The organism is Novosphingobium sp. Fuku2-ISO-50, from assembly GCF_001519055.1.
In the GTDB taxonomy this organism is placed as follows: domain Bacteria; phylum Pseudomonadota; class Alphaproteobacteria; order Sphingomonadales; family Sphingomonadaceae; genus Novosphingobium.
The window spans coordinates 1-114477 of record NZ_KQ954286.1 but is presented as its reverse complement, the minus strand read 5'-3'; the positions used below and the strand labels follow the sequence as shown (position 1 = coordinate 114477).

Sequence of the window (114477 nt, the reverse complement as noted above, 5' to 3'; positions counted from 1 at the left end):
CTTTCGCCGCCTTCGACCGAATTGCGGCGGCAATGCAGGAATTGCACGCCGGGCGGTAGGTCTTCGGCCGGGACATCGGTGTGCAGTTCCAGGGCTTTGGCCGTATAGGCCACGTTGTCGGGATCGACATGGAGCCGAACGTCGAAATAGGCCCCGAAAAAGGTTGGCCGGGGAAAGCCGATCAGGTTGGCCGCCGTTTCGAGCGCCGCGTCGCTGTCGGGCATGCCGCCAAGAATGGCGACGCCCTCGGTCAGCAGCGCGTGGACCCAGCCCTTGAGCGCCTCGCGGTCGGTGCGGACCGCATCGAAGCCAAAGCGCGCCATCGCGGGATAATGATCGGCGAACCAATATCGGCGCGGCAGGATCGCCGGATCGGGGCGCGGCCTGGCTGTGGCATGCGCGGCCAGCCAGGCCAGCGGGTAGGTCGAGCGATGGGCGGCGTTCGGGGCTGTCTGCACCCAGTCGATGACCAGCGAGTCATTGTCGATCATCGCGGCGGCGGCGCGCGGCGGGGCAGGCTCGGCAAAGATGTCATAGAGGCGCTCGCGCGTTTCGGGATCAAACGATGTCGCGCAATTGTCCCGCAGCCAATAGTAATTGAAGTAATGGCACAGGCCGTCGTCAAGCGTGATGTCCAGCCCGGTGTCGTGCAGGACGGGCGGGGGCGATACTGTCAGGGTAGCCATGTTCAGGGATCTTTCGGCTGATTTTCACCTCCGATGGTAGCGCCCCGGTCGGCAAGCTCAAGCTGCGAAAAGATGATCGCACCATAACCTGATGGTTATGCTGAAGGGAGCTGTACTGCCCAAAAAGGGCGCTTTGCCGGTCGCGGGATTGCGGTTAACCTTGCGCGCATGACCGATCCCCACTTGTCGCGCATCGACGGCACCACCAGTGCCCGCCGCCATTTCCGCTATTTCGATTACATGATGGCGGCGTTTGTCGGCATCCTGTTGCTGTCGAATCTGATCGGCGCGGCCAAGCTGGCGCAAATGGGGGGATGGACGTTTGGCGCGGGCATCCTGTTTTTCCCGATTTCCTATGTGCTCGGCGATGTGCTGACCGAAGTCTATGGCTATGCCAATGCCCGGCGCTGCGTGTGGATGGGCTTTTTCGCGATGCTGTTCATGGCGGTGATGAGCTATGTCGTCGTCGCCATGCCGCCCTCGGCCGATTGGGGCTGCGCATCGAGCAGCGATCCGCGCTTTGCCGATTTCCTGGCGGCCCATTCCAAGGGTGCCTTGTGCCAGACCACGTATGAATCGGTGTTCGGCAGCACCTGGCGGATCGTCGCGGCGTCGGTGATCGCGTTTTGGGCCGGTGAATTCGTCAATTCGTTTGTGCTGGCGCGGATGAAAGTCATGACTCAGGGGCGCTGGCTGTTTACCCGGACCTGGGGCTCGACGATTTTTGGCCAGGCGGTCGACAGTGCGCTGTTCTATCCGATTGCGTTCCTCGGCACCTGGAGCCATGCCGCAGTGATCACCGTGATGATCACCAACTGGGCATTCAAGGTGCTGTGGGAAATCCTGTTGACCCCGTTCACCTATTGGATCGTCGCATTCCTCAAACGGCGCGAGGGGGTCGATGTCTATGACACCAACACCGATTTCTCCCCCTTTGCGCGTACCGACGCGGTTTGATCGTTCAATCGGCAATGAGGGCGATGGCGAGATAGATCAGGATCGCCGAGCCGAATCCGGCCAGTGTGCCGATGACAAAGGCGGCGCGGACCAGCATCGGATCCCAGCCGAACTGCGCGGCGATACCGGCGCAGACGCCCAGGAATTTGCCGTTGGCGCGGTCGAGGTGAAAGCGGGTACTCATGGGGGTGTGCTCCATCTACAGGGCCGCGATCAGGCGATGATCTGCGTGGCGCCGAGCGGCACGACGACAGTCGCGGCCATCAGCGAAAGCGAAAGGACGAGCGCGGCGCAGAGGCAATAAAGCGTTTTCATGGGTTCACTTTCCGTTTGTGCTGGAACGTTCGTAGTGGAACTGGCCGATGGTTTGCACAGCCCGTGCCAATTGGGGAAAAGCGCGCAATTGCGCGGGGCTGGCGGATAGGATGGCGTCGATGCACGGGAAATTGCGCCAATGGATCGCAAATCGCGCCGATGATTGGTCCTGTTCCAATTTGGTGAAGACGCCGCTTTGCTCTTGCCTTTCGCAAATTCCCCGCCTATCTCGCCGATCAATCCCGACATTGTGAAAGCAAGGTCAGGCTGGCGCCACACGGCACCGGCGCCGCACTGCTTTTGCATGGGTCGGGTTTTGCATGGGTTCGGGATTTTCCCTGTACAGGGACACGCTCAGGAGTACGAATGGCCGAGATTGCGCGGATTATCGAGATTGTTGAGCCGGAAGCGCGTGCGCTGGGCTATGATCTCGTGCGCGTCGCGCTGTTCGGCAAGAGCGAAGTCGGCGATGAGGAGCACACGCTCCAGATCATGGCCGAACGGCCCGAGACGGGGCAATTGCTGATCGAGGAATGTGCCGAGCTGTCGCGCCGCGTTTCCGACCGGCTCGATATTATGGAAGCTGCGGGCGACGTGCTGATTCACGGCGCCTATCGGCTGGAAGTCAGCTCGCCGGGGATCGACCGTCCGCTGACCCGGCCCAAGGATTTCGCCGCATGGATCGGACACGAAGTCCGGATCGAACTGTCCGAACTGATTGACAAGCGCAAGCGGTTCCGGGGCGATCTGGTCGGGTTCGATCCGGCGACAAACACGATTTCGGTCGAAGAGGATGCTGTGGTATATGAAGTGCCATTCGCTCTCGTCACCCGAGCCAAGCTTGTCCTGACCGACAAGCTGATAGCCGCTTCCCGCCCGATCGACATGACCGGAGCGGATGACATCGTCGAGGAACAGGAAGACTAATCCATGGCCAGTGCGATTTCTGCCAACCGCGCCGAGCTTCTGGCGATCGCCAACGCGGTCGCCAGCGAGAAGATGATCGACAAATCGATCGTCATCGAGGCGATGGAGGAAGCGATCCAGAAGTCGGCGCGCAACCGCTATGGCGCCGAAAACGACATCCGCGCGAAGCTTGATCCGCGTACCGGCGATCTGCGCCTGTGGCGCGTCGTCGAAGTGGTCGAGGACGTCGAGGACTATTTCAAGCAAGTCGACCTCAAGCAGGCCGAAAAGCTGCAGCCCGGCGCGGCCATCGGCGATTTCATCGTCGATCCGCTGCCCCCGGTCGATCTCGGTCGTATCGATGCGCAGTCGGCCAAGCAGGTGATCTTTCAGAAAGTCCGCGACGCCGAGCGTGATCGGCAGTTCGAGGAATTCAAGGACCGCGTCAGCGAAGTGATCACCGGGGTGATCAAGTCGGTGGAATTCGGCCATGTCATCGTCAACCTTGGCCGCGCCGAAGGCGTGATCCGCCGCGATCAGCAGATCCCGCGCGAAGTGCCCCGCGTTGGCGAGCGCGTCCGCGCGCTGATCATGAAGGTCGAACGCACCAATCGCGGCCCGCAGATTTTTCTCAGCCGCGCACACCCCGATTTCATGAAGCGCCTGTTTGCGCAGGAAGTGCCCGAAATCTACGATGGCATCATCGAGATCAAGGCCGCCGCACGCGATCCGGGCAGCCGCGCCAAGATCGGCGTGATCAGCCGCGACAGCTCGATCGATCCGGTCGGCGCCTGCGTCGGGATGAAGGGCAGCCGCGTTCAGGCGGTGGTTCAGGAGCTTCAGGGCGAAAAGATCGACATCATTCCCTGGAGCGAAGACACCGCGACATTCGTGGTCAATGCGCTGCAGCCCGCAACGGTCAGCCGCGTGGTGATCGACGAGGAAGAAAGCCGCATTGAAGTCGTCGTTCCCGATGACCAGCTCAGCCTGGCGATCGGTCGTCGCGGTCAGAACGTGCGCCTTGCCTCGGCGCTGACCGGGTCGGCGATCGACATCATGACCGAAGCCGAGGCCTCGGAAAAGCGTCAGAAGGAATTCACCGAGCGTTCGAAGACGTTCGAGGAAGAACTCGATGTCGATGAAACGCTGTCGCAGCTGCTGGTCGCCGAAGGGTTCACCGAGCTTGAAGAAGTCGCCTATATCGACATCAGCGAGCTGGCCAACATCGACGGTTTCGACGACGAACTCGCCGGCGAATTGCAGAATCGTGCGCTCGAAGCGCTTGAACGGCGCGAAGAAGGCCAGCGTGCGGAACGTCGCGCGCTGGGTGTCGAAGATGCGCTGGCCGAGATTCCGCACCTGACCGAGGCCATGCTGGTCACGCTGGGCAAGGCCGGGATCAAGACGCTCGACGATCTCGCCGACTTGTCGACCGACGAGCTTGTCACGCGCAAGAAAGTCACCGAGCAGCGCCGTCGCAGCAACAACACCGAACGTCCCGATCGCCGCGAACGCTCCGAACGGAGCGAAGATCGTGGCGGTGTGCTGGGCGAATATGGCCTGAACGACGAACAGGGCAACGAGATCATCATGGCCGCACGCGCGCACTGGTTCGAAGACGAACCGGCCGCCGATGCGCCCCTTTCCGGGGAGGCCGCCGATGCGGAATCCTCGCAATGACTCGCTGACGGCCAATCCGAGGGCCAAGACCCGCAGCCCGGCATCGCGCCGGGGCGGGGGTAGCGGAACTGTGCAAGCCGAACGCGGTGGTCTGGAAGGATCGGGCGCTTCGGCTGATACGGGCGAACCGATTCCGGCGCTTGGCCCGGCGCGCGGCCCTGCCGTGCCCGAGCGCAAATGCATTCTGACCGGGCGCCATGACGGGCGCGACGGGCTGATTCGCCTGGCATTGTCGCCCGATGGCGATGTCCTGCCCGATGTTCTGGCGCGTGCGCCGGGGCGGGGGGCGTGGATCGGGGTAACGCGCGACGAGCTTGATCAGGCGATTGCCAAGGGCAAGCTCAAAGGCGCGCTGGCGCGGGCATTCAAGGGCTCGCCGCTTTCCATTCCCACAAATCTTGGTGCGCGGATCGAATCCGCGTTGCGCAGGGCGCTGGCCGACCGGCTTGGCGTTGAACTGCGGTCCGGAATCATGGTTCTGGGCACTGAAAAGATCGCCAATGCCGCGCGCAGCGGGACAGTGAAATTCCTCGCCCACGCCAGCGATGCCGGCGATGACGGATCGGGGAAACTGGCCCAGGCCTGGCGCGTGGGCGAAATGGCAGAAGGCACCGGAATGAAAGGTGTCATCTTGCCGCTGGACCGGGCGGCGTTGTCTGTGGCATTGGGCCGCGACAACGTCGTTCACCTGGCGCTGACCGATGCCGCTGCCGCCGCGCGCGTGACAGGGCTGCTCGGGCGCCTCAAGCATTTTCTCGGGTGCGAACCTGCCGGTTATGCGTCTGCCGCTGACACAATCAGCGTGGCGGCAGCGAATGACGGAATTGATACGAAGGGCGAATGAGTTCGATGAGCGATAGCGACAAAAAGCCGACACTGGGCCGCAGGCCGCTGGGTCTGAAGACCTCGGTGGAGGCTGGAGAGGTCAAGCAGACCTTCAGCCACGGTCGCACCAACAAGGTGGTGGTCGAGGTGAAGCGACGCAAGATCATGCCGCGTCCGGGCGAAGCCGGGGCGCCCGAAGCGCCTGTCGCCGCGCCGCAGCCCGCCGCGCCGCCGCCGCCGGTGGCACGCCCGACGCCGCCGCCGCCGCCGCCGGTTTCTCCGACCGCCTCACGCGAGACGCGTCAGGAATTGCAGTCGCGCCTGCTGCGCGAAGCCGAAGAAGCGCGCCTGCATTCGCTCGAGGCCGCCAATCGCCGCGAACAGGAAGAGCGCCAGCGCGCTGCCGACGAAGCCCGTCGTCGCATCGAAGAACAGCGCCGTGCCGAAGAAGCCCCTGCGCAAGAGGCGCCGAGCCCCGTCGCCGAAGCCCCTTCCGCGCCCGAAGCGGCAGCCGTCGAAGCCGCGCCCGTTGTTGCAACGCCCGCGCCTGTGGCCGAGCAGCCCGTAGCGGAGGCGCCCGCCGAGGCCGCAGCGGCTCAGCCTGCACCGGCTGCGCCCACCCAGGCCGCAGCCGCGCCCGTAGCCCCCGCGCCGCGCCGGTTTACCCCGGTTGCGCCGGTCAAGCGCCCCGAGCCCGCCGCGAAGAAACCCGCGCACGCGCCGCGCGACAAGAATGCCAATGACCGTCGTCAGGCGGGCAAGCTGACCGTGACTCGCGCGCTCAACGAAGACGAAGGCGCCCGGGCGCGTTCGCTCGCCGCGCTCAAGCGGGCCCGTGAAAAGGAACGCCGCGCCCATTTCGCCGGGCAGCAGCATGTGCGTGAAAAGCAGGTCCGCGACGTGGTCGTGCCCGAAGCGATCACGGTCCAGGAACTGGCCAACCGCATGGCGGAAAAGGCAGCCGACCTGATCAAGGCACTGTTCAAGATGGGTGTGATGGTCACGATCAACCAGACCATCGATCAGGACACCGCCGAACTGCTCGTCACCGATTTCGGCCACAATATCGTCCGCGTCAGCGACAGCGATGTCGACATCGATTCGAGTGTCGACGTCGATACCGAGGAATCGTTGCAGCCGCGTCCGCCGGTGGTGACGATCATGGGCCATGTCGATCACGGCAAGACCAGCCTGCTCGACGCGTTGCGCGGCACCGATGTGGTGCGCGGCGAAGCCGGCGGCATCACGCAGCATATCGGCGCCTATCAGATCAAGACCAAGGGCGGTGACTATATCACCTTCCTCGATACGCCGGGCCACGAGGCCTTTGCCGAAATGCGCATGCGCGGTGCCAATGTTACCGACATTGTCGTGCTGGTGGTCGCCGCCGACGACGGAATCATGCCGCAGACGGTCGAAGCCATCAATCACACCAAGGCTGCGGGCGTGCCGATGATCGTAGCGATCACCAAGGCCGACAAGCCCGAAGCCAATCCGCAGAAGATCCGCGAACGCCTGCTCGAATACGAAATCCTCGTCGAGGAAATGTCGGGCGACGTGCAGGATGTCGAAGTCTCCGCCAAGACCGGCGCCGGGCTCGATACCCTGATCGAAAAGATCCTGCTGCAGGCCGAATTGCTCGAACTGCGCGCAAACCCCGATCGCCCGGCCGAAGCCACGGTGATCGAGGCCAAGCTCGACAAGGGCAAGGGCCCGCTGGCCACCGTGCTGGTGCGTCGCGGGACGTTGAAAGTCGGCGATATTCTCGTCGTCGGCACCCAGTCGGGCCGCGTGCGCGCGATGCTTGACGACAAGGGGCGTCAGCTCAAGGCCGCCGGCCCGTCGCTGCCGGTCGAAGTGCTCGGTATCGGCGGCGTGCCAATGGCCGGTGACACCCTGACCGTCGTCGAAAACGAGGCGCGCGCTCGCGAAGTGGCGACTTATCGCCAGGAAAAGGCCAACGACAAGCGCACAGCTTCGGCCCCGGCCAGCCTCGACACGATGTTCTCTGCCTTGAAGGCCAAGGAAGCCGTGATCGAGTATCCGGTGGTGATCCGCGCCGATGTGCAGGGCTCGACCGAAGCGATCGTCAACGCGCTCAACCGCCTCTCGACCGACGAGATCAAGGTGCGCGTGCTGCAATCGGGCGTCGGCGCGATTACCGAAGGCGATGTGACGCTGGCCCAGGCCACCGGCGCACCGATCATCGGTTTCAACGTCCGCCCCAATGCCAAGGCGCGCGAACTGATCGAGCGCAACAAGGTGCGGCTGAAGTATCACGAAGTGATCTATCAGCTGACCGACGAGATCGCCCGCGAAATGGCCGGCGAGCTGGGTCCGGAACGCATCGAAACGGTTGTCGGTCGCGCCGAGGTCAAGGAAGTCTTCCCCGCCGGCAAGCGGGACAAGGCCGCCGGTCTGCTCGTGCTCGAAGGCTATATCCGCAAGAACCTCAATGCGCGTCTTACCCGCAACGATGTCATCGTCTCGGCGACGATCATTGCCTCGCTGCGCCGGTTCAAGGACGACGTTGCCGAAGTTCGCGCCGGTCTCGAATGCGGCGTGGTCTTGCAGGATACCAACGACATCAAGCCGGGCGACATGCTCGAAGTCTTTGAAGTCGAGGAACGCGCGCGTACTTTGTAAGGCGCTCTTGCCTCCCTTGTCGGGGAAGGCGGATCGCTTCAGGGATATGGGCCCCGTCGGAAATCCCCGGCGGGGCCTGATCCCGTGGATCAACATACAGCAGGCATCCTATGGCCCGTACACCACAGACTCCCGAAACCCGCTCTGTCCGCCTGCTCAAGGTCGGCGAACAGGCGCGTCATATCCTGTCCGAACTGCTGCTGCGGCAGGAGGTTCATGACGAAGTGCTGTCCGCGCACACCGTTTCGGTGACCGAAGTGCGGATGTCGCCCGACTTGCGCCTCGCGACCGCGTTCGTGAAGCCGTTGCTGGGCACCGATGAAGCCGAAGTGTTGAAAGCGCTGCGCACGCACACCGCCTATTTCCAGAAGGAAGTCGCCGGGCGGCTCAAGCTGAAATACGCGCCAAAGATGCGGTTTCAGGCGGACGAGAGCTTTGACGAAGCGGGGCGGATCGACGCGCTGCTCAACGATCCGCGCGTGCGCCGCGATCTGGGCGCCGCCGAGCCGGGCGAAACCGACGCCTGATCGCTTGAGCGCCCGGTCATGGCCAAGCTCCATTTCTATTATGCCAGCATGAATGCGGGCAAATCGACCGCGCTGCTGCAGGCCGATTTCAACTATCGTGAGCGCGGCATGGCGACGATGCTGTGGACCGCCGCGATCGACAGCCGTTCGCCGGGCGCGTCGGGGTTCGACATTGTCAGCCGGATCGGTATCGGCGCGCCGGCGCATCGTTTTTCCGCCGAAACCGACCTCGGGCAGGCCATTGTCGGCGCTCATGCCGGTGCGCCGATTGCTGCCGTGCTGGTCGACGAGGCGCAGTTCCTGACCGCTGCGCAAGTCTGGCAATTGGCGCGGATCGCCGACGACACCGGCATTCCCGTGCTGTGCTATGGTTTGCGCACCGATTTTCAGGGCGCGTTGTTCGAAGGATCGGCGGCGCTGTTGGCGATTGCCGACAGGCTTGTTGAATTGCGGGCAGTCTGCCATTGCGGCGCCAAGGCGACGATGAACCTGCGCGTCGATGCGGTGGGCAAGCCCGTCCGGCATGGGGCGCAGACCGAAATCGGCGGCAACGATCGGTATCTGGCGCTGTGTCGGCGTCACTTTCGCGAAAGCCTGAATCAATGAGCGACGTCCATACCGCCGATGCGGGCTTGTACATTCCCCTGACGGACGGCGACCTCGCGCTCGTGCCGCTGACCGAGGCACATCGCGAGCCCTTGCGCGCGGTCTGCGCCGAGGACGACGCGATCTGGGACATCTATCCGGTGACCTATCAGGGCGCTGCTTTCGATGCGCAATTCGACGGGCTGTTGCAGGGCGGGGGCGGGTTGCGGGGCAGGGCAGGGCGCCGGGTCTATGCGATGACCCAGGCCGGTGCCGTGGTCGGCATGACCGCGTGGATCGAACAGGGGCAAGCCGGTTGGTCGATCGAGATCGGCAACACGTTCGTTGCGCCACGGTTGCGTGGCAGCGGGCTCAATGGCCGGGTAAAGCGGATGATGCTCGATCATGCCTTTGCCTGCGGGCTCGAACGGGTCGGTTTCAAGGTCGATGTGCGCAATACCCGCAGTCAGGCGGCGGTCGCCAAACTGGGCGCCACCCGCGAAGGTGTGCTGCGCCATGAACGCAAGACCTGGACCGGGCACGTGCGCGATACCGTGTCGTTCAGCGTGCTCCGGAATGAATGGCTCAATCGATGACCAATCCGCTTTATGATGCCGCGACGATCATTGTCCCGATGGTTTTCGCGATTGTCTTTCACGAAGTCGCCCATGGCCGTATGGCCCGCCTGCTGGGTGATCCGACAGCGTCGGAACGCGGGCGGCTGAGCCTCAATCCGCTGCGCCACATCGATCTGTTCGGCACGATCCTCCTGCCCGTCATGCTGCATCTCGCCGGGTTGCCGGTGTTTGGCTGGGCCAAGCCGGTGCCGGTCAATTATGACCGGCTGCGCAATCCCAAGCGCGATATGGCGCTGGTCGGGGCGGCGGGACCGGCGACCAATTTTGTGTTCGCGATCCTCAGCGCGGTGGCGATCGGGCTGTTTGCGCGCGTGCTCGGGCCGCATGGCTCGCCGGGGCCGGTGGCGACGTTCGTGCTGGACAATCTCAAGAATTTCATCCTGTTCAACGCATTTCTGGGCATGTTCAATCTCTTGCCGCTGCCGCCGTTTGACGGGTCGCGGATCTTGCGCGGGGTTTTGCCTTGGCCGGCGGCGCGGTTGCTTGACCGGATCGAGCCCTACGGGATCATTGTGTTCTTCGTGCTGTTTGTGATCCTGCCGCAAGTGGCGCCTTCGCTGCATCTGGTCGACCGGGTGATCCTGCCACCGGTGGACTGGCTGATCGACGGGCTGGGTCAGTTGGCCATGGTGGTGGCGGGGATTCCGGCATCGGGGCAGGTCGGCGTCTGATGGTCCATGGCTGGGTCATTCTCGACAAGCCGCTGGGGCTGGGTTCGACGCAGGCCGTTGCGGCCGTCAAGCGCACGCTGCGTCAGGCCGGCCATGGCAAAGTCAAGGTCGGCCATGGCGGCACGCTCGATCCGCTGGCGACCGGGGTCTTGCCGATCGCCATCGGCGAGGCGACCAAGCTTGCCGGGCGGATGCTCGATGCGACCAAGACGTATGCCTTTGGCGTCCGCTTCGGGCGCCAGACCGATACGCTTGATCTCGAAGGGCAAGTGATCGCCACCAGCCCGGTGCAGCCCGAGCCCGGCGCGGTCGCGCGCGTGGTGGCCGAGCGTTTTACCGGCCCGATCGAACAGATCCCTCCGGCTTATTCGGCGATCCTGATCGACGGGCGCCGCGCCTATGATCGCGCGCGCGATGGCGAAGAAGTCGAAATGCGGCCGCGGGCCGTGACGATCTATCGCTGGGATGCCATCACCGAGCGGGACGTCGATGGCGAGCGCGAAGCCACGCTGACCGTGACAGTGTCAAAGGGCACCTATATCCGCAGCCTCGCGCGCGATATTGCGCTGGCTTTGGGGACGGTCGGCCATGTCACGATGCTGCGCCGGATCAAGGCCGGGCCCTTCACGTTGGCGCAAGCGATTTCGCTGGACAATTTGCGCGATGCGGCTATGGGCGAAACCCTTGAGAACATAATCTTGCCGCTGGAGGCAGGGCTGGTCGACATCCCGGCTCTTGACCTCAATCCCGATCAGGCAAGGGCGGTCCGCCAGGGCCGCGTTCTGACGGGGTTGCCCCATACCGATGGGCCTTGGCTTGCGCGTTCCGGCACTGTGCCGGTCGCCCTCGTCGAACTTTCGGGCGGCGCCTTGCGCGTGGAACGGGGTTTCAACTTTCCTGATGTCGCGGAGTGATGAATTTTATGTCGGTTACCCCTGAGAAAAAGCAGGAAATCATCGTCGACAACGCCCGTATCGCGGGCGACACCGGTTCGCCGGAAGTGCAGGTCGCCATTTTGACGACGCGCATTGTCAACCTGACCGAACACTTCAAGATCCATCACAAAGACAACCATTCGCGTCGCGGCCTTCTCCAGATGGTCAACAAGCGTCGCAGCCTGCTCGACTATCTGAAGAAAAAAGATGTCGATCGCTATAATTCGCTGATCCAGAAACTGGGTCTGCGCAAGTAAGCACAGGCAGGAAGCGGCCCCTTTGCGGGCCGCTTTTTGCTTTTAGGGTTTGGGAAAAAAAGGGGCTCTTTCGCAATTCGGCGAAAGCTCCAAGGGGCGCGAAAACAGCCCCGCACCGGACCGGGACGGAACCACCCGGCAGCAAATCCCGCCCGGCAATAGGGCCGCGCGGGCTGAAGGAAACACGATGTTCGACGTCAAGACAGTATCCCTGGAGTGGGGCGGAAAGACCCTCACTCTGGAAACCGGCCGCATTGCCCGTCAGGCTGACGGCGCGGTCCTCGCCACGTATGGTGAAACCGTTGTGCTTTGCGCGGTGACCGCTGCCAAGTCGGTCAAGGAAGGGCAGGATTTCTTCCCCCTGACCGTGCACTATCAGGAAAAGTTTTCCGCCGCCGGGCGCATCCCGGGCGGCTTCTTCAAGCGGGAACGCGGCGCCACCGAAAAGGAAACGCTGGTTTCGCGCCTGATCGACCGCCCCGTGCGGCCGCTGTTCCCCGAAGGTTTCTACAACGAAATCAACGTCATTGCCCAGGTTCTGAGCTATGATGGCGAAACCGAACCCGATGTTGTGGCGATGATCGCGGCGTCGGCCGCGCTGACCATTTCGGGCGTTCCCTTCATGGGTCCGATCGGCGCCGCGCGCGTCGGTTTCAAGGATGGCGAATACCAGCTCAACCCGTCGCTCGCGCAAGTGAAGGAAGGCAGCCTCGATCTCGTCGTCGCCGCCACCGGCAACGCGGTGATGATGGTCGAATCCGAAGCAAAGGAATTGTCCGAAGACACCATGCTGGGCGGCGTGCTGTTTGCCCATGCCGAAATCAAGAAGGTGATCAATGCGATCATCGACTTGGCGGAAAAGGCAGCCAAGGACCCCTGGGAAGTCGATCTCAAGGACAACACCGCCGACATCAAGAAAAAGCTCAAGACGCTGGTCGGCAAGGATATTGCCGCAGCCTACAAGCTGACCAACAAGTCGGAACGGTCAAACGCGCTCAATGCTGCGCGTGACAAGGCCAAGGCCGCTTTTGCCGATCAGGGTCCGCAGACCCAGATGGTGGCGATCAAGACCTTGAAGAAGGTCGAAGCCGACATCGTGCGTACCGCGATCCTCAAGGATGGCCAGCGCATCGACGGCCGTGCCGTGAACCAGGTTCGCCCGATCGAAGCGATCGTCGGCTTCCTGCCGCGCACGCATGGTTCGGCGCTGTTCACGCGCGGTGAAACGCAGGCGATCTGCACCACCACGCTGGGCACGAAGGACGCCGAGCAGATGATCGACGGGCTCGACGGCCTGTCGTATCAGCGCTTCATGCTGCACTATAACTTCCCGCCCTATTCGGTCGGCGAAGTGGGCCGCTTCGGCGCCCCGGGTCGTCGTGAGATCGGCCATGGCAAGCTGGCATGGCGCGCGCTGAACCCGGTGCTGCCGTCGAAGGAAGACTTCCCCTATACCATCCGCGTGTTGTCGGACATCACCGAGTCCAACGGTTCGTCGTCGATGGCGACCGTGTGCGGCGGTTCGCTGTCGCTGATGGATGCGGGCGTTCCCCTGCTGCGCCCGGTGTCGGGCATTGCCATGGGCCTGATCATCGAAGGCGATGATTTCACCGTGTTGTCCGACATCCTGGGTGATGAAGATCACCTGGGCGACATGGACTTCAAGGTGGCCGGGACCAGCGAAGGCATCACCACGATGCAGATGGACATCAAGGTCGCCGGGATCACCGAGGAAATCTTCCGCAAGGCTTTGGCTCAGGCCAACGAAGGCCGCGCGCACATCCTCGGCGAAATGACCAAGGCGCTCGGCGAAGTCCGTGGCGAACTGTCGGCCCATGCTCCGCGCATCGAGACGTTGCAGATCGACAAGTCGAAGATCCGCGACATCATCGGCACCGGCGGCAAGGTGATCCGCGAGATCGTCGCCACCACCGGCGCGAAAGTCGACATCGACGACGAAGGCCTGATCAAGATCTCGTCGTCCGACCTGACCCAGATCGAAGCGGCGCGTCAGTGGATCCTCGGCATTGTCGAAGAAGCTGAAGTGGGCAAGATCTACAACGGCAAAGTCGTCAATATCGTCGACTTCGGTGCGTTCGTGAACTTCATGGGCGGCAAGGACGGGCTCGTGCACGTCTCGGAAATGCGCAACGAGCGCGTGGAAAAGCCGACCGATGTCGTCAAGGAAGGCCAGGACGTCAAAGTCAAGGTGCTCGAAATCGACCCGCGCGGCAAAGTGCGTCTGTCGATGCGCGTGGTTGACCAGGAAACCGGCGCCGAGCTCGAAGACACCCGCCCGGCACGTGAACCGCGCGAACCGCGTGGCGATCGTCCCGATCGTGGTGATCGCGGCGACCGTCGCGGGCCCAAGAGCGATCGTGGCGGCGACCGTGGCCCCCGTTCCGACCGTGGACCCCGTCCCGAACGCGGCCCACGCCGCGACCGCGACGAAGGCCCCGCGCCCGATCACATCCCGGCGTTCCTGAAGTCGGACGACTGATCAAACGCTGACGGTTTTCAACCGAATGCAAGAATAGGGGGCGGTGACTTGGTCACCGCCCCCCTTTTTTCATCCGGCTTTGCCTGGTGTGCCTCAGGCAACCTCGCGCAAGGGTTGCGGGAGGTTGCCGGCGATCAGGATGCGGTTGCGGCCGGAGTCCTTGGCGGCGAAGAGCGCGTCGTCGGCGGCCTTGAGCGCAGCGCTCGCATTGCGATAGGCGAGCGCGTCGGCGATTCCGCCGGAAAAGGTGATCCGGCCAAATGGTCGGTCGTTGGCGCGGTTGACCAGCCGCTTCTGCGCAATTTCCTCGCGCGCGGCATCGAGCCGGGCCCAGGCATCGCCAAGGTTTATGCCGCGCAGCAGGACGGCGAATTCCTCTCCGCCGTGGCGTGCGACATGGCACTTGGCATCGGCAATGCGGCCCAGCGTTTCGGCGACATAGCGGATCACGCGGTCGCCGGCGGGATGGCCGTGGGTATCGTTGATGCGCTTGAAATGATCGATGTCGCAAAACGCGACGCACAGCGTTTCGTCACCGAGCTTTGCCTCGCGCAGTTCGCGTTCGAACAATTCGTCAAAGGCACGGCGGTTGGGCAGCCCGGTCAGATGATCCTGATTGGCGAGGAGGCGGGCTTCGTCGAGCCCCGTCTGCAACGAACGGATTTGCGCCTCGCTGGCGACCAGTTCGCTTTCGACCGTGCGCGTGTGGTTAAGCATGTGCCGGGTCAGTCCGGTCAGGCGGTCGATCAGATCACCGCCGGTCAGGTTCATGTCCTGACCCGCGTTTTGCAGATCGGCCACATGGCCTTCGAGCGCGACACTATACGTGCCGTTGGCATCGCGCGCGCCCGCCATCGTGCGGCCGAAATCGGACAGGCTGTCTTCGAGTTGGCCAACCAGTTTCGCCATGGCTTCGGCAGTCGCATCGCGGGCTTGGGCCGAATGCGCTTCTTCAAGCCATTTCAGCGTGACCGGCAGGCCTTTTTCGGTGCGTTCGAGAATGCGCTGGGCAAGCTGCGGGCTGCCGCCGGTCACGCAGTCATAGGCAACCGATAACGTGAACGGCAGGATTTCAAGGCCATGGTCGATCAGAAAATCGGCCACTTGCGCCAATAACCTGCGCTTGGCCGGCAACCAGCTTTCCCGCGGTGTCAATTCGCCGTCCGCAGCGCCGAGCGGGGCGATCAGCGGCGCCGCCTCCGGCGTTTTGGCATGGGAGGGTAGGCTCAGCCATCTGCGCCAACCTCCCTTTTTGGGGGAATCGCCACTGTTTTGGGGGTCGTGTGCAGGCATGCTTACCAGAACGGCAGCATGCCTGCAGGATTTACTACGAAGTCTTGCGGATGAACCGGGGAAGGATCAACCGCTGCTTGTGATCAGCGAACGCGGGGGCCGCCAAACGGCATCGGCGGGGGAGGCCGGCGATGGCCGCGCGGCAATTGCGCCTGATATGCGCGACCGCAATGTTCGACGCAATAAGGGAAGCCAGGGTTCACCTTTTCGCCGCAGAAATGGAAATCCGGTTCGCCCGGATGCCCCATGGGCCAGCGGCATATGCGATCGTTGAGATCGAGCAGGCTGGTCTTGTCGGCGATTTCCGCGCTTGGCCGCGCGGGCACGAGGCGGCGCGGCGGGGCGGGCGGGATCGGCGCCTGCTGATCGCCGGGGCCCTGGCGCAAGAAGCCGCCGGGGCCGACCGAGACGATGCGCGGCTGCGGCGTAACGGGCGCGACAGGCGCATCCGACGGTGCGGCGGCTGCGGGCGCGGGCGAACTGACCGGCGCGGCGGGGCGCGGCGGGGCAACAGGGGCGGCAGCCGCAGGCGGCGGGGGCGCTACGGGGCGGGGCGCGGCAACGCGGGGCTCGACCGGCGCGGCGGCGCGCGGCGCGGGTTTGGCCGGGGCCTCGATGGTCGGCGTTTCGGCCTTTTCGCTGTGCTTGACGTCATTCGGCTTCACCGGGGAAGGGCGCGCCTTGAGCCCGAGGCGATGCGCCTTGCCGATCACGGCGTTGCGGCTGACCCCGCCCAGCTCATCGGCGATCTGGCTGGCGGTGGAGCCACCTTCCCACATCTTGGTCAGTTTTTCGATCCGCTCTTCGGTCCAACTCATTCCGTTTTCCTCAAGGAGCGCATCGAGCGCCCACACAAAATATCCGCCCGCTTGCCATCGCGGATCAGTCGCGATACCGCACTGGCCATGCCCGATCAACCGATCCCCGCGCCGGCCCGTCAATCTGCCGGGACAACGCCTTCAAGCTCTTTGGCCAGCCCGCCGCCCGTCGGGAATTTTCCCGCACCCGGGGAACGGGTGTTTCACGGCTTCAATGGCTTGGGCCTATGGACCCTCTATATGAAGGAGGTCCGTCGTTTCTTCAAGGTTCAGACCCAGACGATCTGGGCTCCTGCGGTCACGACTCTGCTCTATCTGGTCATTTTCACCCTCGCGTTAAGCGGCGGGGGCGGGAATGGCAGCGGGCGCGTGGTGCTGGGCGTGTCGTTTGCCAGCTTTGTCGCGCCGGGCCTGATCGCGATGGGCATGATCAACAATTCTTTCGCCAATTCCAGCTTTGGCCTGTTGGTCGGCAAGATTCAGGGGACGATCGTCGATTACCTGATGCCGCCGATTTCCGAGGCGGAGTTGCTGTTCGGGCTGGTTGCCGCGGCGGTGACGCGCGCAGCACTCGTGGGGCTGGCGATTTATGGTGCGATGGTGTTGTGGCCGGGAGTCGACGTGACCATTCGTCATCCCTGGGCCGTGGTGTGGTTTGGCCTGATGGGTTCGGTACTGCTGGCGTTGATCGGCGTGCTGACGTCGCTTTGGGCGGAAAAGTTCGATCACAACGCGGCCGTGACCAATTTCGTGATCACGCCGATGGCGATGCTGTCGGGCACGTTTTACGTCGTTACCCGCCTTTCGCCGGTGTTTCGCACGATCAGTGCGTTCAATCCGGTGTTCTATGTCATTTCCGGATTTCGCTTCGGCTTTCTGGGCCAGAGCGACATCGGCGCGACCAATGACGCCGTGATCGGCGCGGCGCTCGGGCTTGGCGTGCTCAATGTGGCGCTGGCGCTGTTTACTTATGGCGTGCTGCGTTCGGGGTGGAAGCTGCGCAGTTGAGTCTGCGGGCGGGGCCGACCCGCCCGTATGGCTCAGTGCGACAGTTTGCGGCGCAGGCGATAGCGCCCGTCGCGAAACGCCTCGAACATTTCCGTCACCGAGGGGTGATCCACCGGACCGGCTTCGGAGTCGGTTTCGAGATTTTGCTGGCTGACGTAGGCGACATAGCTGTTTTCGCCGTTTTCAGCGAGCAGGTGATAGAATGGCTGATCCTTGAGAGGTCGGATATTCTCGGGGATCGATTGATACCATTCATCGCTATTGGCAAAAACCGGATCGATGTCGAAGATTACTCCTCGAAAATCGAACAGTTTGTGGCGTACAACCTCACCGATTGAAAACTGCGCTACAGCGATCGGGGGGGCAACGATTTCGCGGCCCGATTGTGCCGAAAAGTAATTCCCGTGTTCCATGGCTCTCATATAGGGGCGGCCATGGCGGCAAACAAGCGATGCCTTGTCATTGACATCACCCTTGATGACACGTGCCGCCGATTTTCCTCTTGGCAAGCATGAAACCATGCGCTAACGGCGCGCTTCCCGACCGGGGCACCTCAGCGGCGCCCGATCACTTCGCGGAGAGGTGGCAGAGTGGTCGAATGCACCGCACTCGAAATGCGGCATGCTCGCAAGGGCATCCAGGGTTCGAATCCCTGCCTCTCCGCCACTTCCTTCTGACATTGTTGTCGGCCAATTCGGTTGCGCCAGGTGCGGTTCCGTCTACGCGGAGTGTGCCATTGCGGCGTCAGCGGCGCCCGGCGCGAGGCCGCGGTGCGTTTCGACGGCAATGCCCAGTTGGGTCAGCCATTCGCGGGGCAGGGTGCCGCCAGCGCAGATGATGATGGCGTCGTTGGGGATGGCATGCGTGCCGCTTGTATCCTCGATGACCGCGGCATCGGGGGTGATGGCGACGGGTCTTGCGCCCAGGTATTGTGTGATCCCGCTTGTCTGTCCCAGCGCGGCGCGGTTTTCGCGGCGCGCGCGATCGAAGGCTTTGCCGCGATGGACCAGCGTGATTCGCGTTTCGGGGAATTCGGCCAGCGCGATTGCGGCCTCGAGCGCGGAATCGCCGCCGCCCACGATCATGACGCGCAGGCCCGCATATTGACCGGGATCGCTCAGCCGATAGACCACTTTGGCAAGATCTTCGCCCGGCACGCCCAGCCGACGCGGCGTTCCCCCGCGGCCCATCGCCAGCAGAACGCGCCGCGCGCGATAGCGTGCCTTGTTCGAGACGACGACAAAGCCGCCGTCTTCGCGTTCGATATCGCGCACGCGCTCTTCATAGCGGGGGCTGAGGCCGGTACGATCGAGCACATCCTGCCAAAAGGCGAGCAGGCCTTCCTTGCTGATCGAGCCGAGGCGGACTTCGCCGATCAGCGGCAGGAGAGCGGGCGCGGTCATGACCAGCTTGCCGCGCGGATAATGCGCCACCGATCCGCCGAGCGTCGCCTGATCGAGCGCGACAAAGCGCAAGCCGTGCGCGATCGCGCCGAGCCCCGCCGCCATGCCCGCCGGGCCGCATCCGACGATGACCAGATCGAGCTGATCGGCAGCCGTCGCAGGGGAGCGCGCCAATGCAGCGGCGATCTGGTCGATGGCCTCGCGCCCCTGGTTGATGGCGTTGCGGATGAGGCCGAGCCCGCCCAGTTCGCCCGCGATGTGGAGCCCAGCGACGCTGGTCTCGCTGCCGGGGCCGAGCACGGGCAAATCGATCCCGCGCGTCGCAGTGCCGAACACGAGGCCGATGGCTCCGGTCGGGCAGGCATCACGGCATGTCCCATGGCCGACGCAGGCCCATGGCTCGATCAAGGTCGCCGTCCGCCCGACCAGCCCGAGCACGTCATGTTCGGGGCAGGCGCGCACGCAGGCGCCGCAGCCGATACAACGCGCAGGGTCGATCACGGGGTGCAGGCTGGGTGGCTCGGCAAGGCCCGTCGCGCGGTTGTGCGCCAGAAGCGCGCGGTTGCGCCGGGTGCGCAAGGCATGATGGCGTGCCCAGCCGCCGATCGCCAGAAGCAGCGGCAGGGCATAGACCGGAACAAGGGCAACAGTGACGATCATCGACCAGGAATCATGGTGTCGGTGCTTTCGGGCACGCTTTTGCAGTGCCCTTGTTGTGCAGATGATGACAAAAGACCGGCGAATGCCAGCAAAATCTGGCATCACAGGATTTACCGGAAACAAGGGCGGATTCGCATGATGGACGGCGCGGCGGCAACGATCGGGAAGGGCGGGGCAATTCATGCCGCGCGCGCCCCGCGTTTGCGCGCGCCGTGGGTCGATGGGGCGGTCGCTGCGCTGGTGCTGGGCGCGCTGGCATGGGGCTGGGCGACCCGGCGCGATGAAGCGCTCGATCCGCATGGCTGGCCGGGCTATCTCATCGGTCTGGCCGGTACGGTGATGATGCTGTTTGCAATCGGGTTTTCCTGGCGCAAGCGGGTGGCGCAGGGCCGCGTCACGGTGGCCTGGTGGTACAATGCGCATGTCCTGCTTGGCCTGTTCGGCCCGGTCGCGGTGCTGGTTCACGCGCGGTTTGCCTGGGGCTCGATCAACAGCAGCTTTGGGCTTGCCGCGATGGGGCTGGTGGTCGCCAGCGGGCTGGTTGCGCGCTATGCGCTTGGCCCGGCGCGACGCAAGGGGCGTCGTTGGGCCGAGGCGTGGCACTATCTGCACGCCCCGCTATGCATGGTTCTGGTCATGGCGGTGATCGTCCATATCTATATGGCGCACGCCTACTGATGCGGCGGCTGATCGGCCTTTTCGCGCTGATGGCGCTGATCGTTATCGCCGGGGGCTTGCGCGCCGAAACGGTGATCGAGCGGATGGTCAGTCCGGGGCCGTTGTCGCCCGCGCATGCCCGGCTCGAAACGCGGTGCAACGCCTGCCATATCTCGTTTCATCGCGCCGCCCAGAAAGAGCAATGCCTGTCTTGCCACACCGGGATCGCGCGCGACATCGCCACGCATACGCGCTGGCACGGGCTGGTGCCCGCAGCACGCGGCGAACGGTGCAGCAGTTGCCATGTCGAACATCGCGCAAGCACCCAGGCTCTCGCCCGGCTGGACCGCAAGGATTTCCATCATGGCACGCAGACCGCCTATCGCCTGACCGGGGGGCATGCCCGCACCGCCTGCGCCGCGTGCCACACGGGCATGACTCGCTTTCGCGAAACGCCGCAGGCCTGCGCCGGGTGCCATCTGCGCCAGGATGTGCATCGTGGCAGGCTAGGCCCGGCATGCCAGTCGTGCCACACCACCGGGCGCTGGCGCGACGTGCTGCCGTTTGACCATGATCGCACGCATTATCCGCTGACCGGGGCGCATCGCACGGTGGCGTGCCTGGGCTGTCATGTTCGGGAACAATGGCGCGGGGTTTCGACCGCGTGCGTCTCGTGCCATTTGCGCAAGGACGTTCATCGCGGGGCCGATGGGCCGCGCTGCGAATCCTGCCATCTGACGACCAATTGGCGCGGCATCGTGTTTGACCATGACCGCGTCGGCGCCTTTCCCTTGCGCGGGGCGCATCGCGCGGTTGCCTGTGCCGGCTGCCATGCGCGCACGGTGCGCCCCGACAAAGCGCCGGTGGCCTGCGTCGGGTGCCATCTGCGCGAGGATGTGCATCGCGGCAGCGACGGGCCCAAATGCGAAAGCTGCCACAGCCAGAGCACCTGGAAAGTCGCGACATTCGATCATGCCAAGACCAGCTTTCCGCTGATCGGGGCACATGTCCGCGTGACGTGCGTCGCCTGCCATCCGCAATCGGTCGACAAAGTCAAAGTCGGCAACCGGTGCATCGACTGCCATCGCAAGGACGATGTCCATATCGGCGCGCTCGGCCCGATGTGCGAACGATGCCACAAACAGACCAGCTTCATCATTCCCGGCCTGCCGCGCATCCTGACGCCAAGGCCTGGCACCGCAAAAGGGGATTTCCCGAGGTCAGGCCTGAAGCCCTGACCTCCTGAAGTATTGACCATTTCTCGATGCCCCCGCATCGTTGGCGACAGAGAGGATAAGACAATGGCCAAGCCAGGATTGTGGGACAAATACGTCGTGCCGCGCATGATCCGCTGCGCGTGCGGTCAGCCGGAGATCATGCATCTGCGGCGCGCAGTCGTGCCGCAGGCCGCAGGCGCGGTGTTTGAACTGGGGTGCGGCGGGGGGATCAATCAGCCGCTCTATGACGCTGCCGCCGTGACCAGCTTTGCCGGAATCGACCCTTCGCCCGAATTGCTGGCCTATGCGCGGGCTGCGGCGCAGCACCGGGGCTGGCCGGTCGTGCTCGATGAAGCAGCGGGCGAAGCGATCCCCTTTGCCGACGCCAGTTTCGATACGGTGGTGACGACCTATACGCTTTGTTCGGTCGCCGATCAGGGCAAAGTGCTGGGCGAACTCTATCGCGTGCTGCGCCCCGGCGGGCGGCTGTTATTCCTTGAGCATGGGCACGCGCCCGATCCCGGTGTCGCTGTGTGGCAACGCCGGATCGAACCGGTGTGGAAGCGGCTGATGGGCGGATGTCACCTGACCCGCCCGGTCGGCGATGCGATCGTGGCGGCGGGGTTTGACCTGACGCAGCGCGAAGGCCGGTATCTTCCCCGTGCGCCGCGCTTTGCCGGATGGATGGAATGGGGTGTCGCCATACGGCCAGGATGACCTTCGGCGTCTTGCGTCGCCAGTCGCAAAGGCATAGCGGGTGCGTCAGGCGCGTACCGTGCGCCTGGCCGATCGAGGAGCAAGCCGATGACCACCGATTATGCGCGCGCCCGCGCCCTGCTCAACGATCCGCTGACCAACCGGGGCACGGCCTTTACTGTTGCCGAGCGCGACCATTTCGGGCTGCACGGCCTTTTGCCGCCGCATGTCCTGACGCTGGACGAACAGATCGCGCGGCGGCGGCAGATGCTCGAAAGCATGGATACCGATTTCCATCGCTACGCTTTCCTGCGCGAATTGCAGGATACCAACGAGATTCTGTTTCACGCCGTCGTGCAAAGCGATCTGCCGCACATGCTGCCGCTCGTCTATACGCCGACCGTGGGCGAAGGCTGCGAACGGTTCAGCCAGATCTTTCGCCGCCCGCGCGGGCTGTTCCTGTCCTGGCCGAACCGGGATCGCATCCGCTCGATCCTCGCCGATCCGTCGCTGGATCGGGTCAAGGTCATCGTCGTTTCGGATGGCGAGCGCATTCTCGGGCTTGGTGATCAGGGCGCGGGCGGGATGGGCATCCCGATCGGCAAGCTGGCGCTCTATACGGCCTGCGCCGGGTTTCATCCCGCCGAAGTCCTGCCGATCCTGCTCGATGTCGGCACCGACAATGCCGAGCGGGTCAATGATCCGCTGTATATCGGTTGGCATGCGCCGCGCGTGCGCGGGGCCGATTATGACGCCTTTGTCGAAGAATTCGTCAGCGCGGTCGACGAACGCTTTCCCGATGTCCTGCTGCAATGGGAGGATTTCGCGGGCAAGAACGCCTATGATCTGCTCGGGCGCTATCGCCACCGCCTGCTGACCTTCAACGACGATATTCAGGGCACGGCCGCGACGGCGGTCGGCACTTTGCTGGCCGCGGTGCGCGTTACCGGCGTGCCGCTATCGGCGCAGCGCGTGGTGCAATACGGGCTCGGCGCCGCGGGCAGCGGGATCGCCGAAATGCTGGTTCAGGCGATCATGGCCGAAGGGGTCGACGAGGCGACGGCGCGGCGTACGATCTGGCCGATCGACCGCAATGGCCTGATCCTGTCCGACATGGCCGATCTGCCGCCGCAGCAAGTGCCGCTGGCCCGCGATCCCGCCGATGTCGCTGGCTGGGCACGGATTGGCAACGGGCGCATCGGGCTCGAACAGACGATCGCGCAAGTCCGCCCGACCGTGTTGATCGGCACGTCGGGTCAGCGCGACGCGTTCAACGAAGGCACCGTGCGGCTGATGGCCAGCCTGACCGAACGCCCGGTTATTTTCCCCCTGTCCAACCCGGTTTCGCGCGCCGAAGCGCACCCGGCGGATATTCTGCGCTGGAGCGAAGGGCGCGCGATCGTCGGTTCGGGCAGCCCGTTCGGCACGCCGGGCGTGACCCAAGTCAACAACGTCTATGTCTTCCCCGGCATCGGCCTCGGCGCGATCGTGGCGAAAGCCGGCGTTGTGACCGACGGGATGTTCATGGCGGCGGCGCGGCGGCTGGGTGAACTCAGCGAACCGGGCGAACTGGGCGGCGAAATCGGCGACGGCAGCGCCGAAGGCAATCCCGGCCTGTTGCCGCCGATCACTGCCTTGCGCGAGGTTGCGCTGCAGATCGCCTATGCCGTGGCGCAACAGGCGCTGGCCGAAGGCGTTGCGGGCGTCCCCGCCGAGACGATCACGCTCGATGCGATCGCCGCGCAAATGTGGGAGCCGGTTTACGATTGAGGCGCAAGTCCGGCGTCATCGAGCAGGCCGCGTGCCCGCAGGGCGCGGAACACGCGGTTGACCACCGGGTTTGACCAGCCGCAATTGGTGGCGAAATCGCGTTGCAGCGTGTCGTGGTGCAACTGGTGCGCGGCGGGTGTCATCAGCAGGCCCATGCGGCGCAGCGCGCGGACGGGGCGCGGCGCGGGGTTGCGGTGCAGGCTGCCGTGGAAATACTGCGCAAGCCCGCTGCCGGTGACGAGCGCTGTGCCAAACGCGATCAGCCAGCCGGGCGCATGGCCGAGGATCGCCACCGCATTGAGCGCGAGCGCGGCAGGCAGCGCGGCGATGATCAGCGTGGGGCCGATTTGAGTCCACAGCGAGCGACGGCCCAGCGCATCGGGGCGCGGGTGATGCGTCTTGAAATCATAGGCGATGCGCTGAAACGGGGTGAGCCGCGCCATGCAGGCGGCGCGCAAGGCGAGGTATTCCGCGCTTTCGCGGCTGCCTTCGTAAAAGAAGATGTCCGCGAGGCCGCGTCCGGGCGGGCAGGGGTGATAGTCGAGCGCAAGGTGAACCAGCCCCGAGGCAAGATCCGCCGCATACCATCCCGCCAACAGCGCGGGCATGCACAGCCAGTCGAAACGCGAGACCAACAGGCCGAGGCTGACCATGAGGCTGATCGCGAAAACGGCAAGGACAGTGCGGCGGTACAACACGATCGCGCTCCGGCTTGGGGAACCGGGGCGAGGCATAGCGCGCCTGATGCGATCAGGAACCCGAACGTAGCACCAAAGCGGCGATACCTGTCGCATGGTCGGTCATGAACAGATAGGCATCGGTGCCGGTCTGGCGGTCCTTGTTGATCGATTTCGCCGGGATCGCGCCGCTCGCCTTGTCCTGATGCGCGATCAGCCAGCGCTTGGCCTTGTCGAGCGGCCCTGTTGCCACAGGCAGCGTGGATTCGCGCAAGGCGAACGCGACAATCGCGGTGGCATAGCCGTCGCTCGCGGTGGGCAGCGGGGTCTTGTCGACGCGTTGCCAGGGGGCCAGCGCGGGCAGGCTCCAGCCGCCGTCGGCGCCTTGCGCGGCGGCAAGCTCGGCAACGATCGCGGCGCGCTGCGCAGGGTCGGCAATGCCGTGCAATTCGCTGTCGGCAATCAGGATCAGCGCGCGGCTATAGAGCGATTGTCCGGTCAGTCCGCCGCGCAAATAGCCGCGCAGCGCCTCGATCTGCGGCGCGATGGCGGGATCGGTGGCATAGCTTGCCGGTGCGCGCGCCACGGCAAGCGCGGCGAGCGTGGCGCCCCAATAGGTCGCGGAAGGCGATTCCCAGGGTTCGAGATGGAAATTGAGCCAGGGAAACCCGCCTTTGAGATCGCCCGACTGCATTTGCAGCGCCCACATCTGGGCAAAAGCCTGACGTGTGTCGGTGCCGAACAGGCCGCGTTCGTTATCGCGGGTAACCAGAAACAATGCGTTCAAAACGGATTCGACGCCGCGCGCTTCGCCCGATTTGGCCATGCCGTTTTTCTGGTCGGTGTAGAACGGATCGACCTCGTGCCACAGATAGACGCGTTTGGTCACATCGTCGAACATCGCCAGTTCGGCGGGGCTGCGGCTATGGTCGCCGAGCGTTGCGCGCAGTGTGGGGCGGGCGAGGACATGGGGCAGCGCGGTGTGGCACGAGATGCACACCGTCTCATGGTCGCGTTGCGATTTGGGCCAGTGCCGCCACCAGTCGAGCCGGGTGTCGAGATAGCGCGCCGCTGCGGCGGCATCCCATGTCGGCGCTTTGGGTGCGGCGGCCTCAGCCTGCGCAACCAGCGCGAAGAGAAACGCGGCGCCCGCGCCGATCAGCGGCGCGCGACGCACCATGGCAGAAAGCAAGTTCATGGCCGCGATGCTATCGCAAGGCGGCGGTTATCCGCACACCTTATTACGGCTCGCGATTACGGCTGGGCCACTGGCTCACGCATTGCGGTATCGGGATCGACGAGAGCGGTCCGGCTTTGCTTGCCCCAGCCGCCGCCGCCGGAAAGAAACGCGATCCAGCCCCAGCAGGCCCCGGCATGGCGCAAGAGCTGAAACGTGAACGGCTCAAAGAACGAGGCGATCAGCGCCGGGCCGAGCCCGAGCCCGTCGCCATGCCCGGTCCAGCGGCGATAGAGCGTGATCGACCAGAGATGAAAGCTCAGGTCGATCACCACTTTGGCCAGCATGACGCCGACGATCGCGCCTGCGACCGGCAGAGCCCCTCGCACCAGCAACGAAATCAGGATGAAGAACGCGACCATGCCATAGATCGGCTGCACGGTGTCGAACGCCTTGACCACCAGCATGCGCGTGCCCAGCTTGCCGAAAGCGGGGTTGCCGACCATGTCGCGATTCCAGTGCTGCGTTTGAAGAAATCCGCCGAACCAGCGGCGGCGCTGGCGCATGAACGCCATCGGACTGGCCGGGGCGTCAGTGCTGGCCGTCGCCCGACCGACCACGCGCACGCGCCAGTCGAGCCCGGATTCGTGAGCATGGCGGTGCATGCGGTGGATCAGTTCGTAATCCTCGACCATGCAATCGGGATCAAACCCGCCGACCCTTACCACCGCTGCCCGGCGAAAACCGGCAAAGGCCCCGGAAATGAGCAAGAGACCATCCTGTTGCATCCAGGCAAAGCGCGAGAGAAAATTGCGCACATATTCATAGCGCTGGAACCATTGGAACAGCCGTTCGACGGGCCGCTTGCCGCAAATCGGGATCAGCACGCCGGTCGCGGCGACGAGTTCCGGCTCGGCGGCAAAGGCGTCGCGCATCGCTTTCAACGCGCCGGGATCCAGCAGGGTATCGGCATCGACCGTCAGCATCAGTTCGGTATCGATCAGCGGGATCGCCGCGTTGAGCGCCCGCGCCTTGCCGCCATGAGGCAGGCGCAGCCAGCGCAGCGCGGGCAGGACCGGCGAGGGCGCGCTCATGTTCCCGACGGCGGGTGGTTCGAGGCCATAGAGGCGGCGCAGCACGTCGGCGCTGCCATCGGTCGATCCGTCATCGGCAAGCAGGATCAGTTCGGGCGGTTCTTCCTGCCCGGCGAGCGTGTCGATCGTGATGCGCAGCGATTGCGCTTCGTTGTGCGCGGCGATGATCGCGCCCATCGCGGGGCGCGGTCCCTGTCGCAGCGGCGGCGCGGCGCGCATCGTCCGGCGCAACGGCCAGAGCTGCACTGCCGTAAACCCGAGCAGGAACGTATCGTAGCCGATATAGACCAGACCGACGGACCAGCCGAGCAGGCTTTGACGGATCAGGCTTTGCCACAGCAGGACGACGAACAGCGCCGGTCCGGCCCAGCCCAGTGCCGTGCCCATCCAGGGGACCGGGCGCGGAGAAAGACGCGGCGAAAGCGCCCGAAATCCGGGATCAAGAATGCTCATTGCTGAAACCTGTGCGATCTGGGATGAATATGAGCTTGCAGGAAGGCCGCGCCATGGCAGGTTTTCCCGTATCGTGACACAGGTATTGCCGGAGAATCCCAAAAATGCCCGAAAGACCGCTTAACGGCCGCTACACCTCGATCGCCGTCGCACTGCATTGGCTCGTTGCCATCGGCATCATCTTCAACTTGTGGAAAGGCTTGGGCTTTGACGCGCTCGAAGCCGCGCATCCCGATCAGATCGGCGCCGCGGTCGGGCTGCACAAATCGATCGGGATTACCGTGATCGGCCTCGTCATCCTGCGCGTGTTGTGGAAAATCGGCCATCCCGGCCCGGCCCCGCTGCCCGCCCTCAAGCCGTGGGAGCGCAAGCTGTCGACCGGGGTGCATCACTTGCTCTATCTGCTGATGCTTGTGGTGCCGCTGGCCGGATGGCTGCATGATTCGGCGTGGAAAGCAGGCGCCGCGCATCCGCTGGTGCTGTTCCGGGTGATCCCCTGGTTCCGATTCCCGTTCTTTTCCGGGTTGAGCGATGCGGGCAAGGATTACTGGCATGACCTGTTTGGCGGCGTGCACACGATTACCGCCTATGTCCTGATCGGCGCTTTGGTCCTGCATGTTGCCGGCGCGCTCAAGCATCAGTTCCTTGACGGGCAAGCGCAATTTCGCCGGATGTGGTTCGGCAGATAATCGCCCGGCGCTGACGCGCGATGGATGAGGCGGTTCCCTTGCATCGGCCCCCCCGCGTCATGGGGGTGGCCGATCTTGCGCTGTTCTATATCGTCACCGGGATTTCGCTGCGCTGGATCGCCTCGGCGGCCATGCTCGGGCAGGCGGCGCTGTGGTATTGGGCGCTGGCTTTCCTTGGTTTCTATATCCCGCTGATCGCCGCGGTGATCGAGCTTTCGTCGCGCTATCCGCAAGAAGGCGGGCTCTACGTCTGGGTTCGCGAGACATTCGGGCCATTTGCCGGATTCATGGCGGGCTGGAGCTATTGGACGTCGAACCTGCCTTATTTCCCGTCGGTATTCTATTTCGATGCCGGCAATGCGCTCTATCTCGGCGGGCCCCGGCTGCAGGCGATGACCGGCAGCACGGTGTATTTCATGGTGTTTGCGCTGATCGGTCTGGCCGTGATCACCGCGATCAACATTGCCGGGCTGAAATGGGGCAAATGGCTGCACAATATCGGCGCACTCGGGATGTGGGTGCCGGCGGCGATCGTGGTCGTGCTGGCGGCGTTTTTTTGGGCCCGCTTTGGCAGTGTCACGCGGTTTGATGCGGCGGCATCGATGCCGAATTTCGACCTGGCCCATCTCGTCATCCTGTCCGGGCTCGCCTTTGCACTGTCGGGCCCGGAAGCGGCCAGTTTCATGAGCGGCGAAATCCGCGATCCGCGCCGGACCATCCCGCGCGCGCTGCCGCTGGCCGGGCTGGTCGTGCTGCCGGTCTATATTCTCGGGACGATTGCGGTGCTGGTGATCATGCCGGCGGGCGAGGTCAATCCCTTGCAGGGGCTGGTTCAGGCGGGATCGCTTGCCGCGCACAAGTTGGGGGTCGGCTGGATCGCCTGGCCGCTGGCGCTGTTGATCACGCTGGGCAATCTTGGCGCGGCGAGCGGGTATCTCGCCGGTTGTGCGCGGCTGCCTTTTGCCGTGGGCATCGATCGCATGTTGCCCCAGGCTTTTGCCCGCGTGCATCCGCGCTGGGGGACGCCGTGGGTGGCGCTGTTGGTGCAGGGCGGGCTGGGGGCCGTTTTCTGCGTGTTGGGGCAGGCGGGGACCGGGGTGCGCGGCGCTTATGAAGTGCTTGTCAGCATGGGCATCATCGCGACGTTCCTGCCGTTTGCCGGGGTGTTTCTGGCGGTCATCCGGGTCAATCGCGGTGTTGGCGATAAAGGGGTGACACGGCTGCCGGGCGGGCGGGTGACATCGATCGGGCTCGCGCTGATCGGGCTGATCACGACGCTGGTCGCGCTGGTGCTGGCGGCGCTGCCGGCGGGCGATGAAACGAACAAACCGCTGGCCTTGCTCAAGATCATCGGGCTGACCGTGGTCCTGCTCGGTACGGGGGCGGCGATCTATCGCGCCGGGCGGCGCAAGGCGGCCTGATCAGTCCTGCCCAGATAGTTCGGCGATCCGTGCGCAGGCCTGCTCGTCCATCGATTTCAGTTCGGCAATGGTCATTTCCAGCGCGGTTTGCTGGCGTTCCAATTGCTTCATCCGCACACGGATCTGCGCGACGAGATGCTGCATCTGTTCCCGCTGCGTCGGGGCGGCATCATAGAGATCGAGGAATTCCTTGATTTCGCGGATCGAGAAACCCAGGCGTTTTCCGCGCAGGATCAATTGCATGCGCGCGACATCGCGGCGCGAATAGATCCGCGTATTGCCCACGCGCGCCGGCTCGATCAGGCCTTTGTCCTCGTAAAAACGCAATGCGCGGTGGGTGATCCCCAGATGTTCGGCAACATCGTTGATACCTTGCAGCCCGGCCTGCGCCGCGCCCTCGTCACCGGCGACCGGCGCGATCTCCTCCGCGCCCGAGAGGGCGGTTTCACCGGGATTGTCGGCCTCGTCCGCCAGATCGTTCATTGCCAATGGCCTGTTGTTCCCCACATGTCGTGTGTCATAACGGACCAGAAAGCCCGGGCGAGATCAAGGTGTATTCGGGACGGCGCTGCGGGCCAGTTCTTCGGCGACGAGTTCCTTTTTCGACAGCTTGCCGATCATCGTGCGCGGCAGCGAAGCGCGGATCTCGATTTCCTTGGGCAGTTCGATCTTGCTCAGGTTTTCGGCGAGAAACGCGCGCAGTTCGGCAGGCGTGATGGCCGCGCCTTCGTGCAGTTTGACGAACAGCTTGGGGCTTTGCCCGCGATAGGGATCGGGAATGCCGATGGCGATCGCTTCCTCGATCGCGGGGTGAAGATAGGCGGCTTCCTCGATCACCCGGGGATAGACATTATAGCCGCCGCACAGGATCAGATCCTTGATCCGATCGACCAGGTAGAGATAGCCGTCTTCGTCGAAATAGCCGACATCGCCGGTGCGCAGCGCACCATCGATGAATGTTGCGGCGGTATCGGCGGGCTTGTTCCAGTACCCGGCCATGACTTGCGGCCCCCGCGCGCAGACTTCGCCGCGCTCACCTTGCGGCAGCACCCGTTCTGGATATTCGCGGTCGCGGATTTCGAGAATGGTTCCGGGAAAGGCAACGCCGCACGAATTGGCGCGCGCTTCGCCGAATACGGGATTGCAGGCGATCACCGGCGAGGCCTCGGTCAGGCCATAGCCTTCGCAAATGCGCACCCCGGTACGCTGTTCGAAAGTCGTGCGCACGTCGAACGGCAGCGGCGCGCCGCCCGAAATGCACGCGATCACGCGGCTCATGTCGGGCAGTTCGGCGTCGGCCAGCGCGTTCATGGCGATGAACAGCGTCGGCACGCCAAAGAACATCGTCGGCGGCTTGCGCCGCATCGCCGCGCACATCGCCTTCATTTCAAAGCGCGGCAAAAGCACGAGTTCGGCGCCGATCAGGACCGAGAAATCGAGCACGGCGGTCAAGGCAAAGACGTGGAAAAACGGCAGCACCGCCATGGTCCGCTGCGGCGCGGGCAGTTCTATGCCGATATGCCGATGCTGTTGCAGCGCATTGGCAGTCAGATTGCGATGGGTCAGCATCGCCGCCTTGGGCACGCCGGTCGTGCCGCCGGTATATTGCAGAACGGCCAGATCGCCGGGCGCAAGCTCGACCGGGTCGGGGGCCGCGCGATTGCGAGTCAGACCGCCGAAATCGATATGGGTGAGCGTCCCGGTGCCCTTGGGCGGGATGCGGGCATGGTCGCGCCGTTTGAACAGGCGCCAGCCCAAAGCCTGCGGCCAGGGCAGAATCCCGGCCATCGGGCAGATCACGACAGCGCGCAAGGCACTGTCGGGCGCGACTTCGAGCACTTTGTCATGAAATTCGGCGATGTCGGGCACGGCGATCGCCACCGCGCCCGAATCGTTCAGCAAGTGCCGCAATTCGCGTGGTGTGTAGAGCGGATTGCAATTGACCAGCACCACACCGATCCGCGCGGCGGCGTAATAGAGCGCGATATAATGCGGCGTGTTGGGCAGGCATAGCGCCAGCCGGTCGCCCTTTTTGAGACCGAGATCCTGCAATCCGCGGGCCGCGCGCGTGACAAGGTCACCGATCGCGGCCCAGGTCCAGGTCCGGCCCAGGAAATCGACCCCGGGCCGGTTGCCATGATCGCGCACTGTCCGTGTCAGCAGGTCACCGATCAGCATGACCGGTGGTTGCCAGAGGGAAGGGGTGCTGTCGGAAGCAGAAGCGATCATGGCGGCCTCGGTATCGGGGTATGACGGGATCAGAAGCGCAAGCGACCGCCCAGCGAAAGGATGACCACGCTGGGCGAGGTCACTTCGCCGCTGAGCAGCACCGGCGTAACGGCAGAAGACCCGACATAGGCTGCGGTCGGACGGTCGAGCGCCGCCGTCGCCAGAGTCAGGTAATTGACCGCTGCGTCAAGCGTCAGCCCCTTGATGATCTCATGACTTGCGCCCAGTGCAAAGGTCCAGCGACTGCTGTCGGGCACGCGCGCATCGCGCTGATCTTCGCGCACCGGGGTAAGATCGCGCTGGATCCCGCCGCGCACCGTCCAGGCGTGGCCAAGGTCAACATCGAGCCCGAGCGCATAGTTCCAGGTGTTGCGATAATTTTCGGGGATCGCGGTATTGAGCGGCGCGCCGAGGTTGATCTGGTTGAACTTGCTCCAGCCAAAGCGGGTCACTTCGGCATCGAGCGTGAAGCGCTTGGTCAATTGATAGCGCACGCCCGCGCCGAGCTGCCACGGCGTTGCAAACGACGCGCTGGTCGTAGTTGTGCCGTTGTACGCGGCAAGCTGATACAGCAGGCCGGTCACCGCGATCTGACCGTCGAGATGGTGGTTGATCGACGACTTGTAGCTGGCGCCAAAGCTCAGCGGACCGGCGGAAATCCGCGTGCCCAGCGTAAAGCCGGCATCCCAGCCATGGCCCGAAAGCTCTTGCAGCCCGTCGGGCAGTTCTGCGGACAGATTGGGCAGGGCATTGCCGAATGTCGCGGTGGTGCGTTCGATATTGACCGCCGCGCCAAAGTTCACGCCGACGCCGTGGGGCGCGTCGAAATGGACGGCAAGGCTCGGCTGAATGTCGAATGTGCGCAGCCGGGTCGTCAGCGCAGAATAACGCGCAAAGCTGTCCGATGCATAAGTCGTGGTGAAATTGTACGGCGCACTGATCGCAAGGCCGACGGCAAGTTGATTGGTCAGCGCGTGGGCAATGGCGCCCTGCGGCACGACGCCGTTGTCGATCGGGTTGCGCGTGGTCGGATTGCCGCCGACGGTTGCCGCGCTCTGGCCCGGGCGCACGATCAGGGTGCCGGTATCGGTTACCGTCGCACGCGGCAGGATTGCCGTGGCATTGAACGAGGCTTCGCCGCCGGTCATGCCGCCGATCGCGGCGGGATTCCACCACAGGCTGTCAGGCCCGGTATCGGCGATTTCGCCCGAATAGGCGCGGCCCGCGCCGCGTGCCGATTGTTCCTGGATGTAGAAACCGGCGGCAAAGACCGGCTGCGCCGTTGCGCAAAGCCCGGCGCCGGCAATCAGGGACGTGGCAAGAAGTCGTGCAACGCGCGATTTGTCTGTCATGCTTTTCTCAAATCCAGATTGGGTTGGGGGTAGATAAGGGCACCCGCAGCGCGCGGGCGCGCCGGTTGATCAACGAATGCGCTGCCAGGTCTGGCTTTTGCAAAGCGGCCAGACGATGCATCCCTTGAGATTCAGAGTGTCGGTGCCCGAAAGCGTGATCGTGGCGTGATAAGTGCCGCCGTCTTCGGGATTGTAGATCGTGCCGCCGTCCCAGCCGTTTTTCCCGCGATGAAATCCTTCGAGCAGCATCAGGCCCTTGAGCAGGCGGGTGCGCCGCGCGGAATCGCTGTTCTTGGCATCGCGCATGTCGGGGTTGGTCCGGATCGAATCGGATTCGATCAGGTGGCCGCAAACGCCCGAACCGCATGGGGCGATTTCGACGATTCCGTGTTTTGACGGTGTGGCCCAGCGGCCAATGGCATCTTCGGGCCGGGCAGAAGCCTCGGCGGCGCCGGTCAATGCCGCGATAGTCGCAGCCATACCGGTGATGACCTGGATAAGTCCCCTCATAGTCTTGCATCCTTGCGCCCAACGCGACCGGCGTCTTTCGCCGTGACGAATCAACCTATGCCGCAAATTTTGATTGACGTATAGGGAAAGTTGCGCACCCTTAGAGAAGTAAGCTGCGCTGTTCGCGTTGCGGGGCTATGGATTCGTCCCTCTTCCGTGAAAAAGCCTGGCCTGAAAAGATTGATCTGAAAAGGAATCGTGATGCCCAACGTCGTTATTGCGGGTTACGCCCGGTCACCGTTTCACCTTGCCGGCAAGGGCGCGCTGGCGCGTACCCGCCCCGACGATCTGGCCGCAGCGGTTGTCCGCGCGCTGGTCGAACGCACCGGAATCGATCCGGCGGCGATCGAGGATCTGGTCGTCGGCTGCGCCTTTCCCGAAGGGGAGCAGGGCTTCAACGTCGCACGGCTGATCGGCCTGTTGGCCGGGCTCCCGCTGGCCACCGGCGGCATGACGGTCAACCGGTTCTGCGGCTCGTCGATGAGCGCGGTACACTATGCCGCCGGACAGATCGCGCTCGGCGCGGGCGAAGTGTTCATCGCCGCAGGCGTCGAAGGCATGAGCCGCGTGCCGATGCTGGGCTTCAACCCGCTGCCCAATCCGGCGCTGGCCAAGACCAGCAGCGCCTATATCGGCATGGGTGATACCGCCGAAAACCTGGCCACGCGGTACGGCATCGACCGCGCCACGCAAGAGGCCTTTGCGCTCGCCAGCCAGCACAAGGCGGCTGCGGCCATCGCGGCGGGCAAACTGGTCGATGAAATCGTTCCGATCATGACCAGGGCCGGGCTCGTCGATGCCGATGGTTGCCCGCGCCCCGGCACCACGGCGGAAGGCCTGGCCGGGCTCAAGCCCGCGTTCAGCGCCACCGGCACGGTTACGGCGGGCACGGCCTCGCCCTTGACCGACGGGGCGAGCGCGGTGCTCGTGGCGAGCGAAGACTATGCCCGTGCGCGTGGCCTGCCCATTCTGGCGCGTATCCGCAGCACGGCGATTTCGGGCTGCAGCCCCGACATCATGGGCATCGGCCCGGTCGAATCGAGCCGCAAGGCGCTGGAACGCGCCGGGATTTCCGTTGCTGACCTCGATATCGTCGAACTGAACGAGGCCTTTGCCAGCCAGTCACTGGCCTGCATCGCCGATCTCGGGCTCGATCCGGCGAAGATCAACCTCGATGGCGGCGCGATCGCGCTCGGCCATCCGCTCGGCGCGACCGGCGCGCGCATCGTCGGCAAGGCGGCCTCGCTGTTGCAGCGCGAGGGCGGCCGGTTTGCGCTGGCCACGCAGTGCATCGGCGGCGGGCAGGGCATCGCCACCGTGCTGGAGGCGATCTGATGAGCACGTCGGACACCATCGGACCTGTCAAAAAGGTTTGCGTCATCGGCGCCGGGGTGATGGGCGCAGGCATCGCCGCGCAAGTCGCCAATGCCGGTATCCCGGTCCTGCTGCTCGACATCGTGCGTGACCCCGCCGATCGCAATGCGGTTGCCGCGGGCGCGCTCAAGCGGCTGGAAAAGGCCGAGCCCGCCGCCTTCATGTCGCGCAAGGCGGCCAAACTGGTCGAAGTCGGCAATATCGAGGATGACCTTGCCCGCGTCGCCGAATGCGACTGGGTGATCGAGGCGATCATCGAGCGGCTCGATCTCAAGCACGCGCTTTATGAAAAGCTCGAAGCGGTGCGCCGTCCGGGTACGGCGGTGACGTCCAACACGTCGACGATCCCGCTCGGGCACCTCGTCACCGGGCGCGGCGAGGCCTTTGCGCGCGATTTCTTCATCACGCATTTCTTCAATCCGCCGCGCTACATGAGGCTGCTTGAAGTTGTCGCCGGGCCGCAGAGCGATCCTGCGCTCGTGGCGCGGATTTCCGACTTTGCCGACCGCACTTTGGGCAAGACGATCGTCGCGTGCAAGGATACGCCGGGCTTTCTTGCCAACCGCGTGGGCACGTTCTGGCTGCAAAGCGCGGTCAATGCGGCGTTCGAACTCGGTCTGTCGGTCGAAGACGCCGATGCCTTGGCGGGCAAGCCGATGGGCGTGCCCCGCACCGGGATTTTCGGTCTGGTCGATCTGGTCGGCATCGATCTCATGCCGCATCTCAAGGCCAGCCTGACCAGCACTCTGCCCGCAGACGATCCCTATCAGGCGATTGCCGTCGATCACCCGCTGATCAATCGGATGATTGCCGACGGCTATACCGGACGAAAGGGCAAGGGCGGTTTCTATCGTGTCAACCGCGAGGCGGGCAAACGGCGCGAGGCGATCGACCTGATCTCCGGTGAATACCGTCCGCAAGGCAAGGCCGCGCCGATTCCGGGCGCAGCGCAAAGGGATCTGAAGGCGCTGCTCGCGCTGCCGGGCAAAGCCGGGGCCTATGCCTGGGCGATTCTCGGCGCAACGCTCAGCTATGCCGCCGCGCTCGTGCCGCAGGCATCGGATGATGTCGTGGCGATCGATGTCGCGATGAAGCTTGGCTATAACTGGAAATATGGCCCGTTCGAACTGATCGACCGGATCGGCGTGGCCGATTTCGTCGCCCGGCTCGAAGCCGAAGGGCGCCCCGTTCCCGACATTCTGCATGTCGCCGCCGGGCGTCCGTTCTATCGCATCGAAGCGGGCAAGCGGCAGGTACTCGGGCTTGATGGCGTCTATCGCGATGTGGTCCGCCCCGAAGGCGTGCTGCTGCTCGAGGACATCAAGCTGTCGGCCAAGCCGATCATCAGGAACGGTTCTGCCGCGCTGTGGGACATCGGCGATGGCGTTGCCGCGCTGGAATTCACCTCGAAGATGAACGCCATCGACGGCGAAATCCTCAAGCTCATCGGGCAGGCGGTGCCGCTCGTTGCCAAGAATTTCAAGGCGCTGGTGATCTATAACGAAGGCGGCAATTTCTCGGCGGGCGCCAATCTCGGCCTTGCCATGTTTGCCGTCAATATCGCGGCCTGGGGCGAGATCGAAAAGCTTGTCGGGGGCGGGCAGATGGCGCTCAAGGCGCTGAAATATGCGCCGTTCCCGGTCGTCGCCGCGCCTGCGGGCATGGCATTGGGCGGCGGGTGCGAGGTCGTGCTTCATGCCGACGCGGTCCAGGCCCATGCCGAAAGCTATATCGGCCTCGTCGAATGCGGGGTCGGGCTGGTCCCGGGCTGGGGCGGCTGCGGCGAAATGCTCGCGCGTTGGCAGGGTATTGGGGGGCAGGCCATGCCGGGGATGCCCAAAGGCCCGATGCCTGCGGTATCGAAAGTGTTCGAAACGATTTCGACCGCGACTGTGTCGAAATCGGCGGCACAGGCGGTCGAGCTTGGCTTCCTGCGTCCGAACGACGGCATTTCGATGAACCGCGATCGCCTGCTGGCCGATGCCAAGGCCCGCGCGCTGGCGCTGGTTCCGGGCTATCAGCCGCCCGCGTCGCCGACGTTCCGCTTGCCGGGCGCCGGGGGCAAGGCGGCGTTGACGCTCGCCGTCGAAGGGTTCCGCGCACAGGGCAAGGCAACGCCGCATGACGCGGTGGTCGCCGGGCATCTGGCCGACGTGTTGACCGGCGGCGAGGCCGATCTGGTCGACACCGTCACCGAGGGCGATCTTCTGGCGCTCGAACGCAAGGCGTTCCTCGCGCTTGTCCGCCATCCCGCAACGCAGGCCCGCGTCGAGCACATGCTCACCACCGGCAAGCCCCTGCGTAACTGATAGATAAAGGAAACCTGGATATGCAGGTCTATTCCCCGCCTTTGCGCGACATGCGCTTTGTGCTCAATGAACTTCACGCGGGCGACGGCTTTGGCGATCTGTCCGCCTTTGCCGAGATCACCCCCGACCTTGCCGATGCGGTGCTGACCGAAGCGGCCAGGATCTGCGATGGCGTGATCGCGCCGCTCAACCGCAGCGGCGATGAGGAAGGCTGTCACTTTGAAGACGGCGCGGTGCGCACGCCCGCCGGGTTCAAGGCTGCCTGGGACCAGTTCGTCGCCGCCGGGTGGAACGCGCTTGTCCTGCCGACTCAATGGGGCGGGCAGGGCTTGCCCGAAGCGCTGGGCAAGCTGGTCGATGAAATGGTCTGCGCCGCCAATGTCTCGTTCAGCCTCTATCCGGGGCTGACCAACGGGGCGATTGCGGCGATCGACGGCTATGCTTCGGACGCGCTCAAGGCGACTTATCTGCCGAAAATGGTCGGCGGCGAATGGTCGGGGACGATGTGTCTGACCGAGCCGCATTGCGGCACCGATCTCGGCCTGTTGCGTACCCGCGCCGACCCTGTCGAAGACGGCAGCTATCGCGTGTCGGGCGCCAAGATCTTCATTTCGGCCGGCGAACAGGATCTGACCGACAATATCGTCCATCTCGTGCTGGCGCGCCTGCCCGATGCGCCCAAGGGCGTAAAGGGGATCAGCCTGTTCCTCGTGCCCAAGTTCCTGCCCGATGCACAAGGCGCATGGACCGTGCGCAACGAGGCGCGGTGTACCGCGATCGAACACAAGATGGGCATCAAGGCTTCGGCCACGTGCCAGATGCTGTTTGAAGAGGCGACCGGCTGGCTGGTCGGCGAGCCGCATCGCGGGCTCGAAGCGATGTTCACGATGATGAATGCGGAGCGCGTCGGCGTCGGCATTCAGGGGCTGGGCATCGGCGAAGCGGCCTATCAGGCGGCCGTGTGGTACGCCAAGGACCGCGTGCAGGGCCGCTCGCTGGCGGGGACGAAGCATCCCGAAATGCCCGCCGACCCGATCATCGTGCATCCCGATGTGCGCCGCATGCTGTTGACCATGCGCGCCTGGAACGAAGGGTGCCGGGGCATCGCGGGCTGGGTCTCGCGCGCGCTCGATGCGGAAAAGCATGCCGAAGATGCGCCGACCCGCACTCGCGCCGCCGAATTCGTCGCGCTGATGACACCGGTCGTCAAGGCGCTGTTCACCGACCTTGGCCTCGAAAGCGCGAGCCTTGCGGTGCAGGTCTATGGTGGGCACGGCTTCATTCGTGAAAGCGGCGTCGAGCAATACATGCGCGATGCGCGCATCGCGATGCTGTATGAAGGCACCAACGGCATTCAGGCGCTCGATCTGGTCGGTCGCAAGCTGCCGGCGAACATGGGGCGCAATCTGCGCGGCCTGTTTCACCCGATTTCGGCCTTTATCGAGGACAATGGGGCCTATGCGGGGCTTGCGCCGTTTGTGACCGGGCTGAAGCGGGCGTTCGAAGCCTTGCAGGGCGCGACCGCGATGATTGCCGAGCGCGGCATGCGCGATCCCGAAGAAGCGGGCGCGGCGGCGACCGACTATTTGCGGCTGATGGGGCTGGTTGCGATGGCCTTTATCTTTGCCCGCGCGGTCAAGGTCTCGCAGGCGCGGCTGGCCGAAGGGACCGATGACGCGGCGTTCTACACCGCGAAGGTCCAGACTGCCCGCTTCTTCTACGACCGCCTGTTGCCGCAAGCGACGGCGGCGTTTCTGGCGATCAAGGCGGGCAAGGCCTCGACGATGGCGCTCGACGAAGCCGCGTTCTGATTTAGCCGGTTTCGGTAATCGTCACCCCCTGCCTGACCAGTGCGGCGCGCAATGCCGGGCTGGTCAGGCGGTCGGTGACGAGATGGTCGATCGCATCCGCCCCGGCGATGCGGATCGGCGCCGCGCGGCCAAACTTGCTGCTGTCGGCAACGAGAATGACTGTTTTCGCCTGCCGGATGATGCGCCGCGCGACGAGCACTTCGTCGGCATCGAAATCGACCAGGTCGCCCTCTTCGGTCAGCCCCGAGGCGCCGATCAGCGCCAGATCGACGCGAAAATTGTCGATGAACTGATCCGCCAGGGCGCCGATCACCGCGCGATCTCCGGCGCGCACTTGCCCGCCGACAGCGATGACCGCAATGCCTTCGCGCCCCAACAGGCAATCGACGACATTGAGATTGTTGGTCACCACCATCAGCCTTTGATGATCGACCAGATGGTGCGCGACGGCCTCGGTCGTCGTGCCGATATTGATGAACAGCGAGGCGCCTTCGGGCACCAGCGCGGCAGCGGCGGCGCCGATCCGCGCCTTGGCCTGGGCCGCCATGCCGCGCCGTTCGTCATAGCGGGCATTGGCAATGCCCGAGCCGAGCTCTGCCCCGCCATGGACCCGCGCGATCAACCCGCGATCGGCCAGATGATTGAGATCGCGGCGGATGGTCTGTGGCGTGACTGAAAATGCGGCGGCGAGTGCGGCGACATTGGCTTCGCCCGCACGGCGCACCGCCGCGAGGATCGCGGCACGGCGCGTCGGGCTCCCCGGCTGCTTAGCCATGACGCAGCCCGGCAAGGAAGGCATCGACCTGATCGGCGGTCTGCGGCAGGACATGCAGCCCCATCTTGCTGCGCCGCCACAGCACGTCTTGCGCGGTGACGGCCCACTCGTTGCGCGCGAGATAGACCAGCTCGGCCTCGGTCAGCCCGGCGCCGAAATCGCGTCCGAGATCGTCCATCGTCCGCGCCCCGGTCAGCACCTCTTCGGCGCGGGTGCCATAGGCGCGCGCGAGGCGGCGGAGCAGCGGGCGGGGAAGCGCGGGATGTTCGCCCCCCAATTCGGCGACAAAGGCATCGAAGTCGCCGCCGGGCAAGTCTCCGCCCGGCAAGACCGCGCCCGCCGTCCACGCCGGGCCGGCCATCGGGAAATGCGGCTCCAGCTTTTCCAGCGCATGTTCGGCCAGCTTGCGAAAGGTGGTGATCTTGCCTCCGAACACGCTGAGCATCGGGGCAGCGCCATCGACCGTATCGAGATCGAGCACATAGTCGCGCGTCACCGCTGCAGCTTTGGCGGCATGATCGTCATGGAGCGGGCGGATTCCCGAATAAGTCCAGCGGATGGCGTCCGGCCCGATGTTGACCGCGAAATAGCGGCGCACGGTGTCGAGCAGATAGTCGATTTCGCTCTGGTCAATCGTGGCGGGCCCCGGCGGGGCGGTCCATGCTTCGTCGGTCGTGCCGATCAGCGTGAATTCGCCTTCATAGGGAATGGCAAAGACCACGCGTCGGTCGGGGTTTTGCAAAAGGAACGCGTGATCGCCGGGATAGAGCCGGGGCAGCACGATATGGCTGCCCTTGATCAGGCGTACGCCGCGCGACCCTTGGTTAGCGGTGTGCGTGCGCTGAATGACATCTTCGACCCAGGGGCCTGCGGCATTGACCAGCGCACGGGCGCAAACGGTGCGCCGGCCCGCCGCATCGGCGATAGTCGCCACCCAGCCGCCGTTTTCGCGCCGGGCCGAGACGAGCCGCGTGCGCGTCAACACGGTGGCGCCGCGCGCGGCGGCATCCATGGCATTGAGCACGACCAGTCGGCTGTCTTCGACCCAGCAGTCGGAATAGACAAAGGCGCAGGCCACGCCCGGATTGAGCCCGGCGCCTTGCGGTGCGTGGCGCAGATCGATGGTTTCGGTCGCGGGCAGGCGCTTGCGACCGCCAAGGTGATCGTAAAGAAACAGGCCGAGCCGCACCATCCAGGTCGGGCGCGGCGAATGGAGTTGCGGCAGGACGAAGCGCAAGGGCCAGATGATATGCGGGGCCATGCCCCACAGCCGTTCGCGCTCGATCAGCGCCTCGCGCACGAGGCGGAATTCGCCGTATTCGAGATAGCGCAGCCCGCCATGGATCAGCTTGGTCGAAGCCGACGAGGTGTGTTGCGCCAGATCCTCGGCCTCGACCAGCATGACCGACAGCCCGCGCCCGGCGGCATCGCGCGCGATCCCCGCGCCGTTGATTCCGCCGCCCACGATCAGCAGATCGACTTGCTCTTCAACGGCCATGGTGAAATGCTCCGGGGGTGAAATGCTCCGGGCGGGCATCGCCCGCGCGCTATGCAAAAACGAATTTGAAACGAACAGAAACGCGCTATAACGAACATCAAACGAAAATGCGAGAGGGCATCGGCATGAGCAGCGCGCAGCACATTCTGGCGATAGACCAGGGCACCACTTCGACCCGGGCGATCGTGTTTGACGCGGACGCGCGCCCCGTCGCCACCGCGCAGGCGGAATTTGCCCAGCATTACCCCGCCGCCGGATGGGTAGAGCACGATCCGGAGGACATCTGGCGCGATGTCCTGGTCACGGCAAACGAGGCGATCGCGCGCGCCGGGCTGAGCGCAGCCGGGATTGCCGCGATCGGCATTACCAACCAGCGCGAAACGACCGTGATCTGGGATCGTGCAAGCGGAGAGCCGATCTATCGCGCAATCGTCTGGCAGGATCGGCGCACCGCCGAAACGTGCCACGCGTTGAAAGCAGACGGCGCCGAGCCGCTGGTCAGGGAACGCACCGGACTGGTGCTCGACCCCTATTTTTCAGGGACCAAGATCGCCTGGATTCTCGATCATGTTCCCGGCGCGCGGGCGCGCGCCGAACGCGGCGAACTGGCCTTTGGCACGATCGACTGTTTCCTGCTTTGGCGGCTGACCGGCGGCGCGGTTCATGCAACCGACGTCACCAATGCCGGGCGCACGCTGATCTATGACATCCATCGCCAGCAATGGGATGAAGACTTGTGCCGCCTGTTGCGCGTGCCGATGGCGATCCTGCCGCAAGTGCATGACAACAGCCGCCTGTTCGGCACGACCGCGCCGGGCCTGTTCGAAACGCCGATCCCGATTGCCGGGATGGCGGGCGACCAACAGGCGGCCCTGTTTGGCCAGGTGTGTTTTCAGCCGGGCGAGGCCAAATCGACGTATGGCACAGGCTGCTTCATGCTGCTCAACACCGGGGACAAGGCGCTGGCGTCCCGCGGCGGATTGCTGACCACACCCGCCTATCGGCTGAACGGGCAGATGACGTATGCGCTTGAAGGCTCGATCTTTGTTGCCGGGGCGGCGATCAAGTGGCTGCGCGACGGGCTTGGCGTGATTACCCACGCCAGCCAGACGCACGATATGGCGACCAGCGTCGAGGATTCGCACGGCGTGTATATGGTTCCCGCGTTTGCCGGGCTGGGCGCGCCGCATTGGGATCCGGACGCGCGCGGCGCGATCTTTGGGCTGACGCTGGGTTCGACCCAGGCGCATCTGGCGCGGGCGGCGCTGGAATCGGTCGGTTTTCAGACGCGCGATCTGGCCGCGACGATGGCGGCCGATGGCGCGACCTGGCCGGCGGCGTTGCGCGTCGACGGCGGCATGGCGGCCAACGACTGGTTGTGCCAGTTTCTCGCCGACTTGCTCGACACCCCGGTCGAGCGGCCGGACCATCTCGAAACCACGGCGCTGGGCGCGGCGTTTCATGCCGGGCTGGCCGTCGGGGTGTGGAGCGGGCTCGATGCGCTGGCGCACACCTGGCAGCGCGGTGCGCGGTTTGTCCCGGCAATGGATGCTGCGCGACGCGCAGGACTGGTCGCCGGGTGGCAGGATGCGGTATCGCGCACGCTTTCACGGCGATGACCGGTGATTCGCGCGGGGGCGAGAATGAAGAACGGATATGTCCGGGTGGCGCTGATTATTGCCGCGTTGGCGCTGGGACTGGCGGTTGTGGCGATGTTTGCGGGGTTTGACGGCGTGCGGATCGAGCAAACGGGATCGACGCACAAGGGGTGATGGCTCCGGCCTGTCAGGCACCTTGTGCGGCGCACAATTCTGTCGCAAGGGACGGGGGTCTTATGGCGTCGGGAACCCTCGGAATGACTTTGTCCGCTCGTTTTTCTTCGGCGCCGCGTCTGGCGCTGGTCTGTTGCGCCGCGGTTTTTGGCTTGGCGAGCTCTGGCGCGGCCCATGCCGCCGACGAGGAAATCCAGGTTTACATGAACGACATCAATCTCCCGCATCAGCCGGGGCTTGAGCTTCATGTCAACGATGTGGCTTCCGGCGACGCAAGCCCGGACTATCCAGGCGCACAATCGAGCCTGCATCGCCTTCGGCTCACACCTGAATGGTCCTATGCGCTGGACGATCATTTTGAACTCGGCGCCTATCTGCCGTTGACCACGCTTGACAGTGCCGGGCATTTTCGCGCCGACGGCTGGAAAGTGCGTGTCAAATGGCTGGGCCAACACAGTGAGCGCGGGTTTTTCTACGGGATCAATTATGAAGTCGGGCGAGTGGGCTATCGGCTTGACCAGAACCCCTGGAACAACGAAATCAAGCTGATCGGCGGCTGGGAAGGGAACAAGTGGATTGTCGGCGCCAACGCCAATTTCGACTTTGCGCTGTCGGGCCCGGCCAAGACCCCGGCGGACGTCCAGGTGGCGACCAAGCTCGGCTACAAGCTCACCGAAAACACCGTGCTCGGGGTCGAAAGCTACAACGGGGTCGGCAATTTGCGCAATCTCGGCAATTTTTCGGGCAGCGACCAGTCGACCTTTATCGCGCTCGATACGAAAGTCGGGCGCTGGGATTTCAACGCCGGGGTCGGCAAGGGCTATGGCACGAGCAAGGATGACGTCATCGTCAAGCTCATCATCGGGATTCCGGTCGGGTAACAGGCCGCATCACGTGCCTGGCGCCATGCGCTGCATGTCCTCGCCCAAATCCTGACCGCGCCCCTGAGCCCCGCGCGCGAAATGGGCGATGATCCAGTCGCGCAGCAGAAAGATCGCCGGGTCCGACAGGTCTTCGGCATGGGTTTTCAGGTAATAGCCATAGCCGTCGGCGCTGATGCAGGGAAACGGCATGACCAGCGTTCCGGCGGCGATCTCGTCGGCAAACATGTCGATGTCGGCCAGCACGACGCCCGTTGCGCCGATGGCATAGCGCACGGCCGAATAGGCGGTGTCGAACGCCAGCCCGCCGCCCGCGTCGATGTGTACGCGTTGCTGATCGGCATAGGTGCTCCACAACAGTCCGCGCGGTTCGTTGTCGAGCTTTACATGCAGCAATTCGGCGGCCTGCAAAAAGGCTTCGAGCGTCTTGCCCTGGTGTGCGGCCCAGGTCGCGGGCGAACAGAGCGGGGCGACGCGCACCATCCACAACAGATCGGTAACCCGGTCATCGACATTGGGCCGGTCGAACACGATCGCCATGTCGACATTGCCTTGCGGCGTACCCGTCACATTCGACGTGGTGACATCCAGGCGGATTTCGGGATGTTCGCGGCGAAATCCGTGCAGCAGCGGCAGCGCGGTCTGATAGAGCAGCGAGGGCGGGATATGCAGCCGCAGCGGGCGGCTTTCGCTGTCGCGGTTGCGCACCGTATTGATCGTTTCTTCGAGCCGATCGAGGCATTTGGCCACCACCGGCAGCAGGATTTCGCCCGCCGGTGTCAGGCGCAGGCCGCTGGCGGAGCGGTCGAACAGCGGCTTGCCGATCAGGTCTTCCAGACTGGAGACATGGCGGCTCATCGCGCTTTGCGACACGGTCAACGCTTGCGCCCCGGCAGTAAAGCTCAGGTGTCTGCCCACAGCCTCGAACGCGCGCAGCGCGTTGAGCGGAAGCCAGCGGCGATTGATCAGACGGTTGCTCGCGATCGTGTCGGCTCCGTTGCGTTTGGTCCGCGCCGATCCGGGGGCCCGGGCTTCGGCTTTGGCGTTGTCAATGATCTCGCTCAATAGCATGCTCCGAAAGCGATGACGCGTTCCACCCGTAAAAAAGGCTGCACGAAAAATCGAATATGGTCATGACTTAATGGGATTCGCTGCCTTGCGCTTCCTCATGTCATCAAAATGCCGTGAACGACACGGTTCGGGCAAGCCTCTTTGCGGGCGATGTCCCGCGCCCGGTGAGCGGGCCCGGTCAGGCGTCTGCAGCCATGAAAAAGGGGACATGACACGTGGATCTCGCTCAGATCAGCGCGGCGCTGGCCGCCCGGCGGCCGGGCTACACTTTGCCGCAGGCGCTTTACAACGATCCCGCCATGTTCGAATTCGACCTTCATGCGATCTATGCCCGGTCATGGTTGATGGCCGGGTTTACGTGCGAAGTCCCCGATCCGGGCAGCTATACCTCGATCAGGATCGGGCCATGGCCGGTGTTGATCGTGCGCGGGCGCGATGGGCAGATCCTGGCCTTTCACAATTCGTGTCGGCATCGCGGCGCGGTCTTGTGCAAGGAAGGGCTGGGCAAGAGCCCGCGCATCGTCTGCCCCTATCACCGCTGGACGTATAACCTCGATGGCTCGCTGTTGAGCGCGGCGCGCATGCCCGACGATTTCGACACCGGCGAACACGGGCTTCGTCCGGTGCGGCTCGAAGTGGTGGCGGGGGTGATCTATATCTGCCTGTCCGACAATCCGCCAGCCTTCGAACAGTTTCGCACCGACATGGAAACGGTGCTGGCACCGCACGACCTCGAAAACGCAAAAGTGGCGCGTGTCGAAACGCTGGTCGAATACGCGAACTGGAAGCTCGTGATGGAAAACGGGCGCGAATGCTATCACTGTCAGGGCTCGCACCCCGAACTGTCGCGCACCTTTCCTGTCGGGAGCAGCGCCTATTTCGATTATGGCGGGGCAGAGCATGCCCGGCAATTCGAAGAGCGCATGGCGGACGTCGGCCTGCCTTGCGGTCCGGTTGGCGAAGATTGGTGGCAGGCGCTGCGTTTCCCGCTCAATCCCGGCATGAAATCGATGACCGTGGACGGCGCGCCGGCTTCGAAAAAGTTGATGTGCAAACTTGGCGATGGCGACATCGGCTCGCTGCGCTGGGCGCTCGAACCGCATAGCTTTGCCCATGCCACGGGCGAGATCCTGTTCTTCTTCAGCGCCATGCCGACGGGGCCAAAGGAAACGCTGGTGACTGCGAAGTGGCTGGTGCACAAGGATGCGGTCGATGGCGTGGATTACGATGGCGAAGCGATTGCCGAGCCGTGGCACACCACCAACCTGCAGGACAAGGAACTGGCGGAAAACAACCAGGCCGGGGTCGACAGTCCGGGCTATGTGCCTGGTCCCTATTCGCCCGAGGCCGAAGTGCTCGTGCTGCGATTTGTCGACTGGTACTGCGCCCGCGCGGCGGAATATCTGGATGAGCAACTGGTGGATGGGAAACAGGGGGTAAAAGGGCAACTGCATGCCGCATGAACCGGGCGCGACGTTCCATCCCGAAACGCTGGCGATCATGGCGGGCTATGACCCGGCGAGCGCCAGCGGCGCGGCCAAGCCGCCGGTCTATCTGACATCCACGTTTGTCTATGAAAGCGCGGAACAGGCGCGCGCGATCCACGAAGCCTATTTTCGCGGCACCGGGCCGATGGCGGGCCAGCCTGCCTATATCTATGCCCGCCTGTCGCATCCCAATCTCGCCATGCTCGAAACGCGGCTGGCCGCAATCGACGGCGCACAAAGCGCGGCGGTGTTCGCCTCGGGCATGGCGGCGCACAGCGCGATCGCGCTGACCCATCTGCGCCCCGGCGACAGCGTGTTGCACAGCCGACCGATCTATGGCGGGACCGAGGCGCTCTATAATCAGATGATGCCGCATTTCGGCGTCCACGCCGTGCCGATTGGCGATGGCTGCGATGGCGATCATATCCGTGCACAGGCGGAACTGGCGCTGGCGCAGGGCCCGCTCGCGCTGATCGTGATCGAAACCCCGGCCAATCCCACCGCAGCGCTGACCGACATTGCGCTGGTCGTGGCGATTGCCGATGAAATCGGCGCGCGCATCGGGCGTCGGCCGCTGGTGGTCTGCGATAACACGTTTCTTGCGCCCTTTGCGCAACGCCCGGTCGAACTGGGTGTCGATCTGACGATGACGTCGCTCACCAAGTATTGCGGCGGGCACAGCGATCTGCTGGCCGGCGGGGTGAGCGGGCGCGCCGAAGTGATCGCGCCCTTGCTGCAATGGCGCACCATGCTGGGCAGCCATTGCGATCCGTTCACCTGCTGGCTGGTCTTGCGCTCGCTCGAAAGCGTGGCGGTGCGCTCGGAGCGCGCGATGTCGAATGCCGCGCTGGTCGCTGCGTTTTTGCGCGATCATGGCAAAGTCGCGGGCGTCACCTTCCTCGGCTTCCTGCCCGAAGGAACGCCGCAGCGCATGGTCTATGACCGCCAGTGCAAAGGCGCGGGATCGACCTTTTCGTTTCATCTCCATGGCGGCGAGGCGGAGGCATTTCGCCTGCTCGACGGGTTGCGACTGGTGAAACAGGCGGTCAGCCTCGGCGGCTCTGAAACGCTGGCCTGCCATTCGGCGACCACCACGCATTACAACGTTCCTGCCGAGGCGCGCGCCGCCGGGGGGATTACCGAGGGCACGATCCGCCTGTCGGTGGGGATCGAACATCCCGACGATCTGATTGCCGACTTTGCCCAGGCGCTGGAGCACGTATGACCCGGATTCACGATCCCTATGCAATTGATGGCAAGATCGCCGCGCCCGATGAACTGCATGACATCGTGATCGTCGGCGCGGGCCCCGCCGGACTTGGCGCCGCGCTCGAAGCTGCGCGCGCCGGGCGGCAGGTTCTGCTGATCGACGAACATCCGGTTCCTGCGGTGCTTGCGGGCCACGATGTGCCCTATTGGTTTGGTGCCCGCGCCACCGCCGCCTTGCAGGCGCCCGAACGGTTGATCGAAACGCTGGTCGAAAACGAACCGTTGATTGCGGACTGTTTCGAGGCGGGGGTCGATGTCCGGCTTGGCACGACGGCCTGGGGGCTGTGGCGCAATCGCGAGGCGTGCGGCGCCTTGCCGCGCGCCATGCTCGGACTGTCCGATGGGCAAAAGGCCTGGACGATCGGCTATGAACGGCTCGTTCTGGCGACCGGCGCGCGCGATTGTGCGCTGGCCTTTGCCGGGTGGGATCTGCACGGGGTGATGGGGGCGCTGGCGTTTGACACTTTGGTGCGGCGCTATGACGCCTTTGCCGGGCGGCGGGTGGTGATCCTGGGCTCCGGCGCGCTGGCGCTCGATACGGCGCATCTGGCGCTCGAGCACGGGATCGAGGTCGCTGCGCTGATCGAAGTGCGCGATGCGGCGCAGGGTGACGCCGGGGGGCTGTCGGTTTTGACCGGGCACAGCGTGCTCCGTGCCGAGGGCGGGATCGACGGGGTCGAGCGGGTGATCGTCGCTTCTGCGGATGGCGCCGAACATGGGATCGCGTGCGACACGGTGATCATGGCGGTCGATGCCGTCCCCGCGATCGAACTGGCCGAAGTCGCAGGGGCGAGCGTCGTGACCGAGCCGTTGCGCGGCGGGGCGGTCATTCCCGGCGGCGCGGGCGAAGTCCTGCCCGGGATCTGGCTGGCGGGCGCGGCGACCGGATTGACGGGATCGCGCGCGGCGGCCGAGGCGCAAGGGCGCGCGGTCATGGCGCTGGCGCTCGGGCAAGAGGCGATGCTGCCGCATATTTCCGACGATTTCGACCGCATGGCCTATCGCAGCGACTGGTTGCGCGCGCTGGTCGCGACGAGCCCCGACACGACGCTGGTCTGCCAGTGCGAAGAGGTCAGCCGCGCCGACCTGATCGGCGTGCAGCCGCCGCAATACCTGTCGCGCTCTGCGCACATGGCAGGCCGTTCGCTTTGCACGCTGCTCGAAGACGGACCGCCCGATGCCGAGCAAGTCAAGCGGCTGACCCGCGCGGGGATGGGGCCGTGCCAGGGGCGGCGCTGCCGCGAACAAGTCTCGCTCTTGCTCGCCATGGCTGCAAACCTGCCGCCCAAATCGGCGCCGCGCGGCAATTGGCGTGTGCCGGTGCGCCCGGTGCCGCTGGGCGTGATGGCCGACTGGCAGGAAAACGCCGCGATGCGCGCAGGTTGGGACGTGTGGTTCGGCATCGCGACGCAATGGATACCCTATCGCGACATCGGCACCGAAGAAGAAGCGCGCAAATTGGCCACCATCGGCGGGAGCGGACACCTGTGAGCGGGCATTACGATGTGATCGTCATCGGCGCCGGAGTTACCGGGCTGTCATCGGCCTGGTGGCTGGCGCGTGATGGATTGCGCGTGCTCGTGCTCGACAAGGGCACGGTCGGCGCCGAAGCGTCGAGCCGCAACGGCGGCGGGGCAAGCCATTACCAGAGCCCGCTGTTTGCCGAGGAACAGCGGCTCTGGCCGATGATGGACGATTTGCTCGGCTATCCCACCGAGCATCAGGCCGAGCGCGTGATCATCGCGACCGACCCGCACGATCTCGATCATTATCATTTCGTTGCCGATATGTGCGATGCGATGGGCTGGCGTGTCGACCGGATCGACGGACAGACCGCGCGCGCAATGGTGCCGATCGCGGGGGACAATTGCCTGGGCGGGATTCATTTCCGATTTGGCGGTCATGCCAATCCGCAGCGCACGGTGCAGGCCTTTGCCTGGGCGCTGCAGGACCTGGGCGGGCGGATCTTGCAGCATTGTCCGGTCTTGTCGATCGAACGCACGGGCGGGCAAGTCTGCGCTGTGACCACGCCGCAAGGGCGTTTTTCGTGCGGCGCGCTGGTCGTTGCGGCGGGGCCGCAGATCGCTGGCTTGCTGGCGCCGATCGGGATCGATGTGCCGCTGATGGCCGGGCGCGCGGAAATGATCGTGACCGAGCCGATGCCGCTGATGCAGCTGGGCGGAGTCGATGGCAACGGGCTCTACGGCCGCCAGACCTTGCGCGGCAATCTTGCCTTTGGCGGCGGGCCGCACGAATGGATCGAGACCCGACCCGAAGGCGTGCGCGCGCGTCCGACGACGCCCCTTTCGCGGGGCCTCGCGCGGCGTGTGGCCGAATTGTTCCCCAAGGCGGCGCATCTCCACGTGATCCGTTCGTGGGCGGGGATCATCGAAAACACCCCGGACGGGCGCCCGGTCATCGACCGGATCGACAATCTGGTCATCGCGACGATGTCGGGGGTCGGCTTTGGCCTGTCGCCTGCGACCGGCCATGCCGTGCGCGATCTCGTCGTCGACGGGCAATGCAGCTTTACCGACATTGCCAAGCTGTCGCTGGCGCGCTTTGCCGGCCTTGCGCCCGATTGGCGCGAGGCCTGCGGCTGGCTCTCGCTGAGCGCGGCCTGAGGTGGGGGCGGGGCGCTATTCGGCGCTTTCCCTGCTGCGCGGCGCGCTGGGCGGTCATCGCCATTGGGGGCGGGCCTGGCGCGCGGGCGAGCCGCGCGGCCCTTATGACGTCATCGTCATCGGCGGCGGCGGGCATGGGCTCGCCACCGCCTACTATCTGGCGAAAGATCATGGCATTCGCCGGGTCGCAGTGATCGAAAAGGGCTGGATCGGCGGCGGCAACACCGGGCGCAACACGACGATCGTGCGGTCGAACTATCGCCAGCCGCAGTTGCAGCGCCTGCTCGAATATTCGCTCAAGCTGTGGCACGGCCTGTCCGACGAGCTGAATTACAACGTCATGTTTTCGCCGCGCGGCGCCTTGTTTCTGGGGCACAGCGATGCCGACATGGCGCGGCTGGCCGAACGCGGCGACGCGCTGATCGCGATGGGGATCGATGCGGATCTGATCGACCGCGATGCCGTGGCGCGGCTGGTGCCGCTGTTCGACATGGGCCGCGATGCGCGCTGGCCGATCGAGGGCGGGCTGATCCAGCGGCGCGGCGGGACGGCGCGGCACGATGCGGTCGCCTGGGGCTTTGCGCGCGCCGCCGACAATCTGGGCGTCGACATCATCGAGAATTGCGAAGTCACCGGATTCCTGCGGGAAGGCAACCGCGTGACCGGCGTGCGCACCACGCGCGGCGACATCGCCGCCGGGCGTACCGGGATCTGCGTTGCGGGCAACAGCGGCCATGTCGCCGGGCTGGCCGGGCTGAAGCTGCCGATCGAAAGCCACACTTTGCAAGCCTGGGTGACCGAGCCGGTCAAGCCGATGATCGATACCGTGGTCATGTCGCAGACGCTGCACTGCTATTTCTCGCAAAGCGACAAGGGCGGCATCGTCGGTGGCGGCGATCCCGATTTCTTTCCCAGTTATGCGCAGCGGGGCGCGCCGATCCGGCTGGAAGATTCGATCGCGCAGGCGATTTCGCTGGTCCCCGCGCTGTCGCGGCTGCGCATGGTGCGGTCATGGGCGGGGGTGACGGACATGAGCTTTGACGGGTCGCCGATCATCGGCGAAACCCCGCTCGACGGGCTCTATCTCAATGGCGGCTGGTGCTATGGCGGGTTCAAGGCGACGCCGGGCTCGGGACGGCTTTACGCGCATTTGCTCGCCACCGGGCAAAGCCATCCGATCGCCGCCCCGTTTGATCTTGCGCGCTTTGCACAAGGGCGCACGATCGATGAAGCGGGCGCCGGCCCCATGCCGCAAAACCGTTGAGGGGGCCCAGATGCTGTTGATCCCTTGCCCGCATTGTGGCCCCCGCATTCAGGAAGAATTCGCCTATGAACGCAGCGCGGACAGCGTGGTGCGGCTTGACGATGCGCCCGACGTGGCGATGACCGCGCTGTTTTCGCGGGCCAATCTGCGCGGCGAAGAGGCCGAAATCTGGGTCCATGCCCAGGGCTGCGGGCAATGGCTGCGCCTGACGCGTGACCGGATGAGCCACGCCATTCGCTCGGTGGAGCCGCTGTGATGCGCGCGGGATCGGGCATCGATGGCGAAGCGATGCGCTTTACATTCGACGGCAAGGCCTATTGGGGTGTTGACGGTGACACGCTCGCCGCCGCGCTGATGGCCAATGGCGTCAGGCTTCTTGCGCGCAGTTTCAAATATCATCGCCCGCGCGGGATCATGGCGATGGGGGTTGAAGAGCCCTCGGCGCTGGTCACGCTCGGCGAAGGCGCGCGGGCCGAGCCCAATGTGCGGGCCAGCGATGTCTTTCTCTATCCCGGCCTCGTCGCCACGAGCCAGAACGCCTGGCCTTCGCTGCGCCATGACGTGGGCGCGGTCAATTCGCTGGTTTCGGCGCTGATCCCGGCGGGGTTTTATTACAAGACGTTCTTTGGCCCGCCGTCGCGCTGGATGATCTACGAACGGTTCATCCGCCGTGCTGCCGGATTGGGGCGCCCTCCGCAAGGCGCCGATCCAGACCGTTATGGCCATCGTGCGGCGTTTTGCGATGTGCTCGTGGTGGGGGCGGGGCCTGCGGGTCTTGCCGCCGCGCTGCGGGCGGTCGAGGCGGGGCGCCGCGTGATCCTGGTCGAACAGGATGCACTGCCGGGCGGGAGCCTGTTGCGCGAAAACGTGACGATCGACGGCGTTCCCGGTGCGAAATGGGCGGCCAGAGCAGTGGGACGGATTCGCGCGGCGGGCGGGCGCGTGCTGATGCGCACCACCGCGACCGGGCATTGGGACGACAATTTCGTGACTGCGGTCGAACGCCGGGTCGAGCCGGGGCAGACATCCCGCGGGCTTGCGCAAGTGTTGTGGAAACTGCGCTGCGGCGACGTGATCCTGGCTTCGGGGGCGCTCGAACGGCCGCTGGTCTTTGCGGACAACGACGTGCCCGGCATCATGCTGGCCGGTGCGGCGCGCGCGCTGGCGCTGCGTTATGGGGTTGCGCCGGGGCGCCGCGCGGTGATCGCGACCAGCCATGACGAGGCCTATCGCACCGCCTTTGCGCTGGCCGGACTGGGCGTGGAGATCGTTGCCATTCTCGACAGCCGCGTCGATCCGCAAGGGGCTCTGGTCAACGCGGCGCGCGCGCGTTTTCCGGTTCTTGTCGATGCGCGGCCCTTGCGCGGATTGCGGCGCGGCGTGGCTTTGGCAGGCATCGACGCCATGGTCGGCACAACCCGGCGGCGGTTTGTCGCCGATTGTCTGGCCATGTCGGGGGGGATGAGCCCGGTGCTGCACTTGCATCGCCAGGCCGGTGGCGCGCTCGATTATGATGCGGCGCGCGGCGCCTTTCTGCCCGGCGCGGCACGGCAGCGCCAGACGACGGTCGGCGCGGCGGCAGGCGAGCACGATCTTCGCGCGATCCTCGACCTTTCGAAGATCGATGATCCGCTCGGCCCCGTGGCGCCCGCAGAGCCGGGCCCGATCTGGCGCGGGGAAGCGCACGGCAAGGCGTTTGTCGATTTTCAGAACGACGTGACGACCGCCGATCTCGCGCTGGCGCAGCGCGAAGGCTATGTCTCCGTCGAACACACCAAGCGCTATACCACGCTGGGCATGGGCACCGATCAGGGCAAGCTGGGGGCCATGGTTGCGCTGGCGCAGATCGCCGATGAACGCGGCCTGCCGCTGCCCCAGGCCGGGCTGACCATGTTTCGCCCGCCCTATACGCCGGTCACGCTGGGCGCTTTTGCCGGACCGGCGCGCGGCGATCATGCTGCGCCGATCCGACGTCTGCCATTGGCCGAGGCGCATGATGACCTTGGCGCGCTGTGGGTTCCGGCGGGGGCCTGGATGCGCCCACGCGCCTATCTGCGTCCCGGCGAGAGCCTGGGCGAGGCCAGCTTGCGCGAGGCGCGCATGGTCCGCAGCCTTGCCGGGGTGGTTGACGTATCGAGCCTTGCCAAATTCGAGATTGCCGGACCCGACGCGCTTGCCGTGGTCGAGGCGGTCTGCGCGACGCCGGTGGCGCGGCTTGGCGTCGGGCGCGGGCGCTATACCGTGATGCTGCGCGAAGACGGCATGGTCATGGACGACGGCACGCTCTGGCGCCTTGCCGAAGATCGTTGGCTGCTGACGAGTTCGACCGGTGGCGCGGCGCGGATGGCGCGGCATTTGTCCTATGTTGCCGACATCCTGCTCGCTCGTCCGCGCGCTGCGGTGATCAATGTGAGCGAACATTGGGCCGGATTGGCGTTTGCCGGGCCGCGCGCGGCGGGCTTGCTGGCCGAATTGACCGGGCAGCCGGTGCCGGCGCACATGGGCCTGGCGCAGGCGACGATCGCGGGGGCGCCGGTGCGTGTGCTCGCCGCGAGCTATAGCGGGGAGCGCGCGTTCGAAGTGCACGTTCCGGCGTATCGGGCGGCGGGCGTGTTTGCGGCGCTGGTCGGGGCGGCGCAAGGCGTCGGCGGCGGAGTCTACGGCCTTGACGCGATGGATCATCTGCGCGTCGAAAAGGGCCATGTCGTGATCGGGGCCGAGGCGGACGGACGCGCCATTCCGGCTGATCTTGGCCTTGGCGGGATGGTGCGCAAGTCCGGCGGGTTTGTCGGGTGGCAGGCTTTGACCCGCCCCGCGCTGGCCGATTGCGCCGAACGGCGGCAGCTTGTGGGCGTGACCTCGATCGATGGCGCGCCGATCCCCGAAGGCGCGATGCTGGTCGTTCGCGAAGGCGAGGAACCTGTCGGCCATGTCACGACTTCGGCGCCGCGCGTTGCGGGTGAGGGGGCCATCGGGCTTGGCCTGCTGGTCGATGGCGGGGCTCGTCATGGGGAGGCGTTGCTGGCCTGGTCGCCGACGCGAAAGCAATGCGTGTCGGTGCAGGTCGGCGCACCGCTGTTCTACGATGCGGAAGGGGCGCGCTATCGTGACTGAATTTTTTGTCAGTCCTGCCAAGGCCTTGTTTGCGCTTGATCTGTGGGATGCGGCGGACATCGTGCCGCGTGACATCGTCTTGCCCGGGCCGGGGCGTGCCCTGCTCGGCGCGGGCGGGGCTGTCCTGCGGGTCGGCCCCAGGCGCTGGTGGCTTGATGGCGCGGGGCTGATTGCGGACGAAGCGTTGGCAGGGCGGGGGGGCTTGACCGAGATCGGCGGAGGCTGGGCCCGGGTGCGTCTCGTCGGCGATTGGCGCGATCTTGTCATGCAAAGCGGATTGTTCGACGCGGAGGCTCCGGCGTTCGATCCCGGTGCTGTGGCCGTGACGCCGCTGTGCCATGCGCCCTGCGTGCTGCATGTGCGGGCGCAGACGTGGTGCGAGGTCTTCGTTGCGGCAAGCCATCTCGCGCATTGCCTGGCGCATTGGCGTGAACTGGGTTGGCAACAAGGGGTGGGGACGTGACGGGGCGGCTGTCTGGTCAGACGGATGCCGCCACGATAGGCAGGATCGTGAAAAGCGACCTGAATTCGGATTAGGGGAACTGGCGGCTGTTTGGCAGTTGACCATGGGGAGAACGCATAATGGCGCATGAAAACGACTCCGTCGCAGCGGACGGGGCCCCTCTTGCCGGATGGTTCGCCGGTTCTGCCCTGGGCGAGGCAAGCGCGCGGCAATGGTATGTGCTGATTGTGCTCTCGCTGGTCTATGCGCTCAATATCGCGGATCGCTATGTCATTACCACGGTGATGGAATCGATCCGGCTCGATCTGCACCTGACCGACAGCGCGGTGGCGCTGTTGACCGGGGTGGCGCTGGCGCTGTTCTATGTCAGCGCGGGCATTCCGATTTCGGCGCTGGCGGATCGCACCAATCGCCGCAATATCATTGCCGCCGCGCTGGTGATCTGGTCTGCGCTGACCGTGTTTACCGGCCTGTCGCGCACATTTGGCCAGATGATGACCGCGCGGATCGGGGTCGGGATCGGCGAAAGCGGGGGAACGCCACCCTCGACGTCGATGCTGGCGGACTATTTCCGGCCAAGCCATCGCACCATGGCGTTGACCATCTGGGCACTGGGGGCCTCGCTCGGCGCCTGGCTCGGCGCCGATGTTGCCGGGCGGGTTGCCGATGTCTTTGGCTGGCGCGCGGCGTTTCTGGCGATGGGGGTGCCGGGGTTGGTGATGGGTATCCTGATCTTCACCACGATCCGCGAGCCGCTGCGCGGCACGATGGACGGCGGCGAGACGGTTTCGGCGAAACGCGCGGTCGAACGCGCCCGGACGAAAGTGCCGATGCTGGTCGCGCTGCGCACGATCGTGTCGCAACCGGCGACGGTACACCTGATGATGGGCGGCGCGGTGACCGCGCTGTGGGGCTGGGGCCTGATGTGGTGGACGCCGACTTATCTGCAGAGGGCCTATCACCTGACCGCGGGAGAGGCGGGCGCGATTCTCGGGCCGATGCATCTGATCGCGGGAAGCCTGGCCACGGTCGGCACCGGGCTGTTGATGGCGACACCGGCGATGGCCGATCCCAAACGCGTCTTGCGCCTGATGGCGGTCGTCGTTGCGGTAGTGACCGTGCCGTCGTTTTTCATCTTCTGGACTCACGATCTTGCGGTGACGCGCATCTGCCTGTGGATTCTGGTGCCGGCGATGTATTTCTACATCGGGCCTTCCTACGGCCTGCTCAACAATGTCGTGCCGCCGCAGATGCGCGCGATGACGGCTGCGGTCACGCTGCTGGTCGCCAATGTTGCCAATCTGGTCATCGCGCCGCAATTCGTCGGCTTTGTCTCCGACCATGTGGCGGGGCCGGGCGGGGCCGATGCCGCGTCGTTGCGCTTTGCGCTGCTGCTGCTGGCGCCGACCGGGTTTTGGGCCGCCTGGCATTTCTGGGCGGCGACAAAGAAGATCGACGAGGAGACCGCGCGCGTTCGCGATGCGCGGTTCTAGGGCGTAAACTCATAAACCACGCCATCGAGGCGGCAAAATGGCGAACATATCGGGCGGAAATGCGCGCCGCGAAGGCTGGTTGCCTTTGCAAGCGCATTTCTGTTCGAGATGGAAGCCATTTTGCCGTCCCTTCGGGATTTGACCCAAAAGGCCCATCGCAGCGTTGGATAGGTTTGAAATAGAACCACTATTCCTGCACCTATCCGCCTCGCGCTGGGCCTTTTGGCCTCAAACCTCGATGGTGTGGTTTATGAGTTTACGCCCTAGATATTTAGGTCTAGATGCGTCGGCGTGGTCCGGTCTGGCGCGGGGTATGGACACGGTGACGCGCGTTGACTGTCCAGCCGCTCTCTTCCTGCAGGCGGGCGGCCTCCCGCTGGAGTGCGGCGGCAATTTCGGCTGGGTCGACCGTGCCGGTCAATTCGACGCCGAACGCGGTTTCGCGCGTCCAGCGCACGATGCCGTCGACATCGGGCGATCCAGGAAGGCTGATCACCACCACTTCGCCCGGCGCCGGTGGGGCCGTGCGGCACGACACGCCAAGACCCCGTTCCGACAAATTGCGCACGACGATCGCGATTTCGGCCCCGTTGGCAAAGCGCAGCGTACCCCGCACCAGCCGCGCACGCCGCGTTTCGCGCAAGCATGCGCCGGAAAACAACTCGCGGTTGATGAACGACATGCGGTTGTCCTGCCGATTTGCGTTTGGCCCGATCGATGTCAGACCGCTTTCCCTGCCGGCTGTCATAGGCGGCAGGGGTAAAGAGAATCTTTCCGTCGGCCCCGTTCAGCCGGCAATAAGGATCAGCGCGGCGATCTGCGCGGGGGAAAAGCCCTGGCCCTCTAGGCGATGCGCCAGTTCGTCGACCGCCGGTCCATGGCGCGCGCTTTCGCACAGAAAATCGCGCAAGGGCTCCAGCTCGGGCGCGACATCATGCGCGCGCCACGTGCGCATTCCCGGCACCATGCGCCCGATCCGTGCGAGACCGCGATGGAATGGCCCGGGATGTTCGCCGCCGGGGCAGGCGCTGCCCTGAACGGCGCGCAAGGCGCGTTGGACATGGCGCCATTCACCCGCCGTCAAGTCGGGCATGGTTGCGGGAACGGGCGAGGGGTGGGCGTTGCGCTGGGGCATCGGGGGGGGGCTTTTCGCGGGGGGGGCGGATACGATGGTTGCCATGGACCTGTCGAGCCCACGGCAATAGCCCTATAAGATCCAACGGATCGTTTCATTTTCCTGAACAATGCCAGGCGGAGCACTGCGGACGGGAAGGGATGCGGTGGGTGGACTATGCCGTGCGGCACGATAGGAACGGCATCGACAGCTCGAAGGTTTGCAAAAGGCAGTGCACGCATGACCAGTCCCGGAACGCCGACTTTCGACCAGCTGCGCATTTTTCTGGCGATTGTCGATACCGGCAGCTTTGCGGCGGCGGGGCGGCGGCTGGGCCGCGCGGTTTCGGTCATCAGCTATGGCATCGCCAATCTCGAAGCGCAGCTCGGGCTGACATTGTTTGAGCGCGAGGGCACGCGCAAACCGCAATTGACCGTCGCCGGGCGCGCCTTGCTGGCCGAGGCGCGGGCGATTGCCGCAGGCGTCGACGGGCTGCGCGCAAAAGTCAAAGGACTGCTCGACGGGCTTGAGGCCGAAGTCGATCTGGCCGTCGATGTCATGCTTTCGGCCGAGCGGCTGGGGCAGGTTTTGCGCACGTTTGCCGAGACGTTTCCTACCGTGCAACTGCGCCTTCATGTCGAAGCGCTGGGCGCGATTACCGGGATGGTGCGCGACGGCACCGCGAGCATCGGCGTTTCGGGGCCTCTGGCATTGGGCATCGAAGGGCTTGATTCGGTCGCGGCCGGGTCAACGCTGATGGTCCCGGTTGCCGCGCCCGGGCACCCGCTGGCACAATTGGAGACGATCCCGCCCGGCGCTGTGCGCGATCATATCCAGCTCGTGCTGTCGGACCGTTCGCGCCTGACCGAAGGGCGCGATTTTGCGGTGATCAGCCGCAAGACCTGGCGCCTGGCCGATTTGTCCGCCAAGCATGCCTTGCTGCGCGAAGGGGTGGGCTGGGGCAATATGCCGCTGCCGATGGTAGCGGACGATCTCGCCTCGGGGGCGCTGGTCCAGCTCGATCTGCCCGATCATCCCGGCGGGCGCTATCGCCTTTCGGCGATCTGGCGCAGCGATTGCCCGCCGGGCCCCGCCGCCGCCTGGCTGCGCGATCAGTTCGTCGAACTGGGCCGCGACGACGGCGAACCGCTTGCCGGGATCTAGGATTCCGCTGTCGCTTCCATCACTTGCCGACCATCCCCGGCAAAGGCGCCGAGCGTCAGCGCCCCCGCATCTTCACGCAGGCCCAGATGCAAGGGCTCCCCGGTGATCGCGGGCGAGGTGCCGCGAAAACGAAATGACGTCAGGCGGTTGTCGCCGAGATGGCGTCGCGCGAGATCGAGCAGCAGACTGGCGGTCAGCGGGCCATGCACGACCAGCCCGCGATAGCCTTCCTCGCCGGTGGCATAAGGCAGGTCATAGTGGATGCGGTGGCTGTTGAACGTCAGCGCGGAATAGCGGAACAGCAGCGGCGGCGCGGGGGCGAGCGTGCGCACGCGTGTCCATGCGGCGGCATCAAACCGGCCCGGGCCCGGTGGCGGCAGAGCCGGGGGCGAACCGGCAGGCGCGGCGGCGCGATAGACCACGCTTTGAGTCTCGGATATCAGCAAGGTATCGCCATGGCGCGTCTCGTGCGCGATGTCGACGAACACCAGTGTTCCGCTGCCGCCCTGCTTTTCGGTGATCGCCGCCACGCGCGAGGTGCGCACGATCACCGCGCCGATCGGCAGCGGCGCATGAAAATCGAGCACACTCGACGCCCACATCCGCCGGGGCAGCGGAACCGGCGGCAGGAAGCTGTCGGGCGTAACATCGCGGCGCGGATGACCATCGGGGCCGAGCGCGGCAGTCGGCGCGTCGGGCAGGCCAAGGCACCAGTGCAACCCTTGCGGCGCGCTGCCGTCATCGCCCGGTTCACGATCGAACGTGGCGCACCACCGCGCGACAAGCCCCGGATCGACGCGATCCTCGCGCTGTTCGCTGCGCCCGATCCAGGCATCCCAGGCGCCCATCAGTTGCGCGCCGCCAACAGCCCGCGCGCGATCACTTGCGCCTGTATTTCCGCCGCGCCTTCAAAGATGTTGAGGATGCGCGCATCGCACAGCACGCGGCTGATCTCGTATTCCAGCGCATAGCCGTTGCCGCCGTGAATCTGCAGCGCGGCATCGGCATTGCTCCATGCGGTGCGCGCGGCGTGGAGCTTGGCCATGCCCGCCTCGATGTCGCAGCGCTTGCCCGTCACTTTGGCCCGCGCGGCGGCATAAGTCAGCTCGCGCGCCATCACGAAGTCCACGAGGCTCATTGCCAGCTTGTCGGCGACGCGCGGAAAATGGACGATCGCCTTGCCGAACTGCTTGCGCGTTGTCGCGTAACCTAGCCCGAGTTCGAGCGCGCGGCGGGCAACCCCGACGGCGCGCGCGGCGGTCTGGATCCGCGCGCCTTCGAACGTGCGCATCAAGTGCTTGAAGCCCTGGCCTTCCTCGCCGCCGAGCAAGGCGTCTGCGGGCGCAGTCATGCCATCAAATTGCAGCGCATATTCGCGCATCCCGCGATAGCCGAGCACGTCGATCTCGCTGCCGGTCATGCCGGGCGCGGGGAAAGGATCGTCCTCGGTGCCGCGCGGCTTGGGCACGAGCAGCATCGACAGACCGGCATAGCCCTTTTGATCAGGAAGCGTGCGCGCGAGCAAGGTCATCAGGTCCGACCGGGCGGCATGGGTGATCCATGTCTTGGCCCCGTCGATGACCCATTGCCCATCGCCCAGCCTTGCGCGGGTTTGCAGCGAGCCGAGATCCGACCCGGTGTCAGGCTCGGTAAAGACTGCCGTGGGCAGCACTTCGCCGCTGGCGATACGCGGCAGCCAAGCGGCCTTTTGCGCCTCGGTCCCGCCGAGCACGATCAATTCGCCCGCGATTTCCGACCGGGTGCCGAGCGAACCCGCGCCGATCCAGCCGCGCGACAATTCCTCGGTAATCACGCACATCACCAGCTTGTCGAGCCCGAGCCCGCCATGGCATTCCGGGATGCACACGCCAAACGTGCCGAGATCGGCCATCGCCCGGACCGTTTCATCGGGGATCAGCGCATTGGCGAGATGCCAGCGATGCGCATGGGGCACGATTTCTGCGTCGGTAAAGCGGCGAAACTGATCGCGGATCGCATCAAGCTCGGCATTGTGAAAGCTTTCGCTCGGCCACAATCCGTCGGCCAGATGCGCGGCAAGCTCCGCGCGCGTCTGGGCAAGGTCTGTATCGATCAGCTCCGCCACGGCATCGGCGAGGCGCCGCGCGGCAAGCCCAAGCCCGAGATCTGCGGGGCGCACCAGTTCGTTTTGCCCCATCGGCAGGCCGCCGACCAATTGCGCCAGCGTTTCGGCAAAGGCCAGCCGGGCCACCAGCGTATCGACCGGGTTGGCATCCCCGTTCAGCGCGTGCCATTCGGCAACGGCTTCCAGCGCGGCAACGCTCGTGGCGATCCAGGCAAAGCCGTGCGCGGCGCGCTGTTCCTGATCGATCGTGCGCGTGGTCAGCCGATCGGCGAGCGCGGCGCGGGCCTGGGCCAGATAGGCGCGCGCCGCAGCGAGCGCGGCCATCACGCGCGCTCGAACACGGCGGCGATTCCCTGACCACCGCCGATGCACATTGTTTCGAGCCCAAAGCGGCCGCCCCGGCGCACCAGTTCCCGAGTCAGATTGGCAAGGATGCGCCCGCCTGTGGCGCCGATCGGATGGCCCAGCGAAATGCCCGAGCCATTGACATTGAGAATGGCATTGCGGCTGTCGTCCTTGCTCCAGCCCCAGCCTTTGAGCACGGCGAGCACTTGCGGGGCGAAGGCTTCATTCAATTCGACAAGGTCGATCATGTCCCAGGTCATGCCGGTGCGCGCAAACAGCCGTTCGACCGCCGGGACCGGGCCGATCCCCATCCGCGCCGGATCGCAGCCCGCCGCCGCCCACGAATGGAACCAGGCAATCGGTTCGAGCCCGAGTTCGGCGAGCTTGTCCTCGGCGACGATCAGGCAGGCGGCGGCGGCATCGTTCTGCTGGCTGGCATTGCCGGCGGTGACGACGGCGCCGGGAATGGTCTTCGCCTCGATCGCGCGCAGCTTGCCCAGGCTTTCGAGCGTGGCATCGGGGCGATAGCCTTCGTCATGGTCAAACACCAGCGGATCGCCCTTTTTCCGGGGCACCGCCACGGGTACGAGTTCATCGGCAAAGCGCCCCTCGGCCCAGGCGGCCGTCGCGCGCTGATGCGATCCGACGGCGTAGGCATCGGCTTGTTCGCGGGTGATGCCATAGTCGCGGGCAAGGTTTTCGGCGGTTTCGATCATCCCGCTGATCACGCCGAAACGTTCGATCGGCTGCGACATCAGGCGCCCGCGCGTCAGCCGGTCATGGAGCACCAGATTGCCCATGCGCACGCCCTTGCGAATGTCGGTCGAGTAATGCTCGACGTTGGACATCGATTCCACCCCGCCCGCGACGACCACGTCGGCGGCTCCGGTCTGGACCATCATCGCGGCATTCACCACCGCCTGAAGCCCCGAGCCACAGCGGCGATCGACCTGATAGCCGGGCACCTTGAGCGGCAATCCGGCAGCCAGCCACGACCAGTGCCCGATTGCGGGGGCTTCGCCGCTGCCATAGCCCTGGGCGAAGATCACATCATCGACCCGGCTCGGATCGATGCCGCTGCGTTCGACCAGCGCCTTGAGGATGACGGCGCCGAGATCCCCGGCGGTCAGCGGGGCCAGCGCGCCGCCGAATTTGCCGACGGCGGTGCGAAGCGGGGAAACGATGGCGGCGCGGCGCAATTGGGTCATTTCGCGGTTCCTACTATGCCTGAATCGATAAGCCGGGCGATTTCGCCCGACGATAGCCCGAGCCGTTCGGACAGCACGCTTTCGCTGTGCTGGCCATTGCGCGGGGCGGGGCGGGGGGCTTCGCGCGGCGTGCCCGGCAGCGTGGCAAAGGCGCCTGCCGCCGGATAGGTCGCGCCGCTGGGATTGGGGCTGGTGCCGAAGATCGGGTTTTCGGCGACCAGCGCGGGGTCGTGTACGGCCTCGTGCATCGTGCGATAGGCGGAATGGACGATCCCTGCGGCATCGAACGCGGCGGCAAGCTCGGCATGCGCGCGCGCGCCGATTGCGGCTTCGAACAGCGGAAACAGCGCGTCGCGGTGGGTATAGCGCAATCCGTCGTCATGGGCGAAGCTGACGCCGCGTTCGGCTTCGATGCGGGCAATCGCTTCGCCCAGGCCCAGCACGGCGATCAGGTTGGCCCATTGCCGGTGGGTCACCACGACAATCATCGCGCGCACCCCGTCGCGGGTCAGAAAATCGCGCCCGAACAGGCCGAACACGGTGTTGCCCAGGCGCGGACGGTCGGCGCCGGTGGTGATCACTTCGGCCAGGCTGCCCAGATTGGCGACCGTGCCGATCGCCACGTCGGACAAGGGCAGGCGCACTTCGCCGCCTTCGCCGGTGGCATCGCGCCGACGCAGCGCGGCGAGCAGGGCAAACGCGGCATAGGCCCCGGTCAGCAAGTCCCACGCGGGCAGGACATGGTTGACCGGCTCCGGCCCGGCTCCGGTCAGCATGGGATAGCCGACCGCGTTGTTGACCGTGTAATCGAGCGCCGGGCTGCCGTCGGGCCAGCCCATCACGCGCACGGTGATCAGATCGGGGCGCCCGGCGGCGAGCGTGTCATGCGCGAGAAAGCCCCCGGCGGGGAAATTGGTGACGAATTGCCCGGTCGCGCGGACCAGCGCCTGAAGCAATTCGCGCCCTTCCGGTCGCCCGACGTCGAGCGCCACCGACCGCTTGGCGCGATTGAGATTTTCCCAATAGAGCGAATCGCCCGCGTCGGTCACCGGCCAGCGGTGGAAATCGGGGCCGCCGCCGATCGGATCGACACGGATCACCTCGGCGCCCATCTGCGCGAGATAGAGGCCGCATGTGGGCGAGGCGACGAACGACGACGCCTCGATCACGGTCAGCCCCTTGAGCAGCGGATACATGGCTCAGATCCCGCCTGCGGCAAAATCGCGCAGCATCTGCTTGGCGATGACCAGTTGCATGATCTGCGTCGTGCCTTCATAAATGCGATAGATCCGCGCATCGCGAAAGAACCGCTCGGCCTCGTATTCCGCCAGATAGCCTGCGCCGCCATGGATCTGGACGCAACGGTCGGCGACGCGGCCGCACATTTCCGATGCGAACATCTTGAATGCCGCGGCTTCCTTCAGGATCTTTGCCCCGGCATCGGCTTTGGCAATGGCGTCGCGCATCATGCATTGCGCGGCATAGATTTCGGCATAGCTGTCCGACAGCATCGCCTGGATCAGCTGAAAATTGGCGATCGGTTCGCCAAACGCCTTGCGCTCGTTGGCATAGCGGATCGCCGTGTCGAGCATGCGCCGGGCATAGCCGGTGCTCGCCGCGCCGACGGACAGGCGCCCGTTGTCGAGGCTTTGCATCGCAGTGGCAAAGCCTTTGCCTTCCTCAAGCCCGAGCAGCGCGTCGGCGGGCACGAACACGTCTTCGAAAATCAGGTCGCCGATATGGGTGCCGGGCTGGCCCATCTTCTTGTCCGACTTGCCGCGCGAGACGCCCGGCAGGTCGAGGGGCACGAGAAACGCCGAGACATGCGCGTTGCGGGGCAGGTTTTCCTTTGACGTGCGCGCCATGATCAGGCCGAGTTTGGCATAGGGCGCATTGGTGATGTAGCGCTTCGTGCCATTGAGCACATAGCCGTTGCCATGGCGCACGGCGCTGGTCTGAAGCCCCGCCGAATCCGATCCCGATCCCGGCTCGGTCAGTCCGAAAGCGGCGATGTCCCCTGCGGCAAGGCGCGGCAGCCAATGCGCTTTCTGCTCCGGCGTGCCCGCGTTCTTGAGCGCCGAACAGACCATGCCGATATTGATCGAAATGATCGAACGATAGACGGGCATGGCGTAGGACAGCGTGTGAATCGTCTCGATATATTGCGACACGTTCAGCCCTGCGCCGCCGTATTCTTCCGGCATGGTCAGCCCGAACAGGCCCATGTCGACCATTTCCTGCTTCAGCGCATCGGGAATGCCGTCATGCGCGATCACGTCGGCCTCCGCCGGGACCAGTCGTTCGCGGACATAGCGTTCGAGCTGTTCGTGAAACTGGGCAAAGATGTCGGGGTCCATGCCGGGCGGGTCCATGCTGGGATTGGCAGCGTTCATCGGATCGGTCCCTTCAGATCGGGTCATAGGGGAAGACATGCGCCGAGACTTCGTCGGCGCGGGCAAAGCTGGGGGCGAAGGCGGGGATCAGGTCGTCGGCAATGGTCTGCGCGGTCCAGCCTTCGCTGCGGGCCATCGAGCGCACCGGGCGCGGCTTGCCGAACAGCACGATCTCGTTGCGGCGGACGGCAAAGATCTGGTTGTTCACGTTGCCTGCGCGATCCGAGGCGAGAAAGGCCACCAGCGGCGCGATCTTGTCCGCGCTCATCTGTTGCATGCGTTCGACGCGCTTTTTCTGGTCGGGGGTTTCGGCCGGGATCGACGCGGTCATCCGGCTCCAGGCAAAGGGCGCAATGCAGTTCGAGCGCACGCCAAACCGCGCCATGTCGAGCGCGATCGATTGCGACAGCGCGACGAGGCCGAGCTTTGCGGCGGAATAGTTCGCCTGACCGATATTGCCGATCAGGCCGCTGGTCGAGGTGAAGTGGATAAAGCTGCCCGAGCCCTGTTCGCGGAAATAGGGTGTCGCCGCTTTCGACACGTTGAACGGCCCGGTCAGGTTGACGTCGATGACCGCTTGCCAGTCGGCATGGCTCATCTTGTGCCAGATCGTGTCGCGCAGGATGCCCGCATTGTTGACCACGGCGTCGATCCGGCCGAATTGCGCGACGGCATCCTCGATGATGCTTGCCGCGCCCAGCGGATCGGCAACGCTGGCGAGATTGGCGTAGGCGCGGCCTCCGGCGGCGCGGATGTCGGCCACGGTCGTATCGGCGGGCCCTGTATCGCCGCCGTCACCACCTTGCGCGACACCGGGGTCATTGACGACCACCGCAGCGCCCTCGCGCGCGCACAGCAGCGCGATTTCGCGCCCGATCCCGCGGCCTGCGCCGGTAATGGCGACGACTTTGCCTTCCAATATGCCCGCCATGCGATTCTCATCCCTTGTCTTGTTGCCCAGGCGGTAACCGGGATGTTTGCGCGCTTCAACAATTGGAATTGCATTTCATATATATGAAACTAGAGCGGGGCGATGTCCGGTCCCGTACGCTCTGTTTCACAAGCCTTTGCCATTTTGCGCCTGTTCGCCGCCGAAGGGCCGATGACGCTGACGCAAGTGTGTCGCGAAACCGGGCTCAGCCCGTCGAGCGGGCTCAATCTGCTGCGCACGCTTGTTGGCGAAGGTGCGCTCGAACGCGAGGGCGATGCGCGGCTCTATCGGCTTGCACCGGCATGGCAGGAGGCCGATCTGTTGACCGGGGCGCGCGTGGCGCGGCTGATCGCGCGGGTGCAGCCGCTGATCACGCGTTTTGCCAAGGCGCATGACTGCACGTGCGGGCTGTGGCAACAGGTCGGCGATCGCCTCGCGCTCGTGGCACTGGGCGAAAGCGAGGCGGCGACACGCATCCACATGGCGATCGGTCAGCGCCAGCCGGTAGGCGGCGGATCGGTCGGTCGCGCCCTGATTGCGGCCGAGAGCCTCGGACAGGCGGATATGGAGCGCCGCTTTGCCCGGCTGCGCTGGCGTCGCGCGCTGGCCTATGCCGCCTGGGTCGAACAAGTCGCGCGCGCGCGACAGACCGGCTTTGGCATCGACGAGGGGTTTACCCATCCCGGGATCGTTTCGATCGGGCTCGTCGTGCCGGAAACGCGCTCGCCCCGCCTGTGTCTGTCCGCATCGCTCTTTGCCGGGTCGCGAACCGAGGCCGAGATCGAGGCGCTTGGGGCTGCGCTTGTCGAACTGGCGCAAGCGAGCGGCTTTCAGGAAAGCTGAACGCGCGGGTAGGGGACTTTGCGGGGAGCGCCGGTGCCAGACTGTTGAGATCGCCTGTGTCATGCCTCTGTCTGAATTGGGCATCCGACGATCTATGTTGAAACGAATCCGCGCCGATCAGGTCGAACTGGGCATGTTCATCCACCGGCTGGAAGGGAACTGGTTTCGCCATCCCTTCTGGAAGGCACACTTTGTGCTCGATGATCCCGTACGCCTCGATTCCTTGCGCGCAAGCGGTGTCCGTGCCGTGCTGATCGATGTGACGCGCGGGCGCGATGTCGCCGAGCCAGAGGTCGTCGATCCTTCAAACCTTGCGCCGCTGCGCGCGCCTGTCGGCGGGGCTCAGGGTGGCGCCGCACCGCCAGGACGGCGAACCGCGACGCTGTCGCCCGAAATCGCGCGCGCCGAGCGGCTGGCCCGCGCGACGGGCAAGGCGGTCAACCGCATGTTCATCGAAGCGCAACTGGGCAAACATGTCGCGGCAAGCGACGTCGAGCCGGTGATCGAGGACATCTATGCCTCGATCCAGCGCAATATCTATGCGTTCAACGGCTTGCTGCAATGCCAGAGCGATCAGGTGCATCTCTATCGTCAGGCGCTGGCGGTTTCGGCCCTGATGGTTGCGCTGGGGCGGCGAATGGGCCTGCCGCCCGCGAAGATCCGCGAGGCAGGGATGGCCGGGCTGATGATGGACATGGGCCTTGCGCAAATGGCCACCGAGGCCGGAGCGGCCGATTATCGCGATCTTTGCGTCACGCATGCAAAAGGGCACGTCGTCGATGGGGTGATCCGGTTGCGCGCAGCCGGCGACATTCCCGATGGCGTGTTGCTGGCGTGTCAGCAGCATCACGAACGGCTGGACGGCAGCGGCTATCCGCAGGGCCTGTCCGGCGCGGACATCGGCATGCCGGCGCGCATGGCGGCGGTCTGTGACGACTATGTCAGGCTTGTCACCGGGGTCGATGCACCGGCGCTCGATCCGGCGAACGCGCTTGCCCATATCCGCGCGCAAGTCGGCATCTATGATGATGCCGTGACTGCGCGCTTGATCGAAACGGTCGGGGTCTATCCGATCGGCTCGTTCGTCCATTTGCGCAGCGGTCGGCTGGCCATGGTGGTCGATCAGGATGATGCCGACTTTGCATTGCCGATCGTGCGGATCTTTGCGGCAACGGAGCCGAGGGTGGGCGGGGTGATCCCGACACGCCCCACGACGCTGGCGCTGGGGCAGTGCTATGGCGAAGATGCGATCGCGGGCCTTGTCGATCCGGCCGGCTTGCGCCTGCCTCCGCTCGAATCGCTGCGCGGGGATCTGCTGGCCGGGGCGATCCGCAGCTCGGCACGCTGAGCGCACGCGGCAGGCTCGCGCGTGCAAAAAAATGGCCGGCCAGTTGCCCGGCCGGCCTGAAAAGTTTGGGAGAGGATGCCTGAAAGGCATGCTCCAAATGGGGTGCAGTCGGCATTTGTGCAAGTGCGAAATGGGGTTTGACGCTTGCAAAAAGGACAACTCAATGGGGAAATCGCGTCATGTCCGTGAAGTAACATACTGCCTTGATGCATTTTACCCAATGTCGCCGCCTTGCTGCTACCCCAAGAGGCAGGCTGCGGAGCTGCCCTTCTACATCGCCGCTGCTGCATGGGCGTCCGGGGTTCAGGCTTGGGGTTGCACCAGGTCGAGCGCCAGCGCCTCGGCCACCCGGATGCCGTCGACTGCCGCGGAAAGGATGCCGCCGGCATATCCCGCGCCTTCGCCCGCCGGGTACAGCCCGCGCGTGTTGACGCTTTGCAGGTCGGGCCCGCGCCTGATTCGCACGGGCGACGATGTACGCGTCTCAACGCCTGTCATGATCACGTCGGGATGATCGTAGCCGGGGATCTGACGCCCGAATATCGGCAGTGCCTCGCGGATCGAGGCGATCACGTAATCGGGCAGGCACTGGCCCAGATCGGTCAGCCGCACGCCGGGCTTGTACGAGGGCACCACGCTGCCGAAATCGCCTGACGACGGTCGCCCGGCAAGCAAGTCGCCGACTTTCTGGGCCGGCGCGCGATAATCGCCACCACCGGCGGTGAACGCCAGGCTTTCCCACTTGCGCTGAAACGCGATCCCGGCGAGCGGCCCTCCGGGGTAATCGCGCGCCGGGTCGATATCGACCACCAGCCCGGAATTGGCATTGAATTCCGCGCGCGAATACTGGCTCATCCCGTTGGTGACGACACGGCCCTCTTCGCTCGTCGCGGCGACCACCCGCCCGCCGGGGCACATGCAAAAGCTGTAGACCGTTCGCCCGGTCTTGCACGCGTGCGACGCGGCATAGGCCGCCGCGCCGAGCACCTTGTTGCCGGCAAATGCGCCATAGCGCGCGCGGTCGATCCAGCTTTGCGGATGTTCGATGCGCACGCCGATGGCAAAGGGCTTTGCCTCTATGTGCACGCCGCGATCGTGGAGGACATGGAATGTGTCGCGCGCCGAATGGCCGACGGCTAGGATGACGTGGCTCGCCGCCAGAGTGCTGCCATCCGACAGGCGAAGCCCCGTCAGGCGACGCGTGCCCGCATGGTCTTCGGCAATCTCGAAATCCTCGACGCGCGTTTCGAAGCGGTATTCCCCGCCCAGCGCCTCGATCGTTTCGCGCATGCTCATCACCATGGTGACGAGGCGAAAGGTGCCGATATGGGGATGCGCCTCGATCAGGATCTCTTCGGGGGCGCCCGCCTTGACGAATTCGACCAGAACCTTGCGCCCGAGATGGCGCGGATCCTTGATCCGGCTGTAGAGTTTGCCGTCGGAAAAGGTGCCCGCGCCGCCTTCGCCGAACTGCACGTTCGATTCCGGGTTCAGCACCGACCGGCGCCACAGGCCCCAGGTATCCTTGGTCCGTTCGCGCACCGCCTTGCCGCGTTCGATGATGATCGGCTTCAAACCCATCTGCGCGAGGATCAGCGCGGCCAGCAACCCGCACGGGCCGGCTCCGATCACCACCGGGCGCTGACCGTTCCAGCCGGACGGCGCCTTGACCGGAAAACGATAGGCCGTGTCGGGCGAGGGGCGCAGATCCTTGTCCCCGGCATGGCGCGCCAGCACTTCGGCCTCGTCACGCAAGGTGACGTCGACCGCATAGACCAGTTGGATCGCGCTTTTTCGGCGTGCATCGTTGCCGCGTTTGGCGAGGGCGAAACGGACGAGGTCTTCGCGCGCAATGCGCAGCCTGTCGCAGATCGCGGCTTCGAGATCGTCGGGCGAATGGTCGAGGGGAAGTTTGAGTTCTGTCAGGCGCAACATGCGCGCTTCCCTAAACCGGCCTGCGGCTCAGGGGAAGCGTATCCCGATCAGCCAGACACGATCCGGTCGAACACTGCCGGATGCAGCGCTTCGTCGAATTCACACCCGACATCGAAACGATCGACCCACTTTACCACCGCGCGGCGCGGAGGAAGCGTGGGCAGCGTGATCCACAAGACTTCGCCGATGCGCATCCGCTCTATCGCCGCCAGGCGTACCCCATGGCATGACAAATCGAGCGTCACCCCCGCCATACGCACGGTGGAGCGGCGATATTGCACTTTTGCACTGATGCCGAGCCGTTCCGAACGGCGCTGCTGCAGGGCGGGCGACAATGGTTTTTCGGATGCATGCATGACTTTGCCTCTAAAAAGGGCGTCGCACGATACTCCTGCAACCGTATGAGCAAAAATACTTAAGATCGCGTAATGGATGTTAAAATATCCCGCCAGGTGTACCCTGCCGCGTCGTGATAAGCGTTTGACAACGGGGCGTGACCACAAAAGGATGGTGGTTTACCGGGAATGCGCCCGGTCAGGAGCCATTGTCATGCGCGCACCGTCCCGACCCTTTGCTTCGGGCACATTGACCCGGCGTGCCCTCTTGCTGACCGGTCTCGCGCTGGGCCTGATCACCGGGCCGCTTGCCGCGCGACCGGCAAAGCATCCTGCTGCCAATGCTGCGCCGCTGGTTTCGGCAGAGGGGATGCGTGTGCATCGGTCGCTGCTGACGCTCGATACCCATCTCGATACGCCCGAATTTCTGGCCATACCCGGCTGGTCGATCATGGACCGCCACGATACCCGGCGCGATTTCAGCCAGGTCGACGTGCCGCGCATGAAGCAGGGCCATCTCGATGGCGGGTTCTGGGCGATCTATACGCCGCAAGGGCCCCTGACTCCGGCAGCGACACGCGGTGCGCGCGATGCGGCGATCATGCGCGGCGTGGCGATTCGCGAGATGGTCGCCGCGCATCCGGCAATCTTTGCGCTGGCCGACAAGGCCGCCGATGCGCCGAAAATCGCCGCAAGCGGGCGGATCGTGGTGTTCCTGTCGATCGAAAACGCCTGGCCGCTGGGCGATGACATGACTTTGCTCGACACCTTCTATCGGCTGGGCGTGCGCATTTCGGGCTTTGCCCATTTCCGCAACAACCAGTTTGCCGACAGCGCGACCGACAAGGAGCAGTGGGGTGGGCTGAGCCCGGCGGGCAAGGGGCTGTTGGCGCGGATGAACCGGCTCGGCGTGGTGCCCGATCTGTCGCACAGTTCGGACAAGGCGCTCGATGATGCGCTGGCGCTGTCCAGATCGCCGGTGATCCTTACGCATTCGGGGTGTCGCGCGGTGTTCGATCATCCGCGCAATATCGACGACGCGCATCTGCGCGCGCTTTCGGCGCAGGGCGGGGTCATCCAGATCAACACCGTCTATGTCAAAGCGGAAACGTCCGATCCGCAGCGGACGGCGGCCATGAAGGCACTGGAAGAAAAATATCCGGACAACGGCGCGCTCGATCCGGCTGCCCGCGCCGCCTGGCTGACCGAACGGCGCGCGATCGAGGCGCGTTATCCGGTGATCAACGGCCCGACGTTTGCCGACGTCATGGCCAACCTGCTGCACGCGATCAAAATCGCCGGTGTGGACCATGTCGGCATCGGCGCCGATTGGGACGGCGGCGGCGGTGTATCGGGCATGGAAGACGTCGCCGGCCTGCCCAGGATTACCGAGGCGCTGCTCAAGGCCGGGTATTCCCGCGAAGATATTGCCAGGATCTGGTCGGGCAATGTCTTGCGCGTGCTTGCCGCAGCCGAGGCCGAAGCCGCGCGCGAGGCGGCAAATCCGGGCGGTTGATCCCGGCCTGCTTGGTTAACGCACCTGGCTTTTCAGGCCAAGGTGCGCGGCCAGCACCTTGAGATCGCGTTCGACGCCTTCGTTGACCAGCGCGGCGAGCGCGGGCTGTACGCTCAGCACCAGCCGTTCGCCTTCGACGGTCAGGCTGCTTTCGGTCAGGCCATGCGGCGCGCACGTGCTGAACCGGCGGCACAGTCTGGTGGCAAGCCCCCATGCCTGGGCTTCGCGCAGCGAGGCGGGCGGGACAAGCGTGAGCAATTGCGGCGGCACGTCAAGACGCCCGGAATGGGCGAGCATGGCAACCGCCAGCATGACGCGCTCGGTCGTCCCGGCGCCGATCCAGCGTTTGCGCAAGGCCCAGTCGCGCGCAATGTCGCCGCGCAAATTGGGCTCGACAGTCGCAGCGGCAAGGCACAGCATGGTGGTCGCCAGCCGCAGCCGTTCGCGCCGTTCGATTCCCGCAGGCGGGCTTGCCGCCACGGTCCAGCCGGCGACCATCGCGCCGATCTGCGCCGGAATGCCCTGTTCCTGGACAAAGGCCGACATCCCCGCGACCAGCGGATCCTGCCCGCGAATGCCGACGGGCATGTCTTCGTAAAGGATCCCTTCGCGCAGGCCCCATGCCGAAAACACCAGCTTGCCCGGCGCCAGGCGCCGGATCAGCACGGCCAGCAGCGCCGCCGTATCGGGCAGGCTGTTCATGCGACTGGTGGAAATGCCGGGCAGCGGGCGCAGCGTTTCGGGCTTGCGCCGCACGAGCGTTTTGGCAATGCGCAAGGCATCGACGGGATTGAGTTCAAACCCGTGCGGATCGTCGATCGCCCAATCCAGTCGGCTCATCGCATAGCGGGCAAAGGCGCGCAGCGATCCGCCGACAAGATAGAGCGTAGATCCCGGCTCGGCGGCCCAATCGGCCTTTTTCAACGCCCGCCCGACCGACTGGCCAAAGCCGCGATCGCCCCCGGCGCGCAAGGCGGCAAGCCGCAGCGTGCCAAGCGGCATCGAGACGCCGTGGCGGCAACTGTCGCCATCGATGTCGACCAGTTCCAGGCTGCCCCCACCAAGATCGCCGACAATGCCGCGCGCGCCGGGAAAGGCGCCGAGCACGCCATGCGCGCTGGTCACCGCTTCCTGTTCGCCGCTCAACAGGCGGGGGGCAAAGCCAAGTCCTTCGACCTTTTCGAGAAAGGCCGGGCCATTGGCGGCATCGCGCACGGCCGCCGTTGCCACGACATCGACGCGATCGACCCCGCGCAGCGACAGCAACACGCGATAGCGGGCCAGCGCGGCCAGCGCCGTCGCACTGGCACGTCGGCCCAGCAGCCCGGATTCCGCGACGCTTTTGCCGAGCCGGGCGGTGACCTTTTCATTATGCAGCACTTCGGGCGCGCGCACCGGGCCGCCATAAATGACGAGGCGCACGGTGTTTGAGCCGATGTCGATAATCGCCCGCAACGGGATGCGGGGAGAGCGTCGATCGGATGTGGTCATGCCCCGTAGTCTTCTTCTCTGGCGTTCGGCCTCAAAATCACGAAATCGTCTCGGCCATCATCGTTTCAGGCCGTTGCCGCGCCACCGCGCCGAAGCGCGAGCTTGGGCACTTTGCGCCCTTTGGTCAGCGCTGCGCCGCGTCCGGAAAGCGAAGGGTTGGTCATGAAATACCGATGCACGTTGAAGGGTTGCGGTCCGGGATCGACGCGATGCGAATTGCCCTTTGCGTCAAGCTGCCAGCTTTGTTCGGTGTCAAGCAGATTGGCGAGCATGACCTGATCGAGCACCTGATCATGCACGGTGCTGTTGCGGATCGGCACCAGTACTTCGACGCGGCGGTCGAGGTTGCGGCTCATCCCGTCGGCCGATGAAATGTAGACCCGCGCCCGCTTGTTGGGCAATGCGCCGCCGTTGCCAAAGGCCCAGATGCGGCTGTGTTCGAGAAACCGGCCGATGACCGATTTGACCGTGATCGTTTCGGACAGGCCCTTGATGCCCGGTTTCAGGCAACAGATCCCGCGCACGACCAGACTGATCGAAACGCCCGCCTGGCTGGCAAGGTACAGCCGGTCGATCAGATCTGGATCGGTCAGCGCGTTGAGCTTGCACCAGATCGTCGCCGGCTTTCCGGCGCGGGCAAAGGCGATCTCGCGGTCGATGCATTCATAAAGCCGCGCGCGAACCCCGCCGGGCGAAATCGCCAGCATTTCGGTGCCGCGCGGCTCGATATAGCCGGTGATGAAATTGAACAGCAGCCCGGCATCGCGACCAAAGCGCGGATCGGCGGTAAAGAACGACAGATCGGTATAGATCCGCGCCGTGACGGGATGATAGTTGCCTGTGCCAAAGTGGCAATATGTGCGATAGCCATCGCCTTCGCGGCGCACCACCATCGACACTTTGGCGTGGGTCTTCCAGTCGACGAAGCCATAGATCACCTGCACCCCGGCGCGTTCGAGCTGGCTTGCCCAGTGCAGGTTCTGTTCTTCGTCAAAGCGGGCCTTGAGCTCGACCACGGCCGTTACCGACTTGCCCGCCTCGGCCGCCGCGATCAGCGCGGCGATCACCGCCGACTGCTTGCCCGCGCGATAGAGCGTCTGCTTGATCGCGACGACATCGGGGTCGGATGCCGCCTGATGAAGGAAATCGATCACCACATCGAAGCTTTCGAACGGGTGCTGGACGACGAGATCCTTTTCGCGGATCGCGGCAAAGCAATCGCCGTCGTGTTCGAGAATCCGTTCGGGATAGCGCGGGCTGTACGGTTCGAATTTCAGGTCGGGGCGTTCCTCTTCGACGACCGCCGAAAGCCCGGTCATCGACAGCGGCCCCTTTGTCTTGATCACTTGCGCATGGTCAAGCCGCAGCTTGTCGCGCAACATCGCCTCGGCGCCCGCGTCGAATTGGCTTTCCAGAGTCAGCAGGATGACGCGCCCGCGCCGACGGCGCTGAATGGCGGTGCGGAAATAGCGCACGAGATCCTCGGCATCTTCCTCGATTTCAATGTCGCTGTCGCGCAGGACGCGGAAGATACCGTTGCCGTGAATGCGAAAACCGGGGAACAGCCGCGACGCCTTGCGCCGGATCAGTTCCTCTATGCCGATCCAGGTCGCCGGTTGACCGGGCAGGCGGACATAGCGCGGCATGGCCGGCGGGATCAGCACCATCTCGTTGACCGGCGCCCCGTCGGCGATGCGGACCAGCGAAAACAGGATGCCGCTGCCCTGATTGGCAATGAAGGGAAAGGGGTGGGCCGGGTCGATCGCCTGCGGGGTCAGCGCGGGCAGGACATGGCGTTCGAAATAGTCGCTCAGGAATTCGGCTTCGGCCTTTTCGAGACGGCGACCGGTGATCAGGCGAACACCCTCGTTTTCCAGCGCGACGGTCAGTTCGGTGAAGATCCGGGCCTGCGCCTCGACCAGTTCGCCGAGCGCGACATGGATGTCCTGTAACTGCTGCGTGGCCGATAGTCCGTCGATCGACACTTCGTCGATCTGACGGCGGACTTGCGCAGCAAGCCCGGCGACGCGCACCATGATGAATTCGTCGAGATTGCTGCCCGATATCGACAGAAAGCGCAGCCGTTCGAGCAAGGGATAATTCGGATTTTGCGCTTCGGCGAGAACGCGGCGGTTGAACTGGAGCCAGCTCAATTCGCGATTGAAGAACCGGTCTGCCGGCAATGCCGCGTGGCCGGGCAAGCCGGACAAGGAATGATCACGGGCTTTTGCGGGCGCGGTCGGGTGAGGGGGGGCTGGCGGGGATGCGGCCATGATCGCGCCTTCGTGACTCCATGTGTTACAGTATATTGCGTCTTTGCACGCCGGGCCACCATGCTGGCAAGCGGCCAGCGTCAATTGTCACATCTCCTGGCATAAAGACCTGCTGCGGGGAATGCATGGCGCGCAGAACGATAGGCCGACTTTGCCGCACAAAAGAACTCCTTGCATGTCTACTTAAAATGTAGAGTATAGAGGCTCAGCCGAGTGTTCGAGGGTGACAAGGCTGTCCGGCAACCATGAGGGAGGCCGGTTCATGGTCACCGTCCGGACGATCAATGACCGCCCGTTCACGGCACAATGATGTATTCAGGGAAATTTACAGATGTCTTTGCGCCCCTTGCTGACTGCCGCTGCCCCCTTGGCGCTGATTGCCGCGACTCCCGCGCTGGCCGCGCCCGCCAGCGATGCGCCCGCCGCGCAATCGGCGGCAGATGAGGGCGACATTATCGTCGTCACCGCGCGGCACCGGGCGGAAACGTCGCAAGCCGTGCCGATCTCCCTGTCGGTGCTGGGTGGTGAACATATCGACCGGACCGGCGCGTTCAATATCGACCGCGTGCAGCAGTTGACTCCGACGTTACAGTTCTATTCGCAAAATCCGCGCAACACCTCGCTCAACATCCGCGGGCTCGGGGCGACTCTGGGTCTTACCAACGACGGCATCGAACAGGGCGTCGGCGTCTATGTCGACGATGTCTATTATGCGCGCCCGGCAGCGGCGACATTCGATTTCCTCGATGTCGATCGGGTCGAAGTGCTGCGCGGGCCGCAGGGTACGCTCTACGGCAAGAATACGACGGCGGGTGCCATCAACATCACCACGCGCCAGCCCAGCTTTGACTTCACCGTGCGCGCCGAGGTTTCGGTCGGCAATGAAGGTTTTCACCAGTTCAAGGGCGCGGTTTCCGGCCCGCTGAGCGATCGTGTCGCGGTGCGCCTTGCCGTGTCGTCGACCAACCGCGACGGCAATGTCTACAATGCGCATAACGGCGACGGGATCAACGGCCAGAACAATGTCGGGGGCCGCGCGCAAGTGCTGTGGAAAGCGACCGACACGTTGCGGATCACGCTGACGGGGGATTGGAACCGGCAGAATCCCGAATGCTGCGGCTTTGTCTATGCCCGCACAGGCACGACCCAGCGCGCACTGAACCGGCAATTCGCCGCGCTGGCCGCGACGGCTGGCTATACCCCGCCGAGCACCAATCCGTTTGCGCGCGTGGCCGACCTTGATACGCCGCTGCGCGCGCTCAACGAAGTTGGCGGCGCCTCGCTCAAGGCGGAGCTGGACACCGGCATCGGCAAGCTGACCTCGATCACCGCGTGGCGGTTCTGGCACTGGGATCCGTCGAACGATCGCGACTACACCGGTCTGCCGGTCACCAGCGTTTCGCAAAATCCCTCGCAACAGCATCAGATCACGCAGGAAATCCGCCTGAGCCACGAAGGGCACAAGATCGATTACACGGTCGGCCTGTTCGGTTTTGACCAGACCGTGCATACGCAAGGGCTGCAAGTGCAGGGCGCCGCGGCGAGCAAGTGGCTATTGAAGCCGACCACCAGCGCAAGCGACTGCTATAATACCAATTGCCTCAACGGGCTGACTTCGACCAATACCATCGGGCTCAAGAACGCCAGCGCCGCGCTCTATGGCCAGCTGACCTGGAAAGCGACCGATGCGCTGTCGATCCAGCCGGGCGTGCGGTTGAACTACGACTGGAAGAGCGGCACGTATAACGGCATCGTCACCGATGCCTCGGGCAACCTCGTTCAGTTTGCGACAAACAACACGGCGGCGCAGTTGTCGCAACTGTCGCAGTTGGCGCCGGAAAGCTTTGCCGCGACATACAGCGCCTGGAACGTGTCGTATGATGTGACCGCAAGCTATGCGCTGGCGCGCGATATCCACACTTATGCCTCTTATGCCCACACGTTCAAATCGGGCGGGATCAATCTCAACGGCTTGCCCGCGGATTCGACCGGGGCGCCCTTGCTGCAATATGCCACGGTCAAGCCCGAGAGTGTCGATCATTTCGAGGCGGGGCTGAAGACGCAGTGGTTGGGGCGTCGCGTCACGTTCAATCTCGATGCCTTCCGCACCGAAATTCACAATTATCAGGCGATCGTGAACAACGGGCAGCAAAGTGCGCTGCGCGGCTATGTCGACAGCGCGCCGCTGGTCCGGGTGCAAGGGGTCGAATGGGATCTGGCGCTGCGCCCGAACCAGCGCGTCAACGCCTATTTCAACGGCGCCTATAACGATGCGAAATACGTCCGCTTTGCCAATGCCCCGTGCCCGCCGGAACTGGCGGGCGGGACCACCGTTACCGGCTCGCAGACGCCTTCGCCTGCCGGCACGCCCGGCGGACTGAGCCCGGCGTCGTGCGACGTATCGGGCCAGCGCCTGCCCGGCGTATCAAAGCTGACTCTCTCTTATGGCGCCGAAGGCAATGTGCCGGTCACTTTGTGGGGTCATGGCGGAGAGCTCTATGCCGGGGTCGACGGCAGCTATCGCACGGCCTTTTCGTCAAACCCGTCGCCGTCCGCCTATACCTGGGTCAATGGCTATGCGCTGACCAATCTGCGCGCGGGTTTTCGCGCGGACAGCGGCTTTGACATCTATGGCTGGGTCCGCAACGCATTCGATGTTGGCTATTATCAGCAGCTCGCCGTGGCGCCCGGCAATACCGGGCTGATCGTCGGTCAGTTGGGTGATCCGCGCACGTATGGGGTGACTGCGCGCGTCGTGTTCTGAGCCGATCGGGGCGGCGGGCATTGCGTGCCGCCCCACCTGATTTCAGTCGTTCCCTACCATCGCACGCAGCCCGGCAAAGAAGAACCGGGTATAATCGGATGCCCAGCGTTCGATTTCGGCAGGTGACGAGGCGCCTTCGGTATAGGCGAGTTTGGCGTGCCCCATCAGCGCTTCGATCCACAGGCGTCCGGCACGATCAGGATCGACAACAGGCAGGTGCCCCTGATCTGTGCTTTCGCCGAGCACTCCACCCTCGGCCAGGGACTGCCCGACGGATTCAATGGCGTCGCGGAAGGCTGCGACGCGCATCCGGTGCCCTTCGCCGGTTTCCTGTTCGAGCCAATCGATCAGACGCTCGAGCAACACGTGATCGGGAGAAAACAGCATTTTGATCGTGTCTGCGGCACGCAGGCAGAATGCCTGTTCGAGTGGCAGATCAGAGCCGCGCTGCTTCAGGTGATCACTGCGCAAGGCGATGCGCCTTGCCAACAAGGCGCGCAGCAATTCGACTTTCCCCGGAAAGCGGGAATAGATTGTCGCTTTGCCGATATGGGCATGGCGAGCCACGCGATCAAAGGTAAAGCTTTCCAGCCCCCCCGCCAGCAGCACGTCCCAACTCGCATCGAGAATGCGCCCCGAAAGCGCTTCGGCTTCGGCGATCGACGGCCGACCGCGCCGCACGGGCGGCACGGCACAACTGCCCGGAAAATCCCGGTTGTTTGTCGCGATTTCATCTGTTGGGCCGTCCAAAACGTCGTTCGACATCATGGGCGCAGCGCATTCACAGCCTGACGGACCTGACGTCTCAATGCCTGACTGAGTTGAACGCTTGCGCCTGGAATGAACCGGCGACGTCGCGTCTGCGCGCTGCATGGAGATTATCCTGCAACTGATCGATCGCGGCGGGTGTCATGGCGCCCGTTTCGGCACCATCGTCCGCGCGATGCATCGGGCAGGTCATGACCAACCCTTCTGAATAGGCCAGCAAAAAGCGCCGACCCATTGTCGATACCCAGCTCATCCTTCCCACCTATCTGCCTTGTTGGCTTTATAGGTCGAAAGTCTGCCTGAAATTTTGGCATGGTCAAGCCACTATAAACGGAACGCAGACGGCTCATTCCTGCGGCGCCTCGCTTTCCCAACCCAGCCCCAACGCCTTTTCCACCGCGATGAAATCGGTGGTCAGTTGCGCCTTTGCGGACACGGTGCCGAGCTCTGCGCGCAGGGTCTGGCGCTCGGACGAGAGCGCGTCGGCGCGCGACAGCGTGCCGCCTTGTGCGCGGGTTTCCTGCAAGGCGGCGAGATGGGCTGCGGCATCGCGCTGTTCGACCGCTTTGGCGAGCGTGATCCGCCGGTTGCCAAACCGGGTCAGCGAAGCTTCGGCATCTTCGAGCGCTGCGAGCACGCGCGAACGATATTGGGCCTCGGCTTCGTCGCGCGCGCCATGGGCGGCGCGGACCTGTGCGGCGGCACGGCCACCGTCGAACAGGTTCCATTTGATCTGCGGCAGGATCAGCCCGATCAGCGTGCTCGGCGCAAAGGCCTCGCCGACGCGCGTCCCGCCCAGGCCCAGCACACCGGTAAAGCTGATCGTCGGAAAGCGATCGGCAATCCGCGCGCCAAGATCGGCATTGGCCGCCGCAAGCTGGCGCTCGGCGAGGCGAATATCGGGGCGGTGACGCAACAGGCGGGCCGGATCGCCCACCGCGACATGCGCGGGAACCAGCGGCACGGGCGCAGGCTTTGCCGCCAGGGCATCGAGCGCGCCGGGCTCGCGCCCGATCAGCACGGCAAGCTGATCGGCCAGAACCGTGATCTGCGCGCGCGATGCGGCCAGATCGCTTTCGCTTTGCGCGAGGGTCGAACGGGCGCTGTCGACACTTTGTTCGGGCGTGGTGCCGTGGGCAAAGCGGTCCTGCGCGTGGCCGACCAGGCGGCGATCGCAATCCACTTGCCGTTCGAGCAGCGCGGCACTCGCCTGTTCGGCACGCAGCGCGACATAGGCGCGCGCGACTTCGGCGGACAAGGCAACCGCGACATCGGCGGCCGAAGCGAGCGACGCATCGGCGCGATCGCGCGCGGCTTCGACCCGGCGACGATTGGCGCCGAACAGGTCGACTTCCCACGAAGCGTCGAAATCGTCGCCGTAGATCTGTTCCGACAGGCGTCCGTTGCGGCTGAGCAGTGCACCGGGCAACGAGGCTTCGCCGGCGACACCCCCGACGTTGACAGCGGGCAGCAGCGCGCCTTTCGCCGCCGACAACGTGGCGCGCGATTGCGCTATGCGCGCGCGTGCGGCGGCCAGATCGGGCGAGCCTGTCAAAGCCCGCGTGATCAGGTCATCGAGCACCGGATCGCCCAGCGCTTCCCACCAGCGCGCCGAAGGTGCGGTCGCATCGGTATTGGCCGGTGCGCGCAGGAATGCAGGGCGTGCCGCCGCATCGGGCGCGGCGACCGGCGCGCCGTGCCAGTTCGGCCCGACACTGGCGCATCCCGCCAGGAGACCCGCAAGGCACAGGCCGATGATGGGGCGGAGAGGGGGGGAATAGGCTGACATCAGTGCATTGCCATCTTGTGGTGGCCCTTGGGAAGCGGGCGCAGGAGCAGGACGAGCGGAACGACGATGGCGATGGCAATGGCCAGCGCGACGAATTCGTCGGTGAAACTCATCACCAGCGCTTCGCGCATCACCGCCTGGTTGACAGACTGGATCGCGCCGAGCGTGGCGTCATAGCCAAGTCCGTTGGTCTGGCTTTGCACCCAGGCCTGAACGCCGGTGTCGTTGGCCGGCACGGATTCGAACAGCGTCCAGTGATGAAATTCGAGCCGCCGGTCCTGCAGCGTTGCCAACAGCGCGAGCGCGATCGACCCGCCGAGGTTTCGCGCGGCATTGAACAGCCCGGAGGCATCGCCCGCCTCGCTGGGTTTGACACTGGCGATCGCTGCCTGATTGAGGAACAGCATCGACAGCGCCTGACCCAGCCCGCGCATCAATTGCGACACCACGAATTCCGATCCGTCCGATTGCGCGCTCAGCGCCGAATCGATCCAGCACGACCCCGCCATCAGCATGAGCCCGGACGCCACCGCCAGCCGCAAATCGAGCCGCGCGACAAGGATCGGGAACAGCGGCATCATCATCGCCGCCGGAATCCCCGACAGAAACACGATCTCGCCCGACTGCTGCGCGTTATATCCGGCGATCGCCGAGAGGAACTGCGGAATGACATAAGACGTGCCATAGAGCACCGCGCCGACCAGCAGGCCGAGCACGAAGACCGAGGCAAACGCCCGGTTTCGCAACAGGGCCAGCTTCACCACCGGGCGCCTGGCAAAGATCTGCCCCAGTCCGATCATCACGAAGCCGACCACGGTGACCGCTGTCAGCCGCCAGATCAGCGTCGAATCGAACCATTGTTCGCGATTGCCTTCTTCCAGCACGACGGTCAACCCGCCAAGCCCGGCGGCCATCCCGAAAATGCCCAGCCAGTCGGCCTGCTTCAATTCGTCGAGCTTCATCGGCTGATGCTTCAGCCCGACGATCAGAAACGTGATCAGCATGACGCAGATCGGGATGTTCACGAAAAAGGCATAGTGCCAGCTGTAGTGTTCGGTCAGCCAGCCGCCGACGAGCGGCCCCAGCACCGGCCCGAGGATCAACGTAGATCCGAACAGCGCGGTGCCCATCGGTTGCTGATGGCGCGGCAGGCGCGTGGCGATGATGGTCATCCCGGTCGGGATCATCGCCCCCCCGGTAAAGCCCTGGCCGACGCGCCCCATGATCATTTCGGGCAATGTGCTGGCAAGCCCGCAGGCCACCGAAAACAGCGTGAACAGCCCGGCCATGAACAGCAGGAAGCGCCGCAGCCCGAACACCCGTTCAAGCCAGGCGGTCAACGGGATGATGACGATTTCGGCGACGAGATACGATGTCGCAATCCAGGTGCCTTCGGTCGCCGAGGCGCCGATTTCGCCCTGAATCGTCGGCAGCGCGGAATTCACGATCGAAATGTCGAGCGTGGCCATCAACGCGCCGATCGCGCCGGCGATCACCGCCAGCCAGGCGGTCAGGTCGGCGTTCTTCGTCTGGTCCACCGTTCCAGGTGCGGGCGCGCTCATGAGTGCGACCGCTTTTCCTCGGCGCTGATCTGGTGAATCGCGCCGCGTGCCCCGCTGGTATCGACATCGACACGCAGCGACAGGCCGGGCACCAGCACGCGTCGTGCTTCAGGCCCGGCGTCGATGCGGATGCGCACGGGCACACGCTGCACGATCTTGGTGAAGTTGCCGGTCGCGTTCTGCGGCGGGATCAGCGAGAACGTTGCCCCGGTGCCCGGCGTGATGCTGTCGACGCTGCCGTGGAATTCCACACCGGGCAGCGCATCGACTTCGATCGTGACAGGCTGGCCCGGGCGCATGAGGCCGATCTGCGTTTCCTTGAAATTGGCCTCGATATAGATCGCCTGGACCGGGACGATCGTCATCAGCCGCTGCCCGGGCTGGACGAATTGGCCGACGCGCACCGACGTCGAGGCGACTTTGCCCGTGACCGGCGCGGTCAGGCGGGTGGTGGCAAGATCGGTGCGCGCGGCATCGGCTTGCGCGGCGGCGGCCTCGATCTGTGCGCCGGACTGGCCAAGCTGCGCGCGGGCGGCTTCGAGCTTGCCCTTGGCAGCGGCAAGCGCAGCCTCTTGCGCGGCGACGGTGGCGGCAGCCTTGTCGCGATTGGAGGACAGCTGGTCGAGCGTCTGCCTTGGCTCGGAGCCTGCCGCGACGAGCGGGCGGTAGCGCGCGACTTCGCCGGTATAAAAGGTCAGATCGCGCTGCGCCGTGGTCAGCGCGGCTTGCGCCTGCGCCACGCCGGCTTCGGCCTCGGTAATGCTGGCGCGGGTGGTTGCCTGGCCCGCGCGGGCGACATCTTCCTGCGCGCTCGCCTGGGCAAGGCGGATGCGATAGTCGGTCGGATCGACTTCGACGAGCAGATCGCCGGGCTTGACCGGCTGATTGTCGGCGACCTTGACCGTGCGCACATAGCCCGACAGCTTTGAACTGACCGTGATGCCGTCGGCTTTGACATACGCGTCATCGGTGGACTGCACAAACTGGCCGTGGTCGAGATAGCCGATATAGGCATAGATCCCGTAGGCGCCCGCCGCGACCAGCGCGATGATCCCCGCGCGGCCGAGCAGGCGTCGCCTGCCGGGGTTTTCGCGCGTGGGTGTCGAAATCGGAGAATGGTCGGTCTGGGCGCTCATCGGAGATCCTGGTGCGATTGGGGGCATTCGCTGGGTATGGGGCTTGGAGGCGGGAATTTAATGGAACGCCTTCGTTCTGTTTGTCGTCAACTGGGGGAGACGGCCCGGCCTTTCAAGTGCAAATTCCTGCGCCATGATTGCATATTTCGCAAGTGCCGCTGCGGTGACGGTTTTTCCGTCAACTCTCCGTCAAGCGTCTATCGCAAATTTATTGATCGAAAATGTAAATCAATATGGGCGGAATTGATCATTGGAAAAGCGCGCGCGGTGCGCCTACTTCTGCTCTCGACAGTTTCCAACCACGGCCCGTCAGGGCCAAAATGCAGGGAAGTTCAGCAACCATGTCGATCGTTGGCAGCCACATCAAACCCTTCGCGAACACCGCTTTTCACCAGGGCAAGTTCGTCGACCTGACCGAAGCCGACATTGCCGGCAAGTGGGCAGTGTTCTTCTTCTACCCGGCAGACTTCACGTTCGTGTGCCCGACCGAGCTGGAAGACCTTGCCGACAACTATGCCGAGCTGCAGTCGCTCGGTGTCGAAGTGTTCAGCGTGTCGACCGACACCCATTTCAGCCACAAGGCATGGCACGACAGCTCGCCGGCGATCGGCAAGATCAACTATTTCATGGTCGGCGACCAGAATCACACGCTGTCGAACAATTTCAACATCCTGCGCGAAGGCGTCGGCCTGGCTGACCGCGGTACGTTCGTGGTCGATCCCGACGGCACGATCCAGCTGGTCGAAATCACCCCCGAAGGCGTGGGCCGCAATGCCGCCGAACTGCTGCGCAAGATCAAGGCGGCAAAGTTCTGGCGCGAACACCCCGGTCAGGTCTGCCCGGCGAAGTGGGAAGAAGGTTCCGCAACGCTGGCACCGTCGATCGATCTGGTCGGCAAGATCTGATTGCAATACCGCCGGAGCGTTCGATCCCTCTTGTTCGAACGCTCCGGACCCGGTCGGGTGGCTTGCCATTTTTACCAGGCCGCCGCCCGCCCCCCTTTTTTTACGCACATGTCGGCGATGATTCGCGCGGGACTTTGCGCCCGACGCCCGACTTGCCGCGTCCGCCGCTCGCGATCCCAACCCCCTCCGCATGCCGGTGCCAGATGCGTATCGGCCACCCACGAGTGACCAGTCATGCCCATTCTCGATGCCGCCACCACCGCCCAGCTCAAGGCTTATCTCGCGAACTTGCGTCGGCCGATCGAGCTGGTCGCGAGCCTGGGTGATGACGCCAAGTCCGCCGACTTGCGCGCGCTGGTCGAAGAAATCGCCGTGCTGTCGGACAAGATCAGCGCGCGTTACGACGGCAGCGACGCACGCCGCCCGAGCTTTGCCATCTGCGCCGATGCCGACGATAGCGGAAAGCCACGGGCCGAAGTCGTGTTCGCCGGTCTGCCGCTGGGTCATGAATTCACGTCGCTGATTCTCGCGCTGCTCCATGTCGGGGGGCATCCGCCCAAGGAAGACGCCGAATTGCTCGATCAGGTCCGCGCGCTTCGCGGCCCGCTGCATTTCGAGACGTTTTTCTCGCTGTCGTGCCTCAACTGCCCTGACGTGGTACAGGCGCTCAACATCATTGCCGCGCTCAATCCGGAGGCGAGCCATGTCGCGATCGACGGCGGGCTGTACCAGGACGAAGTCGAACGGCGCAAGATCATGGCCGTGCCGACGGTGTTCCTCAATGGCGAACCGTTTGGCCAGGGCCGCATGGATCTGGCCGAGATCGTCGCAAAGCTCGACACCGGGGCGGTTGCCCGCGCGGCGGAAAAGATCGCCGCCAAGGAACCCTTCGACGTGCTGGTTGTCGGCGGGGGCCCGGCGGGCGCGGCGGCGGCAATCTATGCCGCGCGCAAGGGCATTCGCACCGGCGTCGTTGCCGAACGCTTTGGCGGGCAAGTGCTCGACACCATGGGGATCGAGAATTTCATTTCGGTGCCGCACACCGAGGGCCCGGCGCTCGCCGCGCATCTCGAAGAGCACGTCAAAAGCTATGACGTCGACGTGATGAACCTGCAAAAGGCGGTTGCGCTCACATCCGGCGACAGCGACGGTCTCACCACGATCGAACTGGAAAGCGGCGCCAGCCTGCGCGCGCGGACGGTGATCGTGTCGACCGGTGCGCGCTGGCGGCAGATGGGCGTCCCCGGCGAAGACGAATATCGCAACAAGGGCGTGGCCTATTGCCCCCACTGCGACGGGCCTCTTTTCAAAGGCAAGCGCGTTGCCGTGATCGGCGGCGGCAATTCCGGCGTCGAGGCGGCCATCGATCTCGCCGGAGTCGTCGCGCATGTCACGCTGATCGAATTCGACAGCCAGTTGCGCGCCGATGCGGTGTTGCAGGACAAATTGCGCAGCCTGCCCAATGTCACCATCATCGTTTCGGCCCTGACTCGCGAAGTGCTCGGCGATGGCGGCAAAGTGACCGGCCTCGTCTATCGCGACCGGACGACGGACGAGGATCATACCGTCACGCTTGAAGGCATTTTCGTGCAGATCGGTCTCGTGCCCAACACGGAATGGCTCAAAGGCTCGGTCGGCCTGAGCAATCGGGGCGAAATCGAGATCGACGCGCGCTGTGCAACCAATGTCCCCGGCGTCTTTGCCGCAGGCGATGCGACCACCGTGCCCTACAAGCAGATCATCATCGCCATGGGCGAAGGCAGCAAAGCCGCGCTCTCCGCCTTTGATTACCTTATCCGGCATTGATGGGATGAGAGGCGCGGCACCGGCGCGCTCTGCTTTAGTCGTGGATAGCCCGGGGCAGGGGGGTTGCCGCCCTGTCCCGGGGCATTAAAGCGCTGATCCGTGAGCGCAGCCATAGTCATCGGGGCCGACCGGGCCGGCGCCCCGATACGGATCGACATCGAGGAGCTTTTGGCGACCCGCCTGCTGGTGCAGGGCAATTCCGGGTCCGGCAAATCGCATCTGCTGCGCCGCCTGCTCGAACAAAGCGCGCAACTCGTCCAGCAAGTGGTGATCGATCCCGAAGGCGATTTCGTCACCCTGTCCGATCGCTTTGGCCATGTCGTGGTCGATGGCGCGGCTTATGATCAGGCGGAGATCGTCCGGCTCGCCGCGCGGATCCGCACGCATCGCGCCTCGGTCGTGCTCGCGCTCGACGGGCTCGATCTCGAAGCGCAGATGCGCTGCGCGGCGGTGTTTCTCAATACCTTGTTCGATGCCCCGCGCGACGAATGGTATCCCGCGCTGGTCGTGGTCGACGAAGCGCAGATGTTTGCCCCCGCCGCCGCCGGTGACGTCTCGGACGAAGTGCGCCGCCTGTCACTGGGCGCGATGACCAATCTGATGTGCCGGGGGCGCAAGCGCGGGCTGGCCGGGGTGATCGCGACGCAGCGGCTTGCCAAGCTGGCCAAGAACGTCGCTGCCGAAGCCTCGAACTTTTTGATGGGGCGCACCTTTCTCGACATCGACATGGCGCGCGCTGCCGATTTGCTCGGCATGGAGCGGCGGCAGGCGGAAACGATCCGCGATCTCGAACGCGGCCATTTCCTCGGGCTGGGCCCGGCCATCGCGCGCCGCCCGATCTCGGTACGCATCGCCGATGTCGAAACGCGCGCGCGCAATGTCATTCAGGGATTGATGCCTTTGCCCGACATGGCGGGCGGGGCGATGGACAACCTCCTGCACGACGAAGCCGCCGAACCGGCCTTGCGCGCGGTAATCGAAGAACCCGCAGCGCCCGACGCCGGGGATCTGATCGAACAGATCGCCGAAAGCCAGCCTCTGGCCGAAACGCACGAACCGCCGGTCGAACCCAGCCTGTTTGCCGCCGAGGAAGACGCGGCCACGATCGCCGCAATTCTCGCCGAGATGGCCGAGGAGCCCGATTGCACGTTTCAAGCTGCGGCGCAGCTCTATCAGGATTTCACCGTGCGGTGCCGGATGGCGCGGATTGCTCCGGGTTCGATCGACTTGCCCGCATTCCGCCGCCGCTTTGCCATGGCGATTGCGGGCATTCCCGACGATGCCGCGCCGCAATGGCGGCAGGTCGTGGCGCTGGGCCGCGATGTGCCCGACGATCTGCTGGCCCCGTTCATGGTGCTGGCCGTGGCCGCGAGCGAAGGCGCGCCGTGCCCCGACGACGACCGGCTCGCCACGGTCTATGGCACGCGCTCTTCGGGGCGTATCCGGCGCTTGCTCGATCATCTCGAACGCCAGGGGCTGATCGTGGTGCGCACCGATTACGGCGGGCGGCGCTCGGTCGGCATACCCGCGCTCGGCTTGCTAACCCAGCCTGTCTGAACGCCTGCCTGAACGCCTGTCTGAACTGGGCAGAAACCCGCCATTCAGGGCTGCGAAAGCCGGGGGGAGCTATCCCGGTTTCATCCAAGGGGAGTGCTGACCATGAAGATTTTTGCCGCTGTTTCCGGTGCCTGCGCGCTTGTCGCGCTTGCTGCTGTTGCGACCACAGCCAATGCTGCCGGGGGCGATACCGCACACGGCAAGACCGTGTTTGCGCGTTGCGCTGCGTGCCATGATCTCAATTCCGGCAGGACCGTGCTGGGGCCGACGCTCAAGGGCATTGTCGGTCGGCAATCCGGTTCGGTTGCCGGGTTTTCCTATTCGCCGGCCATGAAGGCCAAGGGGATTGCCTGGACGCCCGCCAATCTCGACCAGTTCATTGCCTCGCCGACCAAGTATATTCCGGGCACACGCATGCCGTTTGCCGGTCTGCCCGATGCCAAGGATCGCGCCGATCTCGTCGCCTATCTGCAACAGGCGGCGCACTGATCGATCATGCCGGTGGCACGGGCCGGGCCCGCGCCACCGGATGAGGAACGGGCACGCCGCGACCCTCTCGCCTACCGCCGATTGACATCGATGTCATAGATTGCCATCGATGGCGTCGGTCGAGGGCGATTCCCTCGGTCGTCATAACAAGCCGGACGGAAACGAATTCCGACCGACGCCCTGAGGATTCCGATGGCCCTGGCTCCCTCTGCTGCGAGCAGCACCGCACCCACTCCTGTCGCCCCCGATCCTGTCACCGCCGACGGCACGCACATCGATGCGCCGGGGCTGCGCTGGTTCGTCATGGCGCTGTTCTTCATCTTTGGCGGTATCACGTCGCTCAACGACGTGATCATTCCGAAACTCAAGGACTTGTTCACGCTCGACTACATGCAGGCGATGCTGGTCCAGACGGCGTTCTTTGCGGCTTATGCGATCGTCGGCATTCCCGGCGCGGCGCTCGTCAAGCGAGTCGGCTATATGCGCGGCGCGACGATCGGGCTGGCGATGATGATGGTCGGATGCATCCTGTTTGTCCCGGCATCAAACAGCGCGACATTCGGCCTGTTTCTCATGGCGCTGTTCGTGCTGGCCGGCGGGGTGACGATTGTCCAGGTGGTGACCAATCCGCTGATTGCGCTGCTTGGCCCGGCGCGCACCGCGCATAGTCGGCTGACGTTTGCGCAGGCGTTCAATTCGGTGGGAACGACGGTCTTTCCGATTGTCGGGTCGATCGTCATGCTGGGCTCGCTGGCGGGCAAGACGGCAAGCGGGCTGTCGGGTGCGGCGCTCGATGCCTATCGCGTCGCGGCAACGCAAGCGGTGGTCCATTCCTACCTTGGCCTTGCGCTGGCGCTGGCGCTGGTGGCGGGGGTGGTCTTTGCCAATCGCAACCGGTTGCAGGGCGAACATCACGAGCAGGGCTCGGTGCTCAAGAGCTTTGACCTTTTGGCCCGCCCGCGCTTCGGGTTTGGCGCCTTGTGCATCTTTCTCTACGTCGGCGCCGAAGTCGCGATCGGCTCGATGATCGTCAACTATGTGCGCCAGACGCATGTCCTCGGGCCCGAGGTGCGCAACACCGGGCTGCTGATCGCGCTCTACTGGGGCGGGGCGCTGGTCGGGCGGCTGATCGGGTCTTATGTCCTGCGGCTGATCGATCCTGCCAAAGTGCTGGCGTGCAATGCCGCCGGGGCGTTGATCCTGATCCTTTTGACGACGCAGACCGGCGGGTATCTCGCCACCGGGAGCCTGCTGGCGATCGGGTTGATGAATTCGATCATGTTCCCGACGATCTTTGCTCTTGCCAGCGAAGGTCTTGGCGCGCGTGCCGCCGACGGGTCGGGCGTGATCTGCGCGGCAATCGTCGGCGGGGCGGTGATTCCGCCCTTGACCGGCAGGCTGGCGGATGTGTCGGGCAGCCTCGAATGCGCGCTGGTCCTGCCGGCGCTATGCTATGCGATCATCGCGGCTTTCGGATTTTACACGCAACGGCGCGCGATTGTCGCATAATAGGGGCGTGCGCGCGTTGACAACCGCGCGCAACCGGCCACAGTAGGGCATGCTTTCGCAGAAAACGCGCTACACCATCCGCGCCCTGCAACATCTTGCCGACCATTTCGGACAGGGTCCGGTGCGGCTTGATGCCATTGCCGAGGCGCAGAACATCCCCCGCAAGTTCCTGACCGTTATTCTGTCGGAAATGGCGCGTGAAGGCGTGGTCGTTTCGCAGCGGGGCCGCGATGGCGGCTATGAACTGGCGCTGCCGCCGGTCGACATCCGCTATGGCGATATCATCCGCCTGTCGCGCGGCAGCCTTGCGCTGGTGCCTTGCGCCAGCCGCAATGCCCATGAAACCTGCGCCAATTGCCTGCCAGAAGCGGAATGCCGGCTGCGCGGGCTCATGCTCCAATTGCGCGACGAAACCGCCGCGATTCTCGACCGGATCACGCTGGCCGACGCCATTTCGGTCGAGCCTCCTTTCGATCAGCTTGACGAACACGCCCACGCCTGAGCGACCGGCGGGGCCGGTCCGCCCGGCTATGTCCGGAAATCGTGCGCGGTTTGGCTGTCAAGCGCGAACGGTGCTTGGCGGCGCGGGTCTCGGTGGCTATACGAGCCCCCTATGACGCTCGAAGCCCTTGGCCGCCATCCGCTGCGCCTTCCGATCCTTGCCCTTGTCACGTTGTCGATCGGCCTTGCCGGTTGCGGTGGCAGCTCCAAGCCCAAGAAGGACGTCGCCTATGTCGCGCGCGATGTCGACACGCTCTACATGGCCGCGAAAGAGCGGCTCGATCTGGGCGATGCCAAGCAGGCCGCCGCGCTGTTCGATGAAGTCGAGCGGCAGCATCCATATTCGCCCTGGGCCCGCCGCGCCGAATTGATGAGCGCGTTCAGCTATTACGTCGCGCGTGACTATGCGAAATCGGTTCAGGCGGCACAGCGTTTCCTGTCGGTACACCCCGGCAACAAGGATGCGCCTTATGCCTATTACCTCGTCTCGCTGTGCTATTACGAACAGATCAGCGACGTGCGCCGCGACCAAAAGGACACCAAGCAGGCGCTCGATGCGCTGACCGAAGTGATCCGTCGCTATCCGGCAACCGAATATGCGACCGATGCCAAGCTCAAGATCGACCTGGTGAACGATCACCTTGCCGGCAAGGAAATGGAAATCGGTCGATTCTACCAGCATAGCGGCAAGTGGCTGGCCGGTACGATCCGCTTTCGCAGCGTGATCGACAAGTATCAGGCGACCAGCCACACCCCCGAAGCGCTCTATCGCCTTGTCGAATGCTACCTCGCGCTCGGCATCCCGCAGGAAGCGCAAAAGGCCGCTGCGGTGCTCGGCAACAACTATCCGGGCAGCGAATGGTATGGTCGCGCTTTCCGGCTGATGAACGCCAAGGCGCCCAATACCAAAGCCAGTTGATCGGGCCGATCGCGGCCCGATCTGACGGGCCGTTCTATCAGGCCGCGATCAATTCCCTGATCTTGCGCCGTTCGAGCGCCTCGCTGATGGCGGCGACGAACTGGTCGGTCGCGCGATCCCACGAATAGCTGGCGCCATAGACCGCCGCGCCGATCCGATCGCAGCGCAGCGCGCGGCGAATGGCAAGGGCGAGATCCTCATCCAGCGCGCCGACCTGCATCGGCAGCAGCGAACCGGGGCCGCGCCCGTGCGGCCCGATGATGTCGATCGGTCCCGGCACCGGATAGGCCGCGACCGGAACACCGCAGGCCATGGCTTCGATCATCACCAGCCCGAACGTATCGGTGCGGCTGGGAAAGACGAACGCATCGGCGGCGCAATAAGCGCTGGCCAAGGCATCGCCGGTCAGTGCGCCAAGAAACACCACATGCGGATAGCGCGCGCGCATCGCCTCAAGATCGGGGCCGTTGCCCACGACGACTTTGGTCCCGGGCACATCGGCGTCGAGAAACGCGGTCAGGTTCTTTTCGACCGCGACGCGCCCGACATTGAGCGTGATCGGGCGGGGCAGGGCAGCCATGGCCGGGTGCGGCGCATGGTGCGGATGAAACAGCGCATCGTCGATCCCGCGCGACCACATCCGCGAATGGCCTATGCCATAGTCGGCAAGCTCTGCCGCCAGAGACGGGGTCGAAACCAGCACCGCCTCGCTCGGCGCATGGAACCGGCGCATCAAGGGCCAGAAATGCGCGGGGCTTAGCCCGGTGCGCACCGCCGCATAGTCGGGAAAGCGGGTGTGAAACGCGCTGGTAAACGGCACCCGGTTGCTTTTGCACCAGGCGCGCGCGCTCCAGCCGATCGGGCCTTCGGTGGCGATATGCACGATGTCGGGGGCAAAGGCGCGCAGCGTGCGGCGGGTGCCGAAACGCGGCGCCATGGCCAGCCGGATCTCGTTATAGCCGGGCAGGGCAAACGTGAAGAACTGCGACGGGGTGACCAGTTCGACCTCATGCCCGCGCCGGGTCAGGCGGTCGACGGTGGTCGACAGCGTGCGCACGACGCCATTGACTTGCGGGTGCCAGGCATCGGTGCAGATGGCGAGTCTCATGCCTGTTCCCTTTCGCGCGGGGCGTCTTGCGTTTCGGCAGGCATCGGCGCGGCGGCCTGCTTTGCGGTTTCCGCTGCCCAGTCGACAATGCTGATGGCCCCATGCGAGTCTTCGACCAGCGCGGTGCAGCTTTCGACCCAATCGCCGTCGTTGTAATACGTCACATCGCCGATCTGGCGGATTTCGGCGCAATGGATATGGCCGCAGACGACCCCGTCGACCCCCATGTCGCGCGCGGCATGCGCCACCGCTTCCTCGAAATCGCAGATGAACTGGACCGCGTTCTTGACTCGCTTTTTCATATAGGCCGACAGCGACCAGTACGGCAGGCGGAACTGGCGGCGGATCAGATTGACCCAATGGTTGGTCCGCAGCAGGAATTCGTAGGCCTTGTCGCCAAGGAACGCTAGCCAGCGGGCATAGAGCACCACCCCGTCAAACCCGTCGCCATGCGTGACATAGATCCGGCGGCCATCGGCGGTATGATGGATCGCATCGAGCGCCAGTTCGACGCCGCCAAACCCCATCCCGGCATAAGGCCGCAGCATTTCATCGTGATTGCCCGCAATCAGCACGACGCGTGTGCCGCGATGCGCCATCTTGAGCACGCGGCGGACCACTTCATTGTGTTCGTCGGGCCAGTACCAGCCTTTGGACAGCCGCCAGCCATCGACGATGTCGCCGACGAGATAGAGTGTTTCGCACTCGATCGAGGCCAGGAAATCGAGCAGCATCGTCGCGTTGCAGCCGCGTGTGCCGAGATGAAGATCGGAAATCCACACGGTGCGCACTTTGCGCTTGGGGCGGAACCCGCGCGGTTCGGGCAATTCGAGCCAGGCGGGAATCGATGTGGCGAGATCCCGGGCCGAAGGCAGCCCCCTCTTGCCGTCCTTCAACAGCGCATGCTGTGCCATCGGCTTGCCCCTTTATTGGTGGTTTGCGATTTGACTGAAATCCCGATCTCCTGCGACTCACTGTCACAATCACGTTTCGTTCGCATGGCACTGTGTCACGCGGTTGAAATATGGCGGATGCGGGCAACAATGGGGGAGAACAAAGGGTGACGGGGGGCGCCGTGATGGCTATGACCTGAGCGATGCTGACCGCTCTTGCCATCCGCAATGTCGTGCTGATCGAGGCGCTGGACCTGGTGTTTCGCGCCGGGTTGGGCGTGTTGACCGGCGAAACCGGCGCGGGCAAGTCGATCCTGCTCGATTCGCTCGGGCTGGTTCTGGGCGATCGCGCCGACACCGGCCTCGTGCGTGCCGGCACCGATCAGGCCAGCGTCACCGCGACATTCGAGTTCGATCGCCTGCCCGATGCGATCCGCGCCGCGCTGGCCGAGGCGGACATCGCCATCGAACCGGGCGAAGCGCTGATCATCAAGCGCCGCTTGCGCGCCGATGGCGGCAGCCGGGCCTTTATCAACGATCAACCGGTCGGCGTTGCGCTCTTGCGGGACTTGTCGCGCCATCTCGTCGAGCTTCATGGTCAGCATGATGATCGCGGGCTGGTCAACGCGCGCGGCCATCGCGCCCTGCTCGACCGCTATGCCCATGCCGATACCGCCTCCGTCGCGCAGGCCTGGCACCGCTGGAGCCGCGCCGAGGCAGACCTGGCCGCAGCGCGCGCAGCGGTCACGGCGGCCCGCGCGGACGAGGACTTGTTGACCGCGCATCTGGCCGAACTGGTCGCGCTCGATGCGCAAGTGGGCGAGGAAGCCGATCTCGCGCAACAGCGCGCCGCGATGCAGAAGGGCGAGCGCCTGTCGAGCGACCTCGCCGCGTTGCAGGTACTGTGGGAAGGATCGGATTCTGCGCTCGCCGGTTTGCGCAGCGCGGCCCGGCGGCTCGACCGTATTGCCGGCGAACATCCCTTGCTGGCCGAAGCGCTGGCCTCGCTCGACCGCGCGGTGATCGAGGCGGGCGAGGCCGAAGACCGCATTGCCGCCGCAATGGAAGCGCTGGCGCACGATCCCTTGTCGCTCGACCGTATCGAGACGCGATTGTTCGAACTGCGTGCCGCCGCGCGCAAGCACGGCTGCGCCGCCGATGAACTGGCGGCAAAGACGGCCGAAATGCGCGCCGCGCTCGACGCGATCGAAAGCGGCGACGCGCATATCCTGCAGCTCGAACGCGCAGCACACGATGCGGGGCTCGATTATCAGGCCAAGGCCGAGGCGCTGTCGGTGGTCAGGGCCGAAGCGGCGCGACGGCTCGACGCGGCGGTGGCGCAGGAACTTGCCCCGCTCAAGCTCGATGCGGCGCGATTCCGTACCGCTGTCGTGCGGCTGCCCGACGATCGCTGGGGACCGCAAGGCGTCGATGCGGTCGAATTCCTGATTTCGACCAATCCCGGCAGCGCCTTTGCCCCTTTGGGCAAGATTGCCTCGGGCGGCGAACTGTCGCGCTTCATTCTCGCGCTCAAAGTCGCCTTGGCCGAAGAGGGCGGCGCCGCGACGGTGATTTTCGACGAAATCGATCGCGGCGTCGGTGGCGCGGTGGCCAGCGCGATCGGCGAACGGCTCGCCCGGCTGGCGCACGCCGGGCAATTGCTCGCCGTTACGCACAGCCCGCAAGTCGCGGCGCGCGGGCGCAACCATTTCCTCATCGCCAAATCGAGCGAAGGCACGGTCACGCGCACGTCGGTCGCGCTGCTCGATTCCGCCGGGCGCAAGGAAGAGATCGCGCGCATGCTGTCGGGCGCGGAGATCACGCCCGAAGCGCGCGCGCAGGCGGACCGCTTGCTCGAACAGGCATGATCGGGCAAGCGCGCGGGCATGTCTTCTGTGTTCGATAGCTTTCTCGACCGACCGGCGTGGTCGGCTCTGACCGGGCCGCAGGCCGCGCTGGCGCAAGGGTCGCCGCAAGCCTGGCGGATCGATCCCGCGTATGGTCCCTTCGCCGCTGCTGCGCCGGGGCAGGACTTGGCGCTCGCCGCCTTGTTGCGCGATGCCGAGGATGAAATCTGGCTGATCGAGGATGACGGGATTGCGGCGCCCGGTACTGTGGTGCGCAAAGTCGCGCATCTGGTGCAGATGATCGCAAGCGGGCCGGTCGATGCCGCAGCATCGGACGATATTGTCGCGCTGGGCGAGGCCGACGTGCCCGCAATGACCGCGCTGGCGCTCGCCAATCGGCCGGGGCCATGGGGGCCATCGACCTGGCGCTATGGTCCGTTTTACGGGGTGCGACACGAAGGGCGCCTGATCGCCATGGCGGGCGAACGGTTGCGCCCGGCGCCGGGTATCGTCGAAGTCAGCGGCGTCTGCAGTGATCCGGCGTTTCGCGGGCAGGGGCTGGCCGGGCGCTTGATCCGCCATGTCATGGCCGGACATCGCGCGCGGGGACTGGCCTCGTTTCTGCACAGCTATGCCGACAATGCCGGGGCCATCGCGCTCTATCGCAGTCTGGGCTTCGATGTGCGCCGCGAGCGGGTGGTGACGATCTTGGGAAAGGCGGGACATGACTGAGGCCGAAGCCGCCAACGAACTGATGCGCCTGGCCCGTCAGATCGCGCATCATGACAGGCTATATCACACGCTCGATACGCCGGAGATTTCCGACGCCGAATACGATGCGCTGATCCGTCGCAATGCCGAGATCGAGGCGGCGTTTCCGCACCTGATTCGCGCTGACAGCCCGAGCCGCAAGGTCGGTCATGATGTCGCCGCCTCGCCTTTGTCGAAAGTCCGCCATGAGGTGCGGATGATGAGCCTCGACAACGCCTTTACCGACGAGGAAGTCGGCGAATTCGTTGCGCGCGTGCGCCGCTTTCTCGCGCTGCCGCCCGAAGCCGGGCTGGTCATGACCGCCGAAGACAAGATCGACGGCCTGTCGTGTTCGTTGCGCTATGAATCCGGCCGACTGGTGCGCGCTGCGACGCGCGGCGATGGGCAAGTGGGCGAGGATGTCACTGCCAATGTCGCCACGATCGGCGATATTCCGCAAGTTCTGGCCGGGGCTGTGCCCGACGTGTTCGAGATTCGCGGCGAAGTCTACATGACTCACGCCGATTTCGCCGCGCTCAATGCCGCGCAGGACGAAAAAGACGAAAAGCTGTTTGCCAATCCGCGCAACGCTGCCGCCGGATCGCTGCGGCAAAAGGATGCCGGCGTCACCGCCAATCGCCGGTTGCGCTTTCTGGCCCATGGCTGGGGGGCTACCAGCGCCTTGCCCGCCGAAACGCAGTTCGACGTGATGCAGGCGATTGCAAGCTGGGGCGTGCCTGTGTCGCCGCTGCTCGTGCGCTGCGCCTCGAGTGAAGACATGCTCGCCCATTACCGCGATATTCAGGCGCGCCGCCCCGGCCTGCCGCATGACATCGACGGTGTTGTCTATAAAGTCGACCGGCTCGACTGGCAGGAACGGCTCGGCTTTGTCGCCAGGTCGCCGCGCTGGGCCATGGCGCACAAGTTTCCTGCCGAACGCGCCGAAACGGTGATCGAGGCGATCGACGTGCAAGTCGGACGCACCGGCAAGCTGACTCCGGTGGGGCGGTTGCGCCCGGTGCTGGTCGGCGGGGTGACCGTCACCAATGTCACGCTGCACAACCGCGACGAGATCGCGCGATTGGGCGTGCGCGTCGGTGATCGCGTCGTCCTGCAACGCGCGGGCGATGTCATTCCCCAAGTGGTCGACAATCTGACTCGCGACGAACCGCGCGAGCCTTACCACTTTCCCGACCATTGCCCCGAATGCCGGTCCGAAGCCGTGGCCGAAGACGGCGAAGTCGACGTGCGCTGCACCGGCGGGCTGATCTGCCCGGCGCAACGCACCGAACGGCTGCGCCATTTCGTCAGCCGCGCCGCGCTCGACATCGAGGGACTGGGCGAAAAGACCATCGGCGAGTTTTTTGCGCTGGGCTGGCTCGAAAGCCCCGCCGACATTTTCCGCCTGAAAGCGCGCCGCAACGACATCGTCGGGCGCGACGGGTGGAAGGACAAATCGGTCGACAATCTGCTGTCGGCAATCGAGGCGCGCCGTGCGCCCGATGCGGCACGGCTGCTGTTTGCGCTCGGCATTCGCCATGTCGGGCAAGTCACGGCGCGCGATCTGATGAAGCGGTTCGTCACGTTGCCGCGCTTGCGCGCTGTCGCCGAGCGGGCCCATGCCGGGGATGAAGAGGCGCGCGCCGATCTGCTCGGGATCGATGGCGTCGGCCCGGTGGTGGTCGAGGCGCTGGGCGAATTTTTCCATGAGCCGCATAACCGCGCGGTGTGGGACGATTTGCTGGGCCAGCTCGCCCCGCCCGACTATATCGTCGAAACAAAGGCCAGCACCGTCGCCGGAAAGACCGTGGTATTTACCGGCAAGCTCGAAACGATGAGCCGCGACGAAGCCAAGGCCCAGGCCGAAGCGCTTGGCGCGCGCTCTGCCGGGTCGGTTTCGGCCAAGACCGATCTTGTCGTCGCCGGGCCCGGCGCGGGGTCAAAGCTGAAACAGGCCGCAGCGCTCGGTATCGAAGTGATCGACGAAGCCCAATGGGCCGACATCGTGCGAAACGCGGGATAACAGCAATGGCATTGCATACCTGGTGGATGTTCGTCGCCACGGTCTTTTTCATCTCGGCATCGCCCGGGCCGAACATGCTCCACGTCATGACGCGCAGCATCGAACATGGCCTGATGCCGTCGGTCATGGCGATGTTTGGCTGTTTTACCGCCGTGGTCAGCCTGCTTGCGGCTTCGGCGGCGGGGCTGACCGCGCTGCTGCTGGCGATCCCGGCGGCGTTTACCGTGCTCAAGCTGTCGGGCGCGGCCTATCTCGTCTGGCTTGGCTACAAGGCGTGGATTGCCCCGGTCGAGGATGAAATCGATCCCGCCGAGGCCGAACTGGCGCGTGCCGAGGCCGGGCCTTCGCGCTGGCGCCTGTTCCGCACCGGCTTTTCGATCGGCGTGAGCAATCCCAAGGCCTTGCTGTTTGCCGCCGCGTTCCTGCCGTTGTTTCTCGATCCGGCGCGGCCCAAAGGCGGGCAGTTCGCGATCATGGTGGCAACGTTCGGCGTCGTCGAATTCACCTGGTATTTCGTCTATGCGCTCGGCGGGCGCGGCCTTGCCGCCTGGCTCAAGCGACCGGCGCGACGGCGGCTGTTCAACCGGGTGACCGGCGGCGTGTTCGTTGCGTTTGGCCTCGCCATCGCGGGCACGCGCCCATGACTTTGGAGCAACTCGCAGGTGTCGGCGCGCGGGCAGGGGCCTTGCTGGTTGCGCGCGGAGAAACGCTGGCGGTTGTCGACGGGGCGACCAGCGGCCTGATTTCCGCCGGATTGCTGGCCATGCCCGGCGCCTCGGCATTCTATCGCGGCGGCGGGATCATCTATTCGCTCAAGGGGCGGCGAATCGTGCTCGGTCATGAGCCGGGGACATTGCGCGGGCTGACCTCGGCGACCGAGGCCTATGCGCTGGCGCAGGCAGAGCTGATCGCCAGACGCTATGACGCCGATTGGGGCATTGCCGAAACCGGCGCCGCCGGGCCGGGGCGCCACCCGCTCGGCGTCGCCTCGGGCACCAGTGCGATCGGCGTCGTCGGCCCCGGCGGCATCCGCGCCGCGATCACGGTTCACACCGGCAGCGAGGATCGGCTCGGCAACATGCACGCCTTTGCCATGGCCGCGCTGACTCTGCTGGCCGAGGCGCTGGAGCCCTGATCGCTCACCAGCGTTTCGCTCACCAGCGTTTCGACCATTCAGGCAGCACGCCGACCTGGCTCGGCCGGACCCCGCCAAACCGGCGACGGCGCAGCCACAGGATCGACCAGTCGCCGCGCGTCATCCGCGCGGCAAGGCGCAGCCCCGCGCGGGTATAGGCCGCGCGCACGGCGGGTTCCTGCGTGGTCAGCAATCCCGAAAGCAGGATATTGCCGCCCGGCACGACGGCGCCTGCGAAATCGGGTGCCAGTTCAACCAGCGGCCCGGCCAGGATATTGGCGATCAGCAAGTCATAAGGCGCGCTCGCACGCAGCAGCGGATGGGCCATCCCCGGCGCGATGACCATGGCCATGCGCCCGTTGCCATCGCCCATGCGGACCCCGTTGGCTTCGGCATTGTCCGCCACGACCGGGCCGCAGACCGGGTCGATGTCGCTCGCCATCGCACGCGCCATCGGCCACAGATGCATGGCCGCAAACGTCAGCAGGCCTGTGCCCGTGCCGATGTCGGCAATATTGCGCACGACCACGCCGCGCCGCTTCATCGTGGCCAGCATGGCAAGGCACCCGGCGGTGGTGGCATGTTGCCCCGTGCCGAAGGCCAAGCTCGCCGGAATCACGAAATTGCGCACACCGGGCTGGTTCAGCGGCGGATGATCGGCGGTATGGACGTAAAACGGCCCTTCGCGGATCGGCTCGACCCCGGCCTGGCTCAGCGTCACCCAGTCGGTCGGCGGCAGGTGTTCGACATGCGCCTCGGGTGCATAGTCGGCAAACAGCGCGCGCATCGCCGACAGGTCCTCCGCCGATGGCGCATGCGAGAGCCAGGCTTCCAGGCGCCAGTCGTCGGGAAAGTCTTCGGCAATCTCGCTGCCGGCAAGGACAATCTCCGGATCCCAGTCGAACGCATCCTCGTGCGCCACCAGCGCCGCCTGAATTTGCGCGCGCGGGCCGAAAAAGGTGACTTTCCAGGCGTCTTCGCCTGGCGTGGTTTCATCCGACATGATTGGCTCCATTCGCATCGCGCGCGCAGTACACGCCGATAGGCGCAATCTTTGCCGCTGTCGCGATCCGTCATGCCCTGCGCCTTAGATGGGTATGACGGGCGCCGCAACGGGGCAGCCGCCCGCCCGATCATGCCCTGATATAAGACCTATGCATGTTACACTGCGGCACAGGTTGCGCGTTGCGGCATTTCCACTAATACGAATCGCGCTTGACGTCTCGGCCATACACGCCTTTGGCCGGGACATACTGTTGGGCTATGGTCGATGGGCCGTGGCCGTTTGGCATTTGAGGAGTTTTGCATGGCGCAGGCAAGCAGCAACCGGCCGATCTCGCCGCACCTCCAGATCTGGCGCTGGGGCCCGGCAATGCTGGTTTCGATCCTGCACCGCGTCACCGGAAACGGGCTGACCTTCGCCGGTCTTGGCCTGTTGCTGTGGTGGGTCGGTGCAATCGCCGGTGGTGAACAGAGCTATCAGACGTTCATCGCCTATGTCTGGACCGGTACGGCCAGCCCGCTCAGCGGCCTGACCTCGATTCTGGGCAAAGTCGTGCTGATCGGCCTGACCTGGGCCTTTTTTCAGCATCTCGCGACGGGTGTGCGCCATCTCGTGCTCGACGTCGGCGCGGGCTATGAACTGCACACCAATGCGCGCTGGTCGGTGCTGACGATGGTGTTCTCGGTACTCGCCACCGCCCTGTTCTGGGCTTTCGTGCTCCTGCCGCGCTGACGCGTGGCCTTGCCGTAACGATCGAGGATTCAATGGGTAACGGTACTTCCATCGGCCGCGTGCGGGGGCTGGGCTCCAGCCACCATGGCGCGCATCACTGGCTTGCTACCCGCCTGACGGCGGTGGGCAATCTCGTCCTCATCCCCTATCTGCTGGTCAGCCTCGCGCTTCTGCCGGGCTATGACTATCAAGCGGTCCATTCGTGGCTGGCGCAGCCGGTCCCGGCGACCGCGCTGGTGCTGATCTTCATCAACACGTTCTATCACGCGCGCCTCGGCGTGCAGGTGATGCTGGAAGACTATGTCCACGAAGACGCCGGCAAGATCGCTGCCTGGCTGTTTGTGAACATCGTGCCTTTCGCGGGTGCCGCGTTCGGTATTGTCTCCGTCATCCGCATTGCCCTGGGAGGCGCCTGAGCCATGACTGCCGCATACAAGATCATCGACCATACCTATGACGTGGTGGTCGTCGGCGCCGGCGGTTCGGGCCTGCGCGCGACAATGGGCGCGGCGCAGGCCGGCCTGCGCACGGCTTGCATCACCAAGGTTTTCCCCACGCGTTCGCACACCGTTGCGGCGCAGGGCGGGATTGCCGCCTCGCTGTGCAACAACACGCCCGACCACTGGACCTGGCACATGTACGACACCGTCAAGGGGTCGGACTGGCTGGGCGATCAGGACGCGATCGAATACATGGTCCGCGAAGCTCCGGCTGCGGTCTATGAACTCGAACACGCCGGCGTTCCGTTCAGCCGCAACGCCGACGGCACGATCTATCAGCGTCCGTTTGGCGGCCACATGCAGAACATGGGCGAAGGCCCCCCGGTGCAGCGCACTTGTGCCGCCGCCGACCGTACCGGCCACGCCATGCTGCACGCGCTGTATCAACAGTCGCTGAAGTACGATGCCGATTTCTTCATCGAATATTTCGCCATCGACCTGATCATGGAAAACGGTGAATGCCGCGGCGTTATCGCGCTGTGCATGGATGACGGCTCGATCCACCGCTTCCGCTCGCACTCGGTCGTGCTGGCAACCGGCGGTTATGGCCGCAGCTATTTCACCGCGACTTCGGCCCATACCTGCACCGGCGACGGCGGCGGCATGGTGCTGCGCGCGGGCCTGCCGCTGCAGGACATGGAATTCGTGCAGTTCCACCCGACCGGCATCTATGGCGCGGGCGTGTTGATCACCGAGGGCGCACGCGGCGAAGGCGGCTATCTGACCAACTCCGAAGGCGAACGCTTCATGGAGCGTTATGCCCCTTCGGCCAAGGATCTGGCCAGCCGCGACGTCGTGTCGCGCTCGATGGCGCTGGAAATCCGTGAAGGGCGCGGCGTCGGTCCGCACAAGGACCATATCTACCTGCACCTCGATCACATCGATCCGAAGATTCTCGGCGAACGCCTGCCGGGCATCACCGAAAGCGGCAAGATCTTCGCCGGTGTCGACCTGACGCGCCAGCCGCTGCCCGTCGTGCCGACCGTCCACTACAACATGGGCGGCATTCCGACCAACTATCATGGCGAAGTCATGACGATCGGTGCCGACGGCAACCCTGAAACGGTTGTCCCCGGCCTGTTTGCAGTCGGCGAAGCGGCCTGCGTTTCGGTCCACGGCGCCAATCGCCTCGGTTCGAACTCGCTGATCGACCTCGTCGTGTTTGGCCGCGCAACCGGCCTGCGGCTCAAGGAACTGATCAAGCCGGGCACGAGCCACGACTCGCTGCCCAAGGACAGCGCGGACCTCGCGCTGTCGCGCCTCGATCACTTCCGCAATGCCAAGGGCAGCTCGCCCACGGCGGAAATCCGCGTCGAAATGCAGCGCACGATGAGCCAGCACGCCGCCGTGTTCCGCACCGACGAGCTGATGGCCGAAGGCAAGGTCAAGCTCGCCGCGACGTATGAACGGTTCCAGGATGTCGGCGTGACCGACCGCTCGCTGATCTGGAATTCGGATCTCGTCGAAACGATGGAGCTCGACAACCTGATCAGTCAGGCGTCGGTGACGATGCACGGCGCCTATAACCGCAAGGAAAGCCGCGGCGCTCACGCCCACGAAGATTTCCCCAGCCGCGATGACGCGAACTGGATGAAGCACACCGTGGCGTGGTTTGACGGTTGGGGCGGCCAGGGCGGCGGCGTCCGCCTCGATTACCGCCCGGTCCACGAATACACGCTGACCGACGATGCCACGTACATCAAGCCCAAGGCCCGCGTGTACTGATCGTCGCATCAAGCGCGCAAGCAAAAGGCCGGGGTGGCAACGCCCCGGCCTTTTTGCTTGGCAAGATGGGCAAAAGCGCGGATGCGCAATCCATTGGCAGCGTTCGCCCCTGCGGCGAGCTGCGGAAACAGGAGAATTTCCATGGCAGACGAAGACTATGTCTATGACGAGGAAAGCGGCGAATGGATGGCCGCATCCGAGCTTGCCGAGCGCAAGGCGGCGGCTGATCGCGTCGAAGTGCGCGATTCCGTCGGCAACCTCCTTGCCGATGGCGATCAGGTCACGCTGATCAAGGATCTCGAAGTCAAAGGCGCGGGGCAAACGCTCAAGCGCGGCACATTGATCAAGTCGATCCGCCTGACCGGCGATGCGCAAGAAATCGACTGCCGTTTCGACGGAATCAAGGGGCTCGTCCTGCGCGCCGAATTCGTTCGCAAACGCGCCTGATCAAGTCCTGCCCGTCTGGGGCATGCCTTACTTCTTGTCCGGAACCGGCGGGATGTAGTGCGCGATCCGGCAGGCCCGCGCCCTGGCATAGCCCTTGATAAAGGCGCGGCGGACGATGCCTGCGTAAAGATAGAGTTCGCGGTGATTTTCGGCGGCGTTCGCGCCGCTGATTTCGCGGACCACCCCGCCAAACGGGATCAGGCTGCCGACAACCGAGCGGGCGGTTCCGCCGATGGCGCGGTCGCGCTTTTGCTGGGCGCTGGGTGAAATGCTTTCGTCGATGTCGGGCCCGAGGGCTTCGTTGAGATCGGCAACTTCGCGGTTCAGATCGGCGCAGCGCCCCTTGCCGGGAATCCGGTAGGGGTTGGCCTGGGCCGCTTCGAGCACCGGGGCGATCTTTTCCTTGCGCAGATTGAGATCGTCGAGAGGCTTTCCCGCGACATCGCCGGCAGTAACCGATTGGGGTGCGGCGGCAGTCTGCGCCGAGGCTGGAATGGGGTTTGCCATTCCGATACCACACGCAAAAGACAACAGCGCGAACGCCGAAGTCATCGGCGCAGTTCGTGGCGAGGGGGGAGTCATGTCTTTCATGGCGAGCTTGTACCACGTCTGGCTGCATACAGCCTTACGGCAAATCATCGCTTTGGTTCGGGCGCGCGCGGTTCATGCGCAAGTCATGCAGCCCCGCGCAGAAATGCCGCTTCAGACGCAAAAGAGGACGTCATGCCCAAAGTGACCTATCGCATGCACGGCGACCGACCGTCGCCGCGCCCTGTCCGCATTACCGTGCCGGGCTGGGCCGGGGACAAGCAGCCGCGCGCCGACGGCAATCACGAGCAGCCCTGGCATTGCCTGCCCTTTTCGGAAAGCGCACGCTATGGCCTCGAACTGGTCTATCCGTTCGATGCGGAATTGCGCGTGACCACAGTCGACGGGCATGTGCACCTTGATGCCGATTGGGGCCCACCGCCGCCGGGCGAGCCCGCCTGGCCTCCGTTTCGGCCGTTTGGCGCGGACTATTATTCCTATCAGCTTTCGCTCGATATTGCCGTGCCGCCGGGCTTTGCCGTGCGCACCGAGCCGCATCCGCGCTATTTCACCGATCCGACGCATTCGACGCCGCTCGCTGTGCCCGCGCTGATCCGGTCGGAATGGTGGCCGATGGTGTTTTTTGCGATATTTCGCAGCCCGCCGCCGGGCGTTACCCATGTCTTTCGCAAGGACGAGCCGATGATGGCCTTTGTCGTCATTCCCGAAGACCCCGAAATCGAGCTTGCGCCGATGTCGGACGAGGACGCGGCGCAGCGCGAACTGCGTGCGCGCCGCCTTGCCGTCAGTCGCGATGACCTGGCCGCAGGAACCCGCTGGATTTCGGACACGCGGACGGTTTTCGACGGCACCTATCGCAATCTCTATCGCGCCGCGCGGGCGCGCAAGCCGGTCGATGACGATAATCCCGCGCTGAACGGCGCCTGAAAGCCGCGTTCAGGAGCGGCACGGCCCATGTCTGTTAGACAATGCAGAGGGACGGGGCCGATCAACGAAGCGAAAGGACACGACATGAAGCACAAGACGATCATGCTGGCGAGCGCGGCAGGCATTGCGCTTGTCGGGAGTGCGGCGCTCGCGCCGATGGCGATGGCAGACCCGATTCCGGCGGCGCGCAGCTATGCCGACCTGCTCGAACCCGTGCCCGATGCGATGGCGCGGCTCCATGCCGATGATGAAATGCAAAACGGGGAAATGCAAAGCGAGGCGCACATGATCCCCGCCGGGCTCAACATCGGCATCGGCGTCAACATGCACCATCATCACCATCATCACCACAGCGCGCGGTGGTTCCGCTCGCACGGGTATTTCTGGAACGGTCAGGTATGGGTCATGGGCCCGCCGCCGCCGCCGCCCTATTGGCACAACCATCATGCCGACTGGTATCGCGGGCATGGCTATCGCTGGGACGGTCGCGTGTGGATCGGGCCCCAACCGCACCACCACCACCATCACCATCACCACTGGCGCTGACGATCAGGCCGCGCCCCGGATTCGGCCCGGGGCGCGGACGCATCATTGGTCGGCGAACGTATCGCAGACTTCGGGATTGCCGCCGCTGTCGAGCCCGGCCTTCAGCCAGTGCATGCGCTGCGCCGCGCTGCCGTGGGTAAAGGCCGCCTCGACCGGCGTGCGTCCTGCTTCCTTCATCAGCGTGTCGTCGCCGATCTGATGCGCGGCTTTCAGGCCCGACTGGATGTCGCCGGGCTCGATCCGGTCGGCATTGAGCGCGGCCCAGACCCCGGCATAGCAATCCGCCTGCAATTCCAGTTCGACCGACAGGTGGTTCGCCGCCGAAGGACTGCGCACCTGCGCCGCACGGACTTTGTCCGAGGTGCCGAGCAGATTCTGGACATGGTGCCCGAATTCGTGCGCCATGACATAGACCCGTGCGAAATCGCCGTCAGCGCCCAGCTTTCCGGCCGTTTCGTCATAAAATGCGGTGTCGAGATAGATGCCCTGATCGCTGGGGCAATAGAACGGGCCCATGGCGCTTTGCGCCTCGCCGCAGCCGGATTCGCCCTCGCGCGCATAGAATACCAGCTTGGGCGCACGAAACGGCACGCCCATTCGCGTCAGCACCGGCTTCCACGTCTTGTCGAGCGAGGACAGCGCGTTGCAGCTTTCGTGGCTATAGGCGTTGACGTTGCAGCTTTGCGCGACGCTGTGCCCGCCGGGGGCGAACCCCGCCTGCTGCGTTCCGGCCTCGTGACCCACATTGCGCAACAGGCCAAACGCGGCGAACCCCGCGATCACCAGCGCCACGCCGCCGCAGCCGAACCACCCCCAGACCGTGAACAACAGCCAGAACGGCAAACCGCCGCCCCCAAACCCGCCGCCGAAACTTTGGCCGCGCTGATCCTCCACATTGATCGAATCGTCGAAATCGTCGAGCCGCACAGCCGCCTCATCGTTGCATCGCAAAACCGTGCCCGCGCCATACCACATCGGCTGCAAAAGGCATCCGCGATGGCGGCAATGATCGGAAGGGTGCCGCTTTGGTGAAATGCGCGCTTGCGCCGAAACGCACCATTTGTCAGGCAGGTGGAAACGGGCATGTGCAGGACAATCCGCCCGTTGTAACAGGCCACCGCTGTAACAGGCCGCCCTTTTTGAAACAGGATCGCGCAATGGGGTTTCGGCAACAGCGGTGGCAGGCGCAATCGGCACGACGGTCGCGGGCGCGTGCTGTTGCCGCTGTGCTGATCGCTTTCATGCTGATCGGCGCGCGCGCTGCGCCGCCGCCGGGCGGGTCGCAACCGGGCCCGCTCGAAACGGCGCTGCGCCACCATGTCGAAACTTTGGCCAGCGACGATTTCGGCGGTCGCGAGCCGGGCACCGAAGGCGAAACCAAGACGCTGCGCTATCTTGCCCGGCAATGGTTCGACATCGGGCTGGTCAGCGGCACCAATGATCCCGGCAATGCGTGGTTCGCCCCGGTCGAACTGGTCGAGCGAGTCCCGCAGGGGAGCCGCGCCGTGTTTCAGCGCGGACACCGCCATGTGCCGATCGAGGCCAACGGCGTCTTCGTGGTGACTTCGGGCTTGCGCAGTCTGATCGAGGACGCGCCGCTGGTGTTTGTCGGCAAGGACACCAATCCGGAAACCGCGCGCACCGAACTGGCCGGTCGGATCGCCCTGATTCTCGACAGTCAGTCGCCAAAAGGCACGCCCGATACCGTCGGCCCCGACGACCGCGCGGGGCGCCTGCTCGATGCGGGCGCGGCGGCGGTGATCACCGTGCTCGACGGCACCCGGCGGATCGAGGATGTCGCCGCGCGCCGCCGCCGCCCCGGTTATGCGCTCGCCGGCCAGAAACTGGGCGGCGACTTGCAGGCCTATGTGACGCCCGAAGTCGCTGAAACCTTGCTCGAAGCCGCAGGTGCCGGAAAACTGGCCGCCTTGCGCGTCATGGGCGCAGAGCCCGGCTTTGCCCCGCACCCGATCGCGCTGAGCGGCACGCTGGAGGCGACCGGGCGCGAAACGCGCATTCACACGCATAACCTGATCGGCAAGCTGGAGGGGCGCCGCCATGATCTGGGCGCCGTCGTGATCGTGGCGCACTGGGATCACTTCGGGCGTTGCGCCGACCCGCCGGCCGAACACCTGATCTGCAACGGCGCGGTTGACAATGCCAGCGGGCTTGCCGTGATCACCGAGGCGGCGCGGATGCTGTCGAACGGGCGTCCGCTCGATCGCGATGTCTATTTCCTGGCGACGACGGGCGAAGAGCTTGGGCTGCTTGGCGCGCAGGCCTTTGCCGAAAATCCGCCGTTGCCGCTTGATGCGATCATGGCGGTGCTCAATGTCGATTCGACCGGTCTTGTCGGGCCGGGGCTGCCGGTCAGCGTGATCGGCGCCGGGATGACCGATCTCGACGACAGCATTGCCAATGTTCTCAAAGGAATGCACCGCCGCCTGGTGACGGGCAACGGCGCCAATGCCTATGTCCGGCGGCAGGACGGCTGGGCTTTCATTCAGCACGATGTCCCCGCCGTCATGGTCAGCAGTGCCTATTCCGACCCCGCCCGGCTCGAAAAATTCATGGACGAGCGCTATCATCGACCGACCGACGTCGCCGCGCGCGTGGAATATGGCGGCATGGCCGAAGATGTCGTGCTGCAAGTCGAACTGGCGCGGTATTTCGCCGATGCGCATCGGTTTCCGGGCCCGCCGGTGCCGCGCCAGGACAGCGCCGCGCGCTGAATGCCCGGTTGAAACAGGGACGAAAAGAGCACTGGCCATATCCGCTTGGCTTGATTACATGGGCCGCCACGATTCCCCCCGGTTAGAAAGTGGCAGCCGTGATCGACATCCCCCTTGGCCTGACTTACGATGATGTTCTGCTGCGTCCGGGGGCCTCGGACCTCGTGCCAAGCCAGGCAGATACCCGCACACGTCTGACCCGCACGATCCCGCTCAGCATCCCGGTGCTGTCTTCGGCGATGGATACCGTGACCGAGGCGGACATGGCGATCGTCATGGCGCAGCTTGGCGGGATCGGCGTGCTTCACCGCAATCTGACGGTCGAGCAACAGTGCGCCGCAGTGCGCGCGGTCAAGCGTTTCGAAAGCGGCATGGTGGTCAATCCGATCACGATCACGCCGGAATCGACGCTCGGCGAAGCGCAGGCGCTGATGCGTCATCACAAGATCAGCGGCATTCCGGTGGTTGAAGGTTCGGGTCGACTGGTCGGCATCCTTACCAACCGCGACGTGCGATTTGCCGACAATCCGGCGCAGCCGGTGCGCGAGCTGATGACGCACGAAAACCTCGCCACCGTCCCGCTCGGCACGACAGGCGATGACGCGCGCCGCCTGCTGCACCAGCGCCGTATCGAAAAGTTGCTGGTCGTCGACGAAGCCTATCGCTGCATCGGCCTGATCACGGTCAAGGACATCGAAAAGGCGGTCAATTATCCCAGCGCAACCAAGGACGCCTCGGGGCGGCTGCGCGTTGCAGCGGCGACCACGGTCGGTGAAAAGGGGCTGGCCCGCACCCGCGCGCTGATCGAGGCGGAATGCGATGTGATCGTGATCGACACCGCGCACGGTCACAATGCCGATGTTGCCCGCGCGGTCGATGCGGTCAAAAAGCTGTCCAACGATGTGCAGGTGATCGCGGGCAATGTCGCCACCGCCGAAGCAACCCGCGCGCTGATCGATGCCGGGGCCGATGCGATCAAGGTCGGCATCGGGCCGGGCTCGATCTGCACCACGCGCATTGTCGCAGGCGTCGGCGTGCCGCAATTGACCGCCGTGATGGAATGCGCCGAAGAAGCCGAAATGTCGGGCGTTCCGGTGATTGCCGATGGCGGCTTGCGCACGTCGGGCGATGCGGCCAAGGCGCTGGCCGCAGGCGCGAGCACGATCATGATCGGCTCGCTGCTCGCCGGCACCGAGGAAGCGCCGGGCGAAACGTTCCTCTATCAGGGGCGCGCCTATAAATCCTATCGCGGCATGGGCTCGGTCGGTGCGATGGCGCGCGGCTCTGCCGATCGCTATTTTCAGCAGGACATCAAGGATCAGATGAAGCTCGTTCCCGAAGGGATCGAGGGTCAGGTGCCTTACAAGGGGACGGCCAAGGATGTCGTTCACCAGCTTGTGGGCGGGATCAAGGCCGCCATGGGCTATACCGGCAGCGCGACCATCGCCGAGCTGAAAGCCAAGGCGCGGTTTGTGCGGATCACCGGCGCGGGCCTGCGCGAAAGCCACGTTCATGACGTGACGATCACGCGTGAGGCGCCGAATTATCCGACGCGCTGAACCGCTGCCGCCGGGCCGGAGCAGGCAATCGTGAACCCGGCGGCGCGCGTTCAGGCGGCGATTGATGTGCTCGACGCAATCATCGCGGCGGCGCGGGGGCAGGGTGCCTCGGCCGATCGCATTGCCGCCGACTGGTTTCGCACGCGGCGTTTTGTCGGATCGAAGGACCGCCGTGCGATCCGCGATCTGGCGTGGGATGCGATCCGCGCCTGTGGCGACATTCCCGAAAACGGTCGTGCCGCGATGCTGCGGCTCGCGCTTGACGATCCGGCGCTGGCCGCGCTGTTCGACGGGTCCGGCTATGGCCCCGCGCCGATCGGGCCCGGCGAAGCGGCGGCGGCGCGGGGAATCGCGCCGGGCTGGCTGGTCGAGGCGTTGATTCAAAGCGGGCTTGATCGGACCGAACTGGCCGCGCTGTTGACTCGCGCACCGCTCGATTTGCGCGCCAATCGTCTGCTTACCACGCGTGAGGCATTGATGGCGCAGTTGCCGGTCGCCGCCGAGCCGGGCCCGGCGCCCGATTCCCTGCGGCTGCCGTCGGGAACCCGGGCGGAGGCCTGGCCCGCCTTTGCCGAAGGTCTGTTCGAAGTGCAGGATGCAGGTAGCCAGCTCGCCTGTGCTGCCATCGGTGTTTCGGGCGCAGAGACCGTGGTGGACTTGTGCGCCGGGGCGGGTGGCAAGACCTTGGCGCTGGCCGCCGCCATGCACAACCGGGGGCGGCTGATTGCCTGCGACATCGATCGCGCGCGGCTGTCGCGGCTGCCCGAGCGCGCCGCGCGGGCCGGTGCCACGGTCGAAACGCGCTTGCTCGATGCCGGGCGCGAAGCGCAAGGTTTGCTTGATCTGGCAGGGCAGGTCGATGTCGTGCTGGTCGATGCGCCGTGTTCGGGGACGGGCACCTGGCGCCGCAATCCCGAGGCACGCTGGCGCCTGACACCCGAGACGATCGCGCGTTATGCCCGCACGCAGGCGCATGTCCTCGATCTGGCGGCCACACTGGTCCGGCCGGGCGGACGGATCACTTTCATCACCTGCTCACTGCTCGATGCCGAAGGTACCGAAGGCATCGCCGCATTCCTTTCCCGCCATGCCGAATGGCGCGCCGGTCCTGTCGCGGCGCCGATCGGGCGTGCGCGCGGCGCCGGATGGCGCCTTGGGCCGGGATATGACGGAACCGACGGGTTTTTCTTCGCAAACCTGGTTCGGCCATGATAATCGACGGCGTCATGCACACAGGGCGCTCTGGACGGTCGGATTCACCCGGCGCCTTACCGGGTTCTGCACGATTTCGGGAGTTGTTGATGCGTTATTTCCCCGCTGCCCTGGCCCTTTCGCTCGTGCTCGCCGTGACCGGCAGCATGGGGCAGGCAAAGGTGACGGGCCCGGCCGATCCGCGCGCGGGCGATTTGTTGTCCATCGGGCGCACGGCATTGGCGCATGGCGATGTCGATGGCGCGACGGACGCGTTTGAATCCGCGCTGGCGGTCGATCCGGGCTATGCGGGTACGCTGGTCGCGCTGGGCGATGCCGCGCGCAAGGCCGGGATGCAGGGCAAGGCGATCCACTATTATCGCGTCGCGCTCGATCGCGATCCCAACGACCTCGACGCGATCAGCGGCGAAGGCGGGGCGATGGCGGAAAAAGGCGCGCTGGCCAAGGCACATGCCGACCTGGCCCGGCTCGAAGGGCTGTGTGGCAAGGGCTGCGCCGAAACGCGCGCGCTTGCCGAAGCGATCGCCCGGGGCCCCGCGCCCAAAGTGGTTTCGGCCGATGCGGTAAAGCCGCAGCCGGTGGCGCAGGCCAACTAGGTAATTTTCCCGATCGATTGCTTTGCCCGGCGCCAACCAGGCGCGGCGCATGGTTCATCTGCCCCGAATCGGGTGCCAGGAAACCTGCGGCAATGACCAGCATTTCGAGCGCAACGGGCGCGATGGCGGCCTATACCAGCTATTACGAGGCGCAAGCCAAGACCTCGTCGGCATCATCGACGGATAGCTCCGGCGCAAGCTCGACCGGCACTGCCGGAACCGGCAGCACGCTCGGCGGGGCGGTGACCGCGCTGGTTCAGGACAGCAGCGTCAGCAGTTCGCTGTCGGCCTTGCTCGGCACGGGAAGCAGCAGTTCGACCAGTACGCTGGCGACCCTGCTCAGTCTGGCGAACAGCGGCAGCAGCACGAGCAACACCGGCCTGATCGCGACAATTCTCGGCAGCAACAGCGCGAGCAATGCCGGAAGCCTGATCGCCGATTTGACTGGAAGCACAGGTTCCGCAAGCAGCGCGACGAGTTTGAGCAGCCTGTTGAGCGAAGTCGCCGGCCAGAGCAGCACCGGCACAAACAGCACCGGCACAAGCAGCACTTCAACATCAACCGACACATCGGCCACCGGCACGCAGCAGCAGACAATCCTCAGTGCGCTGGCCGGTGCCTATTCGCAAAGCCAGCAGAACCTGCTTTCGCTGCTCGTCTAGATCACAGCAACGGGCGGAATTCGTCGAGCACCTGGCGATAGACGCGCCGCTTGAACGGCACGATCAGATCGGGCAGCTCCTCGGGATCGACCCATTTCCATTCGGCGAATTCGGCCGGATTGTGGACATTCAGATCGACCTGGCTGTCTTCGCCGTTAAACCGCAGCAACAGCCATTTCTGCCGCTGACCGCGATAGCGCCCTTTCCACAACCGGCCGAGCAATTCGGGCGGCAGGTCATAGAAATATTCCTCACGCGATTCGGCGATGACCTGAACAAGATCTGCGGTCACGCCGGTTTCTTCGTGGAGTTCGCGCAAGCCCGCGGGGCGCACATCCTCGCCGTCATCGATCCCGCCTTGCGGCATTTGCCAGGCATCCCCTTCGCCGACAGCGGCCTCGCCGCGCGCGGCCCGGTCGCGGGTATCGATACGCTGGCCGACAAAGACGCGGCCCTGTGCATTGACCATCATCACGCCGACGCAAGGGCGATAGGGAAGCCCGGCAAATTGTTCAGTCATTTATATACGTTCCAGTTGCTGCCTGATGGCAGCGAAAATTGTGGCGATGTCGTCCTGTGCGCTCGGGATCGCCTTGCGCAGCTGGACGAAGCCATGGATGATCCCCTTGAATTCCAGAAACGTGACATTCGCTCCGGCACGGACCAGTTCGGCTCCATAGACCCGGCCGCTGTCGCGGATCGGATCGAGTCCGGCGGTTACTAGCACGGTCGGCGGCGTATTGGCATGGTCATTGTAGATCGGAAAGGCGCGGGGCTCGCCCGGCGTCGCCCCATAGCCGTCGGAAAACCACGCCATGGTATCCGCCGTCAGCAGAAAACCGTCGGCGAACTGCGCAAACGAGGCATGATCGGGCCGGTCGTCGGTCACCGGATAGATCGGCGCCTGCAGAATCACGGGAACCGCTGCGGGGGAGGCCGCCAGGGCCTGCGTCACCACGATCGCCAGATTTCCTCCCGCCGAATCGCCGGTCAGAATCAAGCCGGTAATCGTGCGGCCCAGCTCGGCCGGGCTGGACGCGACCCAGCGCGCAGCGACCTCGCAATCGTCGGGTGCTGCAGGGAAGGGGTGCTCTGGGGCAAGCCGGTAGTCGACCGCGATCACCGGCAGGTCGAGCGCGGCGGCGATTTCGGTGCAAAACGCATGGTGCGTGTCGAGATCGCCGATGACGAAGCCGCCGCCGTGAAAGAACACGACAGCCGGACCCGGCTCGCGCGTTTCGCGCGAATCATAGAGGCGCACCCGAATCGGCCCTGCGGGCCCGGGGGCGGTCAGGTCGCGGATCACGGGCAGGGGCAGGGGATCGCGCTCGCCGACGCTGGCCATGGCCAGATAGGTCTGGCGCGCCAGTTCGGGCGTCAGCGCGCTCATCGGCGGGGCTCCGGCGGCGTTCATGAAATCGAGAAATCCCTGCACGTCGGGCCGCACATAAGCGGTAGGGCGGGTCTGCGGTTCAGCCTCTGCCATGATAATCCGGATCCTCTCTCAAAGGTGGCTGCGGGTCGCGGGCGTGGAATCGCCTCTGCCATGCACGCAACCATGGGTAAGTGCGCTTTTGCAACTTGACTAGGTGTCTTGACCGTTATCAAGGATACCTGCGATCACTGACTTCATGGCGGGAGTCATCTTGCGGGTATGGAGCGCCGGAGAATTTCTTTTTTGCGCTCGGGCGCACCGGGCGTTAGGCGCATTGCCGACAACCGCAGGCATGGTTGAAGGAAAGGGCGATCGGCCCGCTGACCGATCCGCCAAGCGAGGAATACGATGGCTACAGCATTGATCGACGGGCCCGACGCGCTGACCGGTGGCAAGGATGCCGCAGCGGCGCCCGAAGCGGTTGTGGTCCGGTTTGCCGGAGACTCGGGCGACGGGATGCAGTTGACCGGGGGGCAATTCACCCTGTCGACCGCGCTGGCGGGCAACGACCTGGCCACGTTCCCCGACTTTCCGGCGGAAATTCGCGCGCCGCAGGGCACGCTGTTTGGCGTTTCGGCGTTTCAGATCAATTTCGGCTCGACCGAAATCGATACGGCGGGCGATCAGCCCGATGTGCTGATCGCGATGAACCCGGCTGCGCTGAAGACCAATGTCGGCGCGCTCAAGGCGGGCGGGCTGATCATCGCGGACAGCGGAGAATTCAACAAGCGCAACCTCGAAAAGGCGAAATACGAGGTCAATCCGCTTGAAGACGGCAGCCTGCACAAATGGCAATTGCTCGCTTTCGACATTTCCGCGCTGACCTTGCAGGCGGTAAAGCCGTTCGGGCTTGGCAACAAGGAAGCGCTGCGCTGCAAGAACATGTGGACGCTGGGCCTTGCGCTGTGGATGTTCGACCGTGACCGGCAGCCGC

102 protein-coding genes and 1 tRNA gene (1 of these 103 only partly in view) are annotated in these 114477 nt (G+C 64.9%); 64 read left to right on the top strand and 39 right to left on the bottom strand.

Going from position 1 to position 114477, the window contains the following annotated elements:
* On the bottom strand, nt 1–686 hold the 5' portion of the coding sequence (locus AQZ50_RS03505) for a TauD/TfdA family dioxygenase (RefSeq protein WP_067742738.1). It extends 463 nt beyond the left edge of the window; the window shows 686 of its 1149 coding nt (coding positions 1–686); its start codon is at nt 684–686; the stop codon falls past the left edge of the window.
* Nucleotides 687–854: 168 nt separating this feature from the next.
* Here AQZ50_RS03505 and AQZ50_RS03500 point away from each other — a divergent pair, with 168 nt between their 5' ends.
* Nucleotides 855–1643 carry a queuosine precursor transporter gene (locus AQZ50_RS03500; protein ID WP_067742735.1) on the top strand — a complete coding sequence of 263 codons (789 nt, stop codon included), beginning with the start codon at nt 855–857 and terminating at the stop codon, nt 1641–1643.
* 4 nt (nt 1644–1647) lie between these two features.
* On the opposite strand, the gene AQZ50_RS03495 is transcribed toward AQZ50_RS03500, so the two are convergent.
* Nucleotides 1648–1827, bottom strand: a complete 180-nt coding sequence (locus tag AQZ50_RS03495; RefSeq protein ID WP_067742732.1) for a PspC domain-containing protein — start codon at nt 1825–1827, stop codon at nt 1648–1650.
* A gap of 497 nt (nt 1828–2324) precedes the next feature.
* Between AQZ50_RS03495 and rimP the strand changes: the two genes are divergently transcribed.
* The 11 genes from rimP to pnp all read left to right on the top strand — a co-directional run bounded on the left by rimP (nt 2325) and on the right by pnp (nt 14128).
* Nucleotides 2325–2885 (top strand): ribosome maturation protein RimP, encoded by a 561-nt coding sequence (rimP, locus tag AQZ50_RS03490; protein WP_067742729.1) that lies wholly within the window; start codon nt 2325–2327, stop codon nt 2883–2885.
* A 3-nt stretch (nt 2886–2888) separates the two neighbouring features.
* Complete coding sequence (nusA, locus tag AQZ50_RS03485; protein WP_067742726.1) at nt 2889–4544, top strand: transcription termination factor NusA; 1656 nt, start codon at nt 2889–2891, stop codon at nt 4542–4544.
* Entirely contained in the window at nt 4525–5388 is an 864-nt protein-coding gene (locus tag AQZ50_RS03480) for a DUF448 domain-containing protein (RefSeq protein WP_082703388.1), read from the top strand. Before nusA ends, AQZ50_RS03480 begins: the two co-directional genes overlap by 20 nt.
* A 5-nt stretch (nt 5389–5393) precedes the next feature.
* Complete coding sequence (gene infB, locus AQZ50_RS03475; protein ID WP_197412372.1) at nt 5394–8015, top strand: translation initiation factor IF-2; 2622 nt, start codon at nt 5394–5396, stop codon at nt 8013–8015.
* Between the two features lie 110 nt (nt 8016–8125).
* Entirely contained in the window at nt 8126–8542 is a 417-nt protein-coding gene (gene rbfA, locus AQZ50_RS03470) for a 30S ribosome-binding factor RbfA (RefSeq protein WP_067742720.1), read from the top strand.
* Nucleotides 8543–8560: 18 nt separating this feature from the next.
* Nucleotides 8561–9148, top strand: coding sequence for a thymidine kinase (locus tag AQZ50_RS03465; protein WP_067742717.1), 588 nt, complete (start codon nt 8561–8563; stop codon nt 9146–9148).
* A complete protein-coding gene (locus AQZ50_RS03460) occupies nt 9145–9723 on the top strand; it encodes a GNAT family N-acetyltransferase (RefSeq protein ID WP_067742714.1) in 579 nt (192 codons plus the stop codon). The genes AQZ50_RS03465 and AQZ50_RS03460 overlap by 4 nt, the downstream gene beginning before the upstream one ends.
* A complete protein-coding gene (locus AQZ50_RS03455) occupies nt 9720–10436 on the top strand; it encodes a site-2 protease family protein (protein WP_067742711.1) in 717 nt (238 codons plus the stop codon). The genes AQZ50_RS03460 and AQZ50_RS03455 overlap by 4 nt, the downstream gene beginning before the upstream one ends.
* Nucleotides 10436–11350 (top strand): tRNA pseudouridine(55) synthase TruB, encoded by a 915-nt coding sequence (gene truB, locus AQZ50_RS03450; RefSeq protein WP_067742708.1) that lies wholly within the window; start codon nt 10436–10438, stop codon nt 11348–11350. Before AQZ50_RS03455 ends, truB begins: the two co-directional genes overlap by 1 nt.
* Before the next feature lie 8 nt (nt 11351–11358).
* Complete coding sequence (gene rpsO, locus AQZ50_RS03445; RefSeq protein WP_067743718.1) at nt 11359–11628, top strand: 30S ribosomal protein S15; 270 nt, start codon at nt 11359–11361, stop codon at nt 11626–11628.
* A gap of 187 nt (nt 11629–11815) precedes the next feature.
* A complete protein-coding gene (gene pnp, locus AQZ50_RS03440) occupies nt 11816–14128 on the top strand; it encodes a polyribonucleotide nucleotidyltransferase (RefSeq protein ID WP_067743715.1) in 2313 nt (770 codons plus the stop codon).
* A 93-nt stretch (nt 14129–14221) separates the two neighbouring features.
* Here the strand turns inward: pnp and AQZ50_RS03435 are convergent, their stop codons facing one another.
* Together AQZ50_RS03435 and AQZ50_RS03430 are read right to left on the bottom strand one after the other, a co-directional pair.
* Nucleotides 14222–15262: a GGDEF domain-containing protein gene (locus tag AQZ50_RS03435; protein WP_231730089.1), complete on the bottom strand. Its 1041-nt coding sequence runs from the start codon at nt 15260–15262 to the stop codon at nt 14222–14224.
* Between the two features lie 242 nt (nt 15263–15504).
* Complete coding sequence (locus AQZ50_RS03430) at nt 15505–16239, bottom strand: GcrA family cell cycle regulator (RefSeq protein ID WP_067743711.1); 735 nt, start codon at nt 16237–16239, stop codon at nt 15505–15507.
* 87 nt (nt 16240–16326) lie between these two features.
* Between AQZ50_RS03430 and AQZ50_RS03425 the strand changes: the two genes are divergently transcribed.
* A complete protein-coding gene (locus AQZ50_RS03425) occupies nt 16327–17247 on the top strand; it encodes an ABC transporter permease (protein WP_067742703.1) in 921 nt (306 codons plus the stop codon).
* A gap of 32 nt (nt 17248–17279) precedes the next feature.
* Here the strand turns inward: AQZ50_RS03425 and hspQ are convergent, their stop codons facing one another.
* Nucleotides 17280–17660, bottom strand: a complete 381-nt coding sequence (gene hspQ, locus AQZ50_RS03420; protein ID WP_067742700.1) for a heat shock protein HspQ — start codon at nt 17658–17660, stop codon at nt 17280–17282.
* 163 nt (nt 17661–17823) lie between these two features.
* On the opposite strand from hspQ, the gene AQZ50_RS03415 reads away from it, so the two are divergent.
* Nucleotides 17824–17913 (top strand) — tRNA-Ser (locus AQZ50_RS03415).
* Nucleotides 17914–17966: 53 nt separating this feature from the next.
* On the opposite strand, the gene AQZ50_RS03410 is transcribed toward AQZ50_RS03415, so the two are convergent.
* A complete protein-coding gene (locus AQZ50_RS03410; RefSeq protein ID WP_067742697.1) occupies nt 17967–19310 on the bottom strand; it encodes an NAD(P)-binding domain-containing protein in 1344 nt (447 codons plus the stop codon).
* A gap of 135 nt (nt 19311–19445) precedes the next feature.
* Here AQZ50_RS03410 and AQZ50_RS03405 point away from each other — a divergent pair, with 135 nt between their 5' ends.
* From AQZ50_RS03405 to AQZ50_RS03390, 4 genes are all read left to right on the top strand, one after another.
* The gene (locus AQZ50_RS03405; protein WP_156427213.1) at nt 19446–19988 is read left to right on the top strand and encodes a pyridine nucleotide-disulfide oxidoreductase; all 543 of its coding nucleotides are present in this window, start codon (nt 19446–19448) and stop codon (nt 19986–19988) included.
* Entirely contained in the window at nt 19988–21205 is a 1218-nt protein-coding gene (locus tag AQZ50_RS03400; RefSeq protein ID WP_231730088.1) for a cytochrome c3 family protein, read from the top strand. The genes AQZ50_RS03405 and AQZ50_RS03400 overlap by 1 nt, the downstream gene beginning before the upstream one ends.
* Before the next feature lie 63 nt (nt 21206–21268).
* Entirely contained in the window at nt 21269–21901 is a 633-nt protein-coding gene (locus tag AQZ50_RS03395; protein ID WP_067742691.1) for a class I SAM-dependent methyltransferase, read from the top strand.
* Between the two features lie 87 nt (nt 21902–21988).
* On the top strand, nt 21989–23650 hold the full coding sequence (locus AQZ50_RS03390) for an NAD-dependent malic enzyme (protein ID WP_067742688.1): 1662 nt from the start codon (nt 21989–21991) through the stop codon (nt 23648–23650).
* On the opposite strand, the gene AQZ50_RS03385 is transcribed toward AQZ50_RS03390, so the two are convergent.
* Genes AQZ50_RS03385 through AQZ50_RS03375 form a run of 3 tightly spaced genes read right to left on the bottom strand, consistent with a single transcriptional unit; the run spans nt 23641 to nt 27051 of the window.
* A complete protein-coding gene (locus AQZ50_RS03385) occupies nt 23641–24348 on the bottom strand; it encodes a fatty acid desaturase CarF family protein (protein WP_369801367.1) in 708 nt (235 codons plus the stop codon). The two genes, AQZ50_RS03390 and AQZ50_RS03385, sit on opposite strands and share 10 nt — an antisense overlap.
* Nucleotides 24349–24400: 52 nt before the next feature.
* Nucleotides 24401–25525, bottom strand: a complete 1125-nt coding sequence (locus tag AQZ50_RS20870; protein WP_231730087.1) for a hypothetical protein — start codon at nt 25523–25525, stop codon at nt 24401–24403.
* Nucleotides 25526–25581: 56 nt separating this feature from the next.
* A complete protein-coding gene (locus AQZ50_RS03375; RefSeq protein WP_067742682.1) occupies nt 25582–27051 on the bottom strand; it encodes a glycosyltransferase family 2 protein in 1470 nt (489 codons plus the stop codon).
* A 104-nt stretch (nt 27052–27155) separates the two neighbouring features.
* Between AQZ50_RS03375 and AQZ50_RS03370 the strand changes: the two genes are divergently transcribed.
* Nucleotides 27156–27740 (top strand): cytochrome b, encoded by a 585-nt coding sequence (locus AQZ50_RS03370; protein ID WP_067742679.1) that lies wholly within the window; start codon nt 27156–27158, stop codon nt 27738–27740.
* Between the two features lie 38 nt (nt 27741–27778).
* Nucleotides 27779–29161, top strand: coding sequence for an APC family permease (locus AQZ50_RS03365; RefSeq protein ID WP_197412371.1), 1383 nt, complete (start codon nt 27779–27781; stop codon nt 29159–29161).
* On the opposite strand, the gene AQZ50_RS03360 is transcribed toward AQZ50_RS03365, so the two are convergent.
* The 4 genes from AQZ50_RS03360 to AQZ50_RS03345 all read right to left on the bottom strand — a co-directional run bounded on the left by AQZ50_RS03360 (nt 29162) and on the right by AQZ50_RS03345 (nt 33252).
* The gene (locus tag AQZ50_RS03360; RefSeq protein WP_067742673.1) at nt 29162–29644 is read right to left on the bottom strand and encodes a MerR family transcriptional regulator; all 483 of its coding nucleotides are present in this window, start codon (nt 29642–29644) and stop codon (nt 29162–29164) included.
* Between the two features lie 63 nt (nt 29645–29707).
* Complete coding sequence (locus AQZ50_RS03355; protein WP_067742670.1) at nt 29708–31339, bottom strand: long-chain-fatty-acid--CoA ligase; 1632 nt, start codon at nt 31337–31339, stop codon at nt 29708–29710.
* A gap of 80 nt (nt 31340–31419) precedes the next feature.
* Nucleotides 31420–32742 carry an OmpP1/FadL family transporter gene (locus AQZ50_RS03350; RefSeq protein ID WP_067742666.1) on the bottom strand — a complete coding sequence of 441 codons (1323 nt, stop codon included), beginning with the start codon at nt 32740–32742 and terminating at the stop codon, nt 31420–31422.
* Nucleotides 32743–32811: 69 nt separating this feature from the next.
* Entirely contained in the window at nt 32812–33252 is a 441-nt protein-coding gene (locus AQZ50_RS03345; protein WP_231730086.1) for a DUF2147 domain-containing protein, read from the bottom strand.
* Nucleotides 33253–33453: 201 nt separating this feature from the next.
* On the opposite strand from AQZ50_RS03345, the gene AQZ50_RS03340 reads away from it, so the two are divergent.
* Genes AQZ50_RS03340 through AQZ50_RS03330 form a run of 3 tightly spaced genes read left to right on the top strand, consistent with a single transcriptional unit; the run spans nt 33454 to nt 38746 of the window.
* The gene (locus AQZ50_RS03340; protein ID WP_067742660.1) at nt 33454–34587 is read left to right on the top strand and encodes a thiolase family protein; all 1134 of its coding nucleotides are present in this window, start codon (nt 33454–33456) and stop codon (nt 34585–34587) included.
* Entirely contained in the window at nt 34587–36935 is a 2349-nt protein-coding gene (locus AQZ50_RS03335) for a 3-hydroxyacyl-CoA dehydrogenase/enoyl-CoA hydratase family protein (RefSeq protein WP_067742657.1), read from the top strand. The genes AQZ50_RS03340 and AQZ50_RS03335 overlap by 1 nt, the downstream gene beginning before the upstream one ends.
* 20 nt (nt 36936–36955) lie before the next feature.
* Nucleotides 36956–38746, top strand: a complete 1791-nt coding sequence (locus AQZ50_RS03330; protein ID WP_067742654.1) for an acyl-CoA dehydrogenase C-terminal domain-containing protein — start codon at nt 36956–36958, stop codon at nt 38744–38746.
* A 1-nt stretch (nt 38747) separates the two neighbouring features.
* On the opposite strand, the gene AQZ50_RS03325 is transcribed toward AQZ50_RS03330, so the two are convergent.
* Nucleotides 38748–39521, bottom strand: a complete 774-nt coding sequence (locus tag AQZ50_RS03325) for a DeoR/GlpR family DNA-binding transcription regulator (RefSeq protein ID WP_067742651.1) — start codon at nt 39519–39521, stop codon at nt 38748–38750.
* Nucleotides 39514–41019, bottom strand: a complete 1506-nt coding sequence (locus tag AQZ50_RS03320) for a glycerol-3-phosphate dehydrogenase (RefSeq protein WP_067742648.1) — start codon at nt 41017–41019, stop codon at nt 39514–39516. The genes AQZ50_RS03325 and AQZ50_RS03320 overlap by 8 nt, the downstream gene beginning before the upstream one ends.
* A gap of 125 nt (nt 41020–41144) precedes the next feature.
* Between AQZ50_RS03320 and glpK the strand changes: the two genes are divergently transcribed.
* The 3 genes from glpK to AQZ50_RS03310 all read left to right on the top strand — a co-directional run bounded on the left by glpK (nt 41145) and on the right by AQZ50_RS03310 (nt 43672).
* Complete coding sequence (gene glpK / locus AQZ50_RS03315; protein WP_067742645.1) at nt 41145–42638, top strand: glycerol kinase GlpK; 1494 nt, start codon at nt 41145–41147, stop codon at nt 42636–42638.
* 24 nt (nt 42639–42662) lie between these two features.
* Entirely contained in the window at nt 42663–42791 is a 129-nt protein-coding gene (locus AQZ50_RS21110) for a hypothetical protein (protein WP_255354590.1), read from the top strand.
* An 83-nt stretch (nt 42792–42874) separates the two neighbouring features.
* A complete protein-coding gene (locus AQZ50_RS03310; protein WP_231730085.1) occupies nt 42875–43672 on the top strand; it encodes a hypothetical protein in 798 nt (265 codons plus the stop codon).
* A 9-nt stretch (nt 43673–43681) separates the two neighbouring features.
* Here AQZ50_RS03310 and AQZ50_RS03305 read toward each other — a convergent pair whose 3' ends face one another.
* Nucleotides 43682–44743 (bottom strand): LysR family transcriptional regulator, encoded by a 1062-nt coding sequence (locus tag AQZ50_RS03305; RefSeq protein ID WP_082703386.1) that lies wholly within the window; start codon nt 44741–44743, stop codon nt 43682–43684.
* Nucleotides 44744–44958: 215 nt separating this feature from the next.
* Here AQZ50_RS03305 and AQZ50_RS03300 point away from each other — a divergent pair, with 215 nt between their 5' ends.
* The 9 genes from AQZ50_RS03300 (at nt 44959) to AQZ50_RS03260 (ending at nt 56457) form a co-directional block, all read left to right on the top strand.
* The gene (locus AQZ50_RS03300) at nt 44959–46206 is read left to right on the top strand and encodes an aromatic ring-hydroxylating oxygenase subunit alpha (protein ID WP_082703385.1); all 1248 of its coding nucleotides are present in this window, start codon (nt 44959–44961) and stop codon (nt 46204–46206) included.
* Entirely contained in the window at nt 46196–47455 is a 1260-nt protein-coding gene (locus tag AQZ50_RS03295; RefSeq protein WP_067742642.1) for a cystathionine gamma-synthase family protein, read from the top strand. Before AQZ50_RS03300 ends, AQZ50_RS03295 begins: the two co-directional genes overlap by 11 nt.
* Nucleotides 47452–48990 (top strand): FAD/NAD(P)-dependent oxidoreductase, encoded by a 1539-nt coding sequence (locus AQZ50_RS03290; RefSeq protein WP_067742639.1) that lies wholly within the window; start codon nt 47452–47454, stop codon nt 48988–48990. Before AQZ50_RS03295 ends, AQZ50_RS03290 begins: the two co-directional genes overlap by 4 nt.
* On the top strand, nt 48987–50123 hold the full coding sequence (locus tag AQZ50_RS03285; RefSeq protein WP_067742636.1) for an NAD(P)/FAD-dependent oxidoreductase: 1137 nt from the start codon (nt 48987–48989) through the stop codon (nt 50121–50123). The genes AQZ50_RS03290 and AQZ50_RS03285 overlap by 4 nt, the downstream gene beginning before the upstream one ends.
* Nucleotide 50124: 1 nt before the next feature.
* On the top strand, nt 50125–51387 hold the full coding sequence (locus AQZ50_RS03280) for a sarcosine oxidase subunit beta family protein (protein ID WP_067742633.1): 1263 nt from the start codon (nt 50125–50127) through the stop codon (nt 51385–51387).
* Between the two features lie 10 nt (nt 51388–51397).
* On the top strand, nt 51398–51643 hold the full coding sequence (locus AQZ50_RS03275; RefSeq protein WP_067742630.1) for a sarcosine oxidase subunit delta: 246 nt from the start codon (nt 51398–51400) through the stop codon (nt 51641–51643).
* Entirely contained in the window at nt 51643–54501 is a 2859-nt protein-coding gene (locus AQZ50_RS03270) for a 2Fe-2S iron-sulfur cluster-binding protein (protein ID WP_067742626.1), read from the top strand. Before AQZ50_RS03275 ends, AQZ50_RS03270 begins: the two co-directional genes overlap by 1 nt.
* Nucleotides 54494–54964 carry a hypothetical protein gene (locus tag AQZ50_RS03265; RefSeq protein WP_067743698.1) on the top strand — a complete coding sequence of 157 codons (471 nt, stop codon included), beginning with the start codon at nt 54494–54496 and terminating at the stop codon, nt 54962–54964. The genes AQZ50_RS03270 and AQZ50_RS03265 overlap by 8 nt, the downstream gene beginning before the upstream one ends.
* Before the next feature lie 119 nt (nt 54965–55083).
* On the top strand, nt 55084–56457 hold the full coding sequence (locus AQZ50_RS03260) for a spinster family MFS transporter (protein ID WP_067742624.1): 1374 nt from the start codon (nt 55084–55086) through the stop codon (nt 56455–56457).
* Nucleotides 56458–56734: 277 nt separating this feature from the next.
* Here the strand turns inward: AQZ50_RS03260 and AQZ50_RS03255 are convergent, their stop codons facing one another.
* Together AQZ50_RS03255 and AQZ50_RS03250 are read right to left on the bottom strand one after the other, a co-directional pair.
* The gene (locus AQZ50_RS03255; RefSeq protein WP_197412370.1) at nt 56735–57139 is read right to left on the bottom strand and encodes a PilZ domain-containing protein; all 405 of its coding nucleotides are present in this window, start codon (nt 57137–57139) and stop codon (nt 56735–56737) included.
* A gap of 105 nt (nt 57140–57244) precedes the next feature.
* Nucleotides 57245–57592, bottom strand: a complete 348-nt coding sequence (locus AQZ50_RS03250; protein WP_156427212.1) for a hypothetical protein — start codon at nt 57590–57592, stop codon at nt 57245–57247.
* A gap of 219 nt (nt 57593–57811) precedes the next feature.
* Here AQZ50_RS03250 and AQZ50_RS03245 point away from each other — a divergent pair, with 219 nt between their 5' ends.
* Nucleotides 57812–58735: a LysR family transcriptional regulator gene (locus AQZ50_RS03245; RefSeq protein ID WP_067742618.1), complete on the top strand. Its 924-nt coding sequence runs from the start codon at nt 57812–57814 to the stop codon at nt 58733–58735.
* On the opposite strand, the gene AQZ50_RS03240 is transcribed toward AQZ50_RS03245, so the two are convergent.
* Genes AQZ50_RS03240 through AQZ50_RS03215 form a run of 6 tightly spaced genes read right to left on the bottom strand, consistent with a single transcriptional unit; the run spans nt 58732 to nt 65716 of the window.
* On the bottom strand, nt 58732–59583 hold the full coding sequence (locus AQZ50_RS03240; RefSeq protein ID WP_067742615.1) for an HTD2 family dehydratase: 852 nt from the start codon (nt 59581–59583) through the stop codon (nt 58732–58734). The genes AQZ50_RS03245 and AQZ50_RS03240 overlap by 4 nt on opposite strands.
* Nucleotides 59583–61163, bottom strand: coding sequence for an acyl-CoA dehydrogenase family protein (locus AQZ50_RS03235; RefSeq protein WP_067742613.1), 1581 nt, complete (start codon nt 61161–61163; stop codon nt 59583–59585). Before AQZ50_RS03235 ends, AQZ50_RS03240 begins: the two co-directional genes overlap by 1 nt.
* Nucleotides 61163–62392 (bottom strand): acetyl-CoA C-acetyltransferase, encoded by a 1230-nt coding sequence (locus tag AQZ50_RS03230; RefSeq protein WP_067742611.1) that lies wholly within the window; start codon nt 62390–62392, stop codon nt 61163–61165. The genes AQZ50_RS03235 and AQZ50_RS03230 overlap by 1 nt, the downstream gene beginning before the upstream one ends.
* Nucleotides 62389–63588, bottom strand: coding sequence for a CoA transferase (locus tag AQZ50_RS03225; RefSeq protein ID WP_067742608.1), 1200 nt, complete (start codon nt 63586–63588; stop codon nt 62389–62391). Before AQZ50_RS03225 ends, AQZ50_RS03230 begins: the two co-directional genes overlap by 4 nt.
* A gap of 3 nt (nt 63589–63591) precedes the next feature.
* Nucleotides 63592–64764 (bottom strand): acyl-CoA dehydrogenase family protein, encoded by a 1173-nt coding sequence (locus AQZ50_RS03220; protein WP_067743695.1) that lies wholly within the window; start codon nt 64762–64764, stop codon nt 63592–63594.
* A 34-nt stretch (nt 64765–64798) separates the two neighbouring features.
* On the bottom strand, nt 64799–65716 hold the full coding sequence (locus AQZ50_RS03215; RefSeq protein WP_067742606.1) for an SDR family NAD(P)-dependent oxidoreductase: 918 nt from the start codon (nt 65714–65716) through the stop codon (nt 64799–64801).
* 102 nt (nt 65717–65818) lie between these two features.
* Here AQZ50_RS03215 and AQZ50_RS03210 point away from each other — a divergent pair, with 102 nt between their 5' ends.
* Together AQZ50_RS03210 and AQZ50_RS03205 are read left to right on the top strand one after the other, a co-directional pair.
* Nucleotides 65819–66559 (top strand): IclR family transcriptional regulator, encoded by a 741-nt coding sequence (locus AQZ50_RS03210; protein ID WP_082703382.1) that lies wholly within the window; start codon nt 65819–65821, stop codon nt 66557–66559.
* Between the two features lie 94 nt (nt 66560–66653).
* Entirely contained in the window at nt 66654–67907 is a 1254-nt protein-coding gene (locus AQZ50_RS03205) for an HD-GYP domain-containing protein (RefSeq protein ID WP_067742596.1), read from the top strand.
* 303 nt (nt 67908–68210) lie between these two features.
* Here the strand turns inward: AQZ50_RS03205 and AQZ50_RS03200 are convergent, their stop codons facing one another.
* Nucleotides 68211–69842, bottom strand: coding sequence for an NAD(P)/FAD-dependent oxidoreductase (locus tag AQZ50_RS03200; RefSeq protein WP_067742593.1), 1632 nt, complete (start codon nt 69840–69842; stop codon nt 68211–68213).
* A 47-nt stretch (nt 69843–69889) separates the two neighbouring features.
* A complete protein-coding gene (locus AQZ50_RS03195; protein WP_067742590.1) occupies nt 69890–70198 on the bottom strand; it encodes a PilZ domain-containing protein in 309 nt (102 codons plus the stop codon).
* A gap of 193 nt (nt 70199–70391) precedes the next feature.
* On the opposite strand from AQZ50_RS03195, the gene AQZ50_RS03190 reads away from it, so the two are divergent.
* Nucleotides 70392–71693 carry a dipeptidase gene (locus tag AQZ50_RS03190; RefSeq protein ID WP_082703381.1) on the top strand — a complete coding sequence of 434 codons (1302 nt, stop codon included), beginning with the start codon at nt 70392–70394 and terminating at the stop codon, nt 71691–71693.
* 15 nt (nt 71694–71708) lie between these two features.
* Here AQZ50_RS03190 and AQZ50_RS03185 read toward each other — a convergent pair whose 3' ends face one another.
* Both AQZ50_RS03185 and AQZ50_RS03180 read right to left on the bottom strand, forming a co-directional pair.
* Entirely contained in the window at nt 71709–73184 is a 1476-nt protein-coding gene (locus tag AQZ50_RS03185) for a Ppx/GppA phosphatase family protein (RefSeq protein WP_067742581.1), read from the bottom strand.
* Nucleotides 73185–73249: 65 nt separating this feature from the next.
* Nucleotides 73250–75457 (bottom strand): RNA degradosome polyphosphate kinase, encoded by a 2208-nt coding sequence (locus AQZ50_RS03180; RefSeq protein ID WP_067742578.1) that lies wholly within the window; start codon nt 75455–75457, stop codon nt 73250–73252.
* 331 nt (nt 75458–75788) lie between these two features.
* Here AQZ50_RS03180 and AQZ50_RS03175 point away from each other — a divergent pair, with 331 nt between their 5' ends.
* Nucleotides 75789–78221 (top strand): TonB-dependent receptor, encoded by a 2433-nt coding sequence (locus tag AQZ50_RS03175; protein ID WP_067742575.1) that lies wholly within the window; start codon nt 75789–75791, stop codon nt 78219–78221.
* A 42-nt stretch (nt 78222–78263) separates the two neighbouring features.
* On the opposite strand, the gene AQZ50_RS03170 is transcribed toward AQZ50_RS03175, so the two are convergent.
* From AQZ50_RS03170 to AQZ50_RS03150, 4 genes are all read right to left on the bottom strand, one after another.
* A complete protein-coding gene (locus tag AQZ50_RS03170) occupies nt 78264–78911 on the bottom strand; it encodes a TetR/AcrR family transcriptional regulator (RefSeq protein WP_231730084.1) in 648 nt (215 codons plus the stop codon).
* 424 nt (nt 78912–79335) lie between these two features.
* Nucleotides 79336–80778 carry an efflux transporter outer membrane subunit gene (locus tag AQZ50_RS03160; protein ID WP_082703380.1) on the bottom strand — a complete coding sequence of 481 codons (1443 nt, stop codon included), beginning with the start codon at nt 80776–80778 and terminating at the stop codon, nt 79336–79338.
* Complete coding sequence (locus AQZ50_RS03155; RefSeq protein ID WP_067742569.1) at nt 80778–82340, bottom strand: MDR family MFS transporter; 1563 nt, start codon at nt 82338–82340, stop codon at nt 80778–80780. The genes AQZ50_RS03160 and AQZ50_RS03155 overlap by 1 nt, the downstream gene beginning before the upstream one ends.
* On the bottom strand, nt 82337–83476 hold the full coding sequence (locus tag AQZ50_RS03150) for an HlyD family secretion protein (protein WP_067742566.1): 1140 nt from the start codon (nt 83474–83476) through the stop codon (nt 82337–82339). Before AQZ50_RS03150 ends, AQZ50_RS03155 begins: the two co-directional genes overlap by 4 nt.
* A 341-nt stretch (nt 83477–83817) precedes the next feature.
* On the opposite strand from AQZ50_RS03150, the gene ahpC reads away from it, so the two are divergent.
* The 7 genes from ahpC (at nt 83818) to AQZ50_RS03115 (ending at nt 91162) form a co-directional block, all read left to right on the top strand.
* Entirely contained in the window at nt 83818–84381 is a 564-nt protein-coding gene (gene ahpC / locus AQZ50_RS03145) for an alkyl hydroperoxide reductase subunit C (protein WP_067742563.1), read from the top strand.
* 240 nt (nt 84382–84621) lie between these two features.
* Nucleotides 84622–86187, top strand: a complete 1566-nt coding sequence (ahpF, locus tag AQZ50_RS03140; protein ID WP_369801385.1) for an alkyl hydroperoxide reductase subunit F — start codon at nt 84622–84624, stop codon at nt 86185–86187.
* A 99-nt stretch (nt 86188–86286) separates the two neighbouring features.
* Nucleotides 86287–87744 (top strand): helicase HerA domain-containing protein, encoded by a 1458-nt coding sequence (locus AQZ50_RS03135; RefSeq protein ID WP_067742559.1) that lies wholly within the window; start codon nt 86287–86289, stop codon nt 87742–87744.
* A 102-nt stretch (nt 87745–87846) separates the two neighbouring features.
* Nucleotides 87847–88233 (top strand): c-type cytochrome, encoded by a 387-nt coding sequence (locus AQZ50_RS03130; RefSeq protein WP_067742558.1) that lies wholly within the window; start codon nt 87847–87849, stop codon nt 88231–88233.
* Between the two features lie 192 nt (nt 88234–88425).
* A complete protein-coding gene (locus AQZ50_RS03125; protein WP_067742557.1) occupies nt 88426–89742 on the top strand; it encodes a sugar MFS transporter in 1317 nt (438 codons plus the stop codon).
* Nucleotides 89743–89791: 49 nt separating this feature from the next.
* Entirely contained in the window at nt 89792–90244 is a 453-nt protein-coding gene (locus tag AQZ50_RS03120; protein ID WP_067742554.1) for an RrF2 family transcriptional regulator, read from the top strand.
* 111 nt (nt 90245–90355) lie between these two features.
* Nucleotides 90356–91162 (top strand): outer membrane protein assembly factor BamD, encoded by an 807-nt coding sequence (locus AQZ50_RS03115; RefSeq protein ID WP_067742551.1) that lies wholly within the window; start codon nt 90356–90358, stop codon nt 91160–91162.
* A 37-nt stretch (nt 91163–91199) separates the two neighbouring features.
* Here AQZ50_RS03115 and AQZ50_RS03110 read toward each other — a convergent pair whose 3' ends face one another.
* Entirely contained in the window at nt 91200–92270 is a 1071-nt protein-coding gene (locus AQZ50_RS03110; protein ID WP_067742548.1) for a glycosyltransferase family 4 protein, read from the bottom strand.
* Complete coding sequence (locus AQZ50_RS03105) at nt 92267–93184, bottom strand: UDP-2,3-diacylglucosamine diphosphatase (RefSeq protein ID WP_067742545.1); 918 nt, start codon at nt 93182–93184, stop codon at nt 92267–92269. Before AQZ50_RS03105 ends, AQZ50_RS03110 begins: the two co-directional genes overlap by 4 nt.
* A 182-nt stretch (nt 93185–93366) precedes the next feature.
* Between AQZ50_RS03105 and recN the strand changes: the two genes are divergently transcribed.
* From recN to AQZ50_RS03080, 5 genes are read left to right on the top strand one after another with little or no spacing between them, the layout of a single operon-like run.
* Nucleotides 93367–95031, top strand: a complete 1665-nt coding sequence (gene recN, locus AQZ50_RS03100; RefSeq protein ID WP_067742542.1) for a DNA repair protein RecN — start codon at nt 93367–93369, stop codon at nt 95029–95031.
* Between the two features lie 18 nt (nt 95032–95049).
* Complete coding sequence (locus AQZ50_RS03095; RefSeq protein WP_067742539.1) at nt 95050–95742, top strand: GNAT family N-acetyltransferase; 693 nt, start codon at nt 95050–95052, stop codon at nt 95740–95742.
* Nucleotides 95735–97783, top strand: a complete 2049-nt coding sequence (ligA, locus tag AQZ50_RS03090) for an NAD-dependent DNA ligase LigA (protein WP_067742536.1) — start codon at nt 95735–95737, stop codon at nt 97781–97783. The genes AQZ50_RS03095 and ligA overlap by 8 nt, the downstream gene beginning before the upstream one ends.
* 5 nt (nt 97784–97788) lie before the next feature.
* Nucleotides 97789–98427: a LysE family translocator gene (locus AQZ50_RS03085; RefSeq protein ID WP_067742533.1), complete on the top strand. Its 639-nt coding sequence runs from the start codon at nt 97789–97791 to the stop codon at nt 98425–98427.
* Nucleotides 98424–98918, top strand: a complete 495-nt coding sequence (locus AQZ50_RS03080; RefSeq protein WP_067742530.1) for a CinA family protein — start codon at nt 98424–98426, stop codon at nt 98916–98918. The genes AQZ50_RS03085 and AQZ50_RS03080 overlap by 4 nt, the downstream gene beginning before the upstream one ends.
* A 19-nt stretch (nt 98919–98937) precedes the next feature.
* Here AQZ50_RS03080 and AQZ50_RS03075 read toward each other — a convergent pair whose 3' ends face one another.
* Complete coding sequence (locus tag AQZ50_RS03075; protein WP_197412369.1) at nt 98938–99921, bottom strand: 50S ribosomal protein L11 methyltransferase; 984 nt, start codon at nt 99919–99921, stop codon at nt 98938–98940.
* A 303-nt stretch (nt 99922–100224) separates the two neighbouring features.
* Here AQZ50_RS03075 and sdhC point away from each other — a divergent pair, with 303 nt between their 5' ends.
* From sdhC to AQZ50_RS03055, 4 genes are all read left to right on the top strand, one after another.
* Nucleotides 100225–100653 (top strand): succinate dehydrogenase, cytochrome b556 subunit, encoded by a 429-nt coding sequence (gene sdhC, locus AQZ50_RS03070; RefSeq protein WP_067742525.1) that lies wholly within the window; start codon nt 100225–100227, stop codon nt 100651–100653.
* A gap of 32 nt (nt 100654–100685) precedes the next feature.
* Nucleotides 100686–101069, top strand: coding sequence for a succinate dehydrogenase, hydrophobic membrane anchor protein (sdhD, locus tag AQZ50_RS03065; RefSeq protein ID WP_067742522.1), 384 nt, complete (start codon nt 100686–100688; stop codon nt 101067–101069).
* 3 nt (nt 101070–101072) lie between these two features.
* Complete coding sequence (sdhA, locus tag AQZ50_RS03060; protein ID WP_067742520.1) at nt 101073–102878, top strand: succinate dehydrogenase flavoprotein subunit; 1806 nt, start codon at nt 101073–101075, stop codon at nt 102876–102878.
* 141 nt (nt 102879–103019) lie between these two features.
* Nucleotides 103020–103325, top strand: coding sequence for an alkylphosphonate utilization protein (locus AQZ50_RS03055; RefSeq protein WP_067742518.1), 306 nt, complete (start codon nt 103020–103022; stop codon nt 103323–103325).
* A 27-nt stretch (nt 103326–103352) separates the two neighbouring features.
* On the opposite strand, the gene AQZ50_RS03050 is transcribed toward AQZ50_RS03055, so the two are convergent.
* On the bottom strand, nt 103353–103832 hold the full coding sequence (locus AQZ50_RS03050; protein WP_067742516.1) for a hypothetical protein: 480 nt from the start codon (nt 103830–103832) through the stop codon (nt 103353–103355).
* A 216-nt stretch (nt 103833–104048) separates the two neighbouring features.
* Here AQZ50_RS03050 and AQZ50_RS03045 point away from each other — a divergent pair, with 216 nt between their 5' ends.
* Nucleotides 104049–104801 (top strand): hypothetical protein, encoded by a 753-nt coding sequence (locus tag AQZ50_RS03045; protein WP_067742513.1) that lies wholly within the window; start codon nt 104049–104051, stop codon nt 104799–104801.
* An 84-nt stretch (nt 104802–104885) separates the two neighbouring features.
* Nucleotides 104886–105347 carry a hypothetical protein gene (locus tag AQZ50_RS03040; protein ID WP_067742512.1) on the top strand — a complete coding sequence of 154 codons (462 nt, stop codon included), beginning with the start codon at nt 104886–104888 and terminating at the stop codon, nt 105345–105347.
* 42 nt (nt 105348–105389) lie between these two features.
* On the opposite strand, the gene AQZ50_RS03035 is transcribed toward AQZ50_RS03040, so the two are convergent.
* Nucleotides 105390–106274, bottom strand: coding sequence for a KPN_02809 family neutral zinc metallopeptidase (locus AQZ50_RS03035; protein ID WP_067743686.1), 885 nt, complete (start codon nt 106272–106274; stop codon nt 105390–105392).
* Between the two features lie 230 nt (nt 106275–106504).
* On the opposite strand from AQZ50_RS03035, the gene AQZ50_RS03030 reads away from it, so the two are divergent.
* From AQZ50_RS03030 to AQZ50_RS03010, 5 genes are all read left to right on the top strand, one after another.
* Nucleotides 106505–108079 (top strand): M20/M25/M40 family metallo-hydrolase, encoded by a 1575-nt coding sequence (locus AQZ50_RS03030; RefSeq protein WP_067742510.1) that lies wholly within the window; start codon nt 106505–106507, stop codon nt 108077–108079.
* 101 nt (nt 108080–108180) lie between these two features.
* The gene (gene guaB, locus AQZ50_RS03025; RefSeq protein ID WP_067743683.1) at nt 108181–109638 is read left to right on the top strand and encodes an IMP dehydrogenase; all 1458 of its coding nucleotides are present in this window, start codon (nt 108181–108183) and stop codon (nt 109636–109638) included.
* 30 nt (nt 109639–109668) lie between these two features.
* The gene (locus tag AQZ50_RS03020; protein WP_067742508.1) at nt 109669–110850 is read left to right on the top strand and encodes an RsmB/NOP family class I SAM-dependent RNA methyltransferase; all 1182 of its coding nucleotides are present in this window, start codon (nt 109669–109671) and stop codon (nt 110848–110850) included.
* An 89-nt stretch (nt 110851–110939) separates the two neighbouring features.
* Complete coding sequence (locus tag AQZ50_RS03015; RefSeq protein ID WP_231730083.1) at nt 110940–111446, top strand: tetratricopeptide repeat protein; 507 nt, start codon at nt 110940–110942, stop codon at nt 111444–111446.
* A gap of 92 nt (nt 111447–111538) precedes the next feature.
* Nucleotides 111539–112108: a hypothetical protein gene (locus tag AQZ50_RS03010; RefSeq protein ID WP_067742504.1), complete on the top strand. Its 570-nt coding sequence runs from the start codon at nt 111539–111541 to the stop codon at nt 112106–112108.
* 1 nt (nt 112109) lies between these two features.
* Here the strand turns inward: AQZ50_RS03010 and AQZ50_RS03005 are convergent, their stop codons facing one another.
* Entirely contained in the window at nt 112110–112628 is a 519-nt protein-coding gene (locus tag AQZ50_RS03005) for an RNA pyrophosphohydrolase (RefSeq protein ID WP_067742502.1), read from the bottom strand.
* A complete protein-coding gene (locus tag AQZ50_RS03000; RefSeq protein ID WP_067742499.1) occupies nt 112629–113594 on the bottom strand; it encodes an alpha/beta hydrolase in 966 nt (321 codons plus the stop codon).
* Between the two features lie 297 nt (nt 113595–113891).
* On the opposite strand from AQZ50_RS03000, the gene AQZ50_RS02995 reads away from it, so the two are divergent.
* Nucleotides 113892–114477 (top strand): 2-oxoacid:acceptor oxidoreductase family protein (locus tag AQZ50_RS02995; protein WP_197412368.1); only part of this gene is annotated, 586 nt, incomplete at its 3' end.

Bases quoted from the DNA above. Each gene is read 5' to 3' on its own strand.
- AQZ50_RS03500 (WP_067742735.1), top strand. From the start codon at position 855: ATGACCGATCCCCACTTGTCGCGCATCGACGGCACCACCAGTGCCCGC.
- AQZ50_RS03495 (WP_067742732.1), bottom strand. From the start codon at position 1,827: ATGAGTACCCGCTTTCACCTCGACCGCGCCAACGGCAAATTCCTGGGC.
- rimP (WP_067742729.1), top strand. From the start codon at position 2,325: ATGGCCGAGATTGCGCGGATTATCGAGATTGTTGAGCCGGAAGCGCGT.
- nusA (WP_067742726.1), top strand. From the start codon at position 2,889: ATGGCCAGTGCGATTTCTGCCAACCGCGCCGAGCTTCTGGCGATCGCC.
- AQZ50_RS03480 (WP_082703388.1), top strand. From the start codon at position 4,525: ATGCGGAATCCTCGCAATGACTCGCTGACGGCCAATCCGAGGGCCAAG.
- infB (WP_197412372.1), top strand. From the start codon at position 5,394: ATGAGCGATAGCGACAAAAAGCCGACACTGGGCCGCAGGCCGCTGGGT.
- rbfA (WP_067742720.1), top strand. From the start codon at position 8,126: ATGGCCCGTACACCACAGACTCCCGAAACCCGCTCTGTCCGCCTGCTC.
- AQZ50_RS03465 (WP_067742717.1), top strand. From the start codon at position 8,561: ATGGCCAAGCTCCATTTCTATTATGCCAGCATGAATGCGGGCAAATCG.
- AQZ50_RS03460 (WP_067742714.1), top strand. From the start codon at position 9,145: ATGAGCGACGTCCATACCGCCGATGCGGGCTTGTACATTCCCCTGACG.
- AQZ50_RS03455 (WP_067742711.1), top strand. From the start codon at position 9,720: ATGACCAATCCGCTTTATGATGCCGCGACGATCATTGTCCCGATGGTT.
- truB (WP_067742708.1), top strand. From the start codon at position 10,436: ATGGTCCATGGCTGGGTCATTCTCGACAAGCCGCTGGGGCTGGGTTCG.
- rpsO (WP_067743718.1), top strand. From the start codon at position 11,359: ATGTCGGTTACCCCTGAGAAAAAGCAGGAAATCATCGTCGACAACGCC.
- pnp (WP_067743715.1), top strand. From the start codon at position 11,816: ATGTTCGACGTCAAGACAGTATCCCTGGAGTGGGGCGGAAAGACCCTC.
- AQZ50_RS03430 (WP_067743711.1), bottom strand. From the start codon at position 16,239: ATGAGTTGGACCGAAGAGCGGATCGAAAAACTGACCAAGATGTGGGAA.
- AQZ50_RS03425 (WP_067742703.1), top strand. From the start codon at position 16,327: ATGCCCGATCAACCGATCCCCGCGCCGGCCCGTCAATCTGCCGGGACA.
- hspQ (WP_067742700.1), bottom strand. From the start codon at position 17,660: ATGGAACACGGGAATTACTTTTCGGCACAATCGGGCCGCGAAATCGTT.
- AQZ50_RS03410 (WP_067742697.1), bottom strand. From the start codon at position 19,310: ATGATCGTCACTGTTGCCCTTGTTCCGGTCTATGCCCTGCCGCTGCTT.
- AQZ50_RS03405 (WP_156427213.1), top strand. From the start codon at position 19,446: ATGATGGACGGCGCGGCGGCAACGATCGGGAAGGGCGGGGCAATTCAT.
- AQZ50_RS03400 (WP_231730088.1), top strand. From the start codon at position 19,988: ATGCGGCGGCTGATCGGCCTTTTCGCGCTGATGGCGCTGATCGTTATC.
- AQZ50_RS03395 (WP_067742691.1), top strand. From the start codon at position 21,269: ATGGCCAAGCCAGGATTGTGGGACAAATACGTCGTGCCGCGCATGATC.
- AQZ50_RS03390 (WP_067742688.1), top strand. From the start codon at position 21,989: ATGACCACCGATTATGCGCGCGCCCGCGCCCTGCTCAACGATCCGCTG.
- AQZ50_RS20870 (WP_231730087.1), bottom strand. From the start codon at position 25,525: ATGAACTTGCTTTCTGCCATGGTGCGTCGCGCGCCGCTGATCGGCGCG.
- AQZ50_RS03375 (WP_067742682.1), bottom strand. From the start codon at position 27,051: ATGAGCATTCTTGATCCCGGATTTCGGGCGCTTTCGCCGCGTCTTTCT.
- AQZ50_RS03370 (WP_067742679.1), top strand. From the start codon at position 27,156: ATGCCCGAAAGACCGCTTAACGGCCGCTACACCTCGATCGCCGTCGCA.
- AQZ50_RS03360 (WP_067742673.1), bottom strand. From the start codon at position 29,644: ATGAACGATCTGGCGGACGAGGCCGACAATCCCGGTGAAACCGCCCTC.
- AQZ50_RS03355 (WP_067742670.1), bottom strand. From the start codon at position 31,339: ATGCTGATCGGTGACCTGCTGACACGGACAGTGCGCGATCATGGCAAC.
- AQZ50_RS03350 (WP_067742666.1), bottom strand. From the start codon at position 32,742: ATGACAGACAAATCGCGCGTTGCACGACTTCTTGCCACGTCCCTGATT.
- AQZ50_RS03345 (WP_231730086.1), bottom strand. From the start codon at position 33,252: ATGAGGGGACTTATCCAGGTCATCACCGGTATGGCTGCGACTATCGCG.
- AQZ50_RS03340 (WP_067742660.1), top strand. From the start codon at position 33,454: ATGCCCAACGTCGTTATTGCGGGTTACGCCCGGTCACCGTTTCACCTT.
- AQZ50_RS03335 (WP_067742657.1), top strand. From the start codon at position 34,587: ATGAGCACGTCGGACACCATCGGACCTGTCAAAAAGGTTTGCGTCATC.
- AQZ50_RS03330 (WP_067742654.1), top strand. From the start codon at position 36,956: ATGCAGGTCTATTCCCCGCCTTTGCGCGACATGCGCTTTGTGCTCAAT.
- AQZ50_RS03325 (WP_067742651.1), bottom strand. From the start codon at position 39,521: ATGGCTAAGCAGCCGGGGAGCCCGACGCGCCGTGCCGCGATCCTCGCG.
- AQZ50_RS03320 (WP_067742648.1), bottom strand. From the start codon at position 41,019: ATGGCCGTTGAAGAGCAAGTCGATCTGCTGATCGTGGGCGGCGGAATC.
- glpK (WP_067742645.1), top strand. From the start codon at position 41,145: ATGAGCAGCGCGCAGCACATTCTGGCGATAGACCAGGGCACCACTTCG.
- AQZ50_RS21110 (WP_255354590.1), top strand. From the start codon at position 42,663: ATGAAGAACGGATATGTCCGGGTGGCGCTGATTATTGCCGCGTTGGCG.
- AQZ50_RS03310 (WP_231730085.1), top strand. From the start codon at position 42,875: ATGACTTTGTCCGCTCGTTTTTCTTCGGCGCCGCGTCTGGCGCTGGTC.
- AQZ50_RS03305 (WP_082703386.1), bottom strand. From the start codon at position 44,743: ATGCTATTGAGCGAGATCATTGACAACGCCAAAGCCGAAGCCCGGGCC.
- AQZ50_RS03295 (WP_067742642.1), top strand. From the start codon at position 46,196: ATGCCGCATGAACCGGGCGCGACGTTCCATCCCGAAACGCTGGCGATC.
- AQZ50_RS03290 (WP_067742639.1), top strand. From the start codon at position 47,452: ATGACCCGGATTCACGATCCCTATGCAATTGATGGCAAGATCGCCGCG.
- AQZ50_RS03275 (WP_067742630.1), top strand. From the start codon at position 51,398: ATGCTGTTGATCCCTTGCCCGCATTGTGGCCCCCGCATTCAGGAAGAA.
- AQZ50_RS03270 (WP_067742626.1), top strand. From the start codon at position 51,643: ATGCGCGCGGGATCGGGCATCGATGGCGAAGCGATGCGCTTTACATTC.
- AQZ50_RS03260 (WP_067742624.1), top strand. From the start codon at position 55,084: ATGGCGCATGAAAACGACTCCGTCGCAGCGGACGGGGCCCCTCTTGCC.
- AQZ50_RS03255 (WP_197412370.1), bottom strand. From the start codon at position 57,139: ATGTCGTTCATCAACCGCGAGTTGTTTTCCGGCGCATGCTTGCGCGAA.
- AQZ50_RS03250 (WP_156427212.1), bottom strand. From the start codon at position 57,592: ATGCCCCAGCGCAACGCCCACCCCTCGCCCGTTCCCGCAACCATGCCC.
- AQZ50_RS03245 (WP_067742618.1), top strand. From the start codon at position 57,812: ATGACCAGTCCCGGAACGCCGACTTTCGACCAGCTGCGCATTTTTCTG.
- AQZ50_RS03240 (WP_067742615.1), bottom strand. From the start codon at position 59,583: ATGGGCGCCTGGGATGCCTGGATCGGGCGCAGCGAACAGCGCGAGGAT.
- AQZ50_RS03235 (WP_067742613.1), bottom strand. From the start codon at position 61,163: ATGGCCGCGCTCGCTGCGGCGCGCGCCTATCTGGCCCAGGCCCGCGCC.
- AQZ50_RS03230 (WP_067742611.1), bottom strand. From the start codon at position 62,392: ATGACCCAATTGCGCCGCGCCGCCATCGTTTCCCCGCTTCGCACCGCC.
- AQZ50_RS03225 (WP_067742608.1), bottom strand. From the start codon at position 63,588: ATGTATCCGCTGCTCAAGGGGCTGACCGTGATCGAGGCGTCGTCGTTC.
- AQZ50_RS03220 (WP_067743695.1), bottom strand. From the start codon at position 64,764: ATGGACCCGCCCGGCATGGACCCCGACATCTTTGCCCAGTTTCACGAA.
- AQZ50_RS03215 (WP_067742606.1), bottom strand. From the start codon at position 65,716: ATGGCGGGCATATTGGAAGGCAAAGTCGTCGCCATTACCGGCGCAGGC.
- AQZ50_RS03210 (WP_082703382.1), top strand. From the start codon at position 65,819: ATGTCCGGTCCCGTACGCTCTGTTTCACAAGCCTTTGCCATTTTGCGC.
- AQZ50_RS03205 (WP_067742596.1), top strand. From the start codon at position 66,654: ATGTTGAAACGAATCCGCGCCGATCAGGTCGAACTGGGCATGTTCATC.
- AQZ50_RS03200 (WP_067742593.1), bottom strand. From the start codon at position 69,842: ATGTTGCGCCTGACAGAACTCAAACTTCCCCTCGACCATTCGCCCGAC.
- AQZ50_RS03195 (WP_067742590.1), bottom strand. From the start codon at position 70,198: ATGCATGCATCCGAAAAACCATTGTCGCCCGCCCTGCAGCAGCGCCGT.
- AQZ50_RS03190 (WP_082703381.1), top strand. From the start codon at position 70,392: ATGCGCGCACCGTCCCGACCCTTTGCTTCGGGCACATTGACCCGGCGT.
- AQZ50_RS03185 (WP_067742581.1), bottom strand. From the start codon at position 73,184: ATGACCACATCCGATCGACGCTCTCCCCGCATCCCGTTGCGGGCGATT.
- AQZ50_RS03180 (WP_067742578.1), bottom strand. From the start codon at position 75,457: ATGGCCGCATCCCCGCCAGCCCCCCCTCACCCGACCGCGCCCGCAAAA.
- AQZ50_RS03175 (WP_067742575.1), top strand. From the start codon at position 75,789: ATGTCTTTGCGCCCCTTGCTGACTGCCGCTGCCCCCTTGGCGCTGATT.
- AQZ50_RS03160 (WP_082703380.1), bottom strand. From the start codon at position 80,778: ATGTCAGCCTATTCCCCCCCTCTCCGCCCCATCATCGGCCTGTGCCTT.
- AQZ50_RS03155 (WP_067742569.1), bottom strand. From the start codon at position 82,340: ATGAGCGCGCCCGCACCTGGAACGGTGGACCAGACGAAGAACGCCGAC.
- AQZ50_RS03150 (WP_067742566.1), bottom strand. From the start codon at position 83,476: ATGAGCGCCCAGACCGACCATTCTCCGATTTCGACACCCACGCGCGAA.
- ahpC (WP_067742563.1), top strand. From the start codon at position 83,818: ATGTCGATCGTTGGCAGCCACATCAAACCCTTCGCGAACACCGCTTTT.
- AQZ50_RS03130 (WP_067742558.1), top strand. From the start codon at position 87,847: ATGAAGATTTTTGCCGCTGTTTCCGGTGCCTGCGCGCTTGTCGCGCTT.
- AQZ50_RS03125 (WP_067742557.1), top strand. From the start codon at position 88,426: ATGGCCCTGGCTCCCTCTGCTGCGAGCAGCACCGCACCCACTCCTGTC.
- AQZ50_RS03120 (WP_067742554.1), top strand. From the start codon at position 89,792: ATGCTTTCGCAGAAAACGCGCTACACCATCCGCGCCCTGCAACATCTT.
- AQZ50_RS03115 (WP_067742551.1), top strand. From the start codon at position 90,356: ATGACGCTCGAAGCCCTTGGCCGCCATCCGCTGCGCCTTCCGATCCTT.
- AQZ50_RS03110 (WP_067742548.1), bottom strand. From the start codon at position 92,270: ATGAGACTCGCCATCTGCACCGATGCCTGGCACCCGCAAGTCAATGGC.
- AQZ50_RS03105 (WP_067742545.1), bottom strand. From the start codon at position 93,184: ATGGCACAGCATGCGCTGTTGAAGGACGGCAAGAGGGGGCTGCCTTCG.
- recN (WP_067742542.1), top strand. From the start codon at position 93,367: ATGCTGACCGCTCTTGCCATCCGCAATGTCGTGCTGATCGAGGCGCTG.
- AQZ50_RS03095 (WP_067742539.1), top strand. From the start codon at position 95,050: ATGTCTTCTGTGTTCGATAGCTTTCTCGACCGACCGGCGTGGTCGGCT.
- ligA (WP_067742536.1), top strand. From the start codon at position 95,735: ATGACTGAGGCCGAAGCCGCCAACGAACTGATGCGCCTGGCCCGTCAG.
- AQZ50_RS03085 (WP_067742533.1), top strand. From the start codon at position 97,789: ATGGCATTGCATACCTGGTGGATGTTCGTCGCCACGGTCTTTTTCATC.
- AQZ50_RS03080 (WP_067742530.1), top strand. From the start codon at position 98,424: ATGACTTTGGAGCAACTCGCAGGTGTCGGCGCGCGGGCAGGGGCCTTG.
- AQZ50_RS03075 (WP_197412369.1), bottom strand. From the start codon at position 99,921: ATGTCGGATGAAACCACGCCAGGCGAAGACGCCTGGAAAGTCACCTTT.
- sdhC (WP_067742525.1), top strand. From the start codon at position 100,225: ATGGCGCAGGCAAGCAGCAACCGGCCGATCTCGCCGCACCTCCAGATC.
- sdhD (WP_067742522.1), top strand. From the start codon at position 100,686: ATGGGTAACGGTACTTCCATCGGCCGCGTGCGGGGGCTGGGCTCCAGC.
- sdhA (WP_067742520.1), top strand. From the start codon at position 101,073: ATGACTGCCGCATACAAGATCATCGACCATACCTATGACGTGGTGGTC.
- AQZ50_RS03055 (WP_067742518.1), top strand. From the start codon at position 103,020: ATGGCAGACGAAGACTATGTCTATGACGAGGAAAGCGGCGAATGGATG.
- AQZ50_RS03050 (WP_067742516.1), bottom strand. From the start codon at position 103,832: ATGGCAAACCCCATTCCAGCCTCGGCGCAGACTGCCGCCGCACCCCAA.
- AQZ50_RS03045 (WP_067742513.1), top strand. From the start codon at position 104,049: ATGCCCAAAGTGACCTATCGCATGCACGGCGACCGACCGTCGCCGCGC.
- AQZ50_RS03040 (WP_067742512.1), top strand. From the start codon at position 104,886: ATGAAGCACAAGACGATCATGCTGGCGAGCGCGGCAGGCATTGCGCTT.
- AQZ50_RS03030 (WP_067742510.1), top strand. From the start codon at position 106,505: ATGGGGTTTCGGCAACAGCGGTGGCAGGCGCAATCGGCACGACGGTCG.
- AQZ50_RS03015 (WP_231730083.1), top strand. From the start codon at position 110,940: ATGCGTTATTTCCCCGCTGCCCTGGCCCTTTCGCTCGTGCTCGCCGTG.
- AQZ50_RS03010 (WP_067742504.1), top strand. From the start codon at position 111,539: ATGACCAGCATTTCGAGCGCAACGGGCGCGATGGCGGCCTATACCAGC.
- AQZ50_RS03005 (WP_067742502.1), bottom strand. From the start codon at position 112,628: ATGACTGAACAATTTGCCGGGCTTCCCTATCGCCCTTGCGTCGGCGTG.
- AQZ50_RS03000 (WP_067742499.1), bottom strand. From the start codon at position 113,594: ATGGCAGAGGCTGAACCGCAGACCCGCCCTACCGCTTATGTGCGGCCC.